The sequence below is a fragment of the Streptococcus oralis subsp. tigurinus genome (assembly GCF_002093545.1).
Taxonomy (GTDB): Bacteria; Bacillota; Bacilli; order Lactobacillales; family Streptococcaceae; genus Streptococcus; species Streptococcus oralis_C.
This window is the reverse complement of sequence record NZ_LNVF01000002.1, coordinates 57,672-173,014: the sequence shown is the minus strand read 5'-3', so window position 1 is coordinate 173,014 and position 115,343 is coordinate 57,672. Positions and strand designations below refer to the sequence as shown.

Here is a 115,343-nt window from a genome sequence, read left to right as displayed (position 1 = left end):
TAGTGAAGTAAAAGGTGTTTGTCCATTTGAAGTGAAGAGGGTGTTGATTTCATACTCAAGAGATTGCATGGCATCATAGATGTCTTTTTGGGTTTTCTTCCAAGCATAATCATCCCGTTTTTCAGGCAAGACCCATTCTTTCGCATCCTTGAGGTGCTTTTGGTAATTCTTCTCTGCATAAGGCGCCAAGACTTCATCAATACGGTCAGCTGAACAGCCCCCGTACTGGCTAGAAGCAACGTTGGCGATAATCTGAGAAATCTGAGCTGTCGCAGTCTGGATAGACTTGGGACTCTCTACCTCTGCATTCCCAATTTTAAAACCATTTTCCAACATCCCTTTAAAATCAATCAAACAGCAGTTGGTCATAGGAGTGTAGGGGCTGTAGTCCAAGTCATGATAGTGTATATCCCCTTTTTGGTGAGCATTGGCTACGTGCTTAGGAAGCATTTGCAATCCGATTGATTTCCCCACAATCCCTGCTGTCAAATCACGTTGAGTATTAAAGACATCGCTGTCTTTATTGGCATTTTCATTGACAACCGCTTGATCTTTATTGAGAAGTTTATGAATGCTAAAGTTGATATCTGTCGCTTTTGAGCGCTCAAAATCCCTCTGTGTCCGATAAGTGATATACTCTTCAGCCAAGGCATATTCTTTGGCTTCAAGAAGTTCATGTTCTACGATATTCTGAATCTCATAAATCTTCACACCTTTAGGGAAACGACTGTGAATTTCCGTCACGATTCTTTCAACTAGACCATTTAGGCGTTTTTCTACTAGAGGCGTAACGTCCATAACCTTTTCCGCCGCCTTGTGGAGAGCCTTGTCAATCTTGTCTACATCAAATACTACACGTCTACCATCTCGTTTTTCAACGAACAAGGTGGGAACGGTTGCAAGCTTTTCTTCTAATACAATCATATCCATGCTCTTTTCTAAAATATTGTTAAATAGTTTATATTCAGTATTATACCACTCTAAAAATAAAAATCAATATCTTGTGTTAAAAATCCTAAAATTTTTAAAATTCCACAAGATATTGATTTTTGTTATTTGAATTTATAAAGCTTAAACTCGCTAGTATCTGTCTGAACAAGCTCATAGTTTTCACTGAGCCAGCTCTCTACATCTGACCACAAGGCAACTTTTTGATTGACCACAATCATCTTCGGTTGATTCTCTTTCAGATCATTCATCAGTTTGGTTTTATTTTCGTCGCTTGCAGTATAGAGTGTTGGAGTTGATAGAGAAGTCGGCGCCAAGCGTTCACTTGCACGGTAGAAATCAGGACGATCATCCCAAGCATAGACACGATCCTCAGAACTCGTTTGCTGTTTTACCATGCTAGCAAGACGTTCTCTCTCCTGATAAGTCGCTGGATGCGAAAGGTAGCGACTCACGATAGGAAGAACAATAAGATAGGCAAGGGCAATCAGTGGTAGATAGAAATTTCCTTTAAGGAAAGAAGTTTGTTTCTCACGTCTTCTTCTACGACGACTGCCTCCATCCGAAACATCTTCCTTGATTCCTGTCAGAAGGAGCAAGACCAAGAAAGGAATTAGTACCACAAGATGAGTACCGTTGATGGGTTCTTTGGAAAAAATCAAGAGCCCCAAAGAAAGCAATAAGCCCAAACTAGCAGCAATCGATAGGGAATATTGCTTAGCTGATTTTGACTGGAACAAACCAGAAAAGAGCAAACTAAGGGAACCTAGCCCAATAGCAAGTAAGCCGTAGAAGGCTGCATTTTCAAGCAAATGCGCATTTGAAAAGAGGCTAAGAGTATTTACCGGATACAAGGTCTGGCTAATGGCATCCCCAAAACTACCTGTTAATACTGTATAGTAGCCCAAAGGATAGAATAAGAGTGAGAACCCTAAGGCTGACGCAAAAAATTGATATAAACCATGAACAAAGTGACCTTTGCCTAAGTTAAAGCCGATAATTCCCAAGGCTAGTGTAGCTGCAAATAAGGCTGTTGGGATTGGCGCAAGGAAGAAAGCGAGAGCAAGGCTCATACCAACACGTAAAAATCCTTTGTCACCGTTTGGATAAGCTAGGTAGTTCGTAACAATGCTAAGTGAATAAAATAGGAAAGGCAAGGCTAGCAAGAGAGCATAGCCACCACCAAAAGCGAGACCTGCTAACAACAAATTAAACACAAACACAAGCTGCTTGGCTTCTTCTACACGGTCTGTAAGACTATCCGCAGATTTAAAAAGAAAAACGCCTGCTCCAAACAAGGCCAACCACTCAACCAAAGCAATCAGAATACTGCCTTGTGAAAGATAGGCAAGCAGGTAATAGAGCAATCCCTCCGTCCCAAAATAATCTGTATACATTTGACCATTTTGATGCAAAGCCCAACCGGTATAAAGATCCTGAGTTTGTCGCGGACTCACTAAACCAAAAATAAGGGGGATAACCACAGAAATAGCTGTAGCCACTAAACTCCAAAGCAAGATACTAAAAAAGGGGATCGGAGCTCCTTCTCGCTTTTCTGGAACAGACCAGTCTTGGTAATGAGATTCTTCTTGTTTCTCATCTATTTTCCCATATACATTCATTCAATTTCTCCTCTAAGTTTATCTGTTTTAGTATATCAAAATCTTACAGGAATGTCAGCTTGGGATTGATATTTGCTGAATTTCTTATCCAATATCGCAAAGCGTTCGATTTCACGAAAACGGTGGAATCGACTGTCTCTATACTCTCTAATAAAATCGTCATCTTCTAGATTAAGCATGTTTTTCTCCTTTACCTATCTATTCGTAAGAAGACAAAAAAGATCCAGCCTTGGGCTAGATCTTGATGGATAGTTAGAGCATAGGTGCAAACAACTGGACAATTTCCTTGATCAGGCTTTGATACCAGCTTGTTTTGATGGTGTGGGGATAAATTTCTTGAGAAACTTTAAAAATCTCTTCAAAGTCCCTTTCAATATCGATGATGGACTGCGTTCTATAAAGCAAGACGGCATTTTCATAGTGATGAAGCAAACTCCGATAGTCAAAATTGATGGTTCCCACAGTAGCCGCCTCTCCATCAACAAGCATTTGCTTGCTATGAAGGAATCCCGGGCTATACTCATAAATACGAACCCCCGCAGATAGCAAGTCTGGGTAGGCTCCTCGAGTAACTAACTGAATAACCTTTTTATCTGGGATACACGGCGTCACAATTCGCACATCTACCCCTCTCAATGCTGCATTTTTAATACTTTCAGTTAGATCGTAGTCAGCAATCAGATAGGGAGTCGTGATGTAGACGTAGTCTGTAGCTTGATTGATAAGGTTTTGATAGACCGTTTTTCCAACCTGGGCTCGGTAGATGGGTTTGGGACCGCTACTGTAAGGGATACAAAGCCCCATCCCATCTTTGGGTTGATTTTCGAGATGGTATTGGTCAAAGTCACTAATTTCTCCACGGTTAATATACCAAGTTGATAAAAAGAGTCTAGTAAAAGCCTTAACTGCCGATCCATCTAGGCGAATACCGCTATCCTTCCAGTAACCAAAGCGTTCGATATGGTTGATATACTCATCTGCTAGATTGGCACCACCTGTATACGCAATCTGCCCATCGATAATCATGATTTTACGGTGGTCACGGTTGTTATAGGCAACGGTCAAGCGTGGAATCACCTTGTTAAATTTATGGGCTTCAATCCCTCGGCTACGAAGCTGGATGGTATAATCCCCAGGTAAGGTTGCCATGCATCCAATATCGTCATAAAGAAGCTTAACTTCTACTCCTTGAGCAGCCTTTTCTTCCAAAATCTCTAAAATGCTATTCCACATCAAGCCTTCTTCGATGATATAGTATTCAAGAAAGATAAATTTCTCCGCTTTTTTGAGATCCTCTAGCATCTGACGCCACATGCTTTCCCCTGAAGGGAAAAAATGGGTATCCGTTCGATTATAGACATCTGCATTCGTGTCCATACTGAGGAGAGATTTGATAACCCCGTAAGCCGACTTGTCTTGTTCTTTTAACTCCAAACGGAGAGCTCTGCTATTGTCCTCTCGGTAAACCATTGATTGGAGCTGCTTTAGCTGCTTCAATTCTTTTTTAGATAAACGGCGCTCTCCAAACATGATATAGAGTAAGGGTCCAAACACTGGCACAAAGGCTACTAACAACCATGTTACCTTACTCTCAGGATTCATAGATCGATTAACAATCGATACAATGGTCGCTAAGCTTACTAAAATGACAAGGATAATCCAGAGAATCGGAGCCATCTGCCCTAGATAGAGAAATAAACCAAAGACGATAAACAACTCTGCCAACATGATGGTAATACTAAAACCATACTTAGACATGAGTAGCTGCATTTTTCTAGCTGTCATACATCCCCTTCCTTTTCTAACATTCTCCCTCGTCGCTTGATAAACTAATCTTTCTACTAGTATACCTCAGTTCAGGGGTAGATAGCAACCTTTTACTCTTGCCCTTCCATTTTCAGATGCGTATTACAGTTTGAGAGCCAACATATTGACTGTCATACCTGCTGCAGTTCCCATAAGGTAGACGGTATCTCCTTCTTTAACCAATCCATGGTCCAATGAATAGGCCAAGCCAAATGGCACAGAGACTGACACCATATTTCCATAGTCCGTGACGAGATTGAGGTATTGATTCTCAGCCACACCTAGCTTTTCCATAACCAAAGGAAGAGCACGACTTGCTTGGTGAGGAATGATATAGTCCACGTCTGCCAAGGCTAGCTGGGTCTTTTCTTGAAACTCTTCAAACATGACTGGGATTTTACGAGCTGACAAGAGGAGGATTTTCTTTCCCTTCATATCAAACATATAGTTGGTCTTAGTCGCTTCAGAGTACTCTTTTGGTTGAAAAGAAGTCAGACCTCCACGAATTTCCGTATCGTGAGCTCCTTCTGACCAAGTACGTTGGAGACTAGCAATGACCCCTTTTTCCTGATGGCTTTTTTGGAAAATAAAGGCTGCTGCCCCGTCACTAAAGAGTTCAAAACTTTCTTTTTGCTTGGGATTGAGCCCTAAACTACCAACCTCACTAGACACGATCAGAACACGATTGTATTCGCCCGCCTCGATCAAGTGGGACATGGTCGATAGGGCAGAAATAAAGCTAGTACAGGTCGTATTGATATCCATGGCTGGAATAGAGAGTCCTTTTGCCACGCGCTCATGAATCAAGGCTGCCGTACAAGGAATAGGCTGAACACCAACTGCACTAGCTGATACAAGGCAATCGATATCTTTAATATCCAAATTTGCATGTTCAAGTGCACGCTGGATAGCTCTTTCTGCCAAGTCAAGTTGCGTTTCTTCATTTTCCACTACACGATAACGGGTCTGGTCTTTAAATTGCACTGTATGCTTTGGAAGGCAAATGCCATAACCTGCGATTTCTACATGTCTTTTTACTTCTGTCATTGTCTTTTTTCCTTTCATAAACGTTGGATACGTTTGAGTTTACGGCTAGTATCCCAGTGATAATCTGAAAATTGGATTTGAGGAACTATGAACTCTTTTTGCTGGGCCAAGAGTTGGAACTGTGCTAAAATCGCTGTCTCTACGTCCTCATCTCGTTGGCTTAGGCAAACTTCCACTAACTTCTCGGAATGTTGCTTGACTTGGTAATCTCCTACATTCTCCACAAAAAGGATGCAGCGCCTGATAAAGTCTGGATAGATAGTTACCTGTCCCCCATCCAGTCCTTCAAAATAGAAGATGTCGTCAGAGCGTCCTTCGACCTTGTCAATCCGTGTATAGCAGGAGCCACAGGGACAAGGCTCCGGATTTTCAACCAAGATATCATTGAGCTGGTAGCGATAAACAGGCTGACTACTTCGTTTAAAGTCCGTAATCACTGGATAGAAACGTCGGTCATCCAGATACCGCTTTTCCACAAAGATAATGTCTTCGTTGAGATGTAGATTACCAGCTGGGCAAGTGCAGGCTAAGAAACCTTCAGTCGCCTGATAAACTTGGTCAATAATGGATAGAGAAAAGGCTTCAGCGATCCGTTCCCTATCACTATCTTCTAAGATTTCTGCCACCGAAACGATTTTTTGTGGATGGATGGCTAACTGTCCAGCCTTGAGACGCTTGCTCAATTCAATCAACATAGAGGCTGGCGCCACAATAATCGTCGGTTGGTAGCTATTGAGACGCTCGATATACTCATCTGTATGTTTGAAAATATCAAAATACTCTAAACGAATGAGGGCCGTATTGATGGTCTGATAGAGTTCATTATCAGCTCTTAGGAAAAAGGCGATACGATGTCCAAAAAGCTGACCCTTTGGCAACATCTTGGCTAAGATAGCCGCTGCCCACATACTTCGCTCTTTCTCTGTTGTGATAAAGAGACCCCGATGTCCAGATGTCCCTGAAGACAGACCGACTGCTACTTCGCCTTTAAGTTCACTGAAATCACGGGTTTTCTCACTTTCAATAGCTAAGGATAAGGCTTCATCACGATCCACTCCTTGAGTGTTGAGCTCATTGAAATGTTCCATCATAAAGGCCTTGTCCATATGATCAAAGTCGCTAGGAACCCCATTTTTAAAATAAGGTGACTCACGTTTTAGAAAGGCCATATAGTTAGCTAATTGCTTTTTCTGATAGTTTTCTAAGGCTTCTCGAGACTTAAAATTATAAAGCCAACGCGTTTGGATAAAAGTTTTAAGAAAGGTTATTTTTTTCATACAAAATTCGCTCAATCCTTTCTACAGGGTCATGGCTGACCAGTACCTCGATACCATCTCTTAGAACATTTTCTAAGAACTCTGCCCCCTTGATATAGGCTTCCTTGTTGTCCTGCACCAAGGAAGGAATCAGGTGCATCTGCTTGGTATAAGGTAAGAGGTCAATTCCCCAACAGAGGTCTGCTGCAATGAGAAGCTCATGATCAGGAATAAAGAGACAGGCTTGCCCCTTGGCATGTCCATCTACTGATGCTACTAGGATACTGCCATCTCCAAAGAGGTCACAAATTGGACCATAGGGAAAGTTTGAATAGCGCTGATTTGCCTTGATAACGGTCAGTCTTTTCTCAAAATCAACTGGTAAAAACTCTTTAAAGACCAAATCCTTGAGCTTGGGTTTCTGGTAAACTTCAAAAACCTCTTGAGTCAGGATAAATTGAGCGTTCGGGAAAAAACTTGCCCCTCCTAAATGGTCTGGATGGAGATGAGACAACATGACATAGGTAATCTCTTCTGGTCTAATTCCTTTTGCCTTCAATAAGTATGAAATCTGATCCTTTTCCGTCATCTGAACAGGAGTTCCTAGACGGTAAAAACCATAGCGTAGCTTCGTCTTAATGTTATAGTGATAACCCGTATCATATAGTAGATAGCCTTTGTCTCTGTGCTTAATCAGAAAGACACCAGCTGGGAAGGTCATCTTTTTATTCTTGACTCCTTTAAATAGCAAACCTGTATAGCTGGTACAGTAGCCTGCTGGGAAATAATCAATGCTTTCGATAATCTTTGACATACTGTTCAATCCCTTCCGAAATACTGATTTGAGGGCGATAACCCAAGTCTCGCTCCGACTTGCTGATGTCTAGCGTCTGGCTATAACGGAGCAGATAATAGGTATAGCGTGTCAGAGCCGGCTCCCCTTTGAGTTTCAAGGTCTTATAAAGAAACTCTAAACTACTGGCAATAACTGAAAGAAGAGGAGCTGGCACTTTTCTGTACGTTATTGGATGGCCCAGTCCTCTCAGGGCTTCTTCTATCAAATCCTTAAAGGCTCTTGGTTCCCCGTTGGTAATATTATAAACTTCGCCACTAGCTTGAGGGGCCTCTAGAGCCAAGCGAATTGCCAGAGCGACATTTTCCACACAGGTCATATCCATGAGCTGACGACCGTCCCCTATCAAGGGAATGCCAATCTTTTGACTGAGTTTGAGAACTCGAGGCAAAATACTGGTATCCCCAATCCCAAAAAGCCCACGAGGTCGTAAGATAATGCTCGGAACATCGGGATAATCCTTAAACAGCTTCTCCGAAGCCAGCTTACTACGAATGTAGTTGTTCAGATTATTTTCCTGAGGCGCATCGCTTTCTTTGATAGCTAGCTGATCTCGAGGAGCAGCATAGATGCTAGGTGACGATACATAAACCAAACGCTGAATCCCCGCCTCTCGACAAGCATCCAGAACATACTTGGTTCCCAAGACATTTGTCTGGTAGAAGTCCTCCCAAGGTCCCCAAACGGTAGAAAGAGAACCTGCATGCACAACCATGTCCATCTCTTGACAAGCCTGAGCTAAGTCCTCTTGTTTGGTCAAATCTCCCTGAAAAAATGCCACAGTAGAAGTTTCTAAAGACTGACCAACCTTGCTATTACGTCCAAAGGCTCGTACCTGATAGCCCGACTGACTGAGCTCTTCAACAACATACTTACCTAGAAAGCCCGTAGCACCTGTTACCAATACTTTCTTCATTTTTTACTTCTCCTTGTCCCCTAAGAGTCGATGTATTTCGCTCTTCAGAATCTCTGTTGGCTGATAGATTTGAGCTGCGCGACTGAGTTTGTTCAAGTCTGACCAATCATCTCTATCCAACAACTCATCAAAAGCGCGTCCAATCGCTTCTGTATCCTCTCGTTTAGCAGTCAGGGCAATCCCTGCCTCTAAGCCACGAACCGCATAGTCATACTGATCATAGTCATGGGGGAGAATCAAGGCAGGCTTGCCATAGATGATACATTGGTAAAAAATACCCGCACCGCCATGATGAATCACATAGTCCATCTGAGGAATGTATTCCTTATAGGGAAGATAGGATACCACAGAAACATTGTCCATGAGTTCCTCACATTGGAAGTCTTGCTCTCCTACACCTAGAGTCACAAAGAAGTGACAATCTGGATGGGCTTTAGCCAATTGTTGGGTCTGGTAGAGGAGGTTGTCTTTAGCCCATGCTAGCTGAGTCCCACAAGATACGAGGACTTTCTTATGATTTACATAAGGAGCCAAATCTAGGGGATAATTCTCTGCCCTCTCAATCGAAGACCCAAAAGGTCCCACCCAAAGGTAGTGCTCTGGAAAACCACTTTTCAGCTCCAACTCTTTCATCCCAATCCCTAAGATAGAATAGGGGGAATAGATAGTTTCTTGACCTTTCTGATTGTAGAGCTTAAAATCGTAACGTTTTAAGCGTTCTCTCAATAAAAAGGTTACGATTCGTTTCCCTAAACGAGTCACTTTTCTCCCCAGCCATTGCTGGACAGATTGGAACGGTGTCTTTGGACTGCCCATTCCTCCAAAAAAACAAGGCGGTCCATCTGTCGTTTCAATGGCAAACTGTGTCGCCATAGTGGTAATCCAAGGAATCCCCAACTCTTCCGCTACAAGTCCTCCAGAGAGGGTTATAAAGTCCGCAATAACAATATCAGGTCGATTTTCCTGCCACTCTTGCACTAGTTGGTCAGACACCACATCGATCAAATCAAGACTAGCTGACAACTGTCGATAAGCAGAAATAAGGTTTAATTGCCCTTCATTGTTGGCTACGCGCTCAAATTCATCTACAGAATTTTCTAAAATGGGAATCACCTGGAATCCCATCTCCTCTGCGACAGCTTTTCGTTGCGGTCCTGTAAATAATCGAATCTCATACAAGGGATCCTTCAACAAGGGTGCGAGTAGATTCAAGGTTGGGAAGAGATGCCCACTTAAGGGCACTACAACCACATCAATTTTGATTTTTCTCATATGTCTAGGATAGCAAATTTTTAAAAAAAGAACTACCAAAATGATAGTTCTTCCCAGCATTATTTAGCTTCTTTTTCACTTTAAGAATTAGAACAATTCTTTATAGAAGGCAATGGTTTCTTCTAAAGTTGGCATAAATGGATTGCCTGGCGCACAGTCATCAATCAAGGCATTCTTAGAAAGGTAGTCAAAATCGAAGTCTTTTTCGTCGATACCTAGTTCAATGAGTTTCTTAGGAATACCAACGGTTTCAGAAAGTTTCTCAATTTCAGCGATAGCGTAGGCAGCACATTCTTGGTCTGTTTTCCCTTTAACATGGAGACCCACATTGCGGAACGCTTCTGGTACACGCTTGGCATTTTCACGTTCTACAACTGGGAGAAGCATGGCACAGCAGACACCATGTGGCAAGTTATATACTGCACCGAGTTGGTGAGCCATAGAGTGAACGTAGCCCAAACCAGCATTGTTAAAGCTCATACCACCGAGGAAGATAGCATTGACCATACCCTCACGCGCTTCAATATCATGGCCATTTGCCACAGCACGAGGAAGATACTCCTTGATGAGTTCAATAGCTCCGATAGAGAGTTTCTTGGTCACATCATAAGCACCCGGTGTTACCAAGGCTTCGACAGCGTGGGTAAGAGCATCCATACCTGTCGCTGCTGTAAGCGCTTGAGGTTTTGAAAGCATGAGTTCTGGATCATTGACAGAGATGAGGGCTAAGCTGTTCTTATCAACCATTACCATCTTGACCTTGCGTTCTTCGTCAGTAATGACATAGTTGATGGTGATTTCTGCTGAAGTTCCAGCTGTTGTATTGATAGCAACCACTGGCAATCCTTTTTTAGCAGACTTGTGGAGGCCTTCGTAGTCCTGTGGTTTGCCACCATTTGTAGCAATGATAGAGATACAACTAGCTACATCCTGAGGAGAACCTCCCCCAAGACTGATAATGAAGTCACAACCATGCTCTTTCAAAGCAGTCACTCCGTCTGTGACGTTCTTGCAAGTCGGATTTGGCTCCACATCGCTAAAGATCACATATTCGATCCCTTCAGCATCTAATGGTTTTAGGACCTTGGGTAAAATATCACTACCTTCGATGAACTTATCTGTCACCAAAAGGGCCTTCTTACACCCAAGTTCCTTGATATACGGACCTACTTCATTTACAACACCTTTACCAATAAGGTTAACTGATGGAACGTAAAATGTAGCCATATGTTTTTCCTACTGCGCCTCTGCGCTATTTGATTATTTACTATAAGTATACGACCTTAGTACAAGCATTACAAATTTTTGTAAGCGTTTTAAGTGAAAAATCAGTAAAGAACCACTGGTCACATTTTAAAAACAAAAAAGCTCCAAAAAGATAGCTTTCATCTCATTGGAACTTCTACTTAATCATTATTGCTTAGTTAATACCACTCGATCAGATGCCTCTCGGTCCATGTCATCAATAATCATTTGATTACCATTAACCGCGTAAATTTTAACATCATCTCCCATAATGACACGTTGATTTTCTGGCTCAAAGGTGACTTGCTTAATTTCCTTATCTCCATCTGGTTCGACCTCAGTCCATGTACCAGTTTTACCTGTTACAACAAGAGTAATCTGGTCATTCTCATCTTTTCCAGTGTAGGTACCATCAATATTAGTCGGTTGAGCTACAGTAGTGTCCTGACTTGAGGATGCCTGTGGTTGACTAGCACTTGTAGCAGTGCTAGAAGATGATTCTTGTTGAGTAGATGATTGCTGAGCAGATTGCTGGGTAGGGGCTTGTGCCTTAGGTCCACAAGCTACCAAAAGACTAAGAATTGCTAAAGAAGCAATAGAAAGTGTGAATGTTTTCGTTTTCATAGCAACTTCCTTTCTTTTGTGCTAATGTATTTCTGAAATCGTTTTCGAGTTTTCCTATCCCCAGTATAGCAACTTAAGTCTAGAAGGTCAACTAATCTCATGCTCTCCCACCAAACCCGCTCGCACTTCCGAGATAAAGTAGAGGGAGCCCGTCACGAAAAGCAAGTCATGGTCATTGGCCTTTTCTTCAAATTCTCTGATAAAATCGCCATAGGAAGGAATCAAATCATAACACGCCACATCCTTCTCATCCAAGGAACCTTGGTAGTCAAAGCCTGTTACCTTCAGTTCCACCTGAGGCAACTGCTCCGTTAGATAGCCTAGCATCCCCTGATAATCCTTGCGTTTAAGAGCACCAAAAAGGACATGAACCTGGTATCCTTGCTGAATTTTCCCTTGGATAAACTCGACCAGACGAGTCAAGGCTGGAAGATTGTGAGCCCCATCTAGGTAGATATGCGGACGAATCCGTTCCAATCGACCGGCCCAGTGGGTCTCTTTCAAGGCCTGTCTGACAAGCTCTTCTTCGACCCTTTCACCTCCTGATGCCATAAACAGAAGAAAAGTTTGTAAAGCCAAGGCGGCATTTTCTTGCTGATAAGCACCTTCCAAACTGATTTCAAGCCGTGAAAAACTTGCTAGCTTACTTGAAAAATCTCCCGCATTTAAGGTGAAGTCTTGCCCGGTTTGATAAAGGTCTACATCTAACTCTCTCGCTTTACTTTGGCAGACAAGCTCTGCTTCTGGAGAAAGCTTAGCAATGACCGCCTTCTTGCCAGACTTGAAAATACCAGCTTTCTGATCTGCTATTTCCTCCAGACTATCGCCCAAGGTCTCCTGATGATCTAGACCAATCGAAGTAATAACTGCAATCTCGCCTGTTACGACATTAGTCGTGTCAAGCAAACCACCAATCCCCACTTCTAGAAGAACCAGATCCACTTCCTGCTCTTTAAAGTAAAGCAAGGCAATCAGGGTCAACAACTCAAAGAAAGACAAGTGGTCATGTGTTTCTAAGAGAGTTTTCTCCATCTCCTTGACTTGGTTAGCTATACGGATAAAGTCTTCATCTGCGATCGGTTGTCCATTGATACAGATTCGATCATGGATACTAATGATATGAGGAGAGGTAAAAGTACCAACTTTTTTACCATGGACGACAAACAACTCCCTCATAAAGGCAATAGTTGACCCTTTACCGTTAGTCCCTGTTACGTGGATAATGGGATAAGTCTTCTCAGGATTCCCCAACAAATCCACAGCTCGCTGCATTCGTCCAAGACCAGATCTAAAGTTTAAACCAATCCGACTATGAAGCCATTCTTCTACTTCAAACATACATGTCTCCTTAACAAAAGTCCAATCAACTACCGTATCAAAGTATGATTACAAATAAAAAGCGAGGTCGGGACTAAAATCCCAACCTCTTACCTGGTTAGCTAATCACTAGCTACTATGAATTTCAACGTGGGGTAAAAACGTCCACTGGATGTTCCAACTCTCTCCAATTTCTGGGAGTTGGGCTAAAAACGTCCACTGGACTTACTTACGGTCTTTATTTTTAGCGTAAGGGTAAAAATGTTCACTGAACATTTTTACTCCTCCATAAAGCTGTTGAAGACTTCTTCAATCATGTTCCATTCGTCTTCTGAGTCTTCTGGAATTGGTTGTAATTCGCCTTCTGTTCCATCTTCATTTTCGATGAATGAGTAAGCTTGGATTTCAACTTCACCATTTTCATCTTCTTCTGCGTTAACTGGCACTAGCAGAACATAGTTTTTACCAAATTCTTCTTTCCCATCGATGGTCAAAAGAATTTCAAACAAGGTTTCATTTCCTTGCTCATCTACTAGTGTAATCAATTCACGTTCTTCGTGATCATGGTTGTGATCGTGTGACATAGTTTCTCCTCTGTCTTAAAATTTTCTATCTAAATAATTTTGCAAAATTAGCTGAGCAGCCAACTTATCAATAACTTTCTTGCGTTTGTTACGACTGATATCTGCTTGTTCAATCAACATACGCTCCGCAGCGACCGTTGTCAAACGCTCATCCTGATAGTCTACTGGCAAACCAAAGAGTTCTTCTAGCTTGGCACCATAGGCTTGACTGGCTTCTACTCGCGGACCGCTGGTATTGTTCATGTTTTTAGGCAGACCTACTACAAAGCGTTCCACCTTATAGCTGTCAACCAATTCCTTGATACGGTCAAAACCAAACTGGCCCTGATCCTCATTAATCTGGATGATTTCAAGGCCTTGAGCAGTGAAGCCTAGGGGATCGCTAATGGCAACACCCACTGTTTTTGAACCGACGTCCAATCCCATAATTCTCATAGATTATAGATCGACTCCTTGTCCTTTAAGGTAGTAGCGTACCAATTCTTCAACAATTTCATCGCGCTCATACTTACGGATTTGATTTCGTGCATTGTTGTAACGAGGAACATAGGCAGGGTCTCCACTCAATACATAACCGACGATTTGATTTATCGGATTATAACCCTTTTCATTCAAAGAAGCATAGACATCTGTCAACGTCTCGCTAATCTCTTTCTTATTGGAATCATCCAATTTAAACCGTACAGTTTCTTCAGTAAATCCCATTCTAACACCCTCTTTCCTTAGAATAGTACTATTATAGCACATTCCCTGACGTTCTACAAATAAGTCAGTCTATTAATTTGGATTTTCTATTGTTCTGTCGCCCCATTTGCCACTCTATCTGCAATATATTGGCTAGGTTCGTTTTTTAAGAGATTTTCAAGACCAATATTTTTTAAATATTCTAGCTGAGACGCCTTTTTGACATCCAATACTTGAAAATCATAAGTCGTTGTAGTCTGGATTTCTGTCTCGCTGAGTAGCTTGGTTTCCAGTGTAAATCCTGCTAGTTTGCGTACCTCTTGGATGGTCTCATCCTTCTCTTCAGCTTCTTGAAGCGCTTTTTTCGTCTCCTCTAGCCCATTTTCAGAGATAAAGTTCTTGAGTTCATCCCCGACAGGTCGTTTTTGCTGAATGGTCAAGGTCAAAAATTGATTGCCTTTATAGGTAATGGTCTGAATCTGCTGCGTTCCATTTTCTGACTTCGGCATCAACAAGGTCTTGGTGACAACCGTATTCTTTTCGGCATTGTCCAAAACGGGAAGGTTTGATTGGATGGGGTCAGATGCTGTTGTGGAAGCAGCAGGGGTTTCCTTTTTTTGCCCACATCCCGCAAGCAAAAAGAGAATAGCAAAACTAGCAATTAGTAACTTTTTCATAATTCCTCACATGATTTCAAAACAAAAGAGCAAACAAGGCCAGGAGTCACTCCCAGCCTTGATGTTTTATAGAGCTGCACGTAGACGTGCTTCTGCATTTTCTACATTACGGACAGAGCGTGGCAAGAAGGCACGGATATCATCTTCTTTATAGCCGACTTGCAGGCGCTTCTCGTCAACGAGAATCGGACTCTTTAAGATCCGTGGTGTTTCCATGATTAAGTTGAGCACTTCATTGACACTCAAATCCTCGATGTCAACTCCAAGTGCCTTAGCGTAGCGGTTTTTTGACGAAACGATACTGGCAATTCCATTATCTGTTTTCGTGAGAATATCTAATAACTCTTCTCTTGTAATTCCTTCTTTACCGAGATTTTGTTCTTTATAACTTAACTGGTGGGCATTGAGCCAGGTTTTCGCTTTTTTACAGCTAGTACAACTTGAGACTGTATAAATTTTGATCATGTACCTACCCCTTTCGCTACATGTTACTATCAGTTTAGTCTATTATACCATAAAAAGCATCCGACTTGCGACCTATTTTTAAAAAAATTTAACTTTTTTCGCGATTTTCGTACTTTTTTCTTGACAAATTCAATTTATAACCAACTTCTAAATTTTTTGATATAGATTCGTTTCACAATTGTAACACTTATCATATAAAGAATAATTATCAAAAGCAAAAAGAGGAAATAAATTGGTTTCAAAGGGGTTAAACGAAGGAGGTTAGCAATTGCAGAATAGGGAAGGAAGGTCACAAAACTAGCTGCTAGCAAGGTTGTCCCAAGAACCAACCATGACGGACGGCTTTGTAAGAAAGGGAGTCTTGCTGAACGAAGCATATGGATGACCATGGCTTGGGACCACATGGATTCAATGAACCAACCTGTCTGGAACAGGATGATAAAGCCCGTTGCAGACTCTGCTCCGTGAACATAAGCATGACCTGTCGTCATTGGGACAATGACAAAATAGAGCAAGATAAAGGTCAAAATATCAAAGGCAGAAGAAATCGGACCCATCCAAATCATAAAGCGAGTAATGGACTTGGCTTCCCACTTATGAGGATGCTTCAAAAAGTCTTCATCCACATTATCAAATGGCAAGGCGATGCAAGAAAGGTCATAGACTAGGTTTAACACAATCAAGTGAATCGGAGCCATAGGGAGGAAAGGTAAAAAGATACCAGACACTAAGAGTGAAAGAATATTCCCGAAATTAGAGCTGACCGTCATCTTGATATATTTGGTCATATTGGCATAGACTTTGCGTCCTTCAACCAGGCCTTTTTCAAGCACCATCAAATCCTTATCCAGCAAAATGACATCAGCTGTCTCTTTGGCAATATCTACTGCTGTATCAACAGAAATCCCCACATCTGCTACTTTCATAGAAGGGGCATCATTGATCCCATCTCCCATATAGCCGACACAATGTCCATTCGATTTGATTTGTAAAATGATTCGTGCTTTTTGATCCGGAGAGAGTTTGGCAAAGACCGTCACCTTCTCAACTGCTTGGGACAACTCTTCGTCCGTCATGGCATCAATATCAGAACCCAACAAGATTTGATCAACGTCTAAACCAACTTTTTCGCATACTGCTTGGGTTACCTTCTCATTATCCCCAGTCAAGATCTTGGTTTGAACACCATACTCTAATAAAGCTTGGATAGCAGGGGCTGCAGATGGTTTTGGTGGATCTAGGAAGGCAAGATATCCTGTTAGAATCATCTCCTTTTCATCTTCAACAGAGTAAGCAAAACCTTCCTTTAAGCCTGTTTTATAGGCGACTCCCAAGACTCGTAAGCCCTGTTGATTGAGTTGGTCCACTTCTTTTAAGATTTCCACTCGGATATCATCCGTCAGAGGGCTAATCTGATCTTGATATTCCACATGGGTTGAAATCGCAAGCATTTCCTCTAGGGCACCCTTGGTTACCAAACTAACAACTTCGTTCTCATCCTTGACGATGACACTCATCCGTCTGCGTTCAAAATCAAAGGGCAATTCATCTATTTTTTGAAAGGTTTGATCTAGATTTTGCAAGAGTGCGTGTTCTTTAGCTTCTTTTTCCGTACGTTTAATGATCGCTCTGTCCATTAAATTTTTCAAACCAGTTTGAAAATAGGAATTGAGATAGGCACGTCTCAACACAGATAAATCCAAATCTCCATGTATATCCAAAGGATATTCAAGGACAATTTCGTCTTGGGTAAGGGTTCCAGTTTTATCCGTACACAGGATATCAATAGCACCTAGATCTTGTATGGCATTGAGTTTTTTGATGACAACTTTTTCCTTGGCCATGATAATGGAGCCTTTTGCTAGACTGGCCGTGATGATCATGGGAAGCATCTCAGGTGTAAGCCCGACTCCTACGCTCAAAGCAAATACGCCAGCCTCTAACCAATCTCCATCCGTCAAGCCATTGGAAAGAAATACGATGGGAACCATGACCAACATCAAACGGATTAAGAGCCAAGAGATACTGTTCATATCCCGTTCGAAAGAGGTGGGCTCGTCATAAGTATTGAGAGTCTGCTCTATTTCCCCCATCATGGTGTCATCACCGACCGCTAGAATCAAAGCCTTGGCGCTTCCTGATATCACGTTGGTTCCCATGAAGGCGAGCGCTTCTGCTTCTAGCAGACTATCAAAATTTGACTGACTCATTTTTGACAAAGCCAATTTTTCAACCGAATCACTTTCGCCCGTCAAACCAGACTGTTGAACAAAGAAATCACGTGATTCAATTAAAAGGAGGTCTGCTGGAATCATATCCCCAGCACTCAACTTGACCATATCTCCAACGACTAAATCCTCAATCGCGACCTCTAAACTCTGGCCTTCGCGAATAACCGTGGCTGTATTCACAATCATTTTTGAAAGATTGGTCGCAGCTTTGTCACTTCGCAGTTCTTGGACAAATCGAATGCCACCAGAAATGAGGACTAGGACAACGATGATGATAGAGGTCGTCGGATCTTCTTGCCCAGGCTTCGCCAACCAGACGTTGGTCACCATGGAGATCATAGCGATGACCAGGAGGATGATTGTAAATGGATTGATAATAGATTCGTAAATTTTTTTGAGGATACTGTCTTCCTGACCCTTGGTGATGGTGTTTTCACCATATAAATCACGATTCTTTTCTATCTGTTCCTCAGTTAAGCCTGTTAGACTTGTCTTGTAAAAAGATAGAGTTTCGTTTAAAGGTGTATTAATAGCTGCTGCTAATCTTTCTTTTGTAGTTTTCATTGGTTTCTCCTATCTGTATGAATGATGTGTTTCATACACAGAGACCAATCACTTTATAAGGGCAGAACGACACAAATCAGCGATTGGCTGTGTATGTGCGGTTCTGGGTGGTCGTCAATTTGCATCGTCTGTCTCCTTTCCCTGTTCTAAAACAGTAGAAAATCCTGCCATAAAATGGCAGGATTAAAAAACTAATTATCTGTTTTTCGTTCAAGCTTTAACTCCATAGGGCAATGAAATGAGCTTAGTTTTGGCCTTCGCGACCAGGACTGTTGACCAACGAGTAGTGTCTCCACTGCTTTGCGGTAGTCATCCGTATCCCTATGGTAGCCTCACCTACCGTTTTCGTCTATCAGTATAAACCTTTAAAATATAAAAGTCAATGATTTATCTCATTTTTTAGATAACAATCAATTCTTTTGGAGCAAGTGTCAATAACTCACAACCGTTATCTGTAATCAGGATATCATCCTCGATACGAACCCCGTATTTACCTTCAATATAAATGCCCGGTTCATCAGTCAAGACCATACCAGATTTAATGACTTCTTTGGAAGTTTGGCTAAAGTAGGGTTCTTCGTGGATGTCCAGTCCGATACCGTGTCCGATACCATGAGTAAAGTAGTCTCCATAGCCTGCTTCCACAATGATATCACGAGGAATTTTGTCAAAGTCACGGAAACCTAGACCTGCCTTAGCCTGGTCAATCAGAGCTTGGTTGGCTTTCAGAACCGTATTGTAAATCTCTGCTTGCTCGTCACTGACATGGCCTAGATAGATGGTACGTGTCATATCGCTGACATAGTGATCGTAGAGACATCCGAAGTCCATGGTAATGGCTTCACCCAGCTCTACTGGTTTGTGCATAGGATGAGCATGGGGTTTGGAAGAGTTGATGCCACTTGCTAGGATGGTATCAAAAGACAAGCCGGCCGCTCCTAGCTCACGCATGCGGAAATCAAGGAAGTTGGCAATCTCGATTTCAGTCTTTCCTGGTTTGATAAAGTCAAGTGCATCGCGGAAAGCTTGGTCTGAGATAGAACATGCCTTACGAACAGTCGCAATCTCTTTCTCATCCTTAATCATACGGAGCGCTTCTACAAACTGAGTCTGTGGAAGCAAATCAATTCCTGCAAAAGCAGCCTGCATACGGTGGTAATAAGAGACCGAAATCTCGTCCTCAAAACCGATACGAGACAAGCCCATATCCTTAACAATGCCTGCAATAACAGCCAACTCATCGCGGTCAGCCACAATCTCAAAATCTGTTACTTCTTGCTTAGCTGCAATGATATAGCGAGAGTCTGTCACCAAGACCTGACGGTCACGGCTGATGAAGACTGTTCCATTTGAGCCCCAAAAACCAGTCAGGTAATAGACGTTTTTAAGGTTATTGATGATGATGCCATCTAATTCTTTTTCTTCCATTTTAGCTAGAAATGCTTGTACACGTTTATTCATGATGTAACTTTCCTTTCAAATAGTGTCCTGTGTAGCTGGCTTCATTGGCCGCTACTTCCTCTGGTGTTCCTGTTGCGATGATGGTTCCACCACCGACACCGCCCTCAGGTCCCAAATCAATAATATGGTCTGCCGTCTTGATGACATCCAGATTGTGCTCGATAACGAGGACGGTATTGCCATCGTCAACAAAGCGAGCCAAGACTTTAAGCAAGCGAGCGATATCCTCAGTATGAAGCCCTGTCGTCGGCTCATCCAGAATGTAGAAAGATTTTCCTGTCGAGCGTTTATGGAGTTCGCTAGCCAACTTCATACGCTGAGCTTCTCCTCCAGAAAGGGTAGTAGCCGGTTGCCCTAGCGTTACATAGCCCAACCCCACATCCTTGATAGTCTGAAGTTTGCGTTGAATTTTTGGAATATGTTGGAAGAATTCCAGCGCATCGTTGACGGTCATGTCCAAAACCTGCGAGATATTTTTTTCCTTGTAGTGAACTTCTAGGGTTTCACTGTTGTAACGAGTTCCATGGCAAACTTCACAAGCCACGTAAACATCTGGCAAGAAGTGCATCTCGATCTTGATAATCCCGTCACCTGAGCAGGCTTCGCAACGACCACCCTTAACGTTGAAACTGAAACGGCCCTTCTTGTAGCCTCGAATCTTGGCCTCATTTGTCTGAGCAAAGAGGTCACGGATGTCGTCAAAAACTCCCGTATAGGTAGCAGGGTTAGACCTCGGCGTCCGTCCGATTGGACTCTGGTCAATATCAATCAGACGATCGACATGCTCAATCCCTGTGATGGTCTTGAATTTACCAGGCTTGTCTGAATTGCGGTTGAGCTTCTGCGCAATGGCTTTTTTGAGAATACTGTTGATTAAGGTCGATTTCCCTGAACCTGATACACCTGTCACCGCGATGAATTTTCCTAATGGGAAGCGGGCGGTGATATTTTGCAAGTTGTTCTCACGCGCACCCGTCACCTCGATAAAGCGACCATTTCCGGAACGGCGCTCTGCTGGCACTGGAATGGCACGTTTCCCTGACAAATACTGGCCTGTGATAGACTTGCTGTTGCGAGCCACTTGCTTGGGTGTTCCTGCAGCAACAATCTCCCCACCAAAAACACCGGCACCCGGACCAACGTCAATCAGATAATCCGCCTCACGCATGGTATCTTCGTCATGTTCTACCACGATGAGAGTATTGCCCAAGTCACGCATCTTTTTCAGACTGGCAATCAGACGGTCATTATCCCTCTGGTGAAGACCGATGGACGGCTCATCCAGGATATAAAGGACACCTGATAAATTGGATCCAATCTGGGTTGCCAAGCGAATACGCTGGCTCTCCCCGCCTGAAAGGGTTCCTGCCGAACGAGATAGGGTCAGATAGTTGAGCCCTACGTTATTGAGGAAGGTCAAGCGATCCTTGATTTCTTTGAGAATGGGACGGGCGATAATGGCTTCATTTTCAGACAGAGTCAACTGGCTCACCAAAGCCAAGTGGTCTGCGATAGACAGGTCTGAGATTTCACCGATATGTGGCCCTTGCTCACCACCCACACGGACAGACAAGGCCTGGTCATTGAGACGGTAGCCGTGACAAGTCCCGCAGGTCAGCTCATTCATGTAGAGACGCATCTGGGTGCGCGTGTAATCACTGTTAGTCTCATGGTAACGACGTTTGATATTATTGACAACTCCCTCAAAAGGAATGTCGATATCGCGCACACCACCAAATTCATTTTCATAGTGGAAATGAAATTCCTTGCCATCCGAGCCGTAGAGAATCAAGTTCTTATCTTCTTCTGACAAGTCCTCAAAGGGCTTATCCATATCCACTCCAAAGGCTGTCATGGCCTGCTCTAACATGTTTGGATAGTAGTTGGATGAGATAGGATTCCAAGATGCCAGCGCTCCCTCACGTAAGGTTTTGCTGGCATCTGGCACTACCAAATCAGTATCCACCTCCAGCTTGATGCCCAAGCCGTCACACTCACTACAAGAGCCAAAAGGAGCATTGAAGGAGAAGAGACGTGGCTCTAACTCTGGAACAGTAAAGCCACAAACTGGACAGGCATAATGCTCAGAGAAGAGCAACTCAGAGTTGTTCATAGTATCGATAATAACATAACCTTCTGCAATACGAAGGGCAGCCTCAATGGAATCAAAGAGACGACTACGGATACCCTCCTTGATAACAATACGGTCAACCACGACATCAATATTGTGTTGTCTGCTCTTGGACAACTCTGGCACTTCGGTCATATCATAGACTTCCCCATCCACACGGACACGAACATACCCATCTTTCTGAATCTTTTCAATAACGCTCTTGTGCTGTCCTTTTTTCTTACGGATAACTGGGGCTAAGATTTGCAGGCGCTGGCGTTCAGGTAACTCCAAAACCTTATCCACGATTTGCTCCACAGAAGAAGCCTTGATAGCCCCATGCCCGTTTATACAGTAAGGCGTCCCCACACGCGCATAGAGGAGACGCAGATAGTCATTGATTTCAGTCGTAGTTCCCACCGTCGAGCGAGGATTTTTACTAGTCGTTTTCTGGTCGATAGAAATAGCTGGGCTGAGACCATCAATGGCATCCACATCAGGCTTCTCCATATTCCCCAAGAATTGACGAGCATAGGCTGACAAACTCTCCACATAGCGACGTTGTCCCTCCGCATAGAGGGTATCAAAGGCCAGACTGGATTTCCCCGAACCCGACAAACCGGTCACGACAACCAACTTATCTCGCGGAATCTCCACATCAATATTTTTTAAGTTATGGGCACGTGCCCCATGAATCACAATTTTATCTTGCATCTTTGTTCTTTCTAGTCCATTATTGCTTTCCATTATACCAAAAAATGTGAAATTCTATTACCCAAAAAGCTGTTTTTATAGTATAATAGTACGGTGCAAAAAATGAATCACTGAATAGTAGGAAAGGATAGGGGATATGAAACAAGTTTTTCTCTCAACAACAACTGAATTTAAAGAGATCGACACGCTTGAACCGGGTACTTGGATCAACCTCGTCAATCCTACACAAAATGAATCATTGGAAATTGCTAATGCCTTTGACATTGATATTGCCGACCTTCGAGCACCACTCGATGCGGAAGAAATGTCCCGTATTACCATCGAAGACGAGTATACTTTGATCATCGTGGACGTCCCCATCACAGAGGAGAGAAACAATCGTACCTACTACGTTACGATTCCGCTAGGAATTATCATCACCGAGGAAACCATTATCACTACCTGTTTGGAATCCCTCCCTGTTCTCGATGTCTTCATCAACCGCAAACTGCGTAACTTCTACACTTTCATGCGGTCACGCTTTATCTTTCAACTCCTTTATCGCAATGCTGAGCTTTACCTGACTGCCCTTCGTTCGATTGACCGTAAGAGTGAACAAATCGAAAGTCAACTTCACAAGTCCACTCGAAACGAAGAGCTAATCGAGCTCATGGAATTGGAAAAGACCATCGTCTATTTCAAGGCCTCACTTAAGACGAACGAGCGTGTGATTAAGAAATTGACCAGTGCAACCAGCAATATCAAGAAATACCTAGAAGACGAGGACCTGCTCGAAGACACCCTGATTGAAACCCAACAGGCCATCGAGATGGCAGATATCTATGGAAACGTCCTTCACTCTATGACAGAGACCTTTGCCTCTATCATTTCCAACAACCAGAACAACATCATGAAGACCCTGGCTCTCGTGACCATCGTCATGTCTATCCCAACTATGATCTTCTCTGCCTATGGGATGAACTTTAAGGATAATGAAATCCCTTTGAACGGTGAGCCACATGCCTTCTGGTTAATCGTCTTTATCGCCTTTGCTATGAGTGTCTCGCTCACTCTCTATCTCATCCATAAAAAATGGTTCTAAGAGGAATCCCTATGTCTCAGATTGATTTACAAAAACTAACCAAGAAAAACCAAGAGTTTATCCACATCGCTACCCAACAATTTATCAAAGATGGTAAGACAGACGCTGAAATCAAGGCTGTCTTTGAGGAAGTCATTCCCCAAATCCTTGAAGAGCAAGCCAAAGGAACGACAGCTCGTTCCCTCTACGGGGCCCCAACCCACTGGGCTCATAGTTTCACTGTCAAGGAGCAATACGAAAAAGAGCATCCAAAAGAAAATGACGATCCAAAACTCATGATTATGGACTCAGCCCTTTTCATCACCAGCCTCTTTGCATTGATTAGCGCTCTAACTACCTTCTTCTCTACAGATCAGGCTATTGGCTATGGGGTGATTACCCTCTTGTTGGTTGGACTTGTAGGAGGACTTGCCTTCTACTTGATGTACTACTTTGTCTACCAGTACTATGGACCAGACACAGATCGTAGCCAGCGCCCTCCATTCTGGAAATCAATCCTCGTCATTCTGGCTTCTATGGTCCTTTGGTTGGTTGTCTTCTTTGCAACAAGCTTCCTACCAGCCAACCTCAATCCAGTCCTTGCTCCATTGCCTTTGGCTATCCTGGGGGCTGCCCTTCTCGCTCTTCGCTTCTACCTCAAGAAACGTTTCAATATCCGAAGTGCGAGCGCAGGTCCATCACGTTATTAAGAATAGTGAAAAGCTATGGCACATAGTCAATCTTTAGCTCAGCAGATTCGAAAAATTCTAGCACTCAAACTTCCTCCCCAAATTTTCGAAGAAGAGCTAGAAGAAAAGAAACTGTTTGGTGGCCTGGCCTTTATGATTCGTGGGAAAATGGTTCTTACAGTCAGTTCCAGAAAGAACGAGCTGGTTATGGTGAGAATTGGCAAAGAAATGGAAAAGCAAGTCCTACCCCGAACAGGAGCTCATACTACATTGATGAGAGGGCGACCTTATCATGGCTATATAGACCTAGATATCGAAGATCAAAAAGAACTTCCTTACTGGATTGATTTAGCCCTCTCCTATAATCAAGAGTTAACCAAGTAACTCATATCTGGTTAGATTAGAAAAACGAAAAGCAACTGCTAAGGCGGTTGCTTTTTCACTTGCTTTCTTGAGATTCAATAGAACTTCTGAGTCTCATTCTTGTAGTTTTCTCTCATCTTTTATGATAAAATAGGCACAATCAATTTCTAGGAGGATGAGATATGGTTTCTACTATTGGTATCGTGAGCTTGTCTAGTGGTGTTATCGGAGAGGATTTTGTCAAACACGAAGTCGATTTGGGTGTCCAACGTCTCAAGGATTTGGGACTCAATCCTATCTTTTTGCCCCATTCGTTAAAAGGTTTAGACTTTATCAAGGACCATCCTGAGGCGCGTGCAGAGGATTTGATGCAGGCATTTTCTGATGATAGCATCGACATGATCCTCTGCGCCATCGGTGGGGATGATACCTATCGCTTGCTACCTTATCTTTTTGAAAACGACCAGCTTCAAAAGGTTATCAAACCAAAGATTTTTCTTGGCTTCTCGGATACCACTATGAACCACCTCATGTTGCATAAACTAGGAATCAAGACTTTTTATGGACAATCCTTTCTAGCAGACATTTGTGAATTGGACAAGGAGATGTTGCCCTATAGCTTTCACTACTTTAAAGAACTGATCAAGACAGGAAGAATCTCAGAAATCCGCCCTAGCGACGTTTGGTATGAGGAACGGACTGATTTTAGTCCCAAGGCTCTGGGAACAGCTCGTATCAGTCAGGTAAATACAGGTTTTGACTTGTTGCAAGGAAATGCCCAGTTCGAGGGAGAAATCCTCGGTGGTTGCATCGAGTCTCTCTATGATATCTTTGATAACTCTCGATACGCAGACAGCACAGTTCTCTGCCAAAAGTACAAACTCTTCCCTGACTTATCCGACTGGAAAGGAAAGATCCTCTTGTTAGAGACAAGTGAAGAAAAACCTGAACCTGATGATTTCAAAAAAATGTTGCAGGCTTTGAAAGAAACTGGGATATTTGAGGTCGTCAGTGGACTCTTGGTCGGGAAACCTATGGATGAAACCTTCTATAACGACTATAAAGAGGCGCTAATGAACATTATTGACAGCAATATCCCGATTGTCTATAATCTGAATGTCGGCCACGCAACTCCAAGAGCCATTGTGCCCTTTGGCGTTCACGCTTATGTGGATGCACAGGATCAAGTCATTCGCTTTGACTATAACAAAAAATAAACAATTTCTCCATTTTTGTGCTTTGGTATTGATTTTCGTTACAATTTGTGTCTGAATTTATTGCATTTTGCTTATTTCTATGATATCTTTTTGAAGGAGGTATATATGACTAAACAAAAAATAAATCAAATTGTCGGTTCAATCGGGGCCTTTATCGGGATTATTGTATTTATCGCCTACATCCCACAAATTTTTGCCAATTTACAAGGCAACAAAGCTCAACCATTCCAGCCTTTATCCGCAGCAGTATCTTGTTTAATTTGGGTTATTTACGGATGGACAAAAGAACCTAAGAAGGATTGGATACTAATTATTCCAAACTCAGCCGGCGTTGTCTTAGGTGGACTGACATTTCTTACTGCACTATAAAAATTACTAGCATATAATCAAAAAGCTGAGATGAATTTCTCAGTTTTTTTCTATATTCTCAGATAGTTAAACGCCTGCACCGCTCTTCCACTCACAATCATTCTCATGATCATCTATCAGACCTGCCGCCTGTAGAAAAGACAAAACAGCGACGGGACCTGTAAACTTGAAGCCTCGTTTTTTGAGATCTTGAGATAACTTTTCAGACAGGGCTGTTTTAGCAGGTGCTAGGCGATAGTCAGGGACATCATTGATGATGGTTTGTCCATCAACAAAAGACCAGAGATAGGCATCAAAAGAGCCATAGGTTTTCTGGACTTGTAAAAATGCTTGAGCATTGGCACGCGTAGCAAAAATCTTGGCTCTATTTCGAATGATGGTTGGATTGTCTAACAAGGTCTCCAACTCGGCATCCGTCATCTCTGCAACACCTTGGACTTGGTAGTTGTAAAATGCTTCTCTGAAAGCTTGGCGCTTGTTTAGCACCGTTTCCCAAGACAGACCAGCCTGATAGGTCTCCAAACAAAGCAACTCAAAAAGGGCGTGGTCATCATGAAGGGGCTGTCCCCACTCTTCATCATGATAGGCGATGTAGAGCGGATTGGTCATCTTGACCCACGAACAACGTTTTGTCATGATCTGCTCCTATTTGACCAACATTTTAAGGGCCGACTTGATATAGTTCTCAGCTGTATCTGTCGTTCCTTCAAAGAATTTCTTGATTTTCTTGAGCTCGGTTGCCTTGTAGCCCAGCGCCAACATAGCTTCCATAGCTTCTTCCAGTTCTTGGTTTTCAGCACTTGCTTGCACTGCCACCTTAGCAGGAAGGTCATCACTAGCCACAACTACCTTGCCTTCCAAGTCCAGCACCATCTGCTGGGCTGTTTTCTTGCCAATTTTAGGAAACTTGGTCAAGTAGGTGATGTTCTTGCTTTCGATGGCTTGAACCAAGCCAGCATTGTCATCAGCAGCGATAATAGCAAGAGCTGACACAGGCCCAATCCCAGATACCGAAATCAGACTGAGAAAGAGTTTTTTCTCATCTTCTGAGCGAAATCCATAAAGTAGATGGGCGTCCTCACGCACAACCTGATGCACATAAATTTGAGCTTCTTGATTGACCTGTCCCGAGTAAGCATAGGGATTGGCTACATGCAGGATATAACCGATACCGTTGGTTTCAAGAACAATGTATTTAGCAGTAATTTTGGTAATGATTCCTTTTAAATATTCGTACATAGTTTTCCTTTTCTCTTATTTCGTTTATCTAGTATATCATATTTTCTTTATCCGAGGAGTGAGAATCGACTATCACAAATACAGTATATCAAAAATAATTTATGCTTATCTATTGACATATTGAAAATTAAGTACTATAATCATTTGTAATTGAATAACTATCTTCAGGGCAGGGTGCAATTCCCTACCGGTGGTATAGCCCACGAGCCGAAAGGCATGATTTGGTGAAATTCCAAAGCCGACAGTATAGTCTGGATGAAAGAAGATAAAAGTATATTTGTGCTTTTTGCGTGCTCTGAAATGATTACTTGTCATTTCAGAGCATTTTTGTTAATCGCATAAGTTTTCTTTTGTATGCCTTGAATAGTCCCCTATTCAAGGTATTTTTTTTTGGAGGTAGTGAGATGAGCGACTCAAAATATATGAAATTAGCAATAAAATTGGCACAAAAAGGAGCTGGTTACGTCAATCCCAATCCTATGGTTGGCGCAGTTATTGTAAAAGATAATCACATTATCGGACAAGGTTATCATGAGTTTTTTGGTGGCCCACATGCTGAGAGAAATGCTCTAAAAAACTGTAGAGAATCCCCTGTCGGAGCGACGCTTTATGTAACACTTGAACCCTGTTGTCACTTCGGGAAAACACCTCCTTGTATAGACGCTATAATCGATAGTGGTATTACAAGAGTAGTCATTGGAAGCCTAGACTGTAACCCTATTGTATCTGGAAAAGGAGTAAAGATACTTGAGGAAAATAATCTTCAAGTTACTGTTGGAGTTTTAGAAAATGAGTGTCTTAACTTAATAAAAAGTTTTAGAAAGTATATTACCCAGCATGTACCCTATGTTTTTATGAAATATGCAATGACAATGGATGGAAAAATAGCCACTAAAACAAATCAATCCAAATGGATTACTGGAGAAGAGGCAAGAAAGCATGTACATCAGTTACGACACCATGTTAGTGCGATTATGGTGGGAGTCAATACTGTTATTCAAGACGATCCTTTGCTGACATGTAGATTGGAGGAAGGGAAAAATCCTATCCGTATCATATGCGATACACATTTACGAACTCCTCTTACCTCTAAAATCGTAAAAACAGCAAATGATATTAAAACTTACATTGCCACTTCCTCTGAAGACAAAAATAAAATGAAGCTATATCAAAATCATGGCTGTGAAATACTTTCCATAAAGAAAAAAGGCAATCATATAGACTTATCAAGTTTAATGCAACATCTAGGAAACATGCAGATTGATAGCCTACTTCTGGAAGGGGGCAGTCTAATGAATTGGAGTGCTTTAGAACAACAAATTGTTGATGAGCTGAAAATATATATTGCACCAAAAATTTTTGGAGGCAATGCCAAGTTTCCTGTCGGAGGTGAAGGTATTTCTTTGCCAAATGACGCTATTAGCTTGAAACCTTATGCTTTTTCTCAAATAGGAGATGACTATCTCATAGAAAGTGAAGTGATTTATCCATGTTCACAGGAATAATTGAAGAAATCGGAAAAGTTGAAAGAATACAGAAAGACTCTCGTAATTGCAAACTATCAATTAAAGCCTCAAAAGTATTAACGGATATCCATTTAGGCGATAGTATAGCAGTAAATGGTATCTGTCTTACAGTTACTCATTTCAATCATCAATCCTTTACAGTTGATGTAATGAATGAAACATGGAGCCGAACAGCTCTTACACTATTAAAACATGGAAGTGAGGTAAATCTAGAAAGAGCCTTATCTGTCAACAGTCGACTTGGAGGTCACGTCGTTACAGGACACATTGATGGTACAGGAAAAATCTCGTCAATAAAAAAAGATGATAATGCTGTATGGTATCAAATCAACACACAAAAAGAAATTTTAGATTTAATAGTTGAAAAAGGATCTATTACAATTGACGGCATTAGTCTGACTGTCGCTAAAGTCTCCAAACTAAACTTTTCAGTATCTGTTATCCCTCATACTTTGGAACAAACTATTCTTAAGAGTAAACAAGTCGGATGTACAGTAAATCTTGAAAATGATATATTAGGTAAATATGTGCAAAAACTAATGGATAACTCTCCGAAGTCAGAGATATCTAAGGAACTATTATACCAAAATGGATTTTAGCAGAAAGGATGATCAGTCAATGGAATATCGAAAAATACAAGAATCATTAGAAGCATTGCAGAAGGGACGACTTGTTCTTGTTATAGACGACAAGGATAGAGAAAACGAAGGAGACTTAATTTGTTCCGCACAAGCAGCTACAACAGAAAATGTTAATTTCATGGCTACTTATGCCAAAGGATTAATTTGTATGCCTATGAGCGAAAGTTTAGCTAATCAATTAATGCTTTCACCTATGGTTGAAAACAATACAGATAATCATAAGACTGCTTTTACAGTTTCAATTGATTATAAGGAAACGACCACAGGTATTTCTGCCGAGGAAAGAGGATTGACCGCACGTATGTGTGTCTCCGAAGATATAAGACCCTCTGATTTTCGCAGGCCAGGACACATGTTTCCTTTAATTGCGAAAAACGGTGGTGTTCTAGAAAGAAATGGACACACAGAAGCAACTGTTGATCTATTAAAATTAGCAGGACTAAAAGAGTGTGGCCTATGTTGTGAAATAATGAATCATGATGGCAAAATGATGAGAACAGATGATTTAATTCAGTTCTCTAAGAAACACAACATTCCATTAATTACCATCAAAGAATTACAAGAATATAGAAAAGTATATGATCAGCTGGTAGAACGAGTTTCAACTGTCAATATGCCTACTAGATACGGTAATTTTAAAGCAATTAGCTATATAGATAAACTAAATGGGGAACATCACCTTGCTCTTATTATGGGAAATATAGAGGATGGAACCAATGTATTATGTCGGGTCCACTCTGAATGTTTAACAGGAGATGTTTTAGGCTCTTTACGGTGCGATTGTGGACAGCAATTTGATAAAGCTATGAAAATGATTGCTGAGAATGGTTCGGGTGTCTTACTTTACTTGCGACAGGAGGGACGAGGAATTGGACTTATCAATAAATTAAAAGCCTATCATTTACAAGATCAAGGAATGGATACGCTTGATGCCAATCTTGCGTTAGGATTTGAAGGTGATTTAAGAGAATATCACATTGGAGCACAAATGATTAAAGACCTGGGACTACAGTCACTGCATTTACTGACAAATAATCCTGACAAGGTTGAACAGTTAGAAAAATATGGAATTACCATTTCCAGTAGAATACCAATCGAAATAGAAGCTAATCCTTACGACAGTTTTTATTTAAAGACAAAGAAAAATCGAATGGGGCACATTTTAAATATGGAGGAAAAATAAATGAAGACTTATGAAGGTAATTTAGTAGCGAACAATATTAAAATAGGCATTGTTGTAGCGAGATTTAATGAATTTATAACTTCAAAATTATTATCTGGAGCACTAGATAATCTCAAAAGAGAGAATGTAAACGAGAAAGATATCGAGGTAGCCTGGGTTCCAGGAGCTTTTGAAATACCACTGATTGCATCAAAAATGGCAAAAAGTAACAAATATGATGCAATTATCTGCTTGGGAGCTGTCATTAGAGGTAGTACAAGTCATTATGATTATGTATGTAGCGAGGTATCTAAGGGAATCGCCCAAATCAGTTTAAATAGCGAAATCCCAGTTATGTTTGGTGTGCTAACGACAGATACAATTGAACAAGCCATAGAGCGAGCTGGTACTAAAGCAGGAAATAAGGGTTCTGAGTGTGCACAAGGAGCTATTGAAATGGTCAACCTAATTCGTACGTTAGACGCTTAGAACAGACTCTACTTTTAAGTGAATAAAGAAACTTGGCAAAATCGCAATTTAATACCCTATAAAAATCATAGAGCAAACTAGGAAGCCAGTCGCAGATTGGTAAAACACAGCTTCGATGTTACAGACAAAACTGACAAAATTAGCTCAAAACACTATTTTGAGATTACTGATAAAACTGACGTGGTTTAAAGAGATTTTTGACGAGTATTCGGAAGAAAAAAGTAAATATTTCTATGATAAAACGCATAGAATCAAGGTTTTTGAATACCTGATTTTATGCGTTTTTCTGATTTTGAAAATTTCCCCCAGATTTTTTTGTATTTTTATACTCAATGAAAATCAAAGAGCAAACTAGGAAACTAGCCGCAGGTTGCTCAAAACACTGTTTTGAGGTTGCAGATAGAACTGACGAAGTCAGCTCAAAGCACTGCTTTGAGGTTGTAGATAAAACTGACGAAGTCAGTTATCTATATATATACGGCAAGGCGACGTTGACGTGGTTTGAAGAGATTTTCGAAGAGTATTAATATTTCCCCAACTCTCGGAGGCTGGTATGATTCTCCTGAATACGTCGGAACATCTTTTCCATGTCTGACTTGGTGAAATGCACCAAAACAGGACGTCCATGGGGACAGTTATAGGGGTTATCACATTGAGAGAGCTGATAGAGGAGCTGTCTGGCTGAATGGTCATCGATACGATGGTTGGCCTTGATTGACCGCTTGCAGGACATCATGATGGCTAGCTCTGCTCGGTATTTCTTAATCGAAACTTCCTTGGTCAAGAGCAGCATGTCACACATTTCATAGATACCAGATTCGATTTCTTCCTCTGCCATCCAAATAGGATGTTCACGCAGGATGAATTGATTTTCTCCGTACTCTGCTAGAAAGACGCCCACTTCCTCCAAAAGAGGCATTCTTTCCCTGAGACGCAGGGCATCATCCGCAGGAAATTCAAAGATATAGGGAACTAGGAGTTGTTGCTGGCTCTGGTCAACATTCCCAATACTTTCTCGATATTCCTCATATTTGACCCGTTCCTGAGCGGCGTGCTGGTCTATGATGTAGAGCCCATCTCGACCTTGGGCAAAGAGATAGGTCCCGTGCATTTGCCCGAAAAATTCCAATTCTGGAAAGCTTGACGATTCTTCTCGCTCCAGCTTATCATAAGCCTTATCGAGACTAGCAAGGTCCAACTCTGGATGGTCTAATTGGTCATAGTTAGCAGGCTTTCTCTCTGCAAAATGCAGTTTTACTGGCTTAGTCAACTGGTCCAAGGTTTCCTTAGCAAACAGGGTTAAATCCTGCCCTTCCTCAGTTAATTCAACCTGATGATCAGCAACCTCAGCTTGACTAGGTCTTGAGAGTTCTGTTTTTTCATAGTAAAGCGTATTTTCTTTGAGTGGGAGAATGGTCTGCTCTACCTTTTGACGATTGCGCACGGTCGACTTGGCAAGATTTTCCAAGGCATCAGGTATCAAGGTTTGTTCCTTAAGACTCTTTGCGATGGCTTCTGAGACAAGTGCCATCAGTTCTCTTTCCTTAGAAATCCGCACTTCTTGCTTGGTTGGATGAACATTGACATCAGCTAGATAGGGGTCGATATGGATGTGAATGACAGCCAGTGGAAAACGCCCTACCATGAGCTTGCTTCCGTAACCGTCAAGAATAGCGCGATTTAGTAGAAAGTTCTTGATATAACGGCCATTGATGAAGAGGCTGATATAGTTGCGATTAGCTCGAGTTAACTCAGGCAGAGACACAAAACCTGTAATTTCGAAATCTAAGTCAGAGTTCTCAATTTCAATCATCTTCTTGGCACTCGCCAAACCGTAAATCCCTGCGATGGCTTGGCGTAGTTGACCAGTCCCTGCTGTCCGCGTCATTTCCTTGCCATCACTGATTAAACTAAAAGAAATCTCAGGATGAGCCAATCCCAGACGGTTGACAATATCAATGATATGAGACAGCTCCGCTTGCTGGCTCTTCATATACTTGAGGCGGGCAGGTGTGTTGAAAAAGAGGTCCTCTACACAAACCTTAGTCCCCACAGGACTAGTCGCTGGGATGACTTCCTCAACTTCTCCCCCACGCGCAACGAGCTTGGTCCCATGACTCGCACCATCCACCGCCGTCAACAAAGTCAAAACACTGACAGACGCGATAGAAGGCAGGGCTTCACCACGAAAACCAAGCGTCCGAATCCGAAAGAGATCTGCTTGATTTTTTATCTTACTGGTCGCATGGCGACGCAAGGCCAATTCCACCTCATCGTGGGCAATTCCATGACCATTATCGGTGATTTGAATTTTCTTGAGACCGGCTTCCTCGATCTCAATGATAATCTGGCTAGAACCCGCGTCAATGGCATTTTCTACCAACTCTTTGACCACACTAGCAGGACGTTCGATAACCTCTCCTGCCGCTATCTGGTTTGCCAGCACCTCTGGCAATTCAATAATATGAGACATCTTTCAGCCCCTTTCTGTATCTATTTTCCTAGAAATTGATTAGTGCTATTATACCACATTTCAGATAGGACCGAAAAATCAAGCGCCACATAGACTCCAAATCCCTCCACATAGACAAAGTCCCTTGCCATGGGTCGTAAAATAGTGTTTAATAAAGGTGTACAGGAAGTGATCACAATTTTGTATGAAATGTAAGGAGAGAAATTTATGAAAGTAGAACTACAGATTAGCGAGTTTTACGAGGAGGAAAAACTGATTGTCCAAGCACCTCAAGAAACCAAAAAAGTCCAAAAAGTCATCGAATTTGCTGAAAATCTTGACCAAAAAGAAACAATCAAAGGAAAGATTGATGGTCAGGTCTATCTAGTTGAAATTGGCAAGATTCAGCGCTTCTATATCGAGAATCGAAAGGTTCTAGCAGAAACGTCGAGTCAGACCTACAGCATTGATTTGCGACTCTATCAAGTTCTTGAAATTCTACCGACCACTTTTATCCAAATTTCCCAATCTGAAATCGTCAATATCAACTCCATCTCTCATCTCAAGCTCACCCCCAACGGTCTGGTAGAAATCTTTCTAAAAAATGAAAGATTCACCTACTCTTCACGGCGTTACCTAAAAACCATCAAGGAGAAATTAGAACTATGAAAAAACAAATCTTTCACGATGCTGCTGCTGGTGTTCTTATCGGCCTCATCCTCTCTATCCTCTTTTCACTCATGTATGCACCAAATACCTATGCCCCACTGAGCCCCGAGTCTCTCATCGGCCAAGTGATGGTGCAACATCAGGTTCACGGTGCCCTCGTTTTGCTCTACTGCACGATTATCTGGTCAGCTATCGGCGTTCTCTTTAGCTTTGGTAGCCGCTTATTCAGCCGTGACTGGAGCTTGCTCCGTGCCACACTTTCCCATTTCTTCCTCATGCTGGCTGGCTTTGTTCCACTAGCAACTCTGGCTGGTTGGTTCCCCTTCCACTGGACCTTCTATCTCCAGCTCATTCCAGAATTTGCGATTGTCTACCTTATCATCTGGACTATCCTCTATAAAAGAGAAGCTAAAAAAGTAGACCACATCAATCAACTTTTGGCCCATAAAAAGTAATAGAGAAAAACCCACTCACAAATGCATGAGTGGGATTCTTTTTATAATTTTTGTTTGAACTCAACTAAGACATTCATAGCCTGCATAGGTGTCATATTGTACACATCCAGTTGAGCTAATTCTGCTAGGATAGGATGTTCTTCAGGCGCATCAAAGAGTGACATCTGTTCAGTAACAGCACTTGTTCCTCTCATCGGAGCAGGACTTTCCGTCCCTTGATTCTCCAGTTGAGTCAATATCTTATCCGCCCTTGCTAAAAGTTCTGCTGGCAAGCCAGCAATCTTAGCAACGTGGATACCGTAGGATTTGTCAGCTGGTCCTGGTTCGATCTTATGAAGGAAGGTAACCTGCCCATCCTGCTCCAAGGTCGCCACATGGACATTGACCAAGTTTTTCAAGCTGGACTCCAGACTGGTCAACTCATGGTAGTGGGTCGCAAAGAGGGTTTTGGCTCCGATATGTTCATGAATGTATTCGATGATGGACTGAGCAAGAGCCATCCCGTCATAAGTTGCAGTTCCGCGTCCCAATTCATCAAAAAGAATGAGAGAGTTCTCGGTCGCATGCGAAATGGCATTGTTAGCCTCCATCATCTCTACCATGAAGGTTGATTGACCTGAAACCAAGTCATCTGCTGCTCCAATACGAGTAAAGATAGCATCAAAAATCGGCAAATGGGCGCTTTCTGCCGGCACATAAGAACCCAGCTGGGCCATAACCGCCGTCATAGCTAGCTGGCGCATGTAGGTAGACTTCCCGCTCATGTTGGGACCTGTAATCAGTTGAATACTCGTATCTTCTGCCATCTGAATCGTATTTGGAATATAAGTCTGAGCCCCCATAACCTTTTCAACGACCGCATGGCGCCCTTTCTGGATATCAATTCGCGAATCCTCTCCAAACTCAGGTCGAATCAAATGCTGGGTTTCGGCCACAACTGCTAGACTTTGCAAGACATCAACTGTCGCAATACCTTGGGCTAGAGCCTGCAAACGCTGGATGTACTTACCGACTTCCTCACGGATACGCATAAAGATTTCGTACTCTAGGTTGGCTGACTTCTCACGCGCCTCCAGCATATCTCCCTCGATACGGGCTAATTCCTCAGTACCGAAGCGTTCTGAGTTTTTCAGCGTCGCCTTGCGGAAAAAGTGGGCTGGCACATTCCCCAGTTGCGAATTGGTCACATGGAAATAGTAGCCATCTTTTTTATTGTAGTCAATCTTAAGCGTACTGATACCAGAGTGTTCTCTCTCCTTAGCTTCAATCTCAGCAATCCAGCTAGTCCCTTCTCTGAGCACACGACGGTACTTGTCTAAGGTCTCATCAAATCCCGTACGGATAATGCCACCTTCCATAATCACGTGAGGAGCTTCAGGAGCAATCGCTGCGCTAATCAAGCTCTCCAACTCAGGAATGGCATCCAACTGTGCGATAAGATAGCCCAGAGCAGGTTGCTCCATGCCTTCTAAAATCGCACGAATCCGTGGTACACTGGATAAGGTGGTCGCCAATTGCAAGAGATCCTTAGGATTGGTCTTGCCAAAAGAAACCCGACTAGCCAAGCGTTCGATATCATAAACACCCTTGAGACTGTCCGTTAAATCACTACGCTCAAAGAAGTGGTCAAGAAAGACCTGCACCACCTCTTGACGTTGGACGATTCGCTCCTTATCAATCAAAGGACGATGAATCCAAGAACGCAAGAGTCGCATACCCATAGCTGTTTTGGTTTCATCCAAAAGCCAGAAAAGACTGCCTTGCTTCTTACCTGAACGGGCATTCTCAACCAAATCCAGACTAGCCTTGGTCGCATAGTCCATCTGTAAGAAATCTTTGATTTCATAGCGGATAACTGGTTTGAGGTGGTTCAATTCCCGCATCTGGGTCCGGTGAACATACTGGAGGAGCTTACTAGCTGCCGCTTGCTCCACAGCTGCTAAACGTGAATCCAGTAAATGAAGGTCCTCAAAGCCTTCTTTTTCATAAGAAAGTACCAGATTCATCTGACGGCTGAGGATTTGTTCTTCTTCCTCAGACAAGTCATAACCCAGCACCACTTCTCGAGCCTTGAGGTTGCGAATTTCCCCACAAACCAGCGTAAAATCCAATAAACCTGTCACATAAAAATCACCTGTCACTAGATCCATATAAGCCAGGCCAAATTGATTGCCATCACGATCCAGAGCAACGAGGAAGTTATTCTGACTATCGGGCTTACTGCTATCGACTACTGTACCAGGTGTGATGACCTGAACCACCTCTCGCTTGACAACCCCAACTGCTTGTTTGGGATCTTCCATCTGTTCAGCTATAGCAACTTTATAGCCCTGCTCAATCAGAACATCGATATACTGTTGGGCAGAATGATAGGGGACGCCCGCCATGGGTATCGGATTTTCTGCATTTTTATTCCGACTTGTTAAGGAAATTTCTAAAATTTGCGCTGCATTAATTGCATCTTCATAGAACAACTCGTAAAAATCACCCATTTGAAAAAGCAAAAAAGCATCTGGGTATTGTTTCTTAATATCCACATACTGTTGCATGCCGGGTGATAGCTTTTCTGTTGCCATTTTCCGTCTCTCCTTGCTAAAAATAAGTCTTGAGAGCAACTCCCAAGACCTTATTTATCTTTCATCAAATCTAGCAAACGATCTTCCATCAGCTTGGCAACGTGCTGGTCTCGACAAATAACCAATAAGGTATTAGCACCAGCAACCGTTCCTAAAATCCATTCATCCTTGTTTGCATCTACAATGTTTGCTAAGACTGCAGCTTCCCCAAGTTTAGTATGAAGTACCAAGGTGAATTCTGCTCTTGCAACTCCTTCTAAATGATGAGACAAAAACTCAACTAAATCAATCTTATCTGTCTCATTTGCTAGTACATAATACACCATATCATTTTTCTTGATCTTGGTCAAGCCGATTTCACGCAAATCACGTGACAAAGTCGTTTGTGTCACATAAACATTACGAGCTTCTAGACGATCTTGAATCTCTTTTTGTGTCCCAAGTTTCTCTTCGGTGATCATCTTTTTAATCAATTGATGTCGTTCTCTTTTTCTCATATTATCCTCTTAAGTGAATATTTATAACAAATTTTACATTTATTTTATAACTACATTATACCAAAAAAAATAGAGAATTCAAAAAAATTCTCTTCTTTCTCAAAAAATGTAGTAAATTGTGATAAAATAGTAGAAAAGTCCAAAAAGGAGCCCTTATGAATACAAAAGAATTGATTGCTAGCGAGTTGGCTAGCGTCATTAACAGCCTGGATCAAGAGGCTATTTTAAATTTACTGGAAACCCCTAAAAACTCAGAAATGGGAGACATCGCCTTCCCTGCCTTTTCTCTAGCAAAGGTCGAGCGTAAAGCTCCGCAAATGATTGCAGCAGATATTGCTGAAAAAATCAATAGTCAAACCTTTGAAAAGGTTGTCGCAACAGGACCTTACGTCAACTTTTTCCTTGATAAATCTGCCATTTCTGCTCAAGTATTGCAAGCTGTTATCACTGAAAAAGAACACTATGCTGACCAACATATTGGCAAACAAGAAAATGTCGTTATCGATATGTCTAGTCCGAATATCGCTAAACCATTCTCTATTGGTCACTTGCGTTCAACCGTTATCGGGGATAGCTTGTCACATATTTTCCAAAAGATCGGCTATCAAACAATCAAGGTCAACCATTTGGGAGACTGGGGTAAACAGTTTGGAATGTTGATTGTTGCCTACAAAAAATGGGGCAACGAAGAAGCTGTAAAAGCTCATCCAATCGATGAACTTCTTAAACTCTACGTTCGTATCAATGCTGAAGCTGAAAATGACCCTAGCTTGGATGAAGAAGCACGCGAATGGTTCCGTAAACTTGAAAATGGAGACGAGGAAGCTCTCGCACTTTGGCAATGGTTCCGTGATGAAAGTTTGGTGGAATTTAACCGTCTTTACAATGAATTGCAAGTCGAATTTGACAGCTACAACGGGGAAGCCTTTTACAACGATAAGATGGATGCTGTTGTAGACATTCTCGCTGAAAAAGGACTTCTTGTTGAGTCAGAAGGAGCCCAAGTTGTGAATCTTGAGAAATATGGAATTGAACATCCAGCCCTTATCAAAAAATCTGATGGTGCAACTCTCTATATCACACGTGACTTGGCTGCAGCCCTTTACCGTAAAAACGAATACCAATTTGCAAAATCCATCTATGTTGTTGGTCAAGAGCAATCTGCCCACTTCAAACAACTCAAGGCAGTACTACAAGAGATGGGCTACGATTGGAGTCAAGACATTGTCCATGTTCCGTTTGGATTGGTAACAAAAGAAGGGAAGAAACTCTCTACACGTAAAGGAAATGTCATCTTGCTAGAGCCTACTGTTGCAGAGGCTGTTAGTCGTGCCAAAGCCCAAATCGAAGCGAAAAATCCTGAGTTAGAAAATAAAGACCAGGTTGCCCACGCTGTTGGAGTTGGGGCTATCAAGTTCTATGATCTTAAAACCGACCGTACAAATGGATATGACTTCGACCTTGAAGCTATGGTATCCTTTGAAGGAGAAACTGGGCCTTACGTTCAATACGCCTACGCTCGTATCCAATCTATCTTGCGCAAAGCCGATTTTAAACCAAATACAGCTGGCAACTACAGCCTGAATGATGCTGAAAGCTGGGAAATCATTAAACTACTCCAAGACTTCCCACGTATTATCAATCGTGCAGCAGATAACTTTGAACCTTCTATCATTGCGAAATTTGCGATTAGTTTGGCTCAAGCATTTAACAAATATTATGCACATACACGTATCCTAGATGAAAGTCCTGAGCGCGACAGTCGTCTGGCCCTCAGCTACGCAACCGCAGTCGTCCTCAAAGAAGCTCTTCGTTTGCTCGGGGTAGAAGCGCCAGAGAAGATGTAAATCGCCAAAGTTACTTGATTGCAAAGCAATCTAAGTAACTAACACCAAATCCTATCAGGGATTTGGCTTGGCGCTTCACTAGTAAAGAAACATAAATATTCTCGATTTATGTTTCTTTACGTCGTAACCAGAGACACTTGCCTAAACACCTCACTAAATTGGTCAATCAAATCTATTAATTAGTTTAAGGGCTGGTCGTAATCTTCAAGTCACTTGAATGCAAGTCAATCTAAGCAACGAATGTCAAAGCCTATCATAGATTTGGTTAGGCGCTTCACTAATTCGATCTATTCACTACTATTTCTTTATCATACATGGAGATTTCCTATGAGCCAATATGCTTATATCCTCGTTATAATTAGCTTGGTTTTCCTTTTTCTGCTCAATAAGTACGAGAAAGAAAGACTGCAAAAGCTCTACCAAGAGCAACTCTTGAAGGATGAAATATTTAAGGCTGACATCAAAGAGAAAATTCACACGACTGACAACATCAATGATGTCATTGCACATATCAATAAAACTTACCATCTGGGAATGTTGCTATCAAAAGACATCACAGATCAATTAAAATGACCAAAGTCCGAGAAGGAAACTTCTCGGATTTTTATTGGCCCTAGTCAACATTATCCCCTTGAAAAAGTCACAGTTATTTTCATATGATTTTTGTGAATTTTCAGGATTTTCTAACTTTTTTCAAAATATTCTTGCATTTCTTTTAAGTTTTTTGTAAAATAGAAGCTACCTATTCAGATTATTCTGAAAATTCAAAAACGGGAGCATCTATTATGTCACAAGTTACTTTATCAAGCCAGTCAACCTGGACAAGCAAACTAAAGGCAATGGGGCCAGGTATCCTCATGGCTTCTGCCGCCGTTGGAGGTTCTCACATCGTATCCTCCACTCAAGCTGGTGGTTCTTATGGTTGGTCACTACTCCTCTTAGTTATCTTGGCCAATGTTTTTAAATATCCATTTTTCCGTTTTGGTGCAGAATATACTGCTGATACTGGTAAAACCTTGGTCGAAGGCTACGCTGAAAAAGGGAAACTCTATCTCTGGATTTTCTTTATCCTCAATGTCTTTTCTGCTATGGTCAATACAGCTGGGGTCGCTATCCTTTGCTCAGCCATCATCGCTAGCGCTTTTCCAATGATCGGTCTTAGCATCACTCAATGGTCCCTCATCCTTGTTGCAGTCATTTGGGCCATGCTACTCTTTGGTGGCTACAAACTGTTGGATGGTATGGCAAAATGGATCATGTCTGCTTTGACTATTGCAACTGTTCTTGCAGTTATCATTGCAGCAATTAAGCATCCAGAATACAGCTCTGATTTTGTCGAAAAGACACCTTGGCAAATGGCGGCCCTCCCTTTTATTGTTTCCCTCCTAGGATGGATGCCTGCCCCTATTGAAATTTCAGCCATCAACTCACTCTGGTCTGCTGAAAAGAAAAAGACTGTCAACTTTAATACAGAGGACGCCCTTTTCGACTTTAACGTTGGTTACATTGGAACTGCTATCCTGGCTGTATTCTTTGTAGCACTCGGAGCACTCATTCAGTATCCTACAGGACAAGCAGTTGAAGCCGCTTCAGCTAAGTACATTTCTCAATTCGTGGGTATGTATGCCTCTGTTCTTGGAGAATGGTCCCGTTATTTGATCACCTTCATCGCCTTTCTTTGTATCTTTGGAACAGTCATCACCGTTATCGATGGTTACTCTCGTGTCAATCAGGAATCGCTGCGACTCTTGATTCGTCAAAAAGAGGATGATAGCAAATCTTTGAACATCTGGATGACCCTCACAGCTATTATCGGTATCGTCATCATCAAGTTCTTTGCTGGTCAAGTTTCTACCATGCTCCGCTTCGCCATGATTGGTTCTTTCCTGACAACACCATTCTTCGCTCTTTTGAACTATGTATTGGTGACACGTGAAAATAAAAATCTTCCTTCTTGGCTAAAGCTCCTCGCTATCGCAGGATTGATTTTCCTCTTTGGCTTCGCTATCTTCTTTATCTATGCACTTGCTATCGGAAAAGCAGGATAGTTTATAAATGGCACCCTTACGGGGTGCTTTTTGTATACACAAAAAGCAGTTGAAAATCTCAACTGCCCCTCAGTACTACTTTATTTTTCTGTTTCTAACTCATACAAATCTGCAATGATTGCTGCGACCTTTTTAATATCTCCCAGCATACCACGCATTTCAAAGTCAGCCAAAACTGGGAAACCAAAGCGCTGACTATACTGCTTGGCTGTCAGGCAGTATTGATTGTTAAAATTGCGATTACCAGATCCCACTACCCCAAAACACTTACTAGCATTGTCCCCATAGGCGATAAAGTCGCCCAGTGGAGTTGTTAAAATCTCAACATCGCCGTTATCGACACCATTCCCACCTTCTAGATAGGTCGGCAAAAAAGCGATATAGGGATGTTCCATTTCAAAGAATTCTTGACCTTCCTTGACTAGGTCCTTGATATGGATTTTTTGGACCTCAATCCCTTCGTACTGGGACAAGAGATAGTCCTTGAGTCGGGTTACAAAACTTTCTGTATTCCCACTCAGACTGATATACACTAAGGATATTTTTTTCATGTTGACCTCGATTTTTATGTTTACGATATAAAAAGAACTACCAAAATTGTAACTTGATAGTTCTTTTTTGTCAATACTTAGGCAGCTTCTTCTGCTTCAACTTCCTCAGCCAAGTCCTTTTGTTGGCGCCACATCTTGTAAAAGACTAAGGCTAAAAAGAGAACATTGATGATGATGAACAAAATATTCGTTCCTTTTGCTAATGCTCCCATTCCTAAGCCAAGGGCACTATCTTTGATTAATTGGACTGCATCTTGAACGTTCATATAGCTATAAACCAAACCAACAATAGCTAGTAGAACATAGCCAACATAAGTATAGTTTGCGAATTGTACGTTTTTACGTACGAGAAACACAAAGGCTACTACAACTAAAATTGCAGATAAAACAATCAACAACATATTAAAAATAGAGTGAGAGGATTCTGACACTTTGTAAGTATAGTTGACCGTGTCTTCTAATTGCTGGGCAGTAAGCGTCCCGCTATTCGCCAGGCTAGCACGAAGAGCATCTTTACTTGGCAATGGACTCAAGATTCCAAATAGTGACATAGATGAAATGAGGGCTGATAGGACTAACAAAACCCAAAGATAAATAGGATTCTTTTTCATGTTTTCCTCCATAAGATATTTTGAACATTATAGCATTTTTTGTACAGGAATACAACTTTTACAAGTTGGTTTCAACTTGTTTGCGATAGGCTTTCGGTGATTTTCCGCACAATTTACGGAAAACCTTGTAGAAATATCCAACGTTACTGTAACCGACAGCATAGCAAACATCTTCAATACTATCATTAGTTGAAAGCAAGAGCTGTTGCGCTGCTTTGATTCGCTGTTTATTGAGCAATTCCGCAAAGGTTGAGTTGGTTTCTCTCTTGATTAGCTGACCGAGATAGACAGGATTGATAAAGAGATCCTTGCTGATATCCTTAAGCGAGAGCTCTTTCTGATAATCACGCCCAATCACCTCCAGAACGCTCACCACATTTTCATTCATGCGGTACTGGCCAAAGAACTTGGTCAAGGTTTCTTTGATATAGGCAACCAATTCTTCAAAGGAGTTAATGGCATGGATGGCTTTGACAATCTCCGTCATATCATCTGCTTTTAGGTGTTCAAACAAATGGAAGACATCCATGACAAACTGGGTGAAGAGCTGCTTCGTGATGGCCACGCGCGGGGTATTCTTCAAAACAACCTTCTCTAGCAGGGTTAATTCTTCGATGATTTGATTGATATTCCCTTGGATAATCACCCGATAAATCGGCTCGTAATAAGCAAACAAACTCTCGGATTTTTCTAGATTGACTGAACCGTAGAAGAGGGCTTTTTCAGCATTGATCTTCCAATTCTCAAAGGACTGCTGGTAGGGTGCTTCAAATGGTGTCACGACGATGCCATCGAGCGGTTGATCAGAGATGAAAATCTGCCAGTCTTGCCCCAAAACATAGTAAGGAATGGTAAAAGAGCCTTGCTTTTCCTTTGAAAGTCCTATCCACCAGTTTTCTTTACCTGCTAAGAAACTGATAAAGCCTTCTTCATCTAATTCTTGACTGAGGGTCTGACTTTGCTCCACCTTTTCTTGAAGCTGTAGCGCAATCTTTTCTAGTAAATTGCCCAACTCCACCTTGTCTACTGGCTTGACCAGATAATCCACGACACTAAGGTTCATGGCTTTTTTGACATAATCAAACTCCTGATAACCAGACAGCAAGATATAATAGGTATCTGGAAGTAGCTCTTTCATTTCCCTAATCATCTCAAGTCCTGTCTTATCTGGCATGTTGACATCGGAAATGATCACATCCACTGGATTTTTCTTAACATAGTCCAAAGCATCATCTGCGTGATTAGCTGTCGCGACGACTTGCATATCCCATTTTTCAAAGGGGATTAATCGCTTGAGCCCCTCTGTCACCATGTACTCATCGTCTACTAATAAAACTTTATACATTTCTACCCTTTCTATTCATCCTGGATAGTGATATGGTAACGAACACCTTCTTGCTCAGCTGACTCTACACTGATTTGGTAGCGATCCCCAAAGTAGAGAACAAAGCGTTCGTGTACATTTACTATTCCAATTGATTGCCGCTCCCCACTATAGCTTGCCTCGTGTTCAAAACTTCGTTGAGCTAATTTTTCTTGCAAGCTAGCTAGTTTCTCAGAGGACATTCCCCGACCATTGTCTACTACTAAGATTTCAACGAATCCTTGACCCTTCAAGGCTTTGATACTGATGACATTATCTGTTCTGCGATGGTCAACACCATGGGCAAAGTAGTTTTCTACTAATGGTTGGAGTGTAAATTTTGGAATCCTCATTTCTTCCAATTCTGGTGCAATCTTGAAACCATAAGCAATGGATTTAGGATAACGCACCATGCAGAGATAGCTATATTTTCGGCAGAATTCCAACTCCTGCTTCAGCGTGGTTTCCCGCTCGTCGGAGATATTGTTGCGTAACAAGCTACTAAATTCATAGATAATATCTGCCAGTTCATCCTGACTTGCCATGACGGCATACATCCGTAAAAACTCCAGAGTATTGTACATAAAGTGAGGATTAATTTGAGCTTGTAGAGCTCGCATATTGGCATCCTTTTGACTGAGCTCTAGCTGATAGATATCGTGGATATTTTTTTCCAGACGATCCAACATATCATTGGTTGTTTCTGCAATGAGAAGCAACTCTTGGTCTTTTTCAGAGGTATCGATTCGAAGGCCTTCTTCTCCTTGAGCAATCACCTCTATCGAATCTACTAGGTCTACGACTTGTTTTTGGTAATTTGAGAAAGTCTGTCTAAGGGTCACGTACAAAATGATGATAAAGAGGATACTTAGCCCAATAATGATAGCTGAACTCGTCAAAGTTCCTGTAAGAACAAAATTTTTAGGAACAGCAGCTCGAACCTGATAACCGTGAGAGGTGACACCTACAAACCAGTTCTCCCTCTCGGCTGATACCTTCTCCCCAATATGGAACATCTCGGTCTCAAAAGGAGAAGTTACTGTTACAGCCATCGGGATATGGCCCCTTGTATTGTCAATAGCTCCATGAAGAACATTTGGCGATAAGGAGATATAGATCACTCCTAAATCCTTGTCAGACACAGGATCGGAAACAGGAATGGCAAAACTGTTGGCTGTCGGCTTAAAATCCTCCGCAGGAACTTTCTCTCCGCTGCGTTTTTCTCTAGTCGAAACATACACTTCCTTATAGTCCTGAAGGACAATAGCCACTCCAGTCACAAAATCATTCCGAACATAGATATTATCAATATTTTCATACAGGGATACAGAAATATAAGGCGAAGTTTTACGCTCTAATTGCCAATAGAAGTAGTCTGGTGTGCTGAGACTGAAATACTTGTAAATTCCTTCGATGCGGGCCTGATTCTCAACCAAAGACTGAGCAAGTCGGGTTGACTCTCTGTGATAGTATTCCACTTCACTCACTGTCCGAGTGGTCACACGTTCTGCAACCCGTTGGGCCTCTTTCTCACGCGAGTCCCAGTCAGCATACGATAGCATAATCGCAAAACTGGCAATGACCACGATCATAACCAAACTATAAATCCGTAAAAGAGAGTGAAGCCAGAACTGCTTCATTCTATTTTGTCGCCAATTTTTCATGGATACTTTCATAAATAGGTTCCAACATATCACTGATAAAGAAATGCCACATTCCAATTCCTACAAAAAAGAGCAAGGCAGGCATATAATAACCAACTCCTACAAGGAGAGCGGACCCGAGTAAAGCCTTGGCAATCGCAGGTAAGCTCATAAAAATCCCGATAAGGGATAGTTTCAAAGTGTTTTGGTAGGATAAATCAAAGTACACCTGAAGTTTCAAGGAAACAGTGTAGGCTAGAAAAACAAGAGCAACTACAAGGACATTGAGAAAGGTCGCCAAGAGATGGAAAATCGTCTGGTGGGGCAATTGAACTAGAAGATACAAACCATAAACTAGGACAAGATCAACAAACACAAAACTATAGAAAGCCAGATTACTCTTGACAAAATTGCTCTTATACAATTCCCAAGCTTCCTTCAAATGGTATGCTCGATAGGTATAACCATGCTCCGCATACAAACTCATAAGGGTGGCACTAGCTGGTGCCAAACCAAAGGCCACTCCTCCTGCCAGTGTTAATAGCCAGAAATAAGCCGTCGCAATCATTCCCAAAAAGATACGATTAAAGACGAATTCTAGAAATTTTCCCATGTTACTCTCCTTAAACTAACAATGTAACCATTATATCATATTTCAAGCGTTTTCAAAAATATAGAGTTTCCATTTACAATCCTTAAAAAGCGTGATACAATTGGTTTTGTTAATTCGCATCAAGGAGATTCTCATGAAGAAAAATATCTTAACCACCCTCTTGGCCGCCGTCCTCTACTTTCTCTGTGTAGGGATTGGAGTCTTCCTAGGACACCTGGTCGACTCAACGGGCAATATGTTCTATGCGCCTGCCTTTTCTGCCCTTGTTGGAGGGAGCGTCTACATGCTTCTTCTGGTAAAAGTTCCTCGTTTTGGTGCCATTACCACTCTCGGACTCTTTATGGCTCTCTTTTTCCTAGCTAGTAAACACGGAGCAGGCGCTTTTCTACCAGCTGTCGCCTGCGGTCTTGCAGCAGATGCTATTGCTCGTCTCGGCAACTACAAAGACCGAATCAAAAATACCCTCTCCTTCCTCGTCTTTGCTTTTAGCACAAGTGGTCCTATCTTCCTCATGTGGGTCAGCCCCCAATCTTACGTGGCCACCTTACTCGCGCGTGGAAAGTCACAAGAATACATCGACCGTATCATGGTCACTCCAGAGTTAGACAAAATCCTTCTCTTTGTTTCAAGCATCCTCATAGGCGCCTTGATGGGGGCTGTGATGGGGCAATTTCTAAGTCAAAAAATTGCCGATAAACTATAAGATAAAAGCCCTGAAGACTAGCAACACCTAGTTCCAGGGCCTTTTTGTATACAATCTTAGAATTCACTATAGATAAATTCTTGAATATTCGAAAAATCAGTCACAAAACAGTAAATCACGATGCTTAAGATAACCGTATAGAAAAATAGGGTCCACAAGATTAATCGATGTGTGTTAGTTAGCTTGATTTGCAAATTTGTAAAGTTCTTTTTCAACTTCCATCCATCCTTTCACTCCAACGTGCATCACGTCAAATAAAAAGTAATCATCATACTCTCTATTTCCATAGTTTAGTACCGTTGCACCATGGCTTTTTGCGACATCTTCTATTTTTTTATAAGTTTTTTCTCGCATTTCTCTTGAGACACCAGTGTAGTCGTTCCATTTCCCGTTTACTGGGAAAATAATAACCTCAACTTCAATGCCCAATTCCTTAGCAACTGTCAAGAAAAGTTCCATATCTGAATACTCCGGTGACTCCAGATAACTCAAATCTTTATTAGAATCCTTCAGTGATGCATAGCGATCTTTTAGGTAGGTATTGTAGTAGTTATTATCAACAGCATAGTCATTATTGTCTGTTTTCTTTTTGACCTCTTCCACAAACTGATTCGTCATCTTCTGCCAATCATAGTCTGGGGTTTTGTCTCCTAGTGAAGGATAATCTGATTTAGCATGTTTTTGATAAAAAGTCTGTTTGAGCTTAAAGGAATACATCGCGTTCTCAAACTCTAGTAGTTTTTTATCAACAATAGTCCCTTTTCCATCTATGAAATAACTTTTATATTTTTTGTAGATGTCATTTTGTTGCTTGTTTCCCTTGGTGATTTCAATAATACGATTGATCAGTTTTTCTTTCGTTTCCTTACTAATCTTGTCATTATCTAGCATGTGGAAAATATGTTCCTGAGAAGCCTTGTTCAAAAAGGCATCTTGATGGGTCCCATCTTTTTCAAACCACTGAACCGACTCTACTATAGCTACTTTTCGCTTACTCATAGATCCTTCAATAGAGCCCAAGGTCGTAGCCTGAATGATGTTTTGAGAATAACTAGTCCCAATCTGCATGACATTAAAATCGTTGTAGTTAAAAATTTTATTTGGATGATAGTCTTCATTTATCGTCGCAACCAACTCTGAAGAACCCATTAGAACCAGTGTATTGGGGGTGATATTGCTTGTCAGAATATCTCTACTTTTATACTTTTCATACGAGGTGCTATAACGAATACTGTTATCCTTGACTTTATAATAATCATCAATCTTCTTGACATACGTCACATTTAAAAGGGCAAGCGTCGCAATTACGAGCACAAGCGATAGTAAAAATGCTTTTAATTTAATCATCTCGTTTTATCCTATCCCTTCAATCTGGCAGACTTCTTTTCAATCTCTTATCTCTTTAAAATCGTAAGCAAGATTTTATAGGGTTCACCTGAAAAGATAAAGAAACCAACCATAACCAAATTCATGGTCACAAACCAACTTAGTAGCTTATACCAGTTTTTGTTTTTATTTTTCTTATAAAAATTGCTTTTCTTTTGATACACCTCAAATCCAGCCATCAAGACACCATGGTAAAAACCATAAACAATATAGCTTACACTAAGACCATGCCAAAAACCCATGACCAACATATTGACCATATAGGCATAGGTTGCATTGTGTAGTCTATTTTTAAACCATTTTTTCCTGATAACCTGCATCAATACTCTTGAAAACACAAAATCTCTCAACCAGGTCGACAAGGTGATATGCCATCTGGTCCAGAAATCCTTGATATCGACACTCAAGAAAGGTTTGTTAAAGTTCATCGGTGTCTGAATACCTAGAATATTACTACTTCCAACGGCCATTAGACTGTAGCCTGCAAAGTCGAAGAACAGATACGAGGTATAGAGGTACATATACTTGATTGAGTAGACGACTGTGCCCGTATTGCTTAGAGCAAGTAACATCTGGTAAACATAGGTTGATAAAACAACCTTGTAAAGAAGGCCTAGAACGATACGATACACACCGTCCCCTGCTAACTCTAGATACTCTTTTCGAGGCATGACCTCGTTTATCTCTTTTAAAAATCTCCTACTCCGATCAATCGGACCAGCACTAACCGTTGGGAAAAAGAGTAAAAACTGTAGATAATCTTTTACACTGACTTTTTCTTTGATCAAGCCATCCGATATCTCCAGCATGATCTGAATGGTCTTAAAGGACATGTAGGAAATTCCAATAAAGGCCAACAAATGCAGAGAAGTCAGGGCAAAGACTTTATTGATTACCAAAGGAAGAATGGAAAGGAAAACCAGTGGTTTCAGCCTCTTTGCCTCTATCCTCTGCGCTAGAAAAACCAGAAAATATTGATAAACGACAAAGGCAAACAAATAGACCATCATCGCTCGACTCTTACCATAGATAGCTCCTGCAAATAAGAGGGAGAGCACCAAAATATAGTAGTCCTTACGTTTTTCAAAAAAGTTTACCACAAAACCAATCAGTAAAACTACAAATAAGAGAAGGAAAAACTCATTCCCCTCGAAATAATTCATACCAGCTAGACTCCTTTACATTATCATCCCTCCTACAGCAAACTTTCCGATTTGCTAATTGAGGGGCCTTTCTTTATTATAGCATATTTCTAAAAAGAAACTTTACTCTTCTTGCATTTCGGTGAGAAAACAAAAAGGAGTCCCGTTGGGCTCCTTCCATTATTTATGACTTAATTTCTTGGTCAAGAAATCTCCCAAGAACTGGATTGTAAAGATAATCAAGATGATAATGATGGTCGCCAAGATGGTCACATCGTGATTGTAACGATTAAACCCATAGGCAATAGCCACGTTACCGATACCACCAGCACCAACCGCACCGGCCATGGCTGTTTCCCCAACAAGGGAAATCAAGGTCACCGTCGTCACACGAATCAAATCTGGAAGGCCTTCTGATAGGTAAACACCCACGATATCCCAGAAGGTCGCTCCGCTCGCTTGAGCCGCCTCAATGACACCGCCATCCAGCTCAGCCAAGACCACCTGCACCTGACGGGCAAAGAAGGCAAAGACTGCAAAAGAAAGGGGGACAAGGGCTGCATTTGGCCCGATACTAGTCTTCACAATCAAGTGAGACAGTGGCGACATGATTGCCAAGAGGATGATGAAGGGAACCGCACGAAAAATAGAGGTAATCTTGTCTAAAATCCAAAAGATAACCTTATTTTCCAAGACACCGCCTGGTGCTGTCAAGACGAGGAAAAGACCTGCCACCAGCCCCAAGAACCCTCCGATGATGAAGGAAAGAACTGTCATATAAAGGGTTAGGTAGATAGCCGTTCCCCAGCCTGCTTGACCAGCCCAGCCCATTTTATAGACATTTGGTAAATAGGTTTGAATCAATGATTCCATCTTACTGTCCTCCCTTCAATACTTTTAGCTGTACGCCTGCTTGACGAATAGCTTCTTGAGCACCTGCTAGCGCTGCTTTTTCACCTGACAAGACCACAACCAATTCTCCAACAGGAGTGCCATCGAGAATTTCGATATTTCCATAAAGGATATTAGCCGTTACTTGGTAACGCTTGTACAATTCATTCAAAAGTGGCTCGTCTGTCGAAGCCCCAGCGTATTTGAGTTGCACTAAGATACTGTTCTCAGATAAATGCTCTACGATTTCTTGCTTCTCAATCTTGACCATGGCTTCGTCAATACCTGTGGCAGTTGAGATAAAGTCTTGGGTCAAAGGCTGTTTAGGGTCTGAGAAGATTTCAAGGACACTGCCCTCTTCAATCAAATGCCCATCCTGCATGACCGCCACACGGTTGGCAATGTCTTTGACAATCTGCATTTCATGCGTAATCAAGACAACAGTCAAGCCTAATTTTTGGTTCAAATCTTGCAACAAGGCCAAAATTTGCTTGGTTGTTTTAGGGTCAAGGGCAGACGTTGACTCATCTGAAATCAAAATTTTCGGATCATTTGCCAAGGCACGCGCAATGGCCACACGCTGTTTTTGCCCTCCAGATAGTTGTGAAGGGTAGTTTTCAGCACGATCTGCCAAACCAACCAAGTCTAACAACTTAGCAACTTTTGCTTTCTTTTCTTCCTTGCTGAGTCCAGAGTGTTTAAGGGCAAAGGCTACATTTTCCTCTGCTGTTTTTTGACTCATGAGGTTGAAATGCTGGAAAATCATCCCGATATCTTGACGTTTGCGACGCAACTGCTCTGCCGTCAAGGTCACCTTACCATCAAAAATCACATCGTCGTCAATGGTAATTTTCCCTGCGGATGGTTTTTGCAGGAGGTTAATCACCCGGACTAGAGTGGATTTTCCTGCTCCAGAATATCCAACGATTCCGTAGATATCCCCTTCTTGGATGTGAATGGTCACATCCTTGACTGCTGTGATGGTTCTCTTCTTTTGGTGAAAAGTCACATCGATCTGATCTAACTTGATAATATCTCTACTCATAGCTTCTAATCAGCTCCTCTACTAATTCAATATGGGTGTAGTAATCGGCGATCCGCACGTTTTCATCTCCACCGTGGTCTCGGCTATTGGCATTCCCTAAACCGAAGGCCACCATTGGTACCTCTAGGGCGTCAAAGACCGTATGCATAGGTCCTGTTCCTGCTGTAGTCGGCAAGACTGAAACGCCCTGTGGATAGAATTTCTTGGCCAACTCGATCACATTGAGAATGGCAGGTGCGCTCATATCGCTTCGATAGCTCATCTCTCCCAAGGTATAGTATAATTCTACCTTATCAAAGCCATTTTTGTCTAGCTGTTTCCGAATTTTTTCCAGAACATCATGCGGTTCTAGGCCAGGAACCAAACGAACTTCTAACTTAGCGCTGGCTTCTGCTGGCAAAATTGTTTTAACTCCTTGCCCTTGATAACCTGACTGAATCCCTTCGATATTAAGAGCTGGCTCAAAAAAGAAACGTTTTAGGAAGGCTGCACGGTCCTCTTGTAAGAGAGGCAATTCCAAACCATAAATCTGACTGATTTCCCCTGGATTTCGTTGGGCATAGGTATCCACCAAGGCTAGTTCTCGTTCATTTGGCTCTTGAACATCCTCGTACAAACCTTCTACTAAGATACGGCCATCTGCTGCACGAAGAGACTGTAAGGCTTGGAGGAGGTACCACGGAGCTGATTCCACAACCCCACCATAACTAGAATGGATATCGACATCAGCGCTTTTTACCTTGGCATCAAAGGTCACAATCCCCTTATTTCCACCAGAAATTTCTAGCTGTTCCAAGGCATTTTTGGTTCCTTGTTCCCAGACCAACAAATCCGCCCCACGAAGTTTGTCTGCATGTTTCTCTAAATACTTATCTAGATCCATAGAAGCGGATTCCTCCGCTCCCTCCATGATAAAGCTGATATTGACAGGCAGGTCATCATGGTGCTGCATATACTTTCTCAGAGCACTCAAACGAGCCGTAATATGGCCCTTATCGTCGTCAACCCCACGTCCATACATAAAGCCATTTCGCACAGAAAGGGTAAAAGGATCCTCTGTCCACACCTGGTCACCATCCGCCGGCACAGTGTCATAGTGGTTATAGAAAATCAAGGTCTTGGCATCCGGACGCGAACTCTTGAAATGTGCCATGACAAAGGGCGCCGTGTAAGTCCCATCAATCTCCACTTCAGCCCCTACTCGCTTGAAAATCTCACCCAGATAGTTTGCGACTTCCTTGAGTCCAACCTGCTGGGCAAAGACTGATTTCTTGGAAATTAAGGTGCGCAAGACTTCAAAATAATGTTGGGCTACATGATCCTTTTCAAATTTTTCAATCTGTTCTTGTTCGCTAGGAAAAACCATATTCTCTCTACCTTTCTATGAACCTATAGTCTTTTTTACAATCCATGCTCTATACAAAAGCAAGAGGTGGAATTTTCTCTCCCACCTCCCTGTTTCTTATTACCAAACTGGTTGATCCAAACCGTCTGATGTTTCTTCGATAACTTTTTTCACTTCATCAGTGTGGTAAGCCGCGATAATTTTCTTGATGGCATCAGCTTTAGGTGATGATTCCCAATCTTTTTTCGCAACGATGATGTTGTACCATTGTTTTGAGTTTTCATCAGCTTGTTCTTTGAAGAGTGCTTTCTTGTAGTCCAATTTTGCTTCTGTAACGAAGGTATTGTTTACAACGGCAGCGTCAACTGATGACAATGAACGAGCTGTTTGGCTAGCGTCCAATTCAGTGATTTTCAAGTTCTTTGGATTTTCTGTGATGTTCGCAACTGTTGCAAGAGCAGTTCCAGAAACATCCAATTTGATCAAACCAGCTGATTGAAGCAAGTAAAGCGCACGGCTTTCGTTTGTTGCATCGTTTGGTACGGCAATTTCACCGTTATCTGGGATTTCTTCCACTTTGGTGTACTTGTTTTCTTCCCCATTTTTACCTGAGTAAAGGCGGATTGGTGAGATGTACGTATCTGCAATCGCTACAAGGTCTTTCCCGTTTTCTTTGTTCCAGTTGTTCAAGAAGTTGTAGTGTTGGAAAGCGTTCAAGTCTACTTCGCCGTCAGCAGTTGCCTTGTTTGGTTGAGAGTAGTCAGTAAACTCTGTGAATTTCAATTTAATGCCATCTTTTTTAACCAATTCTTGGATTTTATCCCAACGTGCTTCTTCAGAACCGCTACGGTTAACTGTTGCAATTTTGACAACTGTTTCGTTGTCTGCTTTCTTTTCTGAATTTCCGCAAGCTGCAAGAGCCAAACCTGCGACTGTAGCAAGAGCCGCTACACCGAGCCATTTTTTAATTTTCATGATTCTTTCTCCTTTAAAAATAATACCGTAATAGTATCTCATACTTTATTTGAATTAGCAAATTGTTAATAGATAGGAAGACCTATAGTTTGAAACTATACATATTAAGCTAATATTAAACGACATTCGCTTCTGGACCTCTACATAAAAAAAGCTAGCTAGCTGCTCGCTAGATAGCTTTTAAGAATTATTTACCTTGTCTTCTGCATCGTGTTGCGATGCCTGCTAAGCCGAGGCTCGCAAGTAAACCGTAAACTCCGAACAGAGTCGTTTGTCCATCTACACCTGAGTTTGTTCCTGTATTTGGTAATGCTTTTGTAGAAGCTTTTTCTCCAGGTTTATTAGCTTCTGCACCTTGAGGTTTATCAGCAAGTTTACGAAGATCAAATTCTGGAAGTGGGTCTTGAATTGGTGCATTTTTTGGTAGGCCAATAATCATTCCATCTTTTTCTGCCACTTTTAGCATATTTTCTGCTTCAAGTACATCTAATAAAGCTTGTAGCTTCGCTTTGGCTTCTGCTAGGGCTGCTTGAGCCACTTTCAATTCAGCCTCTGCTTGATCACTAACTTTCTGAGCCTTTGCTCTATCCTCTTCTGCTTGCTTCAATGTTGTTTCTAAGACTGATGCTTGACCTTTCAAGGCCATTGCTTTATCGCGTTTTTCTTCTGCATTCTTAATAGCTGTAGCCAATTCTGCTACCTTGGCTTGCAAGGCTTTTAGATTTTGGCTTGCTTTAGTTGCCTCTTGTGATTTTGTAGCAACTAATTCAGATTTTGCTTTCGCATCAGCAGTTAAGGTTGCCAAATCAGATTTAGCTTGTTCCAAATCCTTTTTAACTTGTTCACGCGCATTGACTAAATTATTGGCTTGTTTATTTAATTTATCCAAGTTTGCTAACAAGTCCGCTTTTTTAGTTTCAGTAGCTACTTTTTTAGCATCTTTGTCAGCTTTTTCTGCTTTCAACGATGCAAGTTCAGCCTTAAGATCAGCAGATTTGTCAATAACTGTTTTTTCAACATATACAAAGTGATGCTCAGGCAAGAACTTCATGCGTTTACCATAGAAGGTCGGATGCAATTTATCGTCTTCATTAAAGGCATAGAAATTAGAACGGTATTCCTTCACTGTTTCAGGTGTATAGGCATTACTTATATATGTATGATAAATATAATTAGGATTTTTTCCTTCAATTGTTCCTTGGGCTACACCTACTTTTCCTCCAACCGGTGTAAGCAGGGCTCTGCGGTGTCCGTAGTCGATTCCTTTTATATTATTAAAGTCTGCATACCAAGCTAAGAGTGATTGATAAGCAAACTGTTTATAAGTCATGATCTTATCGAAATTATAAATCGTTTGACCGTTTTTAACTTCCACAAAGTTTGGTCCACCATCGGATCCAGGAATTAGATAAGACATTCCAATATTTTCTACACGAACATCTTCTCCATCTGGGTGTGATAACTTGGTATCATGGCTGAGGACTCCAGTGGTAGCCATTTCATTTGAACGTTCTTGTGCATGTTTAATGTAGGCTTCATCTAGGGCTAAGTCTTGTGTAACACCATTAGCATGACGGAGTTCATTTACTAGCTCAATGAAAGCTTCTGTCAATTTGCGATTGTCCACAACAAACTTAAAGACTGGTCTTGTTTTATATTTGGATGGATTTGCATTGTAGTCAGCCATAGCCTTAGTGAAGCGTTTCATTTCTTCAGTTGCTTCTATTTCAACTTCACGAACACCTTGGAAGTAAACATTCTCCATCAAAGGATTGCCTGAGGCATCTTTAGGACGATATTGCTTGTTATAGTCATAATCACTATCAAAAGCTGGAGCTTTACGTCCTTGTTCTTCTGGATTCAAGACCTTTTTCAAAACTGTTGGTTTGTAATTATCAAGCTCCTTTTGTTTGTCTGCGATCTTGTTCGCTACTGCATTTGCTGCTTTCGTTTGTTCTTGAAGAGACTGATCGGCTTTTTTAACCTCGTTTTCTGCATTAGAGATTTGATTTTTAAGACTTTCATCAGTCATGCCATCTAGTTCAGCTTGTTTTTCTTTTACCTCTGCTGCTTTAGCGTCACGCTTTTCATTGGCAGATTGGCTAGCTGTTTTAGCTTCTGTTTCTGCAGATTTAGCTGCTGTTGCTGTAGATTCTGCATTTGCCAAAGCTTTGTCAGCTTCCGCTTTTTCAGCACTCTTCTCAGATGCTACCTTTGATTCCTTTTCGATGATAGCATCAGCATTTTTAGCTATCTCAATAGCTTTCTTAGTATCGGCAATCTTCTTATCAGCCTTGGCTACATCCTTTTTAGCCTCCGCTTCTTTCGGAGCTTTTTCATCTACAGAGGCTTGAGCTTTTTTAACTTCCTCTTGCGCATCTGTAATCTGTTTTTCAGATGATGATGGTGCAACAGCTTTTTCCTTAGCATCTACAGGCTTTTCATTAGCTTGAACTTCCTGATTTATCGCACTTGCTGCTAACAAAGCAGTCGCTAATGTAAATGAGGATAGAAATTTTTTATATTTCATGACAATCTCCTTTAAAGGTATTATATACTATTATAACCCATATAAGCGCTTTCTGTCAAAGGATATGAGGTAAAGAGGTCATTTTTTGAATGTGCTTACATAAAAAATACCCCTGTCATTAACAGAGGTGTTTTTAATTATTTAATGTCAGCTTCTGCTGGTAGGTAAGTATCTCCGAAGAACTGTTTAGACAATTTTTCAAGAGTTCCGTCTTTGTAGAGTTCTTGGATACGTTTGTCTACAAATGTTTTCAACTCATCTTGACCTTTAGCAAGAAGTGGGTAAACATAAGGTTGTTGGTCGCTTGGAAGTTCAATGACTTTCAAGTTGTCCAAACCTTGGTCCTTGATGACTGTTTCAACACCGATTTTATCAAAAATCTTGTAGTCAAACTGGCCATCGCTCAAGCGTCCCATGATTTGTTGGAAGTCCGCTTTAGTATACTTTAGGACAGTTGGATTATCTGAATGTTGTTTGTTGTAGTCTTCTAGCTGTTTAGCAGAAGTTGTCCCTTGAACAACTTCTGTTGATTTTCCACCGATATCATCAAGCGATTTGATGCTAGGGTCATCTTTTTTCACTACAAGAACGTTAGGGTTTTTAGCAGTTGGAGCTGCATAAAGGTATTTTTCAGCACGTTCTTTAGTGTAGCTGATGTTGCTAACAGCCATATTGTAACGGTCAGCATCAAGTCCTGCAAAGACTCCTGACCACTCTGTCTTCTCAAACTTGACATCATACTTGTCAGAGTCTTTAAAGATAGCGCGAACCACTTCAATTTCGTAACCAGTCAATTCGCCATTTTCTTCATAGTTGAATGGTTTTGGTGTAGCATTAGTTGCAACGATAATTTCTTTCTTACCAGATGCTTCTCCTTCTTTCTTATCTCCACCTGAGCAAGCTGCTAGTACACCTGCGGCAACAAGTCCCAGAGCAGCAAGAGATGAATATTTAACGATTTTTTTCATGTCATTTCCTCCAAAATAGAATACTTTACTATCTTAACAGAAAATATTTTTTTTCGCCATTATATGATTTCTATCTCGGTGATAGGTTTTTCTTATGGCTGACTAAAAGACCAGACGCAAGACTGCAATCAAGACCACTCCAAAAAGAACCGTACCTACTAGATTGCGGTAGCGAAAGGCTACCCAAGCCGTTGGAAAGACCGCTAAAAAGTCCAGCCATTTGATTTGAGGAAGGCTCCCAACCTTGCCTGTCACCACGCTTGAAAGGATCAAGGCAAAGATAATGGAAACAGGCAAGAACTTCAAAAAACGCTCAACGATAGCTGACAACCCCTTGTACTTAACCAAGATGAAGGGAATCATACGAGGTATCCAAGTCACTAGGCCTGAAAAGATAACGGCTAACAAAAGATATTTACTGACCATCTAAGACCACCCCCATGGTACAACCTAGCAAGGTCGCAAACAAAACAGCTAGCGACTGAGACACCACTGTCAAGAGCAAAAAGAAGGACACTGCAACCACGGCTAGGATACGCAGTAGATTCCGTACAGGAACCCGTCTTTGCATAATCTGAAATTGCGAGGTAAAAATCCCGATAAACATCCCAACAAGGGCAAAGTCTAGTCCAAAGACCTCAGGATTTGGAAGAAGCCCTCCTAAAGCTGTCCCCGCAACTGTCCCAATAAACCAGGCCATATAACTATTGAGATTGTTCCCATGCATCCACATGGGATGGACTTTATCTGTATGGGCTAATTCTCCCATTAAAACCCCGTAGGTCTCATCTGTCAGGAGACTGGACATGCCGATATTTTGCCAGAGACTAGTATGGCGGAAATAGGTCGACGCATGCAAGCTCAGCAAAAAGAGGCGCAAGTTAATCAAAAAGACTGTCATAGTAATGGCTGCGACAGGCGCTTGTACTGCAATCAATGCCAACATGGCAAACTGGGCGCTCCCAGCATAAACAAAGAGGCTCATCAAGCCCATCTCAACAGGTGTCACATAGGGCGCACCGATAATCCCACAGGCCAGTCCGATACTGACATAACCAAGGGCCGTTGGCATGGCTGCCTGTGCACCTTCCCAGAATCCTTTTTCTTTCATCTTTCTCCTCATATTCTCTCCAATTGAGTCTGTTCGTCATCACAGCCACAGCACTGACTATTATAACATATTCAAAGAAGAGAAAAAAGTCTGCTGATTTTGGCCATCATAAAAAGACTGGGAAGCCAACCTCAAACACCTATTATACAAATTCTCCTCTAAATACTCTCACGAATGTTCAAGAGCATGCCAAATGCGGTTAGGAGTAATAGCAATAGAATAAAGCTGACCGCTAGGGTCCCAAAACTTGTAGCAATCGTTACGAAAACGATTGTGAATAGACTTGGTAAAACAACCGTAATAGCACCAATAGAGGATTGAACCGTTCCCATTGATTCCTCAGGTATTTGTTTAAAGACGAGTTCTTGCAATCTAGGAGAGAGTAACCCGGCGATGAAGGCATCCAAGGAGCTGAAAAGCAGAATCAAGCCAAAATGAACTGTGGCAAATCCTACTAGAAGGAGTAACTGGATGACGACCTAAGCGTATAGAGCTGTTTTTATAGAAATCGTATTTTTCAGATAGCCACTTACAAGGCTTCCGACAATAAGTGCTGACAATTCTAGTGTTGATAACAAAGCGAGGGATTGACCGGTTTGTAAATTCAAAAACGGTTGGTTTCTTAAAAAAAGAGTCGAAATAGGAACAGTGACATTGATCACAGCTTGGCTGATAGAGACGATAAATAAAATGAAGATCACTCTATCCATATTCCAGATCAATTTTGATGATTGGAACAAATGCTGGCAAAACGATTTTATAGAAAGACCTTCTTGATAGCTAATTGTTTTTTCAACTTTCAAAAGATCATTTTTTATAAAGAGAATACCTACAAATGCTATCAGAAACGTCAGAGCGTTTAGCAAGGAAATGAACTGAATGGAAACAATTCCTAGTAAAATCCCTCCTAGAATATTACTGATTGTCCGAACTAAACTAACTGTTGATTGTTTAAAGCCAATGGCTTCTGTCAGATGTTCTTTCCCAATGATTCTTATAAAAATAGGAGTTAGCATGGCTCCTGAAAAGTAACTCAATGTATCCGACAAGAGGTTCATTAAACAAATAAAGAATACGAGCCATAATGAAAAGGACTGCCCTGAAAGCGAAAGTGCCACTATAGAATAAAGTACAAATTTGACAAAACTAATAACCGTATACTTTAGAACACGATGATATTGAAAGTCAGCCAAAACTCCCATAAAGATTTGCAGAACTTGAGGAACAGTCTCTGAAATCGTAATGAGTAAAATTGCCAAGGGGGCAAACGAAGCGTCTGCCACATAATTCAAAAAAGCAAGATAAAAAATCGTATCCCCAACCGTTGAAATCCACTGGTTGATAGTTAATTGCCTAAAATCTCTATTTTGAATAAATACTTTCATCGCAACTCCTTTTTGAGTTCAAATGGGAACTTTTCCCCAAGGATAGACCAAACTTACTGAGCCCCTAAAATTACAGCAACGGTAAAATTTGACCAATGGCATTGTAGACTATATGCAGTCCAATAGGCCAATAAATTGACTTTGTTGCTCTAAATAAGACTGCAAATATGAGGCTACCACCCATATATGAGAAAAAGTCTGTCAAGACCCAACCGTGGTTACTAATGTGCAAGATTCCAAACAAAGCAGCCGAACCGAGCACATCCAGTCCCCACTTCTTCCCTTTTTCCAGAGCGGTCATCACCAACCCACGATAAATCATCTCTTCAAAAATGGGACCTGCAATCACAGGATAGAAAAAATACATCAAAAATGCCGTTGCTCCCGTAAAAGTAGGAACATCCAGTTGATAAGCAATTTCATTTTTGGTAGATGGGAAAAGATAAAATGTGACGAAATTCCAAATAACAAAAGCAAGAAGAGCTAAAAAGGAATAAAAAAGATAGGAACCTCTAAATTTTCGACTGTTAATTTTCTGCCATTTACCTGACCAAACCATAACAGTAATAGCAAGCAAAACCACAAGAAAATTCAACAGCATATCCGACAGATAATAGGCAAAGTCAGATAGACCAGCAGCAAGGTCGCTGTGTAAGATCAGACGAATGAAGAACTGGTCAGCAATGACAAGCAAAACAGCTATAATAAAGTAGTATTGTGAGATTATCTTTTTCATATTTCATCTTTCTAATATCCAAACACCAATAAGCTCACGATAATTAAAAAGGTATTCCACAAGATGTGAAGGACCATTGACCAATAAATTGAACGTGTATAACGAAAGAGCATACAGAGTAGCAGACCTGCTCCTGCATAAACGATGAAGTCTGTTAACACCCATCCATATTGTAAAACATGGATGAGACTAAAGAGTGTGGAGGAAATGATGACGTCAATATAGTATTTTTTAAATTTAGATAGGGCTGTCATCAGAAGTCCACGGAAAACTAACTCCTCAACTATCGGAGCAATAAGACTGCCGTAGAGAATACGTGTCACAAAATAACTAATTCCCGTCAAATTGGCTACGGTTTCTTTTATAGCACCCCCATTTTGCGTATTGGGAAAGATTCGAGTCGTTATATTTACCCACAAAAACATCAATATAAAGGAAAGAAAGAAGAGACCCAGATAGGACCAACGAAACTGGAAGCGACCGTACTCTTTCCAACGTTGACTCTTAACAAGAACCACAGTAGCAGCAATTCCTTCAATTACTATCAATAAAATTTGAATCCCATAAAATCCAAAATCTGATAATTGATCCATGAACTCTAATCTCACTACTAAATTAAAAATCAAGTAATAAGACATAAGTACCAAAATGGTCCCTAGGTAAAATTTCGTTTCTTCCCTTTTCATAGTTTTTTCTCCTAAATGTTAGTTACGACGTTTTCCAAACAGTCCTTCAATCAGCCCATTCGACCAATCAAATGCCCCATAAGGTCTGGGACTAATACCTCTACCTCCCCAAGCAGGCAAAGCACTACCACCACAACCAATATTTTCACCCACACAAGCCATAGTGAAATTTCCTCCGTAAACCTTCTCCAACTCCGCTTCTGTTAGTTCCATTGTTTCTGCAAATTGTAAATTCAACATATTTACACTCCTTCAATTATTTTTACTTGTAAACCACTTCTGCGACCTAGGATTTGCTTCAAGTATCTTACGAGGATAGTATAACACGGAAATCACCACATTTTAGAAAATCGCATATTTGATATTTTTACTTATAGAAATTTCACATTTGCGATTTTTATAGAATTGACTCTTTCACTGATATAATATGGTTACTATTAGATAGGAGGACACAAAATGAAGAAACAAGTCTTAACATTATCGACAATCATTGCTGAGATTATTATCATTTTCCCATTTCTAACTAATCGATAACTTCTTTGTATTGCCGTAAGCGTAGTTCAAAAAGGGCTATCAATTGTGGATTTTCTAATACTTGCAGAGATTGGATAAAGTTTTCAATCTCTTTTTGATTGCTCCCCTTAGTTTGAAGGAAAATGCTCATCTTCTTTAAAAATTGCCACAATAATTTTTCAAAAACATCATACGGACGAAGCATGCTCTCCAACTCGGACTCAAAGATTAGGATGTAAGAGAAAAGCTTACGCTCCATAAGCTCTGATATGATATTCAGAAAGCCACTTTTCATATACAGTCTATTGTGTGCCAATTCTTTAAATTCCTTGGATTTTTCGAGTAAAGAGGTTGATAAAAAGATCAAATCTTGATTACTCAAGAAGGGCATGGTATTGCAAAAAAGATAGAGTTCAAACCAGGTCCAAGACTCGATAGCATAGAGGTAGCTAGTCAAAAACTCGCTATCCTCCTCTTCTAGCGGATACCTTTTATCTAAGGAATGGATAGCATCTTTGATCACAATAGCATTCAAACGACGATAGGTCTGCGCATCTGTTCTTGCTCGACTTCCTCCAACAGTTGCTCTAAGCCAGCAATATCTTGATGGGCAAAGCGATCGACAACCCTTCTTCCAAATTTCATATGTGGAGATTCTTGATAGTTGTTGAGCTTGTGCCCAAACTCATCGAAGGTCACATTGATCCCTTGGATAGCTAGTATCAGTTTATCCGCAGACAGCATAGACTGTCCTAGTTCAAACTTGGATAGCTGGGATGCTGTTAGTCCAGCACAAGCTACATCTGACTGCTTGAGTTTTCTCGCAAGACGCAATTCCTTGTGAAATTCTCCCAATTCCATTCTCTCAATCATCTGACCACCTCCTAATTTTTACATATTATATCACCATTTCTACAGCTTTGTCAAAATATTCTGACATTTAATGAGGGCAAAAAAGCCAGCCTCAAGCTGACTCTTTATTCCATGGTATCAAAGGCGAGACTTGGTTTGGCATTGAGGTCTAAACCTGCAAAATTTTCTTTGTTCCACTCGCTGACGCTGGCATAGGCAATCATTCCTGCATTGTCTCCACAGAGACGCAGGGGTGGGATGATGACCTTGACATCCGTAATTTCAGACGCTAGGCGTTCTCTGAGGCCTTTATTAGCTGCTACACCACCTGCCACGACTAGGGTTTTAACAGGGTATTTTTCTAAGGCTTTCTTGGTTTTTACCATGAGAATATCCATGACAGCTGCTTGGAAGGAAGCACACAAATCCTCTGTAGACAGGCTTTCTCCCTTTTGCTCAGCATTGTGGTGAAGATTGATAAAGGCAGACTTCAAACCTGAGAATGAAAACTCCAGATTGTCTTCCTTGATCATGGCACGAGGGAAGTCATAAACATCCTGACCTTGATGGGCCAACTCGTCAATCTCGCGACCTGCTGGATAGGTCAAGCCCATGACGCGACCAACCTTGTCATAGGCCTCACCAACAGCATCATCTCGGGTCTCCCCAACAATCTTGTAATCGCCAGCCTCAGAAACATAGACCAACTCTGTGTGGCCACCGCTGACCAAGAGAGCTAGCAAGGGAAACTCCAAAGGCTCCACACTCTGAGCTGCCATGAGGTGACCAGCCATGTGATTGACGGGGATAAGTGGCAGGCCGTGAGCCCAAGCAAAGGCCTTGGCAGCTGACAAACCAACTAGTAGAGCTCCAACCAATCCTGGTCCATAGGTAACGGCAACGGCTGTCACATCTTCTTCTGTAATTCCTGCTTCTGCCAGTGCTTCCTCGATGCAGGCTGTAATGACCTCGACATGGTGACGGCTAGCTACTTCTGGCACTACGCCCCCAAAACGTTTGTGGCTCTCAATTTGACTCGCAATGACATTGGACAAGAGCTGGTCGTCGTTTTTTAAGACAGCGACACTGGTTTCATCACAGGATGTCTCAAATGCTAAAATATATCTATCCTTCATCTATTTCTCTCTTCATGATAATGGCGTCCTCAACTGGATCGTGGTAGTAGACCTTTCGCTCAGCGATGACCGCCATCTTTTCTTTCTTGTAAAATGCTTGCGCTCGTTGGTTTGACTTTCTGACTTCAAGGAAAATCTCCTTATCTGTCGGCAATTGAGCAAACAAGGCTGACGCAATTTCCTGACCCTGATAGACTTTTTTGACAGCGATTTGTAGGACTTCTGCTTCAAAGAGATTCTCCTGAACGGCTAGAAATCCAATCACTTCTACCCCATCATAAGCCAGAGCATACCAAGTCTGATCTTGGGACAAGTCTGCTTGGATTTGTTCCAGCGTCCAAGGGCTGACTGGGTAAACATCTACCATAACAGCATAGATAGCTTGAGCCAAGTCAGGTTGCTGTTGGATTCGTTTGATCTTTATCATAGGCGTTTAATGTAGGACCCGCCAGACTCGGTGTGGTTCTTGAGCCAGTTTTCCTCAGCCTCAACTCGTTTGAGGTAATTGGGCACAAAGTCGTGCAAGGAGTCTGCTTCCTTATCCCAGGCCCAAAGAGCTAGATTGGCTGCATTTGGCAAGGTTTCTTGGTAGCTGGCTTGTGGTAGTTGTTCTTGGATTTGTTCCACAAAGGCTCCAACTTCTCCGACAAAGGTTACCTGTTCAGCATCCTTGACCTGCTCTAGCACTTCCGCAAAAGACAAGTGCGCTTCTGGCAAGACAGGCTGAGCATTTTCATAAAACCCTGCATAAACATTGTTGCGACGTGCATCCATCAGGGGAACAAGTAAGCCTTCTTGTTGGCGTGGCACCAGAGCCAAGAGGCTTGACATACCAACCAACTCGATGTTCAGAGTATGAGCCAAGGTCTTGGCAGTTGCTACCGCAATTCGTAAACCTGTGTAGCTACCAGGTCCCACTGCCACCACGATGCGGTCCAAATCCTTGGGTGTCCAATCCAAACTCGCCATCAAAAAATCAATGGCTGGCATAAGGGTAATACTGTGGTTTTTCTTGATATTAATCGTCATCTCGGCAAGAACTTGCTTGTCCTCTAAAATCGCTAGAGAAAGAGCCTTGCTGGACGTATCAAAAGCTAATACTTTCATAACACATTCCTATCTTTTTGTCTGTTTACTATTATACTACAAAAGCTAGCGCATGGGAATTTTCTTTGTTTTGAAACAAAAGGGTCTGCCACTTAGACACAAAGAAGTGTAAATAAGTCATATATGCCTTAACTCGATTCTCGACGTTAGAAATCATCGTCATAACAATAAAGATAGCACCTAAAAATAGAAAAATCCATCCCATCTATCAAGACGAGGTGGATTTTCTGTATATCTAGAGGAATAATTGACTTTAGGCATTTAAACCAAAGTAGAAAACGAGCCAGACAACATAGGTGACCAGGAGGAGAAAAATTGAATAGAGCGTCACAAAAGCAAGCTTCCAAAGGAACTTTGTTTTGTGGTGTTCCAGATGCACAAACAGGGCATTCCCCCCATAGACACAAGCTACAAAGACTACAAACATCAAGAGGCGAACCCCTACTGCAAATTCAAACAAACTAAACATTCTTAATCCTCCTTGTTTTAAAAGCTATAGGGAATATTCCCATCCATAAACTTCCCTTTCTCTTTCCATTATAACACCTAAGCGCTCTCCGACCAAATCCTACCTGTCTTTTTGCTCCTTCTTACCCTCCCTACTTTCTCCATTTCCGTCTTTTACTAATTTTTCATTTTGTGGTATAATTGAAATAATTGTAACGAATCAAGGTCAATCTAGACACAAAATGGAATGAAATTAAGCAAATCTCTGCTAAAAGTTTGGAATAAGCTGACCTGTAAATAGAAAGGAACTATATGATTTACAAAGTTTTTTATCAAGAAACAAAAGAACGTAGCCCACGTCGTGAAACAACACGTGCACTTTACCTAGACATCGATGCCAGCTCAGAACTTGAGGGCCGTATCGCTGCTCGCCAACTTGTCGAAGAAAACCGCCCAGAGTACAACATCGAGTATATCGAACTCTTGTCTGACAAATTGCTAGATTACGAAAAAGAAACTGGCGTCTTCGAAATCACGGAGTTCTAATATGGCCTATACTCTTAAACCTGAAGAAGTCGGCGTTTTTGCCATCGGTGGTCTGGGAGAAATCGGGAAAAACACATACGGAATTGAATACCAAGACGAGATTATCATCGTCGATGCTGGGATTAAATTTCCAGAAGATGACTTACTTGGTATCGACTATGTTATCCCCGACTACTCTTACATCGTAGACAATATTGACCGCGTCAAGGCTGTTTTGATCACACACGGACACGAGGACCACATTGGTGGGATTCCTTTTCTGCTCAAACAAGCAAATGTCCCTATCTACGCTGGACCGCTTGCCCTGGCTTTGATCCGTGGAAAACTCGAAGAACACGGCCTCTTGCGCAACGCCAAACTTTACGAAATCAACCACAACACTGAGTTGACCTTTAAAAATCTCAAGGCAACTTTCTTTAGAACCACTCACTCCATTCCAGAGCCTTTGGGGATTGTCATCCATACTCCTCAAGGAAAAATCGTCTGTACGGGTGACTTCAAGTTCGACTTCACTCCAGTTGGTGAACCTGCAGACTTGCACCGTATGGCTGCCCTTGGTGAAGAGGGTGTTCTCTGTCTCCTCTCTGACTCGACAAATGCAGAAGTGCCAACCTTTACCAACTCTGAAAAAGTCGTTGGCCAGTCCATCATGAAGATTATCCAAGGCATCGAAGGTCGTATCATCTTTGCATCCTTTGCCTCAAATATCTTCCGTCTCCAGCAAGCAACAGATGCTGCTGTTAAGACTGGACGCAAGGTTGCGGTCTTTGGTCGTTCTATGGAAAAGGCCATTGTCAACGGGATCGAGCTTGGCTACATCAAGGCTCCTAAGGGAACCTTTATCGAGCCAAATGAAATCAAAGACTACCCTGCGGGCGAGATTCTTATCCTCTGTACAGGTAGTCAGGGTGAGCCGATGGCAGCCCTCTCTCGTATCGCCAATGGAACCCACCGTCAGGTGCAACTCCAACCCGGCGATACTGTTATCTTCTCTTCTAGCCCAATCCCTGGAAATACCACTAGCGTCAACAAATTGATTAACACTATTTCTGAAGCTGGTGTCGAAGTTATCCACGGTAAAGTGAACAATATCCATACATCTGGACACGGTGGTCAGCAAGAGCAAAAACTCATGCTCCGCTTGATTAAGCCGAAATACTTCATGCCTGTCCACGGTGAATATCGTATGCAGAAAGTCCACGCTGGACTAGCGGTGGATACGGGTGTCGAGAAGGACAATATCTTTATCATGAGCAATGGTGATGTGCTTGCTCTTACTGCTAACTCAGCCCGTATCGCAGGTCACTTCAATGCCCAAGACATCTATGTCGATGGAAATCGTATCGGTGAAATCGGCGCTGCTGTCCTCAAAGATCGTCGTGATCTATCTGAAGATGGTGTCGTTCTAGCAGTCGCAACTGTTGACTTCAAGTCTAAAATGATCTTGTCTGGTCCTGACATCCTTAGCCGAGGCTTTGTCTACATGAGAGAATCTGGAGACTTGATTCGCCAAAGCCAGCGCATCCTCTTCAATGCAATTCGTATCGCATTGAAAAATAAGGACGCCAGCGTACAATCTGTCAATGGCGCCATTGTCAACGCCATTCGTCCTTTCCTCTATGAAAATACAGAACGTGAACCAATCATCATCCCGATGATCCTCACACCAGACGAAGAAGAATAAATCAACAAAACAGCCCCGTCTTCGGAGCTGTTTTTCTCTATGCTTTCTTTTCTTGATTTTTAGAAATACTACGATTTTTACCTTCAAGATACACCATCAAAATAGAAATATCTGCTGGGTTTACTCCCGAAATACGGCTAGCTTGACCGATGGTTTCTGGATTGATCAGTTTGAACTTCTGACGGGCTTCTGTTGCGATAGAATCAATGTCATCCCAATCAATATTGGCTGGAATGCGTTTTTCTTCCATGCGTTTCATCTTGGCAACCTGGTCCATGGCTTTGGAAATATAACCTTCGTACTTGATTTCTGTTTCAATCAATTCGATAATCTTGTCATCCAAGTCCTCAGCAGCTGGTCCGATGAAGGCTACCACATCCTGGTAAGAGACTTCCGGACGACGAAGGAATTCCTTGGCTGTCACGGCGTCTGTCAGAGGTTTGAAGCCCATTTCAGCAACCTTGGCATTGGTTTCTTTGACCGGCTTAAGTTTGACGCTATCTAAGCGTTTCATCTCATTGTCAAATTGGTTTTTCTTAATCTCAAATCGAGCCCAACGTTCATCATCGACAAGACCAATCTCACGACCCATCTCGGTCAAACGCATATCGGCATTGTCATGACGGAGGATGAGACGGTATTCAGCACGACTGGTCAAGAGACGATAGGGTTCAATGGTTCCCTTGGTCACCAAGTCGTCAATCATCACCCCGATATAACCGTCACTGCGCTTCAAAATCAATTCAGGCTTGCCTTGGATTTTCAGAGCCGCATTGATACCCGCGATAATCCCTTGACCAGCAGCTTCTTCGTAACCTGATGTTCCATTTGTCTGACCAGCTGTAAAAAGTCCTGAGATTTTCTTGGTTTCCAGAGTCGCACGCAACTGGTGAGGTAAGACCATGTCATACTCGATGGCATAACCAGTCCGCATCAATTCTGCATTCTCAAGTCCCTTAATGGAATGAACAAGGTTACGCTGTACGTCCTCGGGCAGACTGGTTGATAACCCCTGAATGTAGATTTCCTCAGTGTTGCGTCCTTCTGGCTCTAGGAAGAGTTGATGGCGTTCCTTATCGGCAAAACGCACAATCTTATCCTCAATTGACGGACAGTAACGAGGCCCTACTCCCTTGACCACACCTGTAAACATAGGCGCACGGTGGAGATTGTTTTGAATAATCTCGTGACTGCTACCATTTGTATAGGTCAACCAGCATGGCACCTGATCCTTGATATAGTCCTCATCCCGTGAAGTATAAGAAAAGTGATTGGGTGCTTCATCTCCAGGCTGAATCTCTGTCACATCGTAGTTGATAGAGGAAGCCTTGACGCGCGGTGGCGTTCCTGTCTTGAAACGACCAATTTCGAGTCCCAGTTCCTTGAGGTTATCAGCTAGGTTGATAGAGGCTAAACTATGGTTTGGTCCTGATGAGTATTTGAGGTCTCCGATGATGATTTCACCACGAAGAGCTGTCCCTGTAGTCACGACAACGGCCTTAGCAGCATACTCTTGATGAGTCGCTGTTCTCACACCAACAACCCTGCCATCCTCTACCAAAATCTCATCAATTACAGTTTGACGAAGAGTTAGATTTTCTTGATTTTCAACCGTTTTCCGCATCTCTTTGGAGTAAAGTTCCTTGTCAGCTTGCGCACGAAGAGCACGAACAGCTGGACCTTTACCAGTGTTGAGCATCTTCATCTGGATGTAGCTTTTGTCGATGTTCTTGGCCATCTCCCCACCTAGGGCATCTACTTCACGCACAACAATCCCCTTGGCAGAACCACCAATAGATGGATTACAAGGCATGAAGGCCAGCATTTCAATACTAATCGTCGCAAGCAACACCTTACAACCCATACGGCTAGCGGCCAAGGAAGCCTCAACCCCAGCGTGCCCTGCCCCAATAACGATAATGTCGTATTCTTCTATAAAATTATAAGTCATTTCTTAACCTTTCAAAAATTTCTCGCAAATAAGGAACTAACTTCTCCTCCTCTAGAGCTTGAGCCATAGTAACCCATTTAAAGTGCGTATGCTCTTCAGGATCTAATCTGATAATTGGCTTCTCCCCAACCCACTCTGCTTTATAAACTAAGCGAGTAAAGACAGTATCCTTAGAGGTATCCAGTTGACTATCTTCGTGAAGAAGTTTGAGCGAACTGCTATCTAGCCTAACTCCCGCTTCTTCAATGCATTCTCTAAGAGCTCCATCTCGCGGAAGTTCACCCTTTTCAACCCCGCCACCAGGAATATCCCAGTAAGTTGGATAAACGTTGGGTTGTCCTCTTTTAATTTCCGAACGCTGAATAAGCAAAAAATCACCACCACTATGAACAAGCACATGTGCAATAAGCTTAACCATCATTTTCTCTCCTATTCCTCAAGATGAATGTGTCGTAGTTGGCCGTCCCAATCTGGTAGAGCTGTTTTTAAAAAAGCTGGGACTAGCTGGATATCCTCAAGCTTATCCAAGTCAATCCACTCACAAGGCTGCCTTTTCTCATCTTCCTGCATGGTCAATGGAGCATCTTCAAGCAAGTTCACCAGATAATGAAATTCGATGTTGTGATAGGAAACACCGTCTTGTTCAAAACGATTTTCAACCACGAAAGCTAGCTGCCCAGCTTGAGCTTTGACACCCAGTTCTTCCCTCACTTCACGAACTATCGCTTCTTCCGTGCTTTCATTGACTTGAATCGCACCGCCAATAGTGTAATACTTGCCCTTGTCTTTGGTGACTAGAAGCTTGCGATTTTGGACAATCAAGGCTGTCGCCCGAACACCAAAAACCGTATTCCCCACTTTTGTCCGAAAGTCTTGTTGAGTCATTTTTGTCCTTTCCCTTAAACGACACAAAAACAGTCAAAACTCCAAAGAAGTGCAGGACAAAAAAGCCTGCAACATCCATGAGCTTTGACCATCATTTCTATTGCTTTTATTATTGTAGCAAATTGAGAAAATTTGTCAATCTAAATGTACTGACAAACTTGTCCATCTCGATAAGCATTGTCAATCAAACCACCACCTAGACATTCTTCGCCATCGTAAAAGACAACTGCCTGTCCTGGTGTGATCGCGCGTTGTGGTTCCGCAAAGATGACCTCTGCCTTGTCTCCTTTGACATGTACTGTCACCTTAGAATCAGGCTGACGATAGCGGAATTTAGCTGTACATTCTATCGTAAATTCTTCTGGCGTGTCACGAGTAAAGTGGACTTGACTGGCTTCTAGGCTAGTTGACATGAGCGAGTCATGGTAGAATCCTTGTCCGACATAGAGGATATTTTGGCTCAAATCTTTTCCGACAACGAACCACGGTGCATTGTCACCGCCGTGTTGGCCACCGATACCAAGTCCGCCACGCTGACCAATCGTATAATACATCAGACCAGCATGCTCACCCATATCACGTCCATCCACAGTCATCATGCGACCTGGCTGAGCTGGTAGGTAGTTGCTGAGGAAGTTTTTAAAGTTCTTTTCCCCGATAAAGCAAATCCCTGTCGAATCTTTCTTCTTGGCAGTCGCAAGGCCTGCTTCTTCTGCTAGTCTGCGAACTTCAGGCTTTTCCAAATGTCCCAATGGGAACATGGTTTTTTGGAGTTGTTCTTGCGAAAGTTGACTGAGGAAATAGGTCTGGTCCTTGCCATTGTCCACGCCACGAAGCATGTGAACAATGCCATCCTCATCACGCGCTACTCGGGCATAGTGCCCAGTCGCTACATAGTCTGCACCCAAGGTCATGGCATAGTCCAAAAAGGCCTTGAACTTGATTTCCTTGTTGCACATAACATCTGGATTTGGCGTGCGTCCTGCACGGTATTCCGCTAGGAAATACTCAAAAACGCGGTCCCAGTACTCTTTTTCAAAATTGACAGAGTAGTAAGGAATGCCGATCTGGTCTGCCACCGCAGCCACATCTTTGTAATCTTCGGTCGCCGTACAGACGCCGTTTTCATCTGTGTCATCCCAGTTCTTCATGAAGATACCGATCACATCGTAGCCCTGCTCCTTGAGCAAGAGAGCCGTCACTGACGAATCAACACCACCACTCATCCCTACAACAACACGTGTTTTAGAGTTATCACTCATGGTAAGTCTCCCATCTATTCGTTTATTCATACCCTTCAAAATTCTATTCATTATGACTTTCAATAGAATTTCTTTAAGTATCGTCTTTTCGTTTGCTTTTAGGACTAGGCAACGAGTCGCAGGCATAACTTGAGTTCGCTCAATCAGTCTGGGAGACTGATTGAGGTTATAAATCAGACAAGCTCTGCTTGCATCTCATTTCGAGTTAACGACGTAATAAAAGATAAACGAAATGACTAGTTCACGATTGAAGGTCGTGTGTGCTTCACGATTGAAGGTCGCTTGAGCAGTATTCATTATAACACGCTTGGTTAGAGAAGACAAGAAAGAGGCTGATAAATCATCTCAGCCTCTCTTTCTTCCTTTGCAAACGAATCAATTTTCCCCTTTAAGTTCTTTCTTCGCTTGTTCTATCTGGTATTTCACTTGCTCAAAGCCGGTTCCTCCTAAGGAATTCCGTCTCTGAACAGCAGTCTCCGGACGCAAGTAGATATAAATATCCTCTTCAATCAGGGGATGGTAGGTTTGCAACTCCTTCAAATCCCAATCTTGGATATTTTTACCATGCTTGATAGAGTCTAGAACCAGTTTTCCTACAATTTCATGCGCTTCTCTAAAAGGAAGACCTTTTTCTGCCAAATAATCTGCCAGTTCGGTCGCATTCGAAAAATCATTCTCTGTGGATTGCTGCATTTTGGCCTTATTAACCTGCATGCTCGATAGCATACCTGCCAGCACATCCAGAGAATTCAAAATCGTTTCTACTGTATCAAACATGCCTTCCTTGTCCTCTTGCAAATCCTTATTATAGGCCAGAGGCAAAGACTTCATGACGGTCAATAGTCCAAGCAAGTGCCCGTAAACCCGTCCTGTCTTCCCTCGAATCAATTCGGCCATATCAGGATTTTTCTTCTGGGGCATGATAGATGAACCCGTTGAAAAGCTATCAGACAAGCTAATGTACTGATACTCAAAACTACACCAATTGATGATTTCCTCACAAAAACGACTCATATGCATCATCAAAATGCTGGCATTTGACAGGAATTCTAAGATAAAATCACGGTCACTCACTGCATCCAAGGAATTGGTATAGGGTTGTTGGAAGCCCAATAAGTCACTCGATAATTGACGATCGATTGGAAAAGTTGTCCCCGCCAAGGCAGCCGCACCTAGTGGAGATAGGTCCGTATGTTTTAGGTTAAATGCAAAGCGTTCGCTATCCCTCTGAAACATATTGTAATAAGCCATGAGATGGTGGGCAAAACTAATCGGTTGGGCGTGTTGTAAATGGGTATAGCCTGGCATAATGGTTTCCACATGTTTTTCAGCCAAATCCAGCAAAACACTGTTCAGATTCGCCAACTTATCCAAGACATCATGGCCAAGCTGCTCCTTTAGATATAAGTGCATATCCGTTGCGACTTGGTCATTCCGAGAACGAGCCGTATGTAGTTTCCCAGCCAGAGGACCGATTTTCTCTGTCAGCAACACTTCCATATTCATATGAATATCTTCATTTGCAATATCAAAATGAAGCTCTCCTGCCTCTAAATCTCGCAACAAAGCTTTCAGACCATCTTGGATCTGCTCTGCCTCTTCCAAGCTTAAAATGCCAGTCTGTCCTAGCATTTGAACATGAGCTAGGGAACCCATCAAATCAAATTTTGCCAGTTGGTGGTCAAAGGAAATACTCGCACCGAACTGTTCTACCCACTCTTCCGCAGTGCCTTCAAATCGACCACCCCATAATTTTGTATTTTTCGGCATATCCTGTCGTCCCTTTCTATCGCGTCACTACTCAACATTTTTCTGAACTTCTGAATAAACCTTAGTCGGAAGCCCCCAAAGCTTGATAAATCCAACAGCCGCATCTTGGTCAAAGGTATCCGCACTGGTATAAGTCGCCAAATTTTCATCGTAAAGAGAATTTGGTGATTTCCGAGCCACTACCTGGGCGTTCCCCTTATAAAGTTTAACTTTTGCAGTTCCATTGACAACTTTCTGTGTCTCCTTGATATAGGCAATCAAAGCCTGAGTTGCTGGGCTAAACCACAAGGCATTATAGATGAGATTGGACAACTCATTTTCGATAATGGGTTTGAAATGAGCCACTTCTCTCACAAGAGTCAAGTCTTCAATCTCCTTATGAGCTGCCAATAAAGTCACAGCACCTGGGCACTCATAAATCTCTCTTGACTTAATCCCGACTAGGCGATTTTCTACATGATCAATACGACCGACACCGTGTTTACCTGCAATTTCATTGAGCTTTTGAATCAAAGCCGCCACTTTCATCTTCTCACCATTGAGAGAGATGGGCACCCCGCAGCTAAACTCAATGTCAATAAATTCTGGACTATCTGGCGCCTCTTCTGGAGAAGATGTGATTCCAAATGCTTCTTCTGGCGCTTGGTTCCAAGGATTTTCCAAGACACCACATTCATTTGCACGTCCCCAAAGATTTTGGTCAATAGAGTAAGGATTGTCAAAATCAGCAGGAACTGGAACTCCATTTTCTTTGGCATATTGGATTTCTTCTTCACGAGACCATTTCCACTCACGAACAGGCGCAACTACCTTTAAATTGGGATCCAAAGCTGCAATAGAGACTTCAAACCGAACTTGGTCGTTTCCCTTACCTGTGCAACCATGGGCAATTGTGGTTGCCCCTGTCTGATGAGCTATTTCAACGAGTTTTTTTGAAATAAGAGGGCGACTCAGAGCAGATACCAAGGGATACTTCTGTTCATAGTAGGCATGAGCCTGAAGAGCCACTAAAACATAGTCATTAGCAAATTCGTCCTTAACATCAATGACATAAGACTCAACAGCCCCAACCTTGAGAGCTTTATTGTGGATAAACTCCAAATCTTTTCCCTCACCCACATCCATACAAACAGCAATCACATCATAGTCTTTTTTTAACCATGTAATAGCAACTGATGTATCCAATCCACCTGAATAGGCTAAAATGACTTTTTCCTTACTCATTTCTCATCCTTCTTTCTATTTTTCGATAGAGGCTTTAAAAGCATCGTCTATCAATTTGTCCAACTCCCCAGAATCCTTCAGCTTCTGGATGGTTTTGTCAACCGCATCTTTTAATTCTTTACTGTCTTTTTTCATCGCAACAGCGTAGGAATCTTCTTTGTCATTGTCAACATCAAACTCAGCGATGGCTAGGTCTGGATTATTCTCTACAAATCCTTTCGCCACTGGCTCCTCAAAGATAACCGCGTCCAGTTGCCCTGATTTCAAGTCTGTTATCAAATTTCCATTTTTAGGAAGTGAAACGAGAGAAGAATTCTGCAAGGTTTCTTTGACCAAAGTTTCCTGGATAGAACCTTTCTGCGCTCCAACCTTTTTCTGAGCCAAATCCTTCACTGATTGGTAATTCGTTAATTCAGATTTTCTTACGATCACCTTATTTTTCGAAGTGTAGTAGGGAATTGAAAAATCGTAAACTTGACTTCTCTCCTCCGTTTTAGAAACACCTGATATGGCGAGATCGGCCTTGCCTGAATCAAGACTAGCCAGTACATTGTCAAAACTCATTGGAGAGAATTCCACTTCCACACCTAGCTCCTTTGCGATGGCTTTGGCGAGCTCAACATCTGAACCTACAATCTGATTTTTCCCATCAACCAATTTCTGGTATTCAAATGGAGCAAACTCTGGATTTAGGGCCACCACCAATTTCCCTTTAGCCTTAATGGCTTCAACACCTTGGGATTGAGCGTTACTACAAGCAAATAATAAGGGAAACATAAGCAAACCAAACATCGTCATCAACACCTTCTTCACTTTATTCATAGAAGAGCCTCCTTTAATTTTTATACTTTATTATTGTATAAATAATACTCTTCTCGTTCTCGTTTGTCAAGAAAAAACTGTATTTTATTTCATTTAAATCAAGAAAAAGCTTATTATATGATATATTTTTACATATAATAAGCTTATTTATACTATTTGTGTTTTAAAATAATTTGAAGGATTTCGTTGGAATTATACAAATAGAGCATTACTGAGAATATCGTTACACCTTTTGTTATAGAGAAACAAAAAAGAGCCCTAAAGGACTCTTGTATTCTTAATACCAACCGTTGTTAAGCCAGAAGTTCTTGGCAGCTGTCCATGAGCCGTAGCGTCCTGCAACGTAGGCATCTGCTACACGTTCTTGGTTTTCAGCTGAGTAGTCACCGTTCAAGTATGAATCTGTCAATTGGTAACGTCCGATGTATTGGCCATTTGTAGCTGTGTAGCTACCGCCTGATTCTTTTTGAGCGATCCATTCTTTGGCTTCTGCTTCAGAACCACTTACAGTTGAAGCTGCTGTAGTATTGCTTTCTGTTGCTGGTGCTTCATAAGTTGTAGTTGTCGCTGAAGTAGCTTCTTCAACAGTTTCTGTAGCTGCTGGAGCTGTTTCTTCCGTTGTTGCAACTGGAGCTGCAGCAGAAGCTGTTCCTTCGATGACCAAAACTTGGTCAACATAGATAAGGTGGATATCTTTGATATTGTTTTTTGCTGCCAATTTTTCAGCAGTCGTGTTGTACTTTTCAGCGATTTCTGAAAGAGTATCACCTGATTTAACAGTGTATGTTACAGTTTCTTGTGCAGAGGCAAGAGCTGGGGCAAAGAAAGCAAGTAAAGCTGCTACTCCTGCGATAGTTGTTTTGATTTTTTTAGTTGTTAATGACATATCTAAAAATTCTCCTTCCATTGAATATATCTATGATACCTTTTAAATATTACCGTTGTTTAACGGTTTTATGTAGAAATATTACAAAAATATTTTATATTTACTGAAACATTGATATTTTTGTCATAAAAGACAAGATTTTATACTATTTTTATCCATTTTTTCAGTTTTATAAGGGAAATAAGCACAGAACTTCATTCTTTGATATAATAGAAACAAGAATCTTTGTAAGGGGAAACAGATGCACTCACTTCGTTTTCAATCTGTCTTTGATATTATCGGACCTGTCATGATTGGCCCATCAAGTAGCCATACAGCTGGTGCCGTTCGTATCGGGAAAATCGTCTCATCCATTTTTGACGATACGCCAACAGAGGTAGAATTCCAATTATTTAACTCATTTGCCAAGACCTACCGTGGTCATGGAACGGATCTTGCTCTCGTCGCTGGTATTTTAGGTATGGATACGGATGACCCCAACATTCCAAATAGTCTCGAGATTGCCCATAAGCGTGGTATCAAGATTGTCTGGACCATTCAGAAAGACAGCAACGCTCCTCACCCAAACACCACCAAAATCACTGTAAAGAATGACCATAAGTCCATTAGCGTGACAGGTATTTCTATCGGTGGGGGAAATATCCAAGTTACGGAGCTTAACGGCTTTGCTGTCTCTCTCAACATGAACACACCGACCATCATCATCGTGCATCAGGATGTTCCAGGTATGATTGCCCATGTTACTGAAGCCCTCTCTCGTTTCGATATCAACATCGCTCAGATGAATGTGACTCGAGAAAAAGCTGGAGAAAAAGCCATCATGATTATCGAAGTCGATAGTCGAAGTTGCGAAGAGGCGATTGAAGAAATTCGAAAAATCCCTCATCTCCACAATGTCAATTTCTTTAAGTAGGAGGAAACATGTTTTATTCTATCAAAGAATTGGTCGAGCAGGCAGATCTAGACTTCCAAGGAAATGTCGCAGAACTCATGATTGCGACAGAATATCAATTAACCGGTCGAGAACGGCCAGAAGTTCTCCTCCTCATGGAACGCAATCTAGAAGTCATGAAAGCCTCTGTTGAGCTCGGTCTCAGTGAAAATAAATCCCGTAGTGGCTTAACGGGTGGCGATGCTGCCAAACTAGACCGCCATCTCAAAAGTGGCAAGGCCTTGTCTGACTTTACCATCCTATCAGCAGCCCGTAATGCCATCGCGGTCAACGAACACAACGCTAAAATGGGTTTGGTCTGTGCCACCCCAACCGCAGGAAGTGCTGGTTGTTTGCCAGCCGTTCTCACTGCCGCTATCCAAAAATTAGACCTTAGCCACGAAGAACAGCTGGATTTCCTCTTTGCTGCTGGTGCCTTTGGATTGGTTATCGCAAACAACGCCTCTATCTCAGGTGCTGAAGGTGGCTGCCAGGCCGAAGTCGGCTCTGCCTCTGCCATGAGTGCCGCAGCCTTGACCTTGGCTGCAGGTGGAACCCCCTATCAGGCTAGCCAAGCCATCGCCTTTGTCATTAAAAATATGCTGGGTCTCATCTGTGACCCTGTCGCTGGTCTGGTTGAGGTTCCCTGTGTCAAACGAAATGCCATGGGAGCCAGCTTTGCCTTTATAGCGGCAGATATGGCCTTAGCAGGTATCGAATCTAAGATCCCTGTTGACGAAGTCATCGATGCCATGTACCAGGTCGGATCCAGCCTTCCAACTGCCTTTCGTGAAACGGCTGAGGGTGGACTCGCTGCCACTCCTACTGGTCGCCGCCTACAAAAAGAAATCTTCGGAGAATAAGCTTATCTATTAGGAGAAACTATGCCCTCTATCTCAGCAATCTTTTTTGATCTAGACGGAACTCTGGTTGACAGTTCTATCGGGATCCACAATTCCTTTACCCATACCTTTGAACAACTGGGAGTTCCGACTCCTGATGCTAAAACCATTCGTGGTTTCATGGGACCGCCACTTGAAAGTAGTTTTGCAATGTGTCTTCCCAAGGAGCAAATCTCGGAGGCTGTTCAAACCTACCGCTCTTACTACAAGAAAAAAGGCATCCACGAAGCCCAACTCTTTCCCCGAATAACGGAATTGCTCCAAGAGCTTTCGCAAAACTACCCTCTCTATATTACCACAACAAAGAATACTCCTACTGCTCATGATATGACTAAAAATCTAGGAATCCATCATTTCTTTGATGGCATTTACGGCTCTAGTCCTGAAACGCCACACAAGGCGGATGTCATCCGTTTTGCCTTGCAAACGCATCAACTCCCTGCAGACCAAGTCCTCATCATCGGGGACACCAAGTTTGATATGATTGGAGCCCAAGAAACTAGCATTAAAAAGTTCGCTGTTACTTGGGGATTTGGAGAAGAGGCTGATTTACTCAGCTATCAACCTGACTGGATTGCCCATACCATTGACGACATCATTAAGCAACTATAAATAATACAACGATTTGAAATTACAGAGTAAAAAGGCCAAGGTTCTGTACAAACAGAACCTTGGCTTTCTATTTATAATTAATTGGTTGGACACTCTTACTCAACGTGGGTTGTCTCATTTGCAAAGGAAATAATCGCTTCTTTGAGCTCATCTCCGCTGAGTGAACGGAACTCTTCAATCTTTTGATCAATGGCTTCTAGAGGCATGACGTTAACCTTACCAACGAAAATCTTATCCATGACTTGGTTATCAACCAATTCGGTCGAAACCAAGAGTTCTTCGTAAAGTTTTTCGCCTGGGCGAATACCGACTTCAACGATTGGAATTTCACTTTCTGTGTGCCCGCTTAGAAGGACCATTTTCTTAGCCAAGTCGTAGATCTTGACCGGTTTGCCCATATCAAGGATAAAGACTTCTCCGTCCTTAGCATAAGCACCAGCATGAATGACCAGACGGCTAGCCTCTGGAATGGTCATGAAGTAACGTGTCATACGGAAGTCTGTCACCGTTACAGGACCACCTTCAGCAATCTGACGTTCAAAGACAGGAATCACGCTACCACGACTACCGAGAACATTCCCAAAACGAACTGCACAGTAGGTTGATTTACTACGTTGGTTAAAGCCCGTGACAATCAACTCTGCCACGCGCTTAGTCGCACCCATAACATTCGGTGGATTGACCGCCTTGTCTGTCGAAATCATGACCATCTTAGGTACTTTGGCTTCATCAACAGCCTTGGCAACATTGTAAGTCCCGAGGATATTGTTCTTGAAGGCTTCTTTTGGATTGCGCTCCATCATCGGAACGTGTTTGTGGGCTGCAGCATGGTAGATGATAGCTGGTTTGTACTGTTCAAACACTTGTAAAAGACGATCATAATCCTGAATATCTGCAATGACAGGAACATAATCAATCCCTTGGAATTTACGAATCAACTCATGATAAATAAGGTAGATTGAATTTTCACCATGTCCAAGCAAGACGATACGCTCTGGGTTGAAGCGGCTAATCTGGCGACAAATCTCCGAACCAATCGAACCACCGGCTCCTGTCACCAAGATGGTCTTACCTGTAATTTCTGCACCCAGACGTGATTCGTCAAGGCGAATTTCCTGACGGCCCAAAAGGTCTGTGATATCAATTTTTTGGAAACCACTACCTGATTGATGTAATCCTTGAACAACTGTCTCAACTTTAGGCATCTTGTAACATTTGACACCTAATTTATTACACATCTGCAAGATACGTTCATACTCTGATGGATCGAGCGAAGGGATTGCTACGATAACACGCTCGATTTGGTGACGTTTGGCCAATTCAGGTAGATTGTCATAAGAGCCTAGAACTGGGATTCCACCTAGTTTTTGCCCTTTTTTCTTTTCATCGTTGTCCAAAATCCCCACTATCTCAAGCTCACTGGTTGGATGTTGGTAGCTATTCATAAAGAGGGCACCACCATCTCCCGCACCAATCAAGAAGGTACGACGATGCTCCCCATCTCCACTACCCTTTTTACGTTTGGAATAAATCAACTGCCAAGTGATGCGAGGAAGCAAGATGAGGAAGGTACTCAACAAAATGAAGAGCACGATGAAACGGATTGAAAATAATGGAAGAAAGGCATAGCAGATTCCATAAGAAAGAACACTACTGAGTGTCACTCCAAAAAAGATTTTCATAAAATCCGTAATCTTACTGTAGCGACTAATACTAGCATTGAGCCCCCAAAATGCAATTATGATTTGATAGAGAAGGAAGGCTAAAAGAGTGTAGATCACATAGTCCACAGGCGCAGGATTTATTAGGCCGTAAAACAAGATATAAGACACGATGATGGAAACCACCATACTCAGAATATCGAATATCCCCCAAAACACTTGTTTTTGCTGTTTATTTAAAATTTCAACCAGATCAATCACGTAATCTGTTAGTTTTTTATTCATAGGAATTTACTCCCCCTTAAAAGAGTCAGATGATACTATTGTTATGATAACCCGAATCGTTCAATCTATCAGGTTTTACTTGCTCTTTCTTAAAAGTTTGACAAAGATAAACTGACGTACAAAGCCTGGACAAAGTGCAACAATTGCCTGAATGAACATACTTTTAGCATATTCCATGTAAGAAATTTGCCCTCGCTCAAGCATCCGTTGGCGAGCTTGACGGTAGAATTTAAGGTAACGCAAGCCACCTCGACGCTCAAACATTCCTGCACCTACACGAACCTTACACAAGATTTGATCTAGGTTGCCAGTCTTGGCACCTGCCGTAATCATATTGAGCCAGAGGAGATCATCCTCCATGTAAAGCCCGTCTTCGTAGTTGCCCGCTTTGAGGACCATGTCCTTTTTGAACATGACTGTCATATGGTTAAAGGCGCTTCTCATTCTCTGATAAGCCACAATGTCTGCGTGCTGAGTTGGAACACGACGATAAGACACAATCTCATCTGGATTGTCAATAAACTCTGCAATCTGCCCACCTAAGAGATCGAGATTTTCTTTCTCCATTAGTTGAAGCTGTTTCTCAAAACGGTCCGGAACGGCTAAATCATCCGTATCCATCCGGGCAATAATGTCATACTGGCACTGCAAAACACCGTAACGAAGAGCCAAGCCTAAACCTTGATTTTGCTCTAAGGGGCACCGTTTCACTGGAATGTCTGACTGAGCTTCCACTTCATCTAGCACCTGATAGAGCTCAGGCGTGAGGGGCCCATCCTCAACAAGAACAAGTTCACTCGGTTTCAAGGTTTGATTTTGAACACTTTTGATAGCATCTCTCAAAAACGTCGGGTTTTCCTTTACATAGACCGACATCAAGACGCTGATTTTTTGCTTTTCAGGCACCGTTTTTCTCCAATATATAGATTTCCTTCCACTATTTTATCACAAATTTTCTCACTTTCCTATTTTTATATCAAATCAAGGAAAATTCTAGTAAAGAAATATATCTCCTTTCACTCTATTCTCGCTTAAATCAATCGAACTTTCTTAGCAGTCCTCTCCTTGACATTATAAGAAAAAAAACTTAAAATAAGCTGTTATTAAAATCATCCCATCGAGGTTTTTATGAAAAAACAATCACTCTTTTTTGTTCTAGGAATTGTCTTAATCGGGACTGTTTTACGCTCTCCTTTCACTGCTCTTCCAACCATTTTAGGAGATATCGCTCAGGGACTAGGAGTTGAGGTTAGTTCTCTTGGGATTTTAACCAGTCTCCCTCTCTTGATGTTTGCTCTTTTTTCTGCTTTTGCAAGTCGCTTGGCACAAAAAATCGGGTTGGAACATCTCTTTACTTACTGTCTCCTCCTCTTAACTGTTGGCTCTGTCATTCGGATTTTCAATCTTCCCCTTCTCTATCTAGGAACTCTGATCATCGGAGCGAGCATCGCTATTTTCAATGTACTCCTCCCAAGTATGATCCAGGCAAATCAGCCTCAAAAGATCAGTCTCCTAACAACCCTCTATGTCACTGCCATGGGTGTTTCAACGGCCATCGCTTCTTATCTTTCTGTCCCTATCACCCAAGCTAGTTCTTGGAAGGGCCTCATCCTCGTTCTCAGCTCTCTCTGTCTGGTCACTCTGCTAATCTGGTTGCCAAATCATCGCCACAACCACTACCTAGAAGGACAGAAAGAAAAGAAATCGAAAGAAAATATTCTGAAAAGTAAAGATGTCTGGGCTATCATTATCTTTGGCGGACTTCAGTCCTTGCTCTTTTATACGAGCATGACCTGGCTGCCAACGATTGCTATTAGTGCTGGTCTTTCTAATAGTGATGCGGCTCTTCTAGCTTCTATCTTCTCGCTGATCAGCATTCCTTTTTCAATGACTGTTCCAAGTCTGACAACTCATCTGTCAGACGGCCACCGTCGAATCATGCTGGCAATTATCTCTATCGCTGGGATGACAGGAATTGCCATGCTCTTGTATCCAACCAATAATTTCCTCTACTGGTTAGTCGTCCATCTCTTGATTGGAACGGCCTGCAGTGCCCTCTTCCCCTACCTCATGGTTTGCTTTTCTCTTAAAACCAGTTCTCCTGAAAAGACAGCTCAGCTATCAGGACTAGCGCAAACAGGAGGCTACATCTTAGCTGCTTTTGGACCTGCCTTGTTTGGTTATAGTTTTGAATTTTTCCAATCTTGGATCCCAGCTGTCCTTGCCCTTCTAGCTGTTGACATCATCATGACCATCTCCCTCTTTATGGTGGATCGGGCTGATAAAATCCTCTAAACTTCTAGTTTTTGCTAGGAGTTTTTTATATGTAAAATTTTTACACATATTTCTTGACAGGGCTTTCAATTTGAGATACAATATATTTGAAAAGAGTATATATAAAATTTTTATATAATATAAAGGAGGTTTCCCATGTACTTCCCAACATCCTCTGCCTTGATCGAGTTTCTCATCTTGGCTGTACTGGAGCAGGGGGATTCTTATGGTTATGAGATTAGTCAAACCATTAAACTCATCGCCAATATCAAAGAATCTACGCTCTATCCCATTCTCAAAAAATTGGAAGCCAGTGGCTTTCTGACCACCTACTCTAGAGAGTTTCAGGGGCGTATGCGCAAATACTACTCCTTGACCAATCGGGGCGTAGAGCAGCTCGTTACTCTAAAGGAAGAATGGTCGCTCTATACCGACACCGTCAACGGCATCATAGAAGGGAGTATCCGCCATGACAAGAACTGACTATCTGACTCAGTTAGAAACCTATCTCCATAAATTGCCTGAAGCTGACCGCATCGAAGCCATGGACTACTTTAAGGAACTATTTGACGATGCAGGTACAGAGGGTGAAGAGGAACTCATTGCCAGTCTGGGAACTCCAAAAGAAGCTGCCCATGATATCCTTTCTGATCTTCTCGACAAGAAAGTCAATGAAGCCCCTGCTCAAAAGAATGACCGCCAACTGCTACACATTGCCCTCTTGGCCCTGCTAGTAGCTCCTATCGGAATTCCGGTTGGGATCGGCATCCTCATGGCCATCATCGGTATTTTTATCGCAGCTGTCTCCGTCATTCTAGCCTTTTTCGCTGTTTCGGTGACGGGTATCCTGCTAGGTGGAGTCTTTATCGTAGAGAGCTTTAGTGTTCTGGTCGAAGCCAAATCTGCCTTTATCTTGATTTTTGGGGCCGGTTTGCTTTCTATCGGTGCTTCTTCTCTTGTTCTACTAGGTATCTCCTATGTAGCTCGTTTCTTTGGCCTCCTGGTCGTCCGCTTGGTGCAATGGATTCTAAAAAAAGGAAAGAGAGGTGACAGACATGCGTAAATTAACAAAAGGATTTCTCATCTTTGGTGTGGTTTCTACAATCCTTGGTTTTATCATGATCATTGTAGGAGCCCAGTCTAATGGTATTCAAAGTTTGCTTGCCATGTCAAAAGACCCCGTCTATGACAATCGTATCGAAGAAGTGACCTTTGGAAGTGAAGTGGAAAAACTTGATTTGACCCTTGAAGAACACAGCCTAACCATCACAGAGTCTGTAGATGACAAGATCCATATCACCTATCATCCTTCGGTGTCTGGTCGTCACGATTTGACTACTGGTATGAGTGACAAAACACTGAGCATCACTGACAAACAAGCCTCCCAACATCGTTTTCTCGGTTCAGGAATCGAAAGCCTACTTCGTATCGCCAGCAACTATTCTAATCGTTTTGACGAAGTCGTTCTCTCCCTACCCAAAGGAAGAAAGCTGCAAGCTATCACCGTCTCAGCCAATCGTGGACAAACTAATATTCGTCAAGCCAACCTTGAAAATGCAACCATCAAAACAAAAGGCTATCTCTTAAGACTAACAGAAAGTTCTATCAAGAACAGCACATTAACGGCACCTCATATCATCAATATCTTTGATGCCGAATTGACAGATAGTCAGGTCAAGACGGAGGGAGCACACATCTATGCTGAAAATATCCAAGTTCACGGCAAGGTCGAGCTAGAGGCTTATTCAACTCTACAACTCATTCTCTCCCAGAAAGAGACCGACCGTATCAATCTAGAAATTTCTTCTCAGCATGGTGGTATCTATCGTCAACCCAAAGAAGAACATCGTGGACAAAAAGAGAATGTACTTGCCAACCCTTATAAAACGGAAAAAGCAGATATCAAGGACCTACTCATTGCAAAAGCCAACCAAGATATCTACCTACCAAAAGAAGAGTACTCTTCTCCATCTAGAAACCATTGACAAAAACGCTTTCATCTGCTAATCTAAAAATAGAAAACGATCATAAAAAAGGAGGTTCCACCATGACACAAGAATGGTTTGAAAGTGCCGATCTTGAGAAGAAATCGGAAAACCAGCCCAACGAGCCTGAGACTTCAGAAACTGTGGAGGTCGAACTACAAGTAAGTGAAGAAACAGCTGTCTCACCTGAAGAGTTGGAAACGCATGAGGAAGACGCTCCCGAAATGATTGAGGAAACCCAAACCGAGGAAGAGGGAGAAGGGAAAGCTGAAGAGGAACACAAGCAAGAAAAACCTGCAAAAGAAAAAAGCATCCTCAGCAAGGCTTTAGAAAGCCCCTATATCCCAGACATTGACCCTCGTAAAACTGCCAGATTGAAAGAAGAAATCGCACTATTTTGGTCTTGGCTGCTGGATGCTATCCAAGAACCAACTACCAGCAAGACTACGGACCAAAGGCATCGTTATAGTGTCTTTGGCCTACTCACCTTGCTGTCTTCTATTAATCTTTTCTTTAGTATCTATCATATCAAGCACCTCTACTATGGCTATATGATTTCTATTGCTAATAGTTCTCCTAACCAGCTCCCACCTTTAGATCTCTTTGCTGGACTTTCTATCTTGGTCGCTAGCGCTCTATTTTACTTTTCCATCATTTTGGGAGGCTTTACTGTCCGACGTGTGCTGGATCAGGAGAGCGACTTCACATTCCAAGAAGCCTTTGATCGGTATAGCAGACTCTTTGCTATCCCACTTGTCCTAACAGCTCTAGCAAGTTTCTTTGCACTCTTTGGTGGCTTACGATTTGCTGGCATCCTCACTCTTCTAAGCATGGCCATCTTTTCCCTTGGCAATCTCTTTGTGATTAGCAAGCCAAGTAAGACCAGTAGCCTCGACCCATTTTATCGATTCTTGCTCGCTGTCTTACTTGATGGTGCTATTCTCTTGCCATTCTTCATTGCAGAGTTAGCGCTGACAGTTGACTACCTTCGCATCCTGACCTTCTTTTAACCAAAATCCCTGCCATTTGTTAATGACAGGGATTTTTATGCTTACTCTTTTTTGAACTGTGTCTACTTGGTGGTTGCCAATCCTTCAAAATTTTGTCCTAGGATGGCTTGTACTTCTAATTGATTAGCATCTAATTGCTGGTAAAATGCTTCTGGTAGTGACTCTAGGAATTTTGCATAGTTCAAGCGAGCAATGGCTTCATAATCTTCTGCTTTTGAGCCATCACCAGAAATCTTCACTAGGTCAATCTCCCAAACAAGCTCCTTGCCTGCTAGCTGCTCGGTATAGGGTGCTGGTACAAAGGGTTCCTTTGGCAAAATCGTCTTGACTCCCTGGGCTAGGTGGTAGATACCATGCACCTTGCCTTGAGCGTCTGGGTAAAATTTTACACTGGCAAGGTAGGCATCAGAGCCTTGAACCTTCTTGACCAGCTCTTCAAAACGTGCCAATCCATCCTCAGCCAAAAAGCTCTCGAGGTATTCCTTGTTGAGATAGATAGTGGACAAGAGCCCTTGGCAGTATACTAGACGAGTCGCCTTATCCGCTAGATAATGCTTGACCGTTTGTCGGAAATAAGCTTCAAAGTCAAACCCTTCTAACCCTTCTACCACATGCCCCAACTTGTTCGATAGAGCTTGGAGGAGAGCCTCTACAATCTCCCAGTCTGCTCTAGTAAGGAAGTCTGGAATCACCACTTGATAACCTTTTCGGCTATCCGCATAGTTGACCTTGAAGAGAAATTGCGACTGACCTACAATCCCACACTCGATATACTCGAGACGATTGAGGGGTTGACGGAGATAGACCGTATCATAACTGTGTGACTCCAAGCCCTCTACCAAGGCTAAGATGGACTTGGCAGTCAAAACCTCCTGTTGTCCTAGAATGCTTTCTTTATTTGGGATAAAAAATGTTTTCGCCATAACTGGCCTCCTTTGAAATCGTTTACATACAGTATAACCTATTTTCCTGAAAGATACAGAAACAAATTTTAGATTTTTAGATAAAAAGCATAGAAAAACAGCCCCTGAAGGCTGTTTGATGTTATACAGTAGCGACTTGATCCAAGCTTTCACCGATAGCAGCTAGGCGCTCAACAACTTCTGCTTGTGTCAATTCATTTTCTGAGACGTAGCGGTTGCGTGGGTGAACACGACACTCGTGTGAGCATCCACGAAGGTACTTGTCTTCATTTTCTTCTGATGTTAGGATACGACGGTTACAGAAGGGATTTCCACAGTTGACATAACGTTCACATGGTGTTCCATCAAACCAGTCTTTCCCTACGATGGTTGGGTTGACATGGTTAACATCAACTGCGATACGCTCGTCAAAGACGTACATTTTTCCATCCCAAAGCTCACCTTGAACTTCTGGGTCTTTACCGTAAGTTGCGATTCCTCCGTGCAATTGGCCGACATCTTTGTAGCCTTCACGCACCATCCAGCCTGAGAATTTCTCACAGCGAACGCCACCTGTACAGTAAACCACAACACGCTTGTCCATGAATTTTTCCTTGTTGTCACGGACCCATTGTGGCAACTCACGGAAGTTGCGGATGTCTGGGCGAATAGCTCCACGGAAGTGTCCTAGGTCGTACTCATAATCGTTACGTGTGTCAAGGACAACGGTATCTTCGTCAAGAAGGGCTTCTTTGAACTCTTTTGGAGACAAGTAAGCACCTGTTGTTTCAAGTGGGTTAATGTCGTTGTCAAAGTCGTTATCTTCCAAACCAAGGTGGACAATTTCTTTCTTGTAGCGAACAAACATCTTCTTGAAGGCTTGTTCATTTTCTTCGTCAATCTTGAACCAGAGGTCTTCCATTCCTGGAAGGCTGTGAACGTAGTCCATGTATTTTTGAGTTGTTTCGTAGTCACCTGAAACGGTTCCGTTGATTCCCTCGTCAGCGACTAGGATACGACCTTTAAGGCCGATTGATTTACAGAAAGCCAAGTGATCTGCCGCAAATTGCTCTGCATTTTCAATTGGAGTATAGAGGTAGTAAAGTAAGACACGAATATCTTTTGCCATAAGATTTGTTCTCTTTTCTATTCTTAAATTTTCAGAATTTTTCATTCAACTATACTAGTATACCCACTTGGGAAAACGAATGCAATTTATTTGACCGGAAATTATATAGAGAGACCTGCCACTGCACTTCATCAGTAACCATACCGAATAACAGATAATTCTCTCAATTTTTTGATCTGCTCGTCTTGACTTTCTGACAAACTTAGCTTGTTTTCAATCAATACACGCGAAAGGGCAACATTCATTTGGCTCAATATAAATGGAACAGAGGTCCCGTCGTCCCTTAGTCGTCTTTTATAAATCACTAACTGATTTTTCAAGGGAGTAAGTTGAGGCTCATCCTTTATATCTTCCAGTAGATGATCAATGATAGTCATGGCTTCACAACGTCTTTCACTTCCTCCAGCAAACCATTTTAATGGTGTCATACTCATTTCCCTCCTGAAATTCGCTTATAAATTGAACACTATAATTCCTAACTCGCGCCAGTATTTTACCCAAACACCCTATGTAAAAAAGTCAGCAAAAATGGTAAGGTCGCTACAATATTATTGATCACATGCACCGCATAGGAAGGATAAATGCTCTTGGTATAGCGAGTCAAACCAGCAAAGATGATTCCAAATGTTGCAAAGACAAAGATATCTAACAGACTAGGCAGGCTTGAAAAATGAGGGAGAGCAAATAAAATAGAAGGAAGGAGCAAATCAAGACCAAATCTTGAATGTTTAAAGAAGGCGTGTTGAAGTAATCCTCTATAGAGCAACTCTTCCATCAGTGGCACCAGAAAGAACAGGGATATGTAGATACCCAATTCGGCAAAATTAGTCTCACTAAAACCAATCAGTAGAGCCCAACCTTCCGCAGTTGACTGAACATATCTAGCTGTCTGAATATTAAAAGATATATGAACTACCGCTACTAGGACTGCCAGGATTGAATACCAGAACCATTTTTTTCTTGGAATGCGAAAGAGATAACCATGGCCTGTCTTAAGCAGAATCCAAATCATGACTCCACTAAATAGCAGACTTAAGATATTTTGAATCCAGAAGATATTTCCTACCTGAGAAGAAAATTGCCAATAATTTTGAACAATAGACGTCAGCTGAGAAAGACCAAATACGAAAAATAGGTAAGAGAAGACAGCACTCATTTTGAAAAGAAGACGATATTTTTTCATAATAAATCCTCTATAGATGTATGTGTATCACATCGCATAAACCCTCAGAACCACTCTTTTCATTTTTACATCCTAAAAATCACTACCTCCCCTAGAGAACTAAGGAAGGCAGTGATCACATTTTTAGGAATTAGGAATGAATACACGAAATCAATCGTTCTTATGATTTTTTGTTTTTCAAGAATTCGTCATATTGTTTTTGCATTTCGTTCAATACTTTTTCGTAGGCACCTTCAGATTTCAATTTTTCCATCAATTCTGGAATAGCTTTATCTGGGTCTACAGTACCAGTGTTGATAGCTGTATCGAATTGTTGCATTGTGTTAGAAATGGCTGAGATTTCAGATTTCACATTGTCAGTGTTAAAGATGAATCCAAGTGCTGGAGATTCTTTAGCTTCTGCCAATTGTTTCTTAGAATCTTCGATTTGTTGATCTGTAACGTTTTCGTTGATGTAAAGAATCCAGTTGTTACCAGTGTTCCATCCACCCATGTGAGTATTTCCTTTGTAGCCATCAAGGACGCGTACACGGTTTTCTTTACCTTCAATTTTTTCCCAGTTCTTGCCTTCTGGACCGTAAACAAGACCGTTCAAGAGTTCTGGGTTCGTGTTCAAGAGGTTCAACACTTCCATTGATTTTTCTTTGTTCTTAGAGTTGTTTGAGATAACAAAGTTGGCAACTTGTGTTGTTTGGTTTTTCTTGATAAAGTTAGTGATTGGTTTGATTTGGATGTCTTTGTTAGCAACGCGTGAGAGCAAGCTGTTACCGTAGTCAGCTGGTCCTACTGTTTCTTCACGAACGAACCAAGTATCTTGTTGAAGGTCAAATGAAGTATCGCTTGTTGCTACGTCTTTTGGAATGTATCCAGCTTCATAGAATTTGTGAAGAGTCTTCAAGTGTTCTTTGAAACGAGGTACTTCGTAACGGTTTACGATCTTAGTAGTGTCTCCTTCAAGGTCGATAACAAATGGAAGTCCGTTTGGTACTGGGTAGTCAAAGTTATCAGATGGGATAAAGTTCTTCGTAACCGCAAATGGTACTACATCTGGAGCTTTTTCTTTGATTTGTTTCAAGACTGGCTCAAGTGTTTCGTATGAAGTTACACCTGAAATATCGATACCGTATTTAGCAAGAAGAGTTCCGTTGAAGGCAAAGTTTTGAGATGATGCAACGTTAGCTGCAACTGGTACTGCATAGATCTTACCGTTTACAGTGTTCCCTTTGATGTAAGCTGGGTCAAGTGCTTTGTAAAGCTCTGCTCCTTCTTTTTTATACAATTCTGTTAAGTCAGCATAAGCACCTTTTTGAGCATTTACGACATAGTTAGATGCAAATGCGATATCATAGTTTTCACCAGATGATGTGATAACAGACATTTTCTTATCATAGTCACCCCATCCAAGGTATTGGATATCCAATTTAGCACCGACTTTTTCTTCGATGATTTTGTTTGCATTTTCTAGCAATTCATCCAAGTTGTCTGGTTTGTCACCGATTTGGTACATTTTGATTACAGGTTTTTCACCTGAAGCAGTATCAGCAGCTTTTTTGTTATTACCTGTAAGGTTTCCACAAGCAGCAAGACCAGCAGCCAAAGCGACTACGCTAGCAGATGCAAAAGCATATTTTTTCCAGTTTTTCATGATAAAAACTCCTTTTTTTATTTTTAAACTTATAAACGATTTAATAATTTGTAACTTCAGTCACTAAGATGAAGTTGGGAAGGGAGAAACGGTGTTTCTCAGCAAGTGCTATTCTTTCACACCACCGATGGTCAAACCTTTAACAAAGTAGCGTTGGAAGAATGGATACAGAATCGCGATTGGAAGGGTTGCAACAACAACCATGGCCATACGACCTGTTTCTTTCGGTAGAGCAACTCCCAGTTGGCCAGATAGACCGACTGCTTTTGCAATGTAGTCCATATTTTGTTGGATTTGCATAAGCAAATATTGCAATGGATACAAGTTGTCACTCTTGATATAAAGAAGGGCGTTGAACCAGTCGTTCCAGAAACCAAGAGCTGTCAAAAGCGTGATGGTTGCGATACCTGGAAGTGACAATGGCAAACAAATCTGGAAGAAGATCCGAGCTTCACTGGCACCATCGATACGAGCAGATTCGAGAATGGCTTCTGGAATGGTCTTCTTGAAGAAGGAACGCATCAAGATGATGTTGAATGGTGAGAGAAGCATTGGAACAATCAAGGCCCAAACGGTGTCACCCAGTTGAAGCAAACGAGTGACCACGATATAGCCTGGTACCAAACCAGCGTTGAACAACATACTAAGTAGGACGAAAATTGTAAAGAATCTGCGGTACTTAAAGGTTGTCCGTGAAATGGCGTAGGCATAAGTTGTTGTGATAAAGACGTTTGTCAAGGTTCCGACTACTGTTACAAACACTGAGATAAAGAGCGCTTGTAATATCTTATCCTTAAACTGAGCCAAAAACTCGAAGCCATCTAATCCAAACTGTGATGGGAAAAAGCTATATCCATGTTGAAGGATGCTCTTTTCATCTGTGATGGAAATCATGATGACAAAGATAAAGGGCAAGATACAAGAGAAAGCAATCAATCCAGAAATAATACTGAAGAAGATATCTGCCTTCTTACTAAAGGAGTGAATGCCGACATTATCAATTTTTGCTTTTTTAATTTTTTCTGCCATGCTTTCCTCCTTTCTAGAATAGTGCTGAATTTGGATCGACTCGTCTTGCAAGTAAGTTTGATAGGATAACCAGTATCAAACCGACAACGGACTGATAAAGACCAGCTGCTGACGCCATACCGATATCTGCTGTCTGAGTCAAACCATTAAAGACATATACATCCAAAACGTTGGTTACATTGTAAAGCTGACCAGCATTGTGCGGGATTTGATAGAAGAGACCGAAGTCTGCGCGGAAGATATTTCCGACTGCAAGGATGGTCAAAACAGTTATCAGCGGTGTCAACTGTGGAATCGTTACATTGCGAATACGTTGCCACTTGCTAGCCCCGTCCACTGTCGCTGCTTCGTAGTAGGTAGGGTCAATTCCCATGATCGTCGCATAGTACATGACACTGCTATATCCGAAGCCTTTCCAGATACCTAGGAAAAGGAGAAGATATGGCCAAATACCTAAGTCAGCATAGAAGTTAATTTCCTTCAATCCAATGGAAGAAAGGAAGTGGTTGAAGACCCCTTTGTCAATGTTTAGGAAGGCATCTGTAAAGAAACTGATGATAACCCATGACAGGAAGTAAGGGAACAACATAGACGTTTGGAAAATCTTAACCATTCTCTTAGAGCGAAGCTCGCTGAGGATGATCGCAATCCCTACTGACACAATCAAACCGATAAAGATAAAGCCGAGATTGTAGAGGACAGTATTTCGAGTGATGATAAAGGCATCTTTTGAACTAAATAAGAATCTGAAATTATCTAACCCGACCCATTTACTATTCACAATACTATCTATGAAACCATTACTGGTCATATGGTAGTCTTTAAAGGCGACCACATTCCCAAATACTGGAATGTAAAAGAATAGAATCAACCAGAGTGCCCCTGGTAAAACCATCAAGAGAAAGATCCAGTTATCTCTCAAGGTCTTTGAAAACTTTTTCATAATTTCCTCCCTTTTTATTCCTAAAAACTGATTTCATCGAATTTTTAGGTTTGATAACGATTACATTATTAGTATACTCCTAATTGATGGCTAGGTTAAACTACTAATTATAGAAAAAACTCCACAAATTATTTTATGTGGAGAAGTTTTTTATAAGAAATAGGTTTCACGAGAAACACTCTGCATACGATAAATGTATTTCCTCTTTACTAATTGAAAACTTGTTCTAATATTGGGTGATGAAACTCGACAAAATGAACCTGGGCATTTATGATAGCCCCTGATTCATTTTTATCAATCTCTGGTCTTCCTTCGGTGTGTAAAAGAGCAGGATTACCATCCTTGTAGCCAAAGAGAATCACCTCTGTCTCTGCTTCATTCACATAGCAAGCTAGGATTTCAAACCGCCCAGAACCTGAACCTGCAATATACCCATACCATTTAAAAGTATAATTCACCCCATCTACTTGTCCAAATTGCATTATCTGGTCTGGCACTGCTAATCCATAGTAGTGACCATATGTTGCTAAGTTAGTTGACTTAAATCTTTCACCTTTACTATCAGAATAGGATTCCATGGCTGTTTTTATCTTGTCTATTAAAGAACTATTATCTGTATCTAGCTCGCTCTCTGTAGTTACACTTGTTTTTAATAGAAATTCCTTAAAACGTTGCGCTAAATCTGTATTCTCAGTCTCTTCAAAATTTGCAGTAGGGATAGTTTCCAGTGTCTTATCGGTATGCAAGACCTGTGCTTGCCCATCCTTCAGTGTAAATAGGTAGGAATGTTTGTCCTGATTGTCATAGTAGGCATCCAAAACCAAGTAATCATAGGCATTGTCACTCGATACTCCAAAAATATTCCATTTGACACTTTTCTGAGAGACAGTTGTTGCTTCTAATTTTTTGATGAGATCATTCTTTTCATCAAAGTTTCTATGCTCTAGTCTATGATAGGACTGCCCCATAGAAGAAGCCCAACTTGCAAACTCTTCTTCCCACTTTTCGGTGTTGTATTGAATTAGCTTCTGAAAATCTGAGTAGTTCTTCATAATCAAGGCTTGATCAGTCGGATTAGATAACTGGAGTTCTTCCATGGCTGCAACTGTAGCAGCCATAGGCGATTGAACAGCAGTATCCTTGGAATCTTTTTCGTGAGAAAGAGCCTTTTGATAGGAATCCGCTAGGTAGTGAAAATAGTTGGTTGTTTCCTTGGTTTGTTGCTCCCTTGGTATTGACGGACTAGTTATGCCATCCTCTGTCGTTTTATGGCAGGCAGATAAGACTAGCATACTAGTAGCTAGGACTAGTAGTAGCTTTTTCATGGTCAGACCTCCAAACTATCTTTATACCTTCATTATACTCCTTCCAAGCTATTTTTTCTATTGTACTCCTTGCTCTCAGAGATAGCTCTGAAAAGAATGGGGATAATAGTCAGTTCAAAATATCTTATATAGATGTTTTAGAACTTAGGAATAAGAGGGTAGCAATCCTCCATCTCTCTTAAACATTAATCTCTTGATTGACTTTTTTATTTAGTGTTACTTTCAATATGAAATGGGTATTCTGGAGACTGTAGGTAAAGAAACTGTGCTTATAAGCTCCAATACATCTATTCCTTTGATTCGTCTAACATAGTAACCTCTGAATATCAAAATGATGGAGGGAGTTGAAACAAATAAGAACCGTAATCGTTTCATTTATCATATTGCCAATCCTGACTGGAGGAATCCTATTACAGATTTTTCTCTCCAAAAAAGAAAGTAAGTAGCTGGGTTTCATACTGCCAGGCATAACTTATTGCTTTTCTTTATTGACAATCTTCTCTCTGGCCTTAACTAACAACATAACCTGGTGGGAGATTTTCTGTCTGATTTCCTTAACTTTTTTGTTTGCAAATATCCCTACCTTTATTCTTTTGGCAATTTACTTCGCTTGTCGAAAACATTATTGAAACAATGATTATACCGGATTTGGGACAGGAGGTTGAACACGAAACAATTGATTAAGACGCCTTTTATGCCCTCGTGCTATTGTTGGGGATTAAGTAGGATTATAGGGGAAGAGATGGGCTACAGCCTGCTTTATTTTTACCTTTTGGCTCCTAGTGTCGAATTGTTATGTGGCTTTTCTGCTGGTAAAAGAAGGGTTTGTTATAAATGGTTCTTCCCATTTACAGGGATTTTTAACTGGCTCATTCCATTTGTCGTTTTTGGTGAACGGTTTATTACAGCAGAATGGGTTTCACTAACACTTATTGCGGTAGCACCAGCTATTCTCGGTCTTTTAGCAGGAACCTTTTACAGTAAGAAAAACCGAAAGATATAAGCTCCGTGCAAGATTTAAAATAGAAACGAGGCGGAATCATTTAGTGATTTCGCCTCGCTTCTATTTCAGCGACCAAAAGTCTCTATTTGCACTTGCTCCTTTCTGAGTCTCATTCCTCAAAACAAGGGAAAAGCCCCACAAGTCAACTAACTGAGGTTGCCTGCGGGGCTCATTTTTCCACTAAATCATTCATCTTTAAACTATTTCTAGTATTTCTTCAATGAAAGACCTGACTTTTTACAACTCATAAAAAGTTATTCGTCCTCTTTTTTCTGACGTCCTGCCAAACCAAGAACTGATAGAAGCAAGCCTAGACCTGTCAGCGTCGCAAGGCTTGAACCAACTTGAGATTCACCTGTTCGTGGAAGAGTGGGTGCTGGGTGTTCTGGTGTGAACGGTGTTGTTGGTGACTCTGGTTTAACTGGAGTATCAGGAGTATTAGGGACCTCTGGTGTTACTGGAACCGTAGTATAATGCACATCTTTGACAATGTTTTCTTGGGTAACAACTTCTGACGGAACAATCGCAACATCCACAGTGTAACCTGGAATCACTGGTGATGGAACTGCATCGTAGTTTGCCTTGTCGCTTCTCCAATCCGTCGTGCTCACAACAGAGCCAGTTACCTTGTCTGTCGTTACGGTACGTGTCCAAGTCGCTGTTTGTACCTTGTCTGCTGGGGTTTGACCACCTGCACCATGGTAGCGAACAGTCATGCTTACTTGTTTGGTTTCCTCAACTGAAACAGTTTTGTGTTTCAAGCGAATTACCACGTTTTGGTCTACGCTACTGTCGGTATCAAACTGAGCTGGCAATTCATCCTTGGAAACCACTTCGTAACCCTGTGCCAAATAACTTGCAATCACAGTGTCGTATTTCGTTTGAGCAGCAGCTGGAAGAGAAGTACCTGACTCACCGTTTGTCAATTCAACTTGATTTTCCAGAGTCTGACCGGTTGTCTCATCTACAACTGTATAGGTAACCTTTTGGGTTTGAGCTGTATTCTGAGTAGTATAATGAACGTCTTTAACAATGTTTTCTTGGGTAACTGCTTCTGATGGAACGGTCGCAATATCCACTGTGTAACCTGGAATCACTGGCGATGGCACAGCATCATAGTTGGCTTTGTCACTTGTCCAATCTGTGGTGTTCACAACAGAGCCAGTCACCTTGTCTGTCGTCACGGTACGAGTCCAAGTCGCTATTTGTACCTGGTCAGCTGGTGTTTGGCTACCTGCACCATGGTAACGAACGGTCATGCTTACTGCTTTATTTTCTTGGCTAGAGCTTGTACCATGTTTCACATGAACTACTACATTTTGGTCATAACCACTATCGAGGTCAAACTTAGCTGGAAGCTGGTCTTTCGAAACCAACTCATAACCTTGGGCTAGGTAAGCGTCCACGATTGAATCATACTTCGCTTCTGTACCATTTGGAAGAGGAGTATCAGAGTTCCCACTTGTAAGCTCTTGCTTATCTTCCAAAGTGGTATTAGTTGTATCATCAATGATGGTATAGGTTACTTTTTGCTTGTCGGCCTTGTATTTTACCGTAACCTTGATGTCAGCCTGATCAGCAGTTACGTTTTCTGCGTCAACTTTAGCCTTATCTGGTGTGTAGCCATCAATAGTTGGAGAAACTACCTCTGGGAAGGTGCCAGTAGATGGTGCCCAAGCCCCCGGTGTAACATCCTTCGTCACTTCATCTGTTTTCACTTCTCTAGTGAAAGTCAAACTAGCTTTCTTCTCCGGAGCTGCAGGTGTATTATCATCCTCGTAGACGTAGTTAATCGTTTGCGTTACGGTCTTGGTTTCTGTAGAAGTTGACACTTTGTGTTTCACGTGAACTACTACATTTTGATCGTGGCTACTATCAAGGTCAAACTTAGCTGGAAGCTGGTCTTTCGAAACCAATTCATAACCTTGAGTTAGATAGGCGTCCACGATTGAATCATACTTCGCTTCTGTACCATTTGGAAGAGGAGTATCAGAGTTCCCACTTGTAAGCTCTTGCTTATCTTCCAGTGTGGTATTAGTTGTATCGTCAATAATAGTATAGGTTACTTTTTGCTTATCGGCCTTGTATTTAACAGTAACATTGATATCAGCATCAGTAGCAGTTACATTTACAGTAGTGACTTTTTCCTTATCTGGTGTATAGCCATCCACAACTGGAGAAACTACTTCTGGGAAGGTTCCGACCGACGGAGTCCAAGCACCTTGCGTAGTCGTTTTAGTCACTTCATCTGTTTTCACTTCTCTAGAGAAAGTCAAGGTCGTTTTCTTCTCTGGAGCTGCAGGTGTATTATCATCCTCGTAGACGTAGTTAATCGTTTGCGTTACAGTTTTGGTTTCTGTAGAAGTTGACACTTTATGTTTCAAGCGAATCACCACGTTTTGGTCCACGCTGCTGTCGGTGTCAAATTGGGCTGGCAATTCATCCTTAGAAGCCACTTCGTAACCTTGTGCTAAGTAACCCGCGACTATGGTATCATATTTCGTTTTCGCAGCAGCTGGAAGAGCTACACCTGAATCACCTGTTGTCAATTCAACTTGATTTTCTAAAGTCTGACCGGTTATCTCATCTACAACTGTGTAAGTAACTTTTTGCGTTTGGATTGTGTAATATACATCCTTAACAATATTCTCTTGAGTAACGGTTTCTGCTGGAACAGTCGCAATGTCTACGCTATAACCAGGAATCATTGGAGACGGAACAGCATCATAGTTTGCTTTGTCGCTTGTCCAAGCTGTGGCAGAAACTTCTGTACCTGTGATTTTATCTTTTGTTACGGTACGAGTCCAAATCGCTGTTTGCACCTTATCTGCTGGTGTTTGTCCGCCAGCACCATGGTAACGAACAGTCAAGTTTACAGACTTGCTTTCTTGGATATCAGTTGTACCATGCTTCAAGTGAACAACCACATTTTGATCGTGGCTACTGTCAAGGTCGAACTTAGCTGGAAGCTGGTCTTTCGAAACCAATTCATAACCTTGAGCTAGATAAGCATTCACCATTAAATCATATTTTTCTCGGGCACTGTCTGGAAGAGGAGTATCAGAGCCTCCGCTGGTAAGTACTTCCTTATCTTTCAGCGTTTTTTGGGCAGTGTCGTCAATGATGGTATAGGTTACTTTTTGCTTATCTGCTTTATAGGTAACCGTTTCTTCAATATCTGCGCTATCTCCCGTAATCTGTTCAACGGCTGCTACAGTTGCCTTATCTGGTGTATAACCATCAATCTTTGGAGAAACTACCTCTGGGAAGGTTCCGGTAGACGGGAACCAAGGACCCTTATAGACAATCTTATTAGTCACCAGATCCTTGTTGTTAATCCGATAGAACTTCAAAGTCTGAACCTTCGTATCCGCTGCCTCTGTGTTATCTTCATAAACATACTTGATGGTCTCTGTGACTGTCTTTGTTTCTTGAACTGCAGCTCCCTTATGACGTAGATGAACTTCAAAGGTTTGAAGATTTTCATTATAGGTTACACCAGTTGCTGGATAACCATCTGAAACGAGTCCATAATTTCGATCAGTATACGTCTTAATGGTTTCAGCTGTTCGATAAGGATCAGTCTGCCCATAAAAACCATTCAAATCCTTCGTTTCAAGCGTTTCTCCTGTTGTGTCATCGATATAAGTTACCTTTGCACTAGCTGGATTAGCTTTGTAAACGACTGTCTTTTCGATATTGGCACTGTTAGCCGTAATATTGTCAACTGCTGGAACCTCCGCTAAATCTGGAGTGTAACCTTTGATTGTTGGTGATGTTACGGCCGCAAAACTTGTTCCATTTTCCGCTGTCCAATCACCAGTTGTAACATTTGTAACAAGGTCAGTTGTTGCTGTTCTGGTGAATTTTAAGCTGCTAGTGTGGTCTGGAGCTGCTGGTGCACCGCCCTCGTATGTATAATGGATAGTTTCCTTAACCGTCTTTTCTTCTGCTACTGACGTCTTTTTGTGTTTCAAATGAACTTCAAAGGTTTGAAGATTTTCATTATAGGTTACACCATTTGTTGGATAATTGTCTGAAACAAGTTCATAATTTTGATCGGTATACGTCTTAATGGTTTCAGCTGTTCGATAAGGATCAGTCTGCCCATAAAAACCATTCAAATCCTTCGTTTCAAGAACTTTTCCTCCGTTAGTATCATCGTCAATATACGTAACTTTGGCACTAGATTTTTTGGCTGAATAGACATAATAAAATTCTTGGTCGTTGCTAGTGAATGGAATTTGTTTAGTAGTCTTTAACTGTGTACCATACGACGCGATTGCCGTATCAGCTGTTACAAGTGTGTAGCCTGTAATTGTTTTTGGATTAGCGTTATAATCAGGGGTTGGAGTGGCAGTTCCTCCTGCTGGATAACCATATTTATAGTCCTGAGTTTCAATTTCCTTGCCGTTTGTATCGACATAGTGTATTGTAATCTTCTTCTGACCTTCAGCACGCGCAACGGATGGGGTTGTTGTGGCAGAAATCGTTTCTTCTTTAAGCTTAGTTACATTACCATTGTCATCAACGTTATAACTATAACTTCTTGACTCATTCGTTATAGTATTCTTAATTGAGGAATCTGCAAAAGTAATTCGTGTTGAATGCCCAGTTCCTTGAATGACACTAGCATCCTTTAAAATAGCACTAACTTTTTTATTGACTTCTTCTGTTCTGTTGATTTCCTGATATTGATCGCCCATTTGAGCATAGTCGTCAGTTGGCCAAATATCATGATAGGTAGTAGCACCATTTCCTGTCATTTTTCCTAAATTAATAGCAACTGTGTAGGTCCCATCTCCATTATCAATAACAACTGAAGAATTTTTGCCTGCTTGCTTTAATGCTTTAAGAATAGTATCATTTGTTGAATTTGCAGGTAGATTTATTAACTTATTATCTGGATCTGAATTGATGCTAATAGAAGTTGAAGTATCTCCTTTAACAAGATATTTTCCATCCTCACTAATTGCTAAAGTAGAAGTATATCTTTTAAGGTCTGGTTTGATACTAACAATTTTTGACCCATTACCTGGTTTTATACGATGGACAGAAATGATATCACCATTTGGAATTCCTGTTTGTCCAGGGTTGGTACCATCGCTTGACAATAAATTATTATAATAATTTGCATCCCCAGTTGAAGTGCCTATTTTTATTGAATTTGCTCTATCGCTACTTGCACTATTATAAACAGCAAAAGGCGCCTGTGCTTTCTCAAATGTTCTTGGTGTTGGTTTAAAAGTAAACTTATTGCCATTTATTTCTAAAATAATATTTTCATAACTTGATTTTGCTGTAAATTTCCCAATAGTCGCTGCCTTTTGAGTAACCGATACCGTCTTTTCAGTATTTTGAGGCATATCTTGGAAGCTTTGGTCTAAGGTGATTTCATAGGCAAGATTATTTGGGGCAGAATGTACAAATTTAATTGTTCCAACACCCTCGATATGCTCTGCTGTTCCAGAACCAAGATTTGCATAGTAAGCACCGTAGGCATTATTTTCCAATTTGACCGGAATACGGAGAACATCACCTTTTTTCAGCGTCCCATCTTGTGTGATTTTAAAGTCCATTTGAACCTTGTCAAAGGAAACTTCTTGAGCAGGCAAAGGTTTTGTATCACCTGAACGCATAACAGTTCCATCTTTAGTCGTAACCGTTACTGAAAAATTCGAGATTTGAGTTGGGTTTTGTTGTAAACTTCTGCGCGTACGTACCGGAGCAGTCGAACGAGGAGTAGCTGCTGTTTGCCCATCAGTAGACTTTTCAACCAGCTTAGACTCAACAGGTGCTGGAGTTTCTTTCGCGACTGCTGTCGAGTTTGAAGGAGCTACGGATTTTTTGTCTGCCCCTTCCACTTTAGGTGCCGTTTTTGAAACTGACACTTCCTTTTCTGCTTGTTCAACAGTTGGTGCTGGACTAGTAGCTTTTTCTGTTTCCTTAACTTCTGTGGCTGAAGATACTTTCTCTGACTCCACCACTGCTGATTGATCACTATTATTTTCTGATTTCACATCAGTTGTCGAGCTAGTCTCTACTAGACTGCTCAGATTGTTGTTTTCATCTGCTTGTACAGTTGGTGTGCCAAGCGCTACTCCATATATCGCCAAGCTAGCGATTGCAATCGAAACAAGTCCAACATTTTTCTTTCGTAGAGAAAATTTTTCATGTCTTCCCTTGTAAATTTTAAAACTTTTCACTTTCTATATTCCTTTCTAAGTTTGACATATGACTATTTTATTAGAGATGAACTTTTACAACCTCTACGCATAGAAAACCTCTATTCTACATTATACATTTTGACTTCTGATAATTCAACTGATACGGTTATAATCCACCCACCTAATTTAATAAAAATCTTGATTTATATAGCTTTTAAGCGTATGCATTGATAAATATGTTATTGTATCAAATTTCCCCGCTCCCTATATTTTATCTATTTTTAAATATTATATTTAAGCAAAAACATCTTCTTTTTATAAAGAAGATGTTTGTCAATATTCTACTCCTAAGTCGTATAAATCGTCGAAGCGGTCGCAATGGTGTGCCACTGGTTGGCTGTTGTGGCTGCAAAGTCTTTGTCTCCATAAAAATCGTTGAATGGTAGGATTTCGACTTCTAATTCTTCGATACGGTCAAGCTGACCTGCTAAATAAGCCTCGATGCGACTTTCTGCTCGCTTAATCCTTTGTAAGAGTCCGCCCATACGGATATCGATCGTATCCAAGCCAAAGACCTTGTTTTCTTTCAGCCATTGGTGGCTAAAGAGGGCATGGAAGTGTTCGATTTGGCTTCTGAGTTCTGGTAATTCTTGTCTTGCGATTTCTTTCAGATTTTCTTTATCACCCGCTTGGTAGGCCTGACGAATTCGTCGTCCCACATCCACTTTACTACTTAAAATCTGGTTCAACTGGGCCTGAGTTTCAAAGAGATAGGCGTAAATTCCTGCTTTGTCTTTGATAGCAGCAAGGGTATCCGCAGCATGCGCAAAGTGTGGCTTGTCCTGTTCAGGTGTCATGTGTCGGTCAAGAATAGGGCAGAGAACATCCTGATAAAAGACGTAGCGGTTGGGATTGATACCACTGAGATTGCCTGGTAGATCTGGCAAGAGATTGGCTAGGTCAATCTGCATAAAGTCTTCAACCGAAAGACCTGTATTGGTCTTGAAGTGAGCAGACAGACGGTCTAGGTCATTACGGTAGCTGAGTTCTGCCCAGATTTGCAAGCTTGGTAGGATAGAGAACTGGGCTGTTTCGCCACCATTGTCCCCCCAACCAGTCACAATGACTTCTTTGATCTGATTAGCACGACAGGCTTTATTGGCCTCAACAGCAATGAGACGGCTGAAATGGTTATGAGGCGTAAAACCAATCCACTTCCAAGCACCACCTGCAAAGGCGATATCTTGACTAATCTTGTGGTGATTACGGAAATTACGATTGTACTTTTCTTCGCTATCTTGGTAATAATCCCAGTAAACCAAGGTTACACGGTCTTTAAGACGGTCTAGGTAGACACGAGTTTCCTCGGGAATTTCCACATCGCGGTCGTACTGGCCATCTGCTGACATGAGTTTGAAGAACATGTCACTCCACATCTGGCAGTGGAAACCATACTTATCGGCAATATCCAGCACGCGCTCCAAGTGTTGACACATGAGGAGACTACGGTCCACAACACCGTTCAAAATGAGGTAGCGCCCCAAACCAACCAAATGGGCTTCATCCATCCCGATATTGACCTTACGTGTCTGCAGTTTAGACAGAGTGGCAAACATCCCGTCAATCAAATCATAAACTTTTTCTTCACCGATAAGGAGAATGTCCTCTACATCACGGAGTTCTTGCACTTCTTTGACACCCCATTTAACGAAGGCCGACAAATGAGCCAAGGTCTGGATGCAAGGCACAAAGGTCATGTCAAACTGCTGGGCGTAGGCTTCTATTTCCTGCAACTCCTCAGCCGAGTAGGCACCACGGAAATAACCAAAGTAAGGTTGCCCCTCGATTTGATAAGTATCTTCCATGTAAAGCTCAAAGGTTGAGTAGCCCATGAGAGCCAAGACTTCAATCATCTGCTTGGCAGAAGCCACATTTAGCACTGCATTTCGCGAACAGTCTGCCATATAAGCCAAATCTTCATAAGCTGCTTCTTCTTCAATCTCTACCTTGTCACCTTCTGCTAGAGCTGTTACCAACAAGGACAAGGCACGGTAAAGTTGGTGAGGTTTGCGATAAGTCAGTTGATAGTGACCTCCCTCACCCTTGATAGAGATAGAGGCTTGGTCAGACTGAGCGACTGCTACCTCTACATCTGCTAGCGAAATATGCTTTTTAAGCAACTCTAATGCTTGCTCTTGTTTGGGACTAAGTCCTGTAAAAATTACCATTGGTTTTCCTCCTGCAACCAGTTGACAAGGGCACCATAGAGATTGGCATCTGCATGATAGGTGCAAGCTTGGATAACTGGTGCGACTGTGTATTCTTCGTAGGTTTCGACAAATTCATCGACAGCTTTTTTGACACCTTGGATAAAATCTGGATTTTGACTGATAGAGCCTCCCAAACTAATGACATCTGGATCGATCAGATACTGGATATTGAGCAAGCCTTGCGCCAGATTACGGTTCATGCGCAAAATAGCTTCCTGACAAAGAGCATTGCCAGCTGCAGCCTCTTGGTAAACCTTGCGTCCGTCCCAGTCAGTCTGACCAGATTTTTCAATTACGTATCGAACCATGTTCCCTGTAGACGCTAGTTGCGACCAGTTGTTCAGCTTTTCTGCTGGTGCAATGGTTGTCATGTAGCCAAACTCACCACCTAAGCCGTGGCGACCTCGGTGAAGTTTGCCATTGATAATCATGGCCCCACCAATCCCTGTCCCAATCACGACACAGGCTACATTTTCAATCTCTGGGTGAGCCAGCAGTTCACTAAGTCCAACACAGTTGGCATCATTTTCCAGATGGACAGGTAGCTGATAAGAGCTAAGCGCCTCATACCAAGAAAAGCCATGGATGTAAGGTACGGCACTGATTCCCTCAATCACACCTGTTTCTTGATTGACCGCGCCTGGAACGCTCATGGCAATGCCCTTATAATCTTTCTCCGACAGACGTTGGTCTAGCCATGTCAGTAAATCCTCCAAGTTTTCTGGCGTCGGAGTACTTGTCTTATCTAGTATTTTTCCATCAGGAGTCAGACTGGCAAACTTAATCCCAGTCCCTCCGATATCAATGGTTGCAATGATCATTGTTCTTTACCGTAAAAAGGGGCGAATCAGTAGTTTATCCTTACTCTTTCGCCCCTCCTTTCTATCTCATAGTATTAGTTATCAAACGCTTTAAAACTGTTAAATGTCTTCTTTTTTGATCAATTCTGTGCGAATTTCTTGTGGTGCTAATAGTCCTGAATGAACTGGATATGGTCGCTCAAGCAAATCCAAAATGGTTTGTTGCTGTTCTGATATACGCACATTTTCTTGACTCATATTGTAGTAACGAAGTACATATCCTTCTTCATTTTCAGCTACCTTAAAGGCTGTCGGGCAGACCTGTGGCAAGCTGAGCGCCGCATGGCTCAAGAGGCTGCCAGTCGCTGCCACACTTCCTTCTTGTTTAGCAACTTGAAGACCAGTGAATGGTGTTTGGAAGGCTTTGGCACGACGGAAAGCGGAGAAGCGCTCCCCTGCTTGGTGGCATTCAAGAGCAAACTCGACTTCAAACTCACGCAAGCACTGAGCCTCTGGTGTCGGGAAGTAACCCCAGTCACCTAGCTCACCTGAGGCACGAAGAATGGTCACTGCAATGGTGTCATCTCCAAGGATTTCATACTCGTGCAATCCTTTATTGGCCACTGTCACCCCTTTTTCATCGTCATACAGACTAACAAAGGCCTGTTGGTGTTGTGGATTTTCAGGATTTTCCCAAGAAGCAGCTGGTTTGTTTGGTCGTGTCACCACCTCATAGATGCTCTCAGAGTCATTGCTTGGACGTGTGTTATGTGTCTTAACCAAGAGACGGATACGGTGATCCTTGGCTGTGTTAGTAAAGCGAGTCTTGAAACGAATTTGTGGATTGTCAACAAAGACGGTCATCTCTGTTTCCAGAGGAAGGGTTGTCAATTCTTTTGAGCGCCCAGCTTCACGCGTCATAAACTCGATGATACCTCTCTGCTCCGCATCCAATTTTTCGTCTGCACTTACTGGAATTGTCAATTCATGCTTAAGCAAGATTTTAGCAAAACGAGCTGTATTTTCCAAGACCTCATAACCTGTCAACTCTGCGTAAATAGGCTCTGTTCCTTTTGGTTGGAAATAGATGTACTCATTTCCGATGTCCCCACGGTCTTCAAAGCGAACAACATCTTCATAAGCTTCATGAGTTGTCTTGTCGTAGACTGTGATATTTTCATCCACACTTACTGTTACAAATGGCGTATCAATCACTCCATTTTGGTAAATACCGTCACGGTGTTCTTGTTCTCCCTCAAGCAATTGGAAGGTTGTCCAAGAAAGTGGTGCCAGATGAACAGGTACTGTCACGCGCACTTGACGAGCGATACGAGCCTGACGGAACTTGTCTTTTGGCAAATCATACTCAAAATTAGCTCCCAGATCTTCGATTTTCGCTTCTACAGCATGCCCTTCCAAGTCTTCGACACGGTAGCTTGGCAAGGTCAAGGCTGCCATCTTCTTATAGCCTTCTGTTGGGTGCAATTCTTTGAAATCACAAGTCGCTACATCAATCACGGTGCTGACTGTATCAACCTTGTCATGCAAGCCTGTGTTAATGACGGTAAAGAGATGGTCGCTTTGGGCTTCGTGGGTTGCGATTTTACCCTTCCATTCGTTGAGAAGGTTGGTCTTAACAAAGTTTCCGACTTGGCTGACCTTGGCAAAACGTGTCTCCATCTCACGGTGAACCTCGTCCACGCTACAGCCACAGATACTATCATGCGGAGCATTTTGTAGAAGAACTTTCCAAGCATAGGTCAACTGGTCCTTGTGGTTGTGGCCACCAGTGATGACAGTCAATGGCTCCACCACTTGTTCTAGGAGGTTGCTATTTTCTTGGAAGGCTTGTTTGAGGTAAATGCGTGATGAAGAAGTATTAGCAAGCGTGTACCAACCATCTGTTTCCTGACTTGTCAACTCACCTGTAACCGTTGATAGCTGCTCTGGTAGAGCACTTTCTACTGCGTGGACATAGTCATCAAAGGAACTATGAACAAAAGTCACATCTGGGAAGAGTTCATTTGCTACACGAATGGCTTCACTCAGATTTCTCTGTACAGGCTGGTGGTCACATCCGTTCATCATCAACCACTGGTTGGTCGAAGCGTAGTCACGCACGTCTGCCAATTTTTGTTTCCAGAAGGTCAAGGCCTCGTCTTTATCAACTGGAATTTCATTCCCATTACTGTACCAGTTGGCAAAGAGGATACCGAGGACACGACTTCCGTCTGCACCCTGCCAGTACATTTCTGAAAACTGGGAAGTAAACTGCTCATCTTCGAGGACTTGGTTGTCAAAGCCAATCGGCTTGACACCACGGCCAAAGGCTGCCACGTGAATACCTGATTTTTGAAGGATTTGAGGCGCTTGTCCCATGTTTCCAAAGGTATCTGGAAAATAACCAATCTGGGTTGATTTGCCCCATTTTGCGCATTCTGCTTGACCAATCAAGGTATTGCGGACGTTGGCTTCACTGGAAATCAAGTAATCATCCTGCAAGATGTAAAAGGGACCAATTTTGAGTTTTCCTTGGTCGATGTAACCTTGGACTTTGTCGCGATTTTCAGGGCGAATTTCCAAGTAGTCATCAAGGACAATGGTTTGTCCGTCCAAGTGGAAGCTCTTGAACTCAGGATCATTTTCAAAAAGATCAAAAAGATTGTCAAATAACTCCACCAACTGCATCCGGTGGCTTTCAAAAGGTAAGTACCACTCACGGTCCCAGTGACTATGTGAGATAATATGTACGACAACATTTTCCATGAAGTAAAACCTCATTCTAACTTAAATTTTTATTTTTAACGTTTTAAATGTGAATTTGTGATTCTTTCCTAGAATCAGTTGAGCGAAAGCCTGCTCGTTATCGAATATCCAAGTAGTCCAGTACCAACTCACAGAACATCATGTTGGCCCAAGAGAACCATTCACGTGAGTAAAGCGTTGGGTCATCTACGTGGAAGCTTTCGTGCATGACACCTGTGCCACCATCGCAGGCAACGAGCTGATCGAGCAAGAATTTCTTCTCCGCCTTATCTCTTGTTGTCAAGCCTTGGATAGAAAGGGCGATTGGCCAGATATAGCGATAGAAGGTATGAGAACTTCCGAGACCGCTAGCGTATGCTCCTTGGTAGAAGTATGGATTTTCAGGGCTCAAAATGGTGCGACGAGTTGCTTGATACACTTCGTCGTCAATATCACAGTAACCAAGATAGGGAGCAGCCAGCAGACTTGGTACGTTTGGATCATCCATGATGCTGGCATTTCCTAGACCATCCACTTCAAAGGCGTAAATCTTTTCGCCCTTGCTATTGGTGGTGTAGGCGTAGTTTTCAATACCTTCTTGGATCTCTGTTTGCAGACGTTTAGCGTCTGCAATGATGTTTTGGCTGTCAGCTAGGTCCAGTGTTGCAAAGATTTCTTGCACATACCCCAAGACTACTACGGCAAACATATTGGATGGAATCAAGTAGCTATACTGACAACAATCATCACTTGGTCGGAATGCTGACCAGGTCATCCCTGTCACGGCAAAGTCAGGACCAAAACCATCATTTACCAGAGTATCTTCCTTACGGTCGGTATCCCGAATAAAACGATATGGAGAGTTGTTGTGGTCTTGTTCCACCGTCCACAGATGAAGGATTTCCTTGGTTGCTGTGACAAAAATTTCATCAAACTGACTGGTTTCGCCAGTCTCTTTCCAAAGGAGATAAGCCAACTGCAAAGGATAGCAAAGCGAGTCCACCTCATACTTACGCTCCCAAATCCAGCCGTTAAGGTCGGTGTGGTCAGTCTCATGGTGACCCTTCCAGTTCTCCTCAATGTTAAAGGAGTTGGCATAAGGATCCTTGAGCACCAAGGTCATCTGACGCTTGACCAAACCTGCAATGGTCTGACGCAGGAGGGCATCTCTTTTAGCCACATGAAGATAGGGTCTGAGTTGGGCTGTTGAATCCCGAAGCCACATGGCAGGAATATCCCCTGTGAGTACAAAAGTTGAACCATCTTCTAGAATCTCAACCGTATTGTCCAAGGTGTCGGTATAGCAACGCTCAAAGACATCCACCCACTCCGGATGGTCCTTGGCCCGCTCTGCTACTTCATCTAGCCATTCTCTAACAATTTCTTTTGAATAAATCATCGTGCAATATCCTCTTTCAAACAAGTTTCATGTTCAGTATAAAAAAAAACGCCTCCAAAAGATATACACAAACTAAAGGCGTTTTGAAACAAACTTATGCAAAAAATTAAGTAGAGATTCCTATTGTTTCGTTTATTCTAAAAATCATAGTCATCATCTAGCATTGCTTCTGCATTTCCCATTAGATATCCTGCCCCCACTTGAGAAAAGAAATCGTGATTAGCAGTTTCAATCGAAATACCATTCATGACAATTGGGTTTACATCAGACGCTGTAATATTCGAAAAGTAACTTTGAAAGCCCATATTTTGTAGCGCTTTATTGGCATTGTATTTAACAAATACCTTTATTTCTTCTGCCAGACCAATAGGTGCATAGACTTCATCCGTATATGCAAACTCATTTTCTAAAAGATCATCTAGAAAACGATACATCCAAGTTATGAACTCATGTTGTTCTGCTTCTGAGAGCTCATCAAAGGTTAAGCGAAACTTATATCCCAGATAAGTCCCATGTACAGATTCGTCCCTAATTACTAATTTAATTAACTCTGCTAGATTAGCTAGTTTATTTTGTCCACGATACCAAAGCGGTATGAAAAAGTTGCTATAGTATAGGATTCCTTCTAAAAAGACACTCGCAACCATCACCTGTAGAGGGGTTCCATGCTGATACATCTCATTTATCTTTTGGGCTTTATACTGCATTTTAGGATCCTGATTCATCCAATCATATATTTTCTCAATTTCCTTAAAAGTATTTAACGAAATCAATATGGTACCGTATGTCTTAGCATGGATAGATTCCATAAATGTAAAATCACTCAGAACCGCTCTCTCCTTGCGAGTTCGAACGTGCTGTTTAATAGAATACAACCCCTCTTCAGATTGAAGCGTATCAAGCAAAGCCAAGCCCCCTACCGCTTTCTTGACAACCTCTTTTTCCGGATCTGATAGTTGCTTCCAATCAAGCAAATCATTTGATACTGGAACACGAGTATCAATCCAAAATTGTGCCGTGGCTTTATCCCAAACATAGTCGTCTAACTCGTCCTCAACTTCTTTCCAATTCAATGTCCGATGTAACATGTAAATCCTCCTCAGAAATTATAATCATCATCACGCGATTCTTCTATCCTATGGATAGACATCTTCCCGAGAAGCTCGTGCTTTCTCAATCTGTTCAACACTCGATCAAGTGTGGAGAGAATCTCTCTATCAACTGGGTATCTCTCTTCAACCCCGATACTCTCTAACAAACGATTGGCTTCTCTTTGTACAAGGTTCCGCGCCAATTTTTGAATGTCAGCATCTACATAAAGTTCACAAATAATCTTCCCCTCTGTTTCTAAGATTCTATCAATCATTTCAACAGCCCAGGTTTGAAATGAGATTTGGTCAGCTCTATCCATTCTTGCCAAAAGAAGATTGACTTTATGTATTAGATAGTCACAATGCAATGACTCATTCAAGAGAATCATTTTCACCATTTCGCCAAGATTAGTAAAGCCCTTTTGAATCCACAATTTCATCAAAAAAGCAAGTTGACTATAAGTCATAATTCCTTCCACACAAGTAGCCATAAAGCGCTTCTGAATCGCATTTTTACTATGATATACCGTATCGACTCTTTCTAGTCGCTCCACTACCAATTTATGTTGATCTACCCACTCAAATAAGGATGCCACCTCCCGCTCGTCCTCATTAAAGGAGTATAAAATAGTATTATAGGCCTTGGTATTTACCATTTCAGTGAACTGTAGATTGTTTATAATAGCAACCTCCTGTTGCGAGCGTTCACTATGCCGTATAAACTCCTCCGCCTCTAGCGACTGGTAAGTTGATAAATTCGCCAGAAAGATCAGCGAGCGATTTAATTCTTGCTTCTCCTCTACCGACAAACGATTAAAAGCAGGTTTATCATTTTCAATTGGAATTCGATTGTCTAGCCAAAATAACGATGTCGCTCTCTCCCACGTAGCGTTATCTAATTCATCCTCAATCTCATTCCAGTTGATTGCTTTGTAATATAGAAATTTTTTTGACATCTTCTCTCCTTAAATCACACAAGATTCACAGCTATTTACACTGTTAAATTCGTCATCCTCTGTATAGGTTCTGACATAATAAAGTGATTTTATCCCTTTTCGCCATGCGTAATTCCGAAGACGATTCAAGTCACGTGTCGTTAGCATTGTATTTCCCTTAGTTTTCCATTCATATAGTCCTTCAGGTAATTGAGAACGCATAAAGAGAGTCAGACTCATTCCCTGATCAATGTGTTTTTGTGCGACTGCATATACATCAATAATTTTACGCTGATCCATGTTATAAGCAGTCTCATAAAATGGTAAGGTATCATTGGACAGATACGGAGCGGGATAAAAGATCGATCCCACCTTCTTTTCCTGCCGATTTTCTACCAACTGAGTAATCGGGTGAAGAGAAGCACTCGTTTCGTTGATATAAGAAATAGAACCATTAGGCGCCACTGCTAAACGATTTCGATGGTAGAGGCCATCTTTCATGACCTTCTCCCTTAGTACCTTCCAATCTTCTTTCGTTGGAATAGGAATATCCTTAAAAATAGCTGCTATCTTAGGAAATCTAAATACAAAATCCTGCTCTACATATGGTGAAAAGTAACTTCCATCGGCATAGCTCGAATCCGCAAATTCATAAAATGTCTCATGCCGCTCTCTTGCGATTCTATTGCTGGATACTAAAGAATAATAATTCAATGCCAAGAAGTAAGCTTCTGTAAATTCTAGAGATTCTTTTGAACCATACTTGATTTGGTGCAAAGCAAAAGCTGTGTGTAATCCCATCGCTCCGAGTCCTATCGTATGGTAGAGACGATTTCCTTTATTTACTGTAGGCACTTCTTCAACAGACTCTAGATCCGTAACAGTCGTTAAGGTACGAACCATTGTATCAACAGAGGCAGCAAAATCTTCAGATTTTAGTAAATTAACAATATTAGTTGATCCAAGGTTACAACTAATATCCGTTCCCACCTCATGATAGGACAAATCATCATTCAATACGGATGGAGTCTGTGGTTGCAAAATCTCTGAACAAAGATTACTCATAATGATTTTCCCTTTGACAGGATTCGCGCGATTAGCGACATCGATATTTAGAATATAAGGATAGCCAGACTCTTGTTGCAAGCGGGAAATTTCCTGTTCTAATTCTCTCGCTTGAACAACTGTTTTTTCAATAGCTGGATTTGCAACCAATCGGTCGTATTCAGCCGTGATATCTACGTACGAAAAAGGGTTCCCATAGACTTTTTCAACATGATAAGGATTAAACAGATACATGGGTTGATTTGTTTTAATCAGCTCGTAATACTTATCCGGAACGACCAACCCCAGAGAGAGGGTTTTAACACGAATTTTTTCATCTGCATTTTCCTTCTTTGTTGATAAAAAGGCGAGAATATCCTGATGAAAAACATTTAAGTAAACAACCCCTGCCCCATTTCTCTGTCCTAGTTGATTGCTATAGCTAAAAGAGTCTTCTAGTAGTTTCATTACAGGAAGCACTCCCGAAGAAGCATGTTCAATTCCTTTTATAGGAGAACCACTCGCACGTAGGTTCGATAAATTCACTCCAACCCCACCACCAAGTCTAGAAAGTTGCAAAGCAGAATTGACCCCACGTCCGATAGATAACATAGAATCATCAAGATCTATCAGAAAACAAGAGACCATCTCACCACGCCGTTTTTTCCCTGCATTTAAGAATGTGGGGGTCGCAGGTTGGTACCGTTGGGTGATCATTTCCTCCGCAATTTTTGCCGCTAAGTTCTGATCGCCATTTCCTAGATAGAGGGCATTAAGGAACACCCGGTCCTCAAACGATTCCAAATAGGTCTTGGAATCATCAGTCTTTAGTGCATATTGATTATAAAATTTATAAGCTCCCATAAAACTCTTAAAGGCAAAACCATGTTCCTTGATCTTTTGATATAAGTCCTCTAAAAAATTACTATCAATCTCACCAGACTCCCCATGATACAAGCCCACAACCTCTTCATCCACATAATCCTCTCGAATTAAATACTGGAGGCGTTCTTTCAAACTTGAAAAATGCATCGTATGAGGTTCAATTTCATTCTTTAAATAGTCTGTTAAGGCCTCTCTATCATAGTAAAGAGGAATTTCACCATCAATTGGAATGTTCACCATATTGTTCAAAACAAAATAATCCTTAGTAGCTGACATTTATTTTTTCCTCTACTTTCTCAAAACTAGCTAAAATATGTTTGGAGATCCTCTCTACATCTTCATCTGTCCCACGTAATTCAAAAACATCTATAACAGGAAAGCCAAACTGCTCTGCATATTGAAAAGCCGTTAGACAGAATTGCTTATTGAAATTTCGATTACCGCTTCCTATAATTCCTAAGCAATAACGAAAATTTCCTTGATACTCCAAAAATTTTCGAAGGTTTCCCGTTAGAATTTCTTGGAATCCAGTATCAATTCCATTTCCCCCCTCTAGATAAGTTGGTAAAAAACTGACAAAGGGACCATCTACCGTAATCGCTTTTCCCTTTAAATCTTTTATATTCAAAGACTCAACTTCTCTATGATGCGTCGTCTTTATATATTGACTGACCCGTTGTACAAAAGAACTTGTATTCCCACTTAAACTAATATAATAAAATCTAATTTTTTGCATGACTCCTCCTTTTTTGGTACAATATATTGTGTTTGTCGAATACATCTACGCTATATATTGTGTTTTTTATTTTACTGTATCTAAATGATAAAAAAATTGATATTCGTCAAGTTTCTATAAATTTCTTCAAAATTAGGAGTTTCTATGTCCCAACCATGCTTTTATACCGTTCCCCTTTTTAGCTCCCTCTCCCGTGATGAACTTCAGGGTATCCAAAGTCTGTTTCACCATAAGAAATTTAAAAAGGGCGAGTTAATTTTCTCACCCTTTGATGAGGAAACCTTAATCATTGTTAATAGAGGACAATTTAAGGTCTATCGTCTGACTAATGATGGAACCGAGCAATGCATCCGTATCGTTGGCAAAGGAAATTACGAAGGAGAAAACTATCTCTTTGAAGAGAATAATCAGGATCTCTACGGAGAAGCCTTGGTCTCTACAGAAGTCTGTGTCATTTATAAAAAGGATTTTCAATACCTTCTCCAGAGCTTTCCACATTTTAGTTGGCAACTTCTACGTCTCAATGCCAGAAAAGCAATTCAGACGGAAGAACAAGTCACCTTATTGGCCCTTGAAAAAATAGAACAACGCCTAGCTTGCTATCTTATTCATCTTACCGAAAAAAGTGACAATCCTAAACTCACCTTCACTTTGCCAATTTCAGAAAAGGAACTTGCCAGTTACCTTGGAACGAGACCCGAAACCATTTCGCGAAAATTTAAGATTTTTGAAGAACATCACTATATTCGAAAAGTTCGTCGTACCATTCATATCATAGATGATCAAGCTTTAAGGAATTTATATTGATCTGAAGCTTTTTTGTTCATTTCATGTTATACTATATAAAATATAAAACGTTTACAAAGAGATAATCATGAAACCACTACTTGAGACCATCGATACCCGCTTTGGGACTGCTAGCAAGCATGCCTTTTCTCGAGGAAATACCCTGCCCTACACGGGCGTTCCTTTTGGGATGAATTATTTTGTTCCCCAGACCAGCGATCAGGAGGGAGCTTGGTTCTTCGATCCGCATCTGCCCATCTTTCAGGGGATTCGCTTAACCCACCAGCCCAGCCCTTGGATTGGGGACTACTCATGGCTCCTTCTGACACCTGTCACAGGTCAGCTTGGGGGAGACAGTCTCTTTCACCGCCAGTCATCTTATGATATAGATAAAGCTTGCTTCCAGCCTCACTATTTGAAGCTCTTTTCTCTGCGCTATCAGATTGAAAGCCAACTGACACCGACTTGCTATGGCGCTTCTATTCGTTTGGAGCAAAAGCAAGGCAAAGCCCTCGCCCTCTATCTTCACGCAGCAGATGAACTGACAGTGGAGCAAGTAGATAAGCGGACTCTGGCCCTACGACAAGAAGGTAAAACAGAGACCAATAAAAGTCCTCTGATACTCTTTACTGCTATACAAATGAATACGGATATTCTTGCTGTCAGCCAAGAAAGTGGAGACTGGCGAATTGACCTGACAGATAGTCATGCTGAAATCCAGCTAGCAACTTCTTTCATCTCTCCTTCTCAAGCTCTGCTTAATCTACCTCAAACGGACTTTGATAGCTGTAAAGCAAATGCGAAAGCGGACTGGAAAAACCTCCTCCATCGTTTTGATATTATGGAGACAGGAGAAGCTGACCGAACCTTCTTTGATCACTGCCTTTACAGACTCTTTCTCTTCCCGCAGACTTTTTATGAGGTTGATGAATCAGGGCAAGCCATCCATATGGACCTGGCTACTGGTACTGTCAAGCCCGGCGTCCTCTTTAGCAACAATGGTTTCTGGGATACCTTTCGCACCACCTTCCCCCTCTTTGCTCTTATCATACCAGAACACTATCACCGCTTTTTAGAAGGTTTCCTCAATAGCTACCGCGATACTGGATTCCTTCCAAAATGGCTGGCTCCAGACGAACGTGGTATGATGCCTGGTACTCTGCTAGATGGCATTATCGCAGACAGCGCCTGCAAGGACATGG

Annotated in this window: 102 protein-coding genes, 2 pseudogenes and 2 riboswitches (2 of these 106 cut by a window edge); of the genes and pseudogenes, 28 read left to right on the top strand and 76 right to left on the bottom strand. The window is 41.8% G+C overall.

Annotated elements, in window-relative coordinates:
- From nrdD to uvrA, 20 genes are all read right to left on the bottom strand, one after another.
- Positions 1-924, bottom strand: the start of a protein-coding gene (nrdD, locus tag ATE34_RS04805) for an anaerobic ribonucleoside-triphosphate reductase (RefSeq protein ID WP_061598988.1). It extends 1,284 nt beyond the left edge of the window; 924 of the gene's 2,208 nt are visible here — the first part of the coding sequence; it begins with the start codon at positions 922-924; the stop codon falls past the left edge of the window.
- Positions 925-1,052: 128 nt separating this feature from the next.
- Complete coding sequence (locus ATE34_RS04800; RefSeq protein ID WP_061598881.1) at positions 1,053-2,570, bottom strand: hypothetical protein; 1,518 nt, start codon at positions 2,568-2,570, stop codon at positions 1,053-1,055.
- 35 nt (positions 2,571-2,605) lie between these two features.
- Positions 2,606-2,749 (bottom strand): hypothetical protein, encoded by a 144-nt coding sequence (locus ATE34_RS11065; RefSeq protein WP_009729685.1) that lies wholly within the window; start codon positions 2,747-2,749, stop codon positions 2,606-2,608.
- Between the two features lie 73 nt (positions 2,750-2,822).
- The gene (gene cls, locus ATE34_RS04795) at positions 2,823-4,355 is read right to left on the bottom strand and encodes a cardiolipin synthase (protein WP_061598883.1); all 1,533 of its coding nucleotides are present in this window, start codon (positions 4,353-4,355) and stop codon (positions 2,823-2,825) included.
- 123 nt (positions 4,356-4,478) lie between these two features.
- A complete protein-coding gene (locus tag ATE34_RS04790; protein ID WP_084911211.1) occupies positions 4,479-5,423 on the bottom strand; it encodes a 3-oxoacyl-[acyl-carrier-protein] synthase III C-terminal domain-containing protein in 945 nt (314 codons plus the stop codon).
- A 14-nt stretch (positions 5,424-5,437) separates the two neighbouring features.
- On the bottom strand, positions 5,438-6,700 hold the full coding sequence (locus ATE34_RS04785; protein WP_084911210.1) for a F390 synthetase-related protein: 1,263 nt from the start codon (positions 6,698-6,700) through the stop codon (positions 5,438-5,440).
- A complete protein-coding gene (locus tag ATE34_RS04780; RefSeq protein WP_084911209.1) occupies positions 6,678-7,493 on the bottom strand; it encodes an MBL fold metallo-hydrolase in 816 nt (271 codons plus the stop codon). Before ATE34_RS04780 ends, ATE34_RS04785 begins: the two co-directional genes overlap by 23 nt.
- Positions 7,468-8,448, bottom strand: a complete 981-nt coding sequence (locus tag ATE34_RS04775; RefSeq protein WP_084911208.1) for an NAD-dependent epimerase/dehydratase family protein — start codon at positions 8,446-8,448, stop codon at positions 7,468-7,470. Before ATE34_RS04775 ends, ATE34_RS04780 begins: the two co-directional genes overlap by 26 nt.
- Positions 8,449-8,451: 3 nt before the next feature.
- On the bottom strand, positions 8,452-9,720 hold the full coding sequence (locus ATE34_RS04770) for a glycosyltransferase (protein WP_084911272.1): 1,269 nt from the start codon (positions 9,718-9,720) through the stop codon (positions 8,452-8,454).
- A gap of 87 nt (positions 9,721-9,807) precedes the next feature.
- The gene (locus ATE34_RS04765; protein WP_061598893.1) at positions 9,808-10,947 is read right to left on the bottom strand and encodes an iron-containing alcohol dehydrogenase; all 1,140 of its coding nucleotides are present in this window, start codon (positions 10,945-10,947) and stop codon (positions 9,808-9,810) included.
- A gap of 186 nt (positions 10,948-11,133) precedes the next feature.
- Positions 11,134-11,589 (bottom strand): SP_0198 family lipoprotein, encoded by a 456-nt coding sequence (locus ATE34_RS04760; RefSeq protein ID WP_061598895.1) that lies wholly within the window; start codon positions 11,587-11,589, stop codon positions 11,134-11,136.
- An 87-nt stretch (positions 11,590-11,676) separates the two neighbouring features.
- The gene (locus ATE34_RS04755; RefSeq protein ID WP_061598897.1) at positions 11,677-12,927 is read right to left on the bottom strand and encodes a bifunctional folylpolyglutamate synthase/dihydrofolate synthase; all 1,251 of its coding nucleotides are present in this window, start codon (positions 12,925-12,927) and stop codon (positions 11,677-11,679) included.
- Positions 12,928-13,184: 257 nt separating this feature from the next.
- Positions 13,185-13,490: a DUF1292 domain-containing protein gene (locus tag ATE34_RS04750; RefSeq protein ID WP_000017624.1), complete on the bottom strand. Its 306-nt coding sequence runs from the start codon at positions 13,488-13,490 to the stop codon at positions 13,185-13,187.
- 15 nt (positions 13,491-13,505) lie between these two features.
- Complete coding sequence (gene ruvX, locus ATE34_RS04745; protein ID WP_002876031.1) at positions 13,506-13,925, bottom strand: Holliday junction resolvase RuvX; 420 nt, start codon at positions 13,923-13,925, stop codon at positions 13,506-13,508.
- A 3-nt stretch (positions 13,926-13,928) separates the two neighbouring features.
- Entirely contained in the window at positions 13,929-14,195 is a 267-nt protein-coding gene (locus ATE34_RS04740) for an IreB family regulatory phosphoprotein (RefSeq protein WP_000507060.1), read from the bottom strand.
- Positions 14,196-14,281: 86 nt separating this feature from the next.
- Positions 14,282-14,851 carry an SP0191 family lipoprotein gene (locus tag ATE34_RS04735; protein WP_084911207.1) on the bottom strand — a complete coding sequence of 190 codons (570 nt, stop codon included), beginning with the start codon at positions 14,849-14,851 and terminating at the stop codon, positions 14,282-14,284.
- 66 nt (positions 14,852-14,917) lie between these two features.
- On the bottom strand, positions 14,918-15,316 hold the full coding sequence (gene spx / locus ATE34_RS04730; protein WP_000591165.1) for a transcriptional regulator Spx: 399 nt from the start codon (positions 15,314-15,316) through the stop codon (positions 14,918-14,920).
- Positions 15,317-15,450: 134 nt separating this feature from the next.
- Positions 15,451-18,111 (bottom strand): magnesium-translocating P-type ATPase, encoded by a 2,661-nt coding sequence (gene mgtA / locus ATE34_RS04725; RefSeq protein ID WP_084911206.1) that lies wholly within the window; start codon positions 18,109-18,111, stop codon positions 15,451-15,453.
- 195 nt (positions 18,112-18,306) lie between these two features.
- A riboswitch (M-box (ykoK) riboswitch) is annotated at positions 18,307-18,457 on the bottom strand.
- A gap of 53 nt (positions 18,458-18,510) precedes the next feature.
- Entirely contained in the window at positions 18,511-19,572 is a 1,062-nt protein-coding gene (locus ATE34_RS04720; RefSeq protein ID WP_084911205.1) for a M24 family metallopeptidase, read from the bottom strand.
- Positions 19,565-22,396: an excinuclease ABC subunit UvrA gene (gene uvrA, locus ATE34_RS04715; RefSeq protein WP_084911204.1), complete on the bottom strand. Its 2,832-nt coding sequence runs from the start codon at positions 22,394-22,396 to the stop codon at positions 19,565-19,567. The genes ATE34_RS04720 and uvrA overlap by 8 nt, the downstream gene beginning before the upstream one ends.
- Positions 22,397-22,532: 136 nt before the next feature.
- On the opposite strand from uvrA, the gene ATE34_RS04710 reads away from it, so the two are divergent.
- From ATE34_RS04710 to ATE34_RS04690, 5 genes are all read left to right on the top strand, one after another.
- On the top strand, positions 22,533-23,477 hold the full coding sequence (locus ATE34_RS04710) for a magnesium transporter CorA family protein (RefSeq protein ID WP_033585835.1): 945 nt from the start codon (positions 22,533-22,535) through the stop codon (positions 23,475-23,477).
- An 11-nt stretch (positions 23,478-23,488) separates the two neighbouring features.
- A complete protein-coding gene (locus tag ATE34_RS04705; protein ID WP_000078002.1) occupies positions 23,489-24,166 on the top strand; it encodes a DUF1129 domain-containing protein in 678 nt (225 codons plus the stop codon).
- Between the two features lie 15 nt (positions 24,167-24,181).
- Complete coding sequence (locus ATE34_RS04700) at positions 24,182-24,529, top strand: TfoX/Sxy family protein (RefSeq protein ID WP_084911203.1); 348 nt, start codon at positions 24,182-24,184, stop codon at positions 24,527-24,529.
- 161 nt (positions 24,530-24,690) lie between these two features.
- The gene (locus ATE34_RS04695) at positions 24,691-25,725 is read left to right on the top strand and encodes a S66 family peptidase (RefSeq protein WP_061588595.1); all 1,035 of its coding nucleotides are present in this window, start codon (positions 24,691-24,693) and stop codon (positions 25,723-25,725) included.
- Between the two features lie 105 nt (positions 25,726-25,830).
- Positions 25,831-26,094, top strand: coding sequence for a SemiSWEET family transporter (locus tag ATE34_RS04690; protein WP_000166112.1), 264 nt, complete (start codon positions 25,831-25,833; stop codon positions 26,092-26,094).
- A gap of 66 nt (positions 26,095-26,160) precedes the next feature.
- On the opposite strand, the gene ATE34_RS04685 is transcribed toward ATE34_RS04690, so the two are convergent.
- Positions 26,161-26,730 carry a DNA-3-methyladenine glycosylase I gene (locus tag ATE34_RS04685; protein ID WP_061588594.1) on the bottom strand — a complete coding sequence of 190 codons (570 nt, stop codon included), beginning with the start codon at positions 26,728-26,730 and terminating at the stop codon, positions 26,161-26,163.
- A gap of 9 nt (positions 26,731-26,739) precedes the next feature.
- A complete protein-coding gene (gene ruvA / locus ATE34_RS04680) occupies positions 26,740-27,333 on the bottom strand; it encodes a Holliday junction branch migration protein RuvA (RefSeq protein WP_061588593.1) in 594 nt (197 codons plus the stop codon).
- Positions 27,334-27,489: 156 nt separating this feature from the next.
- A riboswitch (FMN riboswitch) is annotated at positions 27,490-27,604 on the top strand.
- A 133-nt stretch (positions 27,605-27,737) separates the two neighbouring features.
- Between ruvA and ribD the strand changes: the two genes are divergently transcribed.
- Genes ribD through ribH form a run of 4 tightly spaced genes read left to right on the top strand, consistent with a single transcriptional unit; the run spans position 27,738 to position 31,151 of the window.
- Positions 27,738-28,838 (top strand): bifunctional diaminohydroxyphosphoribosylaminopyrimidine deaminase/5-amino-6-(5-phosphoribosylamino)uracil reductase RibD, encoded by a 1,101-nt coding sequence (ribD, locus tag ATE34_RS04675; RefSeq protein WP_045617813.1) that lies wholly within the window; start codon positions 27,738-27,740, stop codon positions 28,836-28,838.
- Positions 28,823-29,458 carry a riboflavin synthase gene (ribE, locus tag ATE34_RS04670; protein ID WP_061588592.1) on the top strand — a complete coding sequence of 212 codons (636 nt, stop codon included), beginning with the start codon at positions 28,823-28,825 and terminating at the stop codon, positions 29,456-29,458. The genes ribD and ribE overlap by 16 nt, the downstream gene beginning before the upstream one ends.
- Positions 29,459-29,477: 19 nt before the next feature.
- The gene (locus tag ATE34_RS04665) at positions 29,478-30,683 is read left to right on the top strand and encodes a bifunctional 3,4-dihydroxy-2-butanone-4-phosphate synthase/GTP cyclohydrolase II (RefSeq protein WP_025169579.1); all 1,206 of its coding nucleotides are present in this window, start codon (positions 29,478-29,480) and stop codon (positions 30,681-30,683) included.
- Positions 30,684-31,151, top strand: coding sequence for a 6,7-dimethyl-8-ribityllumazine synthase (gene ribH / locus ATE34_RS04660; RefSeq protein WP_000860624.1), 468 nt, complete (start codon positions 30,684-30,686; stop codon positions 31,149-31,151).
- A gap of 523 nt (positions 31,152-31,674) precedes the next feature.
- On the opposite strand, the gene mutL is transcribed toward ribH, so the two are convergent.
- Positions 31,675-33,624 (bottom strand): DNA mismatch repair endonuclease MutL, encoded by a 1,950-nt coding sequence (gene mutL, locus ATE34_RS04645; RefSeq protein ID WP_061598909.1) that lies wholly within the window; start codon positions 33,622-33,624, stop codon positions 31,675-31,677.
- 207 nt (positions 33,625-33,831) lie between these two features.
- On the opposite strand from mutL, the gene ATE34_RS04635 reads away from it, so the two are divergent.
- Entirely contained in the window at positions 33,832-34,272 is a 441-nt protein-coding gene (locus ATE34_RS04635) for a LytTR family DNA-binding domain-containing protein (RefSeq protein WP_061598912.1), read from the top strand.
- Positions 34,269-34,727, top strand: a complete 459-nt coding sequence (locus tag ATE34_RS04630) for a DUF3021 domain-containing protein (RefSeq protein WP_084911202.1) — start codon at positions 34,269-34,271, stop codon at positions 34,725-34,727. The genes ATE34_RS04635 and ATE34_RS04630 overlap by 4 nt, the downstream gene beginning before the upstream one ends.
- Before the next feature lie 41 nt (positions 34,728-34,768).
- On the opposite strand, the gene mutS is transcribed toward ATE34_RS04630, so the two are convergent.
- Together mutS and argR are read right to left on the bottom strand one after the other, a co-directional pair.
- Positions 34,769-37,303 (bottom strand): DNA mismatch repair protein MutS, encoded by a 2,535-nt coding sequence (mutS, locus tag ATE34_RS04625; protein ID WP_084911201.1) that lies wholly within the window; start codon positions 37,301-37,303, stop codon positions 34,769-34,771.
- 50 nt (positions 37,304-37,353) lie between these two features.
- Positions 37,354-37,800 (bottom strand): arginine repressor, encoded by a 447-nt coding sequence (gene argR / locus ATE34_RS04620; protein ID WP_084911200.1) that lies wholly within the window; start codon positions 37,798-37,800, stop codon positions 37,354-37,356.
- Positions 37,801-37,955: 155 nt separating this feature from the next.
- Between argR and argS the strand changes: the two genes are divergently transcribed.
- The 3 genes from argS to ATE34_RS04605 all read left to right on the top strand — a co-directional run bounded on the left by argS (position 37,956) and on the right by ATE34_RS04605 (position 41,695).
- Positions 37,956-39,647, top strand: a complete 1,692-nt coding sequence (gene argS, locus ATE34_RS04615) for an arginine--tRNA ligase (protein ID WP_084911199.1) — start codon at positions 37,956-37,958, stop codon at positions 39,645-39,647.
- A gap of 327 nt (positions 39,648-39,974) precedes the next feature.
- Complete coding sequence (locus ATE34_RS04610) at positions 39,975-40,220, top strand: hypothetical protein (RefSeq protein WP_000084848.1); 246 nt, start codon at positions 39,975-39,977, stop codon at positions 40,218-40,220.
- A 212-nt stretch (positions 40,221-40,432) separates the two neighbouring features.
- Entirely contained in the window at positions 40,433-41,695 is a 1,263-nt protein-coding gene (locus ATE34_RS04605) for an NRAMP family divalent metal transporter (protein ID WP_061598920.1), read from the top strand.
- Between the two features lie 80 nt (positions 41,696-41,775).
- Here ATE34_RS04605 and nrdI (ATE34_RS04600) read toward each other — a convergent pair whose 3' ends face one another.
- The 5 genes from nrdI (ATE34_RS04600) to ATE34_RS04580 all read right to left on the bottom strand — a co-directional run bounded on the left by nrdI (ATE34_RS04600) (position 41,776) and on the right by ATE34_RS04580 (position 46,476).
- On the bottom strand, positions 41,776-42,246 hold the full coding sequence (nrdI, locus tag ATE34_RS04600) for a class Ib ribonucleoside-diphosphate reductase assembly flavoprotein NrdI (protein WP_007520838.1): 471 nt from the start codon (positions 42,244-42,246) through the stop codon (positions 41,776-41,778).
- Positions 42,247-42,323: 77 nt separating this feature from the next.
- On the bottom strand, positions 42,324-42,857 hold the full coding sequence (locus ATE34_RS04595; protein ID WP_000740035.1) for an ABC transporter permease: 534 nt from the start codon (positions 42,855-42,857) through the stop codon (positions 42,324-42,326).
- A gap of 58 nt (positions 42,858-42,915) precedes the next feature.
- Positions 42,916-44,202 carry a response regulator transcription factor gene (locus ATE34_RS04590; protein ID WP_061598921.1) on the bottom strand — a complete coding sequence of 429 codons (1,287 nt, stop codon included), beginning with the start codon at positions 44,200-44,202 and terminating at the stop codon, positions 42,916-42,918.
- An 11-nt stretch (positions 44,203-44,213) separates the two neighbouring features.
- The gene (locus ATE34_RS04585) at positions 44,214-45,884 is read right to left on the bottom strand and encodes a sensor histidine kinase (RefSeq protein ID WP_084911198.1); all 1,671 of its coding nucleotides are present in this window, start codon (positions 45,882-45,884) and stop codon (positions 44,214-44,216) included.
- On the bottom strand, positions 45,862-46,476 hold the full coding sequence (locus ATE34_RS04580; RefSeq protein WP_084911197.1) for a YesL family protein: 615 nt from the start codon (positions 46,474-46,476) through the stop codon (positions 45,862-45,864). The genes ATE34_RS04585 and ATE34_RS04580 overlap by 23 nt, the downstream gene beginning before the upstream one ends.
- Positions 46,477-46,609: 133 nt before the next feature.
- Between ATE34_RS04580 and ATE34_RS04575 the strand changes: the two genes are divergently transcribed.
- The gene (locus ATE34_RS04575) at positions 46,610-47,179 is read left to right on the top strand and encodes an MptD family putative ECF transporter S component (protein ID WP_061598925.1); all 570 of its coding nucleotides are present in this window, start codon (positions 46,610-46,612) and stop codon (positions 47,177-47,179) included.
- Positions 47,180-47,353: 174 nt separating this feature from the next.
- Here ATE34_RS04575 and dltD read toward each other — a convergent pair whose 3' ends face one another.
- The 19 genes and pseudogenes from dltD to ATE34_RS04480 all read right to left on the bottom strand — a co-directional run bounded on the left by dltD (position 47,354) and on the right by ATE34_RS04480 (position 65,456).
- Complete coding sequence (gene dltD / locus ATE34_RS04570) at positions 47,354-48,526, bottom strand: D-alanyl-lipoteichoic acid biosynthesis protein DltD (RefSeq protein WP_084911196.1); 1,173 nt, start codon at positions 48,524-48,526, stop codon at positions 47,354-47,356.
- 47 nt (positions 48,527-48,573) lie between these two features.
- Positions 48,574-49,728, bottom strand: a complete 1,155-nt coding sequence (gene dltB, locus ATE34_RS04565; protein ID WP_084911195.1) for a D-alanyl-lipoteichoic acid biosynthesis protein DltB — start codon at positions 49,726-49,728, stop codon at positions 48,574-48,576.
- A gap of 159 nt (positions 49,729-49,887) precedes the next feature.
- Positions 49,888-50,580 (bottom strand): methionine ABC transporter permease, encoded by a 693-nt coding sequence (locus ATE34_RS04560; protein WP_000444640.1) that lies wholly within the window; start codon positions 50,578-50,580, stop codon positions 49,888-49,890.
- A 1-nt stretch (position 50,581) separates the two neighbouring features.
- Positions 50,582-51,643: a methionine ABC transporter ATP-binding protein gene (locus ATE34_RS04555; protein WP_000085663.1), complete on the bottom strand. Its 1,062-nt coding sequence runs from the start codon at positions 51,641-51,643 to the stop codon at positions 50,582-50,584.
- On the bottom strand, positions 51,636-53,009 hold the full coding sequence (locus tag ATE34_RS04550) for a M20 family metallopeptidase (RefSeq protein WP_084911194.1): 1,374 nt from the start codon (positions 53,007-53,009) through the stop codon (positions 51,636-51,638). Before ATE34_RS04550 ends, ATE34_RS04555 begins: the two co-directional genes overlap by 8 nt.
- Positions 53,010-53,108: 99 nt before the next feature.
- A complete protein-coding gene (locus tag ATE34_RS04545) occupies positions 53,109-53,963 on the bottom strand; it encodes a MetQ/NlpA family ABC transporter substrate-binding protein (RefSeq protein WP_061598933.1) in 855 nt (284 codons plus the stop codon).
- A gap of 187 nt (positions 53,964-54,150) precedes the next feature.
- Positions 54,151-56,493 (bottom strand): CAP domain-containing protein, encoded by a 2,343-nt coding sequence (locus ATE34_RS04540; protein WP_061598935.1) that lies wholly within the window; start codon positions 56,491-56,493, stop codon positions 54,151-54,153.
- Between the two features lie 137 nt (positions 56,494-56,630).
- On the bottom strand, positions 56,631-57,461 hold the full coding sequence (locus tag ATE34_RS04535) for an amino acid ABC transporter substrate-binding protein (RefSeq protein ID WP_061598938.1): 831 nt from the start codon (positions 57,459-57,461) through the stop codon (positions 56,631-56,633).
- A gap of 102 nt (positions 57,462-57,563) precedes the next feature.
- Positions 57,564-57,887, bottom strand: a complete 324-nt coding sequence (locus ATE34_RS04530) for an AzlD domain-containing protein (protein ID WP_084911193.1) — start codon at positions 57,885-57,887, stop codon at positions 57,564-57,566.
- Positions 57,877-58,572: an AzlC family ABC transporter permease gene (locus ATE34_RS04525; protein WP_084911192.1), complete on the bottom strand. Its 696-nt coding sequence runs from the start codon at positions 58,570-58,572 to the stop codon at positions 57,877-57,879. The genes ATE34_RS04530 and ATE34_RS04525 overlap by 11 nt, the downstream gene beginning before the upstream one ends.
- Positions 58,573-58,730: 158 nt before the next feature.
- Positions 58,731-59,957, bottom strand: a pseudogene (locus tag ATE34_RS04520) (MFS transporter).
- Between the two features lie 70 nt (positions 59,958-60,027).
- Positions 60,028-60,693, bottom strand: coding sequence for a CPBP family intramembrane glutamic endopeptidase (locus tag ATE34_RS04515; RefSeq protein ID WP_084911191.1), 666 nt, complete (start codon positions 60,691-60,693; stop codon positions 60,028-60,030).
- Positions 60,694-60,704: 11 nt separating this feature from the next.
- On the bottom strand, positions 60,705-61,379 hold the full coding sequence (locus ATE34_RS04510; protein ID WP_061598944.1) for a CPBP family intramembrane glutamic endopeptidase: 675 nt from the start codon (positions 61,377-61,379) through the stop codon (positions 60,705-60,707).
- 18 nt (positions 61,380-61,397) lie between these two features.
- On the bottom strand, positions 61,398-61,619 hold the full coding sequence (locus tag ATE34_RS04505; protein ID WP_061598946.1) for a hypothetical protein: 222 nt from the start codon (positions 61,617-61,619) through the stop codon (positions 61,398-61,400).
- 283 nt (positions 61,620-61,902) lie between these two features.
- Positions 61,903-62,765, bottom strand: a pseudogene (locus ATE34_RS04500) (Rgg/GadR/MutR family transcriptional regulator).
- Positions 62,766-62,869: 104 nt separating this feature from the next.
- Positions 62,870-63,880 (bottom strand): tRNA (adenosine(37)-N6)-threonylcarbamoyltransferase complex transferase subunit TsaD, encoded by a 1,011-nt coding sequence (gene tsaD / locus ATE34_RS04495; protein WP_084911190.1) that lies wholly within the window; start codon positions 63,878-63,880, stop codon positions 62,870-62,872.
- Positions 63,870-64,307: a ribosomal protein S18-alanine N-acetyltransferase gene (rimI, locus tag ATE34_RS04490; RefSeq protein WP_084911189.1), complete on the bottom strand. Its 438-nt coding sequence runs from the start codon at positions 64,305-64,307 to the stop codon at positions 63,870-63,872. The genes tsaD and rimI overlap by 11 nt, the downstream gene beginning before the upstream one ends.
- Complete coding sequence (gene tsaB, locus ATE34_RS04485; protein WP_084911188.1) at positions 64,304-64,987, bottom strand: tRNA (adenosine(37)-N6)-threonylcarbamoyltransferase complex dimerization subunit type 1 TsaB; 684 nt, start codon at positions 64,985-64,987, stop codon at positions 64,304-64,306. Before tsaB ends, rimI begins: the two co-directional genes overlap by 4 nt.
- Positions 64,988-65,240: 253 nt before the next feature.
- Complete coding sequence (locus tag ATE34_RS04480; RefSeq protein WP_084911187.1) at positions 65,241-65,456, bottom strand: hypothetical protein; 216 nt, start codon at positions 65,454-65,456, stop codon at positions 65,241-65,243.
- A 290-nt stretch (positions 65,457-65,746) separates the two neighbouring features.
- On the opposite strand from ATE34_RS04480, the gene ATE34_RS04475 reads away from it, so the two are divergent.
- Both ATE34_RS04475 and rnjA read left to right on the top strand, forming a co-directional pair.
- Positions 65,747-65,980 (top strand): DNA-dependent RNA polymerase subunit epsilon, encoded by a 234-nt coding sequence (locus ATE34_RS04475; protein WP_033584763.1) that lies wholly within the window; start codon positions 65,747-65,749, stop codon positions 65,978-65,980.
- A gap of 1 nt (position 65,981) precedes the next feature.
- Positions 65,982-67,664 carry a ribonuclease J1 gene (gene rnjA, locus ATE34_RS04470; RefSeq protein ID WP_084911186.1) on the top strand — a complete coding sequence of 561 codons (1,683 nt, stop codon included), beginning with the start codon at positions 65,982-65,984 and terminating at the stop codon, positions 67,662-67,664.
- A gap of 37 nt (positions 67,665-67,701) precedes the next feature.
- Here rnjA and mnmG read toward each other — a convergent pair whose 3' ends face one another.
- The 8 genes from mnmG to apf form a co-directional block, all read right to left on the bottom strand.
- Positions 67,702-69,615, bottom strand: coding sequence for a tRNA uridine-5-carboxymethylaminomethyl(34) synthesis enzyme MnmG (mnmG, locus tag ATE34_RS04465; protein WP_084911185.1), 1,914 nt, complete (start codon positions 69,613-69,615; stop codon positions 67,702-67,704).
- Positions 69,605-70,036, bottom strand: a complete 432-nt coding sequence (locus tag ATE34_RS04460) for an NUDIX hydrolase (RefSeq protein WP_084911184.1) — start codon at positions 70,034-70,036, stop codon at positions 69,605-69,607. The genes mnmG and ATE34_RS04460 overlap by 11 nt, the downstream gene beginning before the upstream one ends.
- An 8-nt stretch (positions 70,037-70,044) precedes the next feature.
- Positions 70,045-70,500, bottom strand: coding sequence for an NUDIX hydrolase (locus ATE34_RS04455; protein ID WP_180382672.1), 456 nt, complete (start codon positions 70,498-70,500; stop codon positions 70,045-70,047).
- 140 nt (positions 70,501-70,640) lie between these two features.
- On the bottom strand, positions 70,641-71,762 hold the full coding sequence (gene mnmA / locus ATE34_RS04450; RefSeq protein ID WP_084911182.1) for a tRNA 2-thiouridine(34) synthase MnmA: 1,122 nt from the start codon (positions 71,760-71,762) through the stop codon (positions 70,641-70,643).
- Between the two features lie 375 nt (positions 71,763-72,137).
- Positions 72,138-73,532, bottom strand: a complete 1,395-nt coding sequence (gene argH, locus ATE34_RS04445; RefSeq protein WP_084911181.1) for an argininosuccinate lyase — start codon at positions 73,530-73,532, stop codon at positions 72,138-72,140.
- Between the two features lie 27 nt (positions 73,533-73,559).
- Complete coding sequence (locus ATE34_RS04440) at positions 73,560-74,756, bottom strand: argininosuccinate synthase (protein WP_084911180.1); 1,197 nt, start codon at positions 74,754-74,756, stop codon at positions 73,560-73,562.
- Between the two features lie 15 nt (positions 74,757-74,771).
- Positions 74,772-75,578 (bottom strand): ABC transporter substrate-binding protein, encoded by an 807-nt coding sequence (locus ATE34_RS04435; protein ID WP_084911179.1) that lies wholly within the window; start codon positions 75,576-75,578, stop codon positions 74,772-74,774.
- A gap of 277 nt (positions 75,579-75,855) precedes the next feature.
- Positions 75,856-76,464 (bottom strand): aggregation-promoting factor, encoded by a 609-nt coding sequence (gene apf / locus ATE34_RS04430; protein WP_084911178.1) that lies wholly within the window; start codon positions 76,462-76,464, stop codon positions 75,856-75,858.
- Positions 76,465-76,705: 241 nt separating this feature from the next.
- On the opposite strand from apf, the gene sdaAB reads away from it, so the two are divergent.
- The 3 genes from sdaAB to ATE34_RS04415 are packed head-to-tail and all read left to right on the top strand — an operon-like array spanning position 76,706 to position 78,909.
- Positions 76,706-77,377: an L-serine ammonia-lyase, iron-sulfur-dependent subunit beta gene (gene sdaAB / locus ATE34_RS04425; RefSeq protein WP_000555871.1), complete on the top strand. Its 672-nt coding sequence runs from the start codon at positions 76,706-76,708 to the stop codon at positions 77,375-77,377.
- A gap of 8 nt (positions 77,378-77,385) precedes the next feature.
- Positions 77,386-78,258: an L-serine ammonia-lyase, iron-sulfur-dependent, subunit alpha gene (gene sdaAA, locus ATE34_RS04420; RefSeq protein ID WP_000500031.1), complete on the top strand. Its 873-nt coding sequence runs from the start codon at positions 77,386-77,388 to the stop codon at positions 78,256-78,258.
- A 21-nt stretch (positions 78,259-78,279) separates the two neighbouring features.
- Complete coding sequence (locus ATE34_RS04415) at positions 78,280-78,909, top strand: HAD hydrolase-like protein (protein WP_061598963.1); 630 nt, start codon at positions 78,280-78,282, stop codon at positions 78,907-78,909.
- Between the two features lie 95 nt (positions 78,910-79,004).
- Here ATE34_RS04415 and ATE34_RS04410 read toward each other — a convergent pair whose 3' ends face one another.
- A complete protein-coding gene (locus ATE34_RS04410) occupies positions 79,005-80,855 on the bottom strand; it encodes a polysaccharide biosynthesis protein (protein ID WP_001035719.1) in 1,851 nt (616 codons plus the stop codon).
- Between the two features lie 75 nt (positions 80,856-80,930).
- Positions 80,931-81,761, bottom strand: a complete 831-nt coding sequence (locus tag ATE34_RS04405) for a glycosyltransferase (RefSeq protein ID WP_001114307.1) — start codon at positions 81,759-81,761, stop codon at positions 80,931-80,933.
- A 222-nt stretch (positions 81,762-81,983) separates the two neighbouring features.
- On the opposite strand from ATE34_RS04405, the gene ATE34_RS04400 reads away from it, so the two are divergent.
- The 5 genes from ATE34_RS04400 (at position 81,984) to ATE34_RS04380 (ending at position 86,124) form a co-directional block, all read left to right on the top strand.
- Positions 81,984-83,150 (top strand): CynX/NimT family MFS transporter, encoded by a 1,167-nt coding sequence (locus ATE34_RS04400; protein WP_061598964.1) that lies wholly within the window; start codon positions 81,984-81,986, stop codon positions 83,148-83,150.
- A 135-nt stretch (positions 83,151-83,285) separates the two neighbouring features.
- Positions 83,286-83,612, top strand: coding sequence for a PadR family transcriptional regulator (locus ATE34_RS04395; protein ID WP_061598966.1), 327 nt, complete (start codon positions 83,286-83,288; stop codon positions 83,610-83,612).
- Positions 83,599-84,192, top strand: coding sequence for a DUF1700 domain-containing protein (locus tag ATE34_RS04390; protein ID WP_061598969.1), 594 nt, complete (start codon positions 83,599-83,601; stop codon positions 84,190-84,192). The genes ATE34_RS04395 and ATE34_RS04390 overlap by 14 nt, the downstream gene beginning before the upstream one ends.
- A complete protein-coding gene (locus tag ATE34_RS04385) occupies positions 84,185-85,114 on the top strand; it encodes a DUF4097 family beta strand repeat-containing protein (RefSeq protein WP_061598971.1) in 930 nt (309 codons plus the stop codon). Before ATE34_RS04390 ends, ATE34_RS04385 begins: the two co-directional genes overlap by 8 nt.
- A gap of 62 nt (positions 85,115-85,176) precedes the next feature.
- Entirely contained in the window at positions 85,177-86,124 is a 948-nt protein-coding gene (locus tag ATE34_RS04380; protein ID WP_084911177.1) for a DUF6574 domain-containing protein, read from the top strand.
- A gap of 62 nt (positions 86,125-86,186) precedes the next feature.
- On the opposite strand, the gene ATE34_RS04375 is transcribed toward ATE34_RS04380, so the two are convergent.
- The 8 genes from ATE34_RS04375 to ATE34_RS04340 form a co-directional block, all read right to left on the bottom strand.
- The gene (locus ATE34_RS04375; RefSeq protein WP_061598975.1) at positions 86,187-87,047 is read right to left on the bottom strand and encodes a DUF4299 family protein; all 861 of its coding nucleotides are present in this window, start codon (positions 87,045-87,047) and stop codon (positions 86,187-86,189) included.
- Positions 87,048-87,168: 121 nt separating this feature from the next.
- Positions 87,169-88,155 carry an oxygen-dependent tRNA uridine(34) hydroxylase TrhO gene (gene trhO / locus ATE34_RS04370; protein WP_001030013.1) on the bottom strand — a complete coding sequence of 329 codons (987 nt, stop codon included), beginning with the start codon at positions 88,153-88,155 and terminating at the stop codon, positions 87,169-87,171.
- Between the two features lie 131 nt (positions 88,156-88,286).
- Positions 88,287-88,583: a bacteriocin immunity protein gene (locus ATE34_RS04365; RefSeq protein ID WP_000188103.1), complete on the bottom strand. Its 297-nt coding sequence runs from the start codon at positions 88,581-88,583 to the stop codon at positions 88,287-88,289.
- A gap of 65 nt (positions 88,584-88,648) precedes the next feature.
- Positions 88,649-89,338, bottom strand: coding sequence for a CPBP family intramembrane glutamic endopeptidase (locus ATE34_RS04360; RefSeq protein ID WP_061598978.1), 690 nt, complete (start codon positions 89,336-89,338; stop codon positions 88,649-88,651).
- A gap of 160 nt (positions 89,339-89,498) precedes the next feature.
- Positions 89,499-90,983, bottom strand: a complete 1,485-nt coding sequence (locus tag ATE34_RS04355) for an ABC transporter substrate-binding protein (protein ID WP_070695954.1) — start codon at positions 90,981-90,983, stop codon at positions 89,499-89,501.
- Between the two features lie 108 nt (positions 90,984-91,091).
- The gene (locus ATE34_RS04350; RefSeq protein WP_084911176.1) at positions 91,092-92,012 is read right to left on the bottom strand and encodes a carbohydrate ABC transporter permease; all 921 of its coding nucleotides are present in this window, start codon (positions 92,010-92,012) and stop codon (positions 91,092-91,094) included.
- Positions 92,013-92,025: 13 nt separating this feature from the next.
- Positions 92,026-92,955, bottom strand: a complete 930-nt coding sequence (locus ATE34_RS04345; RefSeq protein WP_084911175.1) for an ABC transporter permease — start codon at positions 92,953-92,955, stop codon at positions 92,026-92,028.
- A 209-nt stretch (positions 92,956-93,164) separates the two neighbouring features.
- A complete protein-coding gene (locus ATE34_RS04340; RefSeq protein ID WP_061598980.1) occupies positions 93,165-94,280 on the bottom strand; it encodes a DUF4767 domain-containing protein in 1,116 nt (371 codons plus the stop codon).
- A gap of 742 nt (positions 94,281-95,022) precedes the next feature.
- Between ATE34_RS04340 and ATE34_RS04330 the strand changes: the two genes are divergently transcribed.
- On the top strand, positions 95,023-95,283 hold the full coding sequence (locus ATE34_RS04330) for a hypothetical protein (protein ID WP_000542374.1): 261 nt from the start codon (positions 95,023-95,025) through the stop codon (positions 95,281-95,283).
- Between the two features lie 254 nt (positions 95,284-95,537).
- Here the strand turns inward: ATE34_RS04330 and ATE34_RS04325 are convergent, their stop codons facing one another.
- From ATE34_RS04325 to nrdI (ATE34_RS04285), 9 genes are all read right to left on the bottom strand, one after another.
- Positions 95,538-101,489, bottom strand: a complete 5,952-nt coding sequence (locus ATE34_RS04325; protein WP_084911174.1) for a mucin-binding protein — start codon at positions 101,487-101,489, stop codon at positions 95,538-95,540.
- A 308-nt stretch (positions 101,490-101,797) separates the two neighbouring features.
- A complete protein-coding gene (locus ATE34_RS04320; protein WP_084911173.1) occupies positions 101,798-103,678 on the bottom strand; it encodes a beta-N-acetylhexosaminidase in 1,881 nt (626 codons plus the stop codon).
- Positions 103,672-104,541, bottom strand: a complete 870-nt coding sequence (locus tag ATE34_RS04315; protein ID WP_084911172.1) for an ROK family protein — start codon at positions 104,539-104,541, stop codon at positions 103,672-103,674. The genes ATE34_RS04320 and ATE34_RS04315 overlap by 7 nt, the downstream gene beginning before the upstream one ends.
- 99 nt (positions 104,542-104,640) lie before the next feature.
- A complete protein-coding gene (locus ATE34_RS04310; RefSeq protein ID WP_084911171.1) occupies positions 104,641-107,286 on the bottom strand; it encodes an alpha-mannosidase in 2,646 nt (881 codons plus the stop codon).
- A 97-nt stretch (positions 107,287-107,383) separates the two neighbouring features.
- Positions 107,384-108,664, bottom strand: a complete 1,281-nt coding sequence (locus ATE34_RS04305; protein ID WP_084911170.1) for a glycoside hydrolase family 125 protein — start codon at positions 108,662-108,664, stop codon at positions 107,384-107,386.
- A 137-nt stretch (positions 108,665-108,801) separates the two neighbouring features.
- Positions 108,802-109,752, bottom strand: a complete 951-nt coding sequence (gene nrdF, locus ATE34_RS04300) for a class 1b ribonucleoside-diphosphate reductase subunit beta (protein WP_084911169.1) — start codon at positions 109,750-109,752, stop codon at positions 108,802-108,804.
- Between the two features lie 11 nt (positions 109,753-109,763).
- Positions 109,764-110,711, bottom strand: coding sequence for a ribonucleotide-diphosphate reductase subunit beta (locus ATE34_RS04295; RefSeq protein WP_084911168.1), 948 nt, complete (start codon positions 110,709-110,711; stop codon positions 109,764-109,766).
- A 9-nt stretch (positions 110,712-110,720) separates the two neighbouring features.
- Complete coding sequence (gene nrdE, locus ATE34_RS04290) at positions 110,721-112,895, bottom strand: class 1b ribonucleoside-diphosphate reductase subunit alpha (protein WP_084911167.1); 2,175 nt, start codon at positions 112,893-112,895, stop codon at positions 110,721-110,723.
- Positions 112,882-113,355, bottom strand: a complete 474-nt coding sequence (nrdI, locus tag ATE34_RS04285) for a class Ib ribonucleoside-diphosphate reductase assembly flavoprotein NrdI (RefSeq protein ID WP_084911166.1) — start codon at positions 113,353-113,355, stop codon at positions 112,882-112,884. Before nrdI (ATE34_RS04285) ends, nrdE begins: the two co-directional genes overlap by 14 nt.
- Before the next feature lie 144 nt (positions 113,356-113,499).
- Between nrdI (ATE34_RS04285) and ATE34_RS04280 the strand changes: the two genes are divergently transcribed.
- The gene (locus ATE34_RS04280; RefSeq protein ID WP_084911165.1) at positions 113,500-114,162 is read left to right on the top strand and encodes a Crp/Fnr family transcriptional regulator; all 663 of its coding nucleotides are present in this window, start codon (positions 113,500-113,502) and stop codon (positions 114,160-114,162) included.
- A gap of 67 nt (positions 114,163-114,229) precedes the next feature.
- A protein-coding gene (locus ATE34_RS04275) for a GH92 family glycosyl hydrolase (protein WP_084911164.1) crosses the window boundary here: on the top strand, positions 114,230-115,343 show its 5' portion. The gene runs 974 nt beyond the window's last position; 1,114 of the gene's 2,088 nt are visible here — the first part of the coding sequence; the start codon lies at positions 114,230-114,232; the stop codon falls past the right edge of the window.

Coding starts and splice junctions, on each gene's coding strand:
- ATE34_RS04800 (WP_061598881.1), bottom strand. CDS start 2,570: ATGAATGTATATGGGAAAATAGATGAGAAACAAGAAGAATCTCATTAC.
- ATE34_RS11065 (WP_009729685.1), bottom strand. CDS start 2,749: ATGCTTAATCTAGAAGATGACGATTTTATTAGAGAGTATAGAGACAGT.
- cls (WP_061598883.1), bottom strand. CDS start 4,355: ATGACAGCTAGAAAAATGCAGCTACTCATGTCTAAGTATGGTTTTAGT.
- ATE34_RS04790 (WP_084911211.1), bottom strand. CDS start 5,423: ATGACAGAAGTAAAAAGACATGTAGAAATCGCAGGTTATGGCATTTGC.
- ATE34_RS04785 (WP_084911210.1), bottom strand. CDS start 6,700: ATGAAAAAAATAACCTTTCTTAAAACTTTTATCCAAACGCGTTGGCTT.
- ATE34_RS04780 (WP_084911209.1), bottom strand. CDS start 7,493: ATGTCAAAGATTATCGAAAGCATTGATTATTTCCCAGCAGGCTACTGT.
- ATE34_RS04775 (WP_084911208.1), bottom strand. CDS start 8,448: ATGAAGAAAGTATTGGTAACAGGTGCTACGGGCTTTCTAGGTAAGTAT.
- ATE34_RS04770 (WP_084911272.1), bottom strand. CDS start 9,720: ATGAGAAAAATCAAAATTGATGTGGTTGTAGTGCCCTTAAGTGGGCAT.
- ATE34_RS04765 (WP_061598893.1), bottom strand. CDS start 10,947: ATGGCTACATTTTACGTTCCATCAGTTAACCTTATTGGTAAAGGTGTT.
- ATE34_RS04760 (WP_061598895.1), bottom strand. CDS start 11,589: ATGAAAACGAAAACATTCACACTTTCTATTGCTTCTTTAGCAATTCTT.
- ATE34_RS04755 (WP_061598897.1), bottom strand. CDS start 12,927: ATGTTTGAAGTAGAAGAATGGCTTCATAGTCGGATTGGTTTAAACTTT.
- ATE34_RS04750 (WP_000017624.1), bottom strand. CDS start 13,490: ATGTCACACGATCACAACCATGATCACGAAGAACGTGAATTGATTACA.
- ruvX (WP_002876031.1), bottom strand. CDS start 13,925: ATGAGAATTATGGGATTGGACGTCGGTTCAAAAACAGTGGGTGTTGCC.
- ATE34_RS04740 (WP_000507060.1), bottom strand. CDS start 14,195: ATGGGATTTACTGAAGAAACTGTACGGTTTAAATTGGATGATTCCAAT.
- ATE34_RS04735 (WP_084911207.1), bottom strand. CDS start 14,851: ATGAAAAAGTTACTAATTGCTAGTTTTGCTATTCTCTTTTTGCTTGCG.
- spx (WP_000591165.1), bottom strand. CDS start 15,316: ATGATCAAAATTTATACAGTCTCAAGTTGTACTAGCTGTAAAAAAGCG.
- mgtA (WP_084911206.1), bottom strand. CDS start 18,111: ATGAAAACTACAAAAGAAAGATTAGCAGCAGCTATTAATACACCTTTA.
- ATE34_RS04720 (WP_084911205.1), bottom strand. CDS start 19,572: ATGAATAAACGTGTACAAGCATTTCTAGCTAAAATGGAAGAAAAAGAA.
- uvrA (WP_084911204.1), bottom strand. CDS start 22,396: ATGCAAGATAAAATTGTGATTCATGGGGCACGTGCCCATAACTTAAAA.
- ATE34_RS04710 (WP_033585835.1), top strand. CDS start 22,533: ATGAAACAAGTTTTTCTCTCAACAACAACTGAATTTAAAGAGATCGAC.
- ATE34_RS04705 (WP_000078002.1), top strand. CDS start 23,489: ATGTCTCAGATTGATTTACAAAAACTAACCAAGAAAAACCAAGAGTTT.
- ATE34_RS04700 (WP_084911203.1), top strand. CDS start 24,182: ATGGCACATAGTCAATCTTTAGCTCAGCAGATTCGAAAAATTCTAGCA.
- ATE34_RS04695 (WP_061588595.1), top strand. CDS start 24,691: ATGGTTTCTACTATTGGTATCGTGAGCTTGTCTAGTGGTGTTATCGGA.
- ATE34_RS04690 (WP_000166112.1), top strand. CDS start 25,831: ATGACTAAACAAAAAATAAATCAAATTGTCGGTTCAATCGGGGCCTTT.
- ATE34_RS04685 (WP_061588594.1), bottom strand. CDS start 26,730: ATGACAAAACGTTGTTCGTGGGTCAAGATGACCAATCCGCTCTACATC.
- ruvA (WP_061588593.1), bottom strand. CDS start 27,333: ATGTACGAATATTTAAAAGGAATCATTACCAAAATTACTGCTAAATAC.
- ribD (WP_045617813.1), top strand. CDS start 27,738: ATGAGCGACTCAAAATATATGAAATTAGCAATAAAATTGGCACAAAAA.
- ribE (WP_061588592.1), top strand. CDS start 28,823: ATGTTCACAGGAATAATTGAAGAAATCGGAAAAGTTGAAAGAATACAG.
- ATE34_RS04665 (WP_025169579.1), top strand. CDS start 29,478: ATGGAATATCGAAAAATACAAGAATCATTAGAAGCATTGCAGAAGGGA.
- ribH (WP_000860624.1), top strand. CDS start 30,684: ATGAAGACTTATGAAGGTAATTTAGTAGCGAACAATATTAAAATAGGC.
- mutL (WP_061598909.1), bottom strand. CDS start 33,624: ATGTCTCATATTATTGAATTGCCAGAGGTGCTGGCAAACCAGATAGCG.
- ATE34_RS04635 (WP_061598912.1), top strand. CDS start 33,832: ATGAAAGTAGAACTACAGATTAGCGAGTTTTACGAGGAGGAAAAACTG.
- ATE34_RS04630 (WP_084911202.1), top strand. CDS start 34,269: ATGAAAAAACAAATCTTTCACGATGCTGCTGCTGGTGTTCTTATCGGC.
- mutS (WP_084911201.1), bottom strand. CDS start 37,303: ATGGCAACAGAAAAGCTATCACCCGGCATGCAACAGTATGTGGATATT.
- argR (WP_084911200.1), bottom strand. CDS start 37,800: ATGAGAAAAAGAGAACGACATCAATTGATTAAAAAGATGATCACCGAA.
- argS (WP_084911199.1), top strand. CDS start 37,956: ATGAATACAAAAGAATTGATTGCTAGCGAGTTGGCTAGCGTCATTAAC.
- ATE34_RS04610 (WP_000084848.1), top strand. CDS start 39,975: ATGAGCCAATATGCTTATATCCTCGTTATAATTAGCTTGGTTTTCCTT.
- ATE34_RS04605 (WP_061598920.1), top strand. CDS start 40,433: ATGTCACAAGTTACTTTATCAAGCCAGTCAACCTGGACAAGCAAACTA.
- nrdI (WP_007520838.1), bottom strand. CDS start 42,246: ATGAAAAAAATATCCTTAGTGTATATCAGTCTGAGTGGGAATACAGAA.
- ATE34_RS04595 (WP_000740035.1), bottom strand. CDS start 42,857: ATGAAAAAGAATCCTATTTATCTTTGGGTTTTGTTAGTCCTATCAGCC.
- ATE34_RS04590 (WP_061598921.1), bottom strand. CDS start 44,202: ATGTATAAAGTTTTATTAGTAGACGATGAGTACATGGTGACAGAGGGG.
- ATE34_RS04585 (WP_084911198.1), bottom strand. CDS start 45,884: ATGAAAAATTGGCGACAAAATAGAATGAAGCAGTTCTGGCTTCACTCT.
- ATE34_RS04580 (WP_084911197.1), bottom strand. CDS start 46,476: ATGGGAAAATTTCTAGAATTCGTCTTTAATCGTATCTTTTTGGGAATG.
- ATE34_RS04575 (WP_061598925.1), top strand. CDS start 46,610: ATGAAGAAAAATATCTTAACCACCCTCTTGGCCGCCGTCCTCTACTTT.
- dltD (WP_084911196.1), bottom strand. CDS start 48,526: ATGATTAAATTAAAAGCATTTTTACTATCGCTTGTGCTCGTAATTGCG.
- dltB (WP_084911195.1), bottom strand. CDS start 49,728: ATGAATTATTTCGAGGGGAATGAGTTTTTCCTTCTCTTATTTGTAGTT.
- ATE34_RS04560 (WP_000444640.1), bottom strand. CDS start 50,580: ATGGAATCATTGATTCAAACCTATTTACCAAATGTCTATAAAATGGGC.
- ATE34_RS04555 (WP_000085663.1), bottom strand. CDS start 51,643: ATGAGTAGAGATATTATCAAGTTAGATCAGATCGATGTGACTTTTCAC.
- ATE34_RS04550 (WP_084911194.1), bottom strand. CDS start 53,009: ATGGTTTTTCCTAGCGAACAAGAACAGATTGAAAAATTTGAAAAGGAT.
- ATE34_RS04545 (WP_061598933.1), bottom strand. CDS start 53,963: ATGAAAATTAAAAAATGGCTCGGTGTAGCGGCTCTTGCTACAGTCGCA.
- ATE34_RS04540 (WP_061598935.1), bottom strand. CDS start 56,493: ATGAAATATAAAAAATTTCTATCCTCATTTACATTAGCGACTGCTTTG.
- ATE34_RS04535 (WP_061598938.1), bottom strand. CDS start 57,461: ATGAAAAAAATCGTTAAATATTCATCTCTTGCTGCTCTGGGACTTGTT.
- ATE34_RS04530 (WP_084911193.1), bottom strand. CDS start 57,887: ATGGTCAGTAAATATCTTTTGTTAGCCGTTATCTTTTCAGGCCTAGTG.
- ATE34_RS04525 (WP_084911192.1), bottom strand. CDS start 58,572: ATGAAAGAAAAAGGATTCTGGGAAGGTGCACAGGCAGCCATGCCAACG.
- ATE34_RS04515 (WP_084911191.1), bottom strand. CDS start 60,693: ATGAAAAAGATAATCTCACAATACTACTTTATTATAGCTGTTTTGCTT.
- ATE34_RS04510 (WP_061598944.1), bottom strand. CDS start 61,379: ATGAAAAGGGAAGAAACGAAATTTTACCTAGGGACCATTTTGGTACTT.
- ATE34_RS04505 (WP_061598946.1), bottom strand. CDS start 61,619: ATGTTGAATTTACAATTTGCAGAAACAATGGAACTAACAGAAGCGGAG.
- tsaD (WP_084911190.1), bottom strand. CDS start 63,880: ATGAAGGATAGATATATTTTAGCATTTGAGACATCCTGTGATGAAACC.
- rimI (WP_084911189.1), bottom strand. CDS start 64,307: ATGATAAAGATCAAACGAATCCAACAGCAACCTGACTTGGCTCAAGCT.
- tsaB (WP_084911188.1), bottom strand. CDS start 64,987: ATGAAAGTATTAGCTTTTGATACGTCCAGCAAGGCTCTTTCTCTAGCG.
- ATE34_RS04480 (WP_084911187.1), bottom strand. CDS start 65,456: ATGTTTAGTTTGTTTGAATTTGCAGTAGGGGTTCGCCTCTTGATGTTT.
- ATE34_RS04475 (WP_033584763.1), top strand. CDS start 65,747: ATGATTTACAAAGTTTTTTATCAAGAAACAAAAGAACGTAGCCCACGT.
- rnjA (WP_084911186.1), top strand. CDS start 65,982: ATGGCCTATACTCTTAAACCTGAAGAAGTCGGCGTTTTTGCCATCGGT.
- mnmG (WP_084911185.1), bottom strand. CDS start 69,615: ATGACTTATAATTTTATAGAAGAATACGACATTATCGTTATTGGGGCA.
- ATE34_RS04460 (WP_084911184.1), bottom strand. CDS start 70,036: ATGATGGTTAAGCTTATTGCACATGTGCTTGTTCATAGTGGTGGTGAT.
- ATE34_RS04455 (WP_180382672.1), bottom strand. CDS start 70,500: ATGACTCAACAAGACTTTCGGACAAAAGTGGGGAATACGGTTTTTGGT.
- mnmA (WP_084911182.1), bottom strand. CDS start 71,762: ATGAGTGATAACTCTAAAACACGTGTTGTTGTAGGGATGAGTGGTGGT.
- argH (WP_084911181.1), bottom strand. CDS start 73,532: ATGCCGAAAAATACAAAATTATGGGGTGGTCGATTTGAAGGCACTGCG.
- ATE34_RS04440 (WP_084911180.1), bottom strand. CDS start 74,756: ATGAGTAAGGAAAAAGTCATTTTAGCCTATTCAGGTGGATTGGATACA.
- ATE34_RS04435 (WP_084911179.1), bottom strand. CDS start 75,578: ATGAATAAAGTGAAGAAGGTGTTGATGACGATGTTTGGTTTGCTTATG.
- apf (WP_084911178.1), bottom strand. CDS start 76,464: ATGTCATTAACAACTAAAAAAATCAAAACAACTATCGCAGGAGTAGCA.
- sdaAB (WP_000555871.1), top strand. CDS start 76,706: ATGCACTCACTTCGTTTTCAATCTGTCTTTGATATTATCGGACCTGTC.
- sdaAA (WP_000500031.1), top strand. CDS start 77,386: ATGTTTTATTCTATCAAAGAATTGGTCGAGCAGGCAGATCTAGACTTC.
- ATE34_RS04415 (WP_061598963.1), top strand. CDS start 78,280: ATGCCCTCTATCTCAGCAATCTTTTTTGATCTAGACGGAACTCTGGTT.
- ATE34_RS04410 (WP_001035719.1), bottom strand. CDS start 80,855: ATGAATAAAAAACTAACAGATTACGTGATTGATCTGGTTGAAATTTTA.
- ATE34_RS04400 (WP_061598964.1), top strand. CDS start 81,984: ATGAAAAAACAATCACTCTTTTTTGTTCTAGGAATTGTCTTAATCGGG.
- ATE34_RS04395 (WP_061598966.1), top strand. CDS start 83,286: ATGTACTTCCCAACATCCTCTGCCTTGATCGAGTTTCTCATCTTGGCT.
- ATE34_RS04390 (WP_061598969.1), top strand. CDS start 83,599: ATGACAAGAACTGACTATCTGACTCAGTTAGAAACCTATCTCCATAAA.
- ATE34_RS04385 (WP_061598971.1), top strand. CDS start 84,185: ATGCGTAAATTAACAAAAGGATTTCTCATCTTTGGTGTGGTTTCTACA.
- ATE34_RS04380 (WP_084911177.1), top strand. CDS start 85,177: ATGACACAAGAATGGTTTGAAAGTGCCGATCTTGAGAAGAAATCGGAA.
- ATE34_RS04375 (WP_061598975.1), bottom strand. CDS start 87,047: ATGGCGAAAACATTTTTTATCCCAAATAAAGAAAGCATTCTAGGACAA.
- trhO (WP_001030013.1), bottom strand. CDS start 88,155: ATGGCAAAAGATATTCGTGTCTTACTTTACTACCTCTATACTCCAATT.
- ATE34_RS04365 (WP_000188103.1), bottom strand. CDS start 88,583: ATGACACCATTAAAATGGTTTGCTGGAGGAAGTGAAAGACGTTGTGAA.
- ATE34_RS04360 (WP_061598978.1), bottom strand. CDS start 89,338: ATGAAAAAATATCGTCTTCTTTTCAAAATGAGTGCTGTCTTCTCTTAC.
- ATE34_RS04355 (WP_070695954.1), bottom strand. CDS start 90,983: ATGAAAAACTGGAAAAAATATGCTTTTGCATCTGCTAGCGTAGTCGCT.
- ATE34_RS04350 (WP_084911176.1), bottom strand. CDS start 92,012: ATGGCAGAAAAAATTAAAAAAGCAAAAATTGATAATGTCGGCATTCAC.
- ATE34_RS04345 (WP_084911175.1), bottom strand. CDS start 92,955: ATGAAAAAGTTTTCAAAGACCTTGAGAGATAACTGGATCTTTCTCTTG.
- ATE34_RS04340 (WP_061598980.1), bottom strand. CDS start 94,280: ATGAAAAAGCTACTACTAGTCCTAGCTACTAGTATGCTAGTCTTATCT.
- ATE34_RS04330 (WP_000542374.1), top strand. CDS start 95,023: ATGGGCTACAGCCTGCTTTATTTTTACCTTTTGGCTCCTAGTGTCGAA.
- ATE34_RS04320 (WP_084911173.1), bottom strand. CDS start 103,678: ATGGTAATTTTTACAGGACTTAGTCCCAAACAAGAGCAAGCATTAGAG.
- ATE34_RS04315 (WP_084911172.1), bottom strand. CDS start 104,541: ATGATCATTGCAACCATTGATATCGGAGGGACTGGGATTAAGTTTGCC.
- ATE34_RS04310 (WP_084911171.1), bottom strand. CDS start 107,286: ATGGAAAATGTTGTCGTACATATTATCTCACATAGTCACTGGGACCGT.
- ATE34_RS04305 (WP_084911170.1), bottom strand. CDS start 108,664: ATGATTTATTCAAAAGAAATTGTTAGAGAATGGCTAGATGAAGTAGCA.
- nrdF (WP_084911169.1), bottom strand. CDS start 109,752: ATGTTACATCGGACATTGAATTGGAAAGAAGTTGAGGACGAGTTAGAC.
- ATE34_RS04295 (WP_084911168.1), bottom strand. CDS start 110,711: ATGTCAAAAAAATTTCTATATTACAAAGCAATCAACTGGAATGAGATT.
- nrdE (WP_084911167.1), bottom strand. CDS start 112,895: ATGTCAGCTACTAAGGATTATTTTGTTTTGAACAATATGGTGAACATT.
- nrdI (WP_084911166.1), bottom strand. CDS start 113,355: ATGCAAAAAATTAGATTTTATTATATTAGTTTAAGTGGGAATACAAGT.
- ATE34_RS04280 (WP_084911165.1), top strand. CDS start 113,500: ATGTCCCAACCATGCTTTTATACCGTTCCCCTTTTTAGCTCCCTCTCC.